Genomic DNA, 115,343 nt, shown 5'->3' on the forward strand with positions numbered 1-115,343 from the left:
GGAGGTGGATCGGGCGTCGCTGGTCGCGGACGGCGCTGATCTGCGAGACGCCGGCGAACTGGGCGACGAAGCCGACCGCGAGCAGGCCGACGACGATGACGGCCGAGCCCGAGCGGTCGCACGAGGCGACCGGCCCGCAGGGGGTGCTACTTGACGATCTTCACGGAGACCGACTTGGCGGCGGTCTTCCAGATCGAGCTGCCGCTGTACTTGACGGTCAGCTTGTGGGTGCCGACCTTGAGCTTCGGCAGCGTGACCGAGAGCTTGCCGCTCTTCAGCGCCTTCTTCGCCACGAGGGTCTTGGTGCCCTCCTTGACCGTGATGGTGCCGGTCGCCGTCGACTTCGAGACGGCCACCTTGACGGTGAGCGCGGCGCCCTTGGTCGAGTGCGTGGTCGCGACCTTGTTGGTCGTGATCGTTGCTGCACCCTTGGCGACCTTCACGGTCTTCGCCGCGCTGGTCGACGCCTTCACCGCGGTCGTGGCCGGGGTGTAGGAGGCGGACAGCGAGTAGCTCGCCTTGAGCGGCACGAACTTCAGCGACGCCTTGGTCGATCCGGCGGCAACCTTCGCGGTCGCGAGGACGGTCTTGCCGGAGCTCAGCAGCTTGACGGTTCCGCCCTGGGCGTCCACGCCTTTGACTGTCGCGGTGACCGTCGTCGACTTGCCGGCGGTCTCGGCGGGAGCCGAGAACGTCACGGAGGAGGCGGTGGCCCCGGCAGCGGCGTCGACGGAGGCCGGCGCGCTCGTGGAGGCGACGATACCGGCGAGCGCGGGCACGAACACGGCGGTGACGTCCTGCTTGCCCGCGGCCGTGAGCGGAACCGCTGCGGTGACGCTGGTGGCACCGGCCTTGATCGCGGCGGTCTTGGCGACCTTTCCGGCGATCGCGAAGTTGACCGTGCCGCCCTGGTCACCGTTCGAGGTGACCGTGGCGGTGGCCGAGACGGTGCTGCCCTGCGTGCCCGTGGCGGGAACGCTGAGCGTGGTCGAGCTGGCCGAAGCGGTGAACGCGCGGAGGCCGTCGTACCCGCAGGTGGTGGCGGCGCTGGTGCCGGGCTCGGGGAGGAAGCCGTACTTGGTGATGACGGCCGTCTGCGTGCAGACGAGCGACGACTTGCCGATGAAAGTCTTCGAGATGTCGCTCGTGGGATCGTCGGCCAGCTTCGACGGCACGATGTTGTAGACGTCGCGGACCATGGCGCCGTAGGCGGCGTTGGTCGCGTAGTCGGTGCCGCTGCCGGTGACGGGAGCGACCTGGCCGGTGGCCGTCTTGCTCAGCGCAGCGAGGGTGACCCCGCTGCGGCGGTCGGTGACGCCCGAGACCTTGTTGGCCTGGGCGACCCACTGGCTGATCGAGAACGGCGCGATCGCGATCGTGTTTCCGCTGGTCTCGTCGGCGATGGCCTTGCCGTTGTGCTCCTCGATCGGTGCGCCGGCCGACGTGTCTTTGATCCAGTCGTGCGTGGCGACGTAGCCGCTCGCGTCGGTGATGCCGACCTGACCGGCGAAGTACGAGCGCGTGCCCGAGCCGAACTTGGGCAGAAGGGGCTGGAGCTTGTAGGCGGTGGTTCCGGTCGGAGCAGCGTCCGCCGTCTTCCCCACCGAGTTGTAGCTTCCGTCGGCGTTCATGTAGGCGAAGCGCACGTCACCCGCGTAGATGCGGTACAGCGAGGGAGCGTTGACGGCATCCGCGTTGCTGCCGACGAAGAGGGGGACCTTGGCGAGCACGGGGTTCGAGTACGCGACGTCGACGGCGTCCCGCGCGAAGGGCACGTAGGTGACGACGCCCGAGGCGTTCTGGTCGGAGGCGCCGGGGCCGCCGGAGGAGCGGGCGAAGTCGATCTTGCCGGCGACGTCCGGGGTGGTAATCGTGGCGCTCGTGCCGTCGGAGAGGGCGATGCCCGACTTCGAGCCGAGGGCACCGATGGCGACGAGCAGCTCGTCGCGGCCGGCGCCGGAGCCGGAGACGCGCGGGATGGCGGTCGCACCTTTGCGCGTGATGATCTGAGCGGCGCCCTGGTTGGCGTCGTAGGAGGCGATCTTGCCGGAGCCGATCGAGGTGGCGAGGCCGTTCACGACGTCCTGCGTGGTGTCGGACCCGAGGCCGACGAGGGTGCCGAACGAGCCGACGGGGGTGGGGTCCGCCATGGCGGGGACGGCGATGCCGCCGACGAGCAGGGCGGCGGCGCCGAGGGCGACTCCGGCCTTGCAGAAGGTGGTGACCTTCATGGTGGGTGGTCCTTTCGTGGTGGGCCCGCCCGAGTGCCTCATAGCGCTCGTGTTCGGGTCGATCATGAAGCTAGGAGATGTGGAGGGTGATGTGAGGAGTTTTTGTGTTAACAGTTGCCATACGGTCAGCGAGCAGTTGCCGACAACTCTCGAGGAGTTCTCATTAGCCGCCGAGCAGAGCGAGCCGTCTGCCCCAGCGCGCGAGCAACGGCCCGGCGATGAGGGCGGGCACACCGAATCCGAGAGCTCCGACAAGCCCGAGTCGCCCACGCCCGAGCAGGGTGTCGGGAGTTGTCCCCGACGGCCCGGCCGCATCCGGATCCTGAGCCACCGCGACAGCGGTTCCCCCGGTATCGGTCGAGCTCTCGTCGGTGACTGCCGCGGACGAGTCGCCGAGATCGGCGGTGCCCTGGGGGGTCTCGTCGACGGTTGCTGCGGGCTGTGAGCTCTCGGTCGTGGTCGGCGCAGCCGGTGCGGCGCTCGGCGGCGTGGCGGCCTTCGGGCACTCCGCGGTCACAGTGGCCGGAGTCGAGATCGCCTTCGCCGTCGCGACCGCCTGGGCGGTCAGCGTCGCACTCAGCGGCACGTAGCCCCGCGGCAGCTGCCCGCGGTCGTCGCCTGATACCTGGCCCGCGCCCACCCCGTAGCGGATGAACTTCGCGTAGTCGCTCAGCTCGGCTGTGGATGCGGCACAGACATTAACCGCGGCATAGCTGAGCATCGTCAGCGGGTAGGCCCCCGGCGTCTTCGCCACGGCATCGGTCGCGACCACACCGGGCACGCTCGTGGTCTTCATCGCAGCCACGGCAGCCGTGACCGAGTCGCTCGTCGGCGCCAGAGCCTCGCCGTTGGCGTTCACGAGCTTCGCTGTCGACAGCCCGTAGCGCTCCGCCGACGCCGAGTCGGTGATCGAGAGCAGGAACCGGTGGCCGGGCACCTGCGGACCGGTCGAGGTGTAGCCCTTCGGCTGACCGAACGGGTTCCAGGAGTCTTTCTCGTTGGGGTCGGCGCGCAGGGTGCGATAGGCACCCTCGTGCATGTCGTTCATGTACGGACGCATGTCGAGCGTGCCGTAGCCGGTCTCGTCCGGGTCGCCGCCCTTCGCGATGGTGAGGTCGGTCTTCGGAAACGAGTCGAGGGTCGCGTCGGTCGCCAGGTTCAGCTTCGAATACGAGGGGTTCATCTTCATGCCCCACGGGTCGGCCGAGCCCGAGAGGAAGGCCTTCGCGTCGGGGTCGGCGCGCAGCCAGCTCCACACCGCGGAGGAGGCGTCCGACGACCCGAGCGCGACCATGAGGCCGGCCGGCGAGTTGTCGCTCGTCGACTTCGTGAACGCGGGGTTCAGCTGCACGAATTCGGGATCCTGGATGATGCTCGCCGGATTCGCCTCCAGCGTGGCATCGCCCTTGCCGAGACCCGGAACGTCGATGGGATACGACTGCGTCAGCAGCTTGGCGACGAGCCGCGCGTTCAACGTCAGATCGGTGGCTTGGAGCCCGTTGCGGTCGGCCGCCGGGGCGTCCGGATAGAGCCGGTAGTCGATGTCGAACGCGACGACGATCGAGCTCTGGGCCACCGGTGCGTAGCGGATGGTCGTTCCCGTCGTCGTGGCCGGATCGAGCGGGCCGTCTACGACGCCCAGCCGGGAGGCTCCCGTGATGGTCGAGACGATCTGTCGGCGCGACTCGGCGTCACCGATCTGCGAGTAGCCATAGGTGGTGCCGAGGCGGCACAGCGCCGGCTGCCACGAGGTGAGCGCTTCGAGCACGGGCTCCGAGCCGACGAGTCGCTGCTCCGGGTTGCCGATCGGGCAGGCCTGCGAGACCGGCTGGAATGACAGCTTCACGACGACGCGGTTCTTCCATGCGGTCGTCGACAGGGGCGAGCCCGAGATGCGGCCGGACGCCGTCTCGGTCTGAGGGCTGCCGTCGAGGTTGTGCGTGCCGCGGGGCACGATCACGAGCCAGCACGCCCGCGGCGCTGTTCCGGTCGCCGTCTTCTGGTCGGCCCCGCAGCCGAGCTGGGGCGCGTCGAGGCTCGACTGGGTCTCGAACTGCACCTGGCCCGAGCCGTTCGCAGCGGTGCGGGCGGCGGTCACCTCGTTCGTCGTCGACGCGTCGTAGATCTTCGAGAGATCGCCCGTCGACTTCGCGAGCGTGCCGTCGACGCTCCGGAACGGCACCCGGTAGGCCTTGAGGTTCGGGTTCTCGAGCGGCGGGTCGAGCAGATAATCAGGATCCGCGGCATCGCCCCTCAGCACCGGGTCCATGGCGGGGTCGTCGCCCCGCACCAGGTCACGCTTGGCGGTATTCACGCCGAGCAGGCTGCTCAGCGCCGTCGAGGGCGCGCCCCACTCGCATTGCTCGGGCGAGGGTCCGGAGGCCTCGTCGCCCCAGCACTGCATCAGCTGCACGTAGTCGTTGGCGTACTCGCCCTGCGAGGTCTCGTGACCGCCCTTCCAGGTCACCGTGACGGCCTGGTCGAGGAGGTTGGCCGTCTGGCTGACGGTGAACGAGAGGTCTTTGAACGAGTCGAGGTCGGGGTTGCCGCCCGCCTCGGTGGTGTTGTCGGTCTGCCCGAGCGCGGTCTGGGCCTCGACCCAGCTGACCGTCTTCGCCGAGTCGGAGCCGGTCGGCACAGCGGTCGCGGCGGCGGGGATCGACGACACGAAGAGGGCAGCCGACGCCGTCACGACGACGACGCCGAAGGCCATGACGCCGTTGCCGACGCGGACGAGGGTGCGGTTTCTCATCGACGGCCTCGCTTCTTTGCGACGGCGATGCCGATGGCCGCGGGCACGAACACGAGCGCCAGGAGCGCCGCCACCGAGCCGATCATCAACCACTGTTTCGAGCCGAAGCCCGTTCCGGCGTCACTCTCGACCGGGAGGGCGACCACGTTCGAGCACACTCCCGAGTCGGCGTCGCACGAGACGAGGGTGCCCTGGCCGGTCGCTCCGGCGGAGGAGGCGCTGCCGGACCCCGATCCGGACGCCGTGCCGTCGGATCCTGCTCCCGACGAATCGGAGCCCGATGACGAGCCGGACGACGAGGATCCCGCCGACGACGAGCCGGATCCTGCCTTCCCTGCCGTCGACTTGGTCGTACCCGACCCGCCGCCGGAGGCGTTCGCGCTGGTCGGCGTCGAGACCGCCTTCGCACCGCCCGTGCCGACCGTGCACTGCGTGACGCCGATCTTGTCGCAGGCCGAGGGCTGCGGGGCGTTCTTGGCCAGGGTGTTCGTGCCGTCTTTGGAGAAGGTCGGGTTGTTGCAGTTCTTGACGTCGATCGCCTTCGAAACGGTGCCGGGAATCCGTTTGACCTGGCTGAGACCCGCGTTCACGAGGTTGATCGGCAGGGGCGAGTAGCCGAGCACCTCGGCCTGCTGCTGCCCCTCGCAGAGGAAGTAGTTCGCGAAGGTGCTGAGGCTCTTGCCCTTGTCTTTCGTGAAGCTGCGCGACGACGAGATCTCGGTTGGAATGATCATGTACGAGTACGACGACAGCGGATAGGCGCGGTGGTCCGGGTTGTTGTAGACGCCGGTCAGGATCTGCGTGAGGTACTGCGCCGAACCCTTGTCTTGGTTGATCTTCGCTCCGAGCAGCCCGACGGCGACGTTGGAGGCGGTCGGCTCGACGTAGTAGCCCGACTTGTTCAAGATCTTGGCGACCGGGAAGCCGGTCTTGAGGGCGTACGAGTACTCGACGTAGGTGATCGTGCCGACGTTCGCCTTCTGGGCGACGTAGCCCGAGACACCCTGCGAGTTCGGCTGCGCGATGAAGCCCTTGCCGGGAATGGTCGGGTAGTTAGACGTCACACCGCACGGGGTGGGCCGCCCGGCCGCGGCGCAGTAGCTGTTCCAGTCGGCGGGGTGCTCCTGGCTCATCCAGGTGGAGAACTGCGCCGTCGAGCCGGAGCCGTCGGAACGCACCACCGGCACGATGTTCCGCTTCGGCAGGTCGAGGCCCGGGTTGTCTTTCTTGATGGCCTTGTCGTTCCAGCTCGTGATCTTGCCGGTGAAGATCTTGATGACGACGTCGCCCGACAGCCGCAGGTTCGTCACCTGCTTGCCGCCCGACGTGAGGTTGTACATGAACGCCGTACCACCCGCGACGATCGGCATGTAGGCGTAGCCGACCGTCGGTGCCGAGTCGACGACGCCGCCGTCTTTGATGCCGTAGGGGATCTCCGACACGGCGTAGTCGACGGTGCCGTTCTTGAATTGGTTGCGGCCGTCCGACGAGCCCGTGCTGGCGTAGTTCACCTTCAGCCCGTACTGCTGCACGTTCACCGCCCACTGCGCGATCGCGTTCGAGCTCCACGACGAGCCGGCGCCCGAAATGGCCTTGTAGGTATCGGCCTGGGCAGCCGACGGGGTCATCGCGAGCAGCGCGGCCGCGGCGACGACGCCGATCAGGAGGGCGGCGACGGAGCGCTTAGGAGAGATCACGGGTGGTGTCCTTCGAGGGGCGGGTGCTGCGGGGGCGGAGGCGGGCAGAGACGGGGAGCCGTGCGGCTGCGGCCCGGATCCTGAGCAGGAAGTCGCGGCGGCTCTCGCGACGCGCAACCGTCTCGCCGCCGATCAGACGGGCGATGACGAAGAGCACCAGCACGAGAAGCATCAGCACGATCGCCGTGCCGAAGCCGCGGGCGATCATGGTCGGCTCGGGTGACTTGACGAACTCGAAGATCGCCAGCGGAAGCGAGAGCATCGGACCGTGGAGCGGGTCGAGATTGAGGCCCGCAGTAAAGCCCGAGGTGAGCAGGACGGGCGAGGTCTCGCCGATTCCGCGAGCCGTCGCGAGGATGATCGCCGTGATCAGCCCCGAACGCGACGTCGGAATCACCACCCGCCAGACGGTCTGCCACTGCCCCGCGCCGAGCCCGAGCGACGCCTCCTTGAGCGTCGCGGGCACGAGACGCAGCACGACGTCGGCCGAGCGGATCATGATCGGCAGCATCATCACACTGATGGCGAGCGAGGCGGCGAAGCCCGACTTGTCGACGCCCAGGAAGAGGATCACGCTCGCGTAGATGAACAGGCCGGCCACGATCGACGGCAGCGCCGTCATGGCCTCGACGATGGTGCGCACGAACCGGGAGAACGGCCCGGGGATCTCGCCGAGGAAGAGCGCCGTCGTCAGGCCGAGCGGGATCGTGATGATCAGCGCGATGGTGATCTGAATCAAGGATCCGGCGACGGCGTGCAGCACACCGCCCTGTGTCAGCGGATCGAGCGGCCCCGTCAGCGCCATGTCCTGGGTGAAGAAGTTGAGATGGGGAATCGCCTTCGCGCCCCGCACGAAGCTGAACACGACGACGAAGACGAGAGTCGCGATGACGAGGAACGCGAGGCTGTGCACGACGGCCGCGATCAACCGGTCGCGAACCACGGCGGCACTCTCGTCGATCGCGACGAGCAACGCGTAGAAGCCCAGGAACAGCACGTAGCCGACCACGACGAATGCGATGCCGCCGGTCAGCGGGGCGATCCAGGAGAACAGCACGATCGTGACGCTGAGCGAGGCGATGGCCGCACCCGCCATTGCAAGCACGTCGCTGATGCGGACGCCGATGGTACGGCGCACCTCCGGACGGGCCCGCTCGTCACGGCGCGACTCCCGAGCCGGCAGCTCGGTCTCCGGCTGGGCCGGTGCTTCGAGGAGGTCGGTCATCAGCTGCTCGCCCCCGATCGCGATCGGGCGACGACCGCGGACGCGGCGAAGTTGATGCACAGCGTCATCAAGAAGAGCGTGAGCCCGGCAGCCATGAGGGCCGAGGTGCCGAATGGGGTCGCCTCGCCGTAGCGCAGCGCGATCAGCGACGACACCGAGCTCGCACCGGCCTGAAGAATGTGCGGCTGGATCACGAAGATCGGCGAGATGATCATGTAGACGGCGATGGTCTCGCCGAGCGCGCGGCCGAGCCCCAGCATGGTCCCGCCTATGATGCCGCCCCGGCCGAACGGCAGCACGACCGAGCGGATCATTCCCCACTTCGTCGAGCCGAGGGCCAGTGCCCCCTCCCGCTCCCCCAGCGGCGCCTGCAAGAAGACCTCGCGCATGATCGAGGTGATGATCGGCGTGATCATCAGAGCGACGACGATGCCCGCGATGAACGTCGACGACGTGTAGACGGTGGGGCTCGCCAGCGGATCCTTAAGGTCTGTTCCGTCGACCCGGAAGAGGGGGATCCACCCGAAGTACTGCGAGATCCACTTCGACACGGGCGTGATCTGCCCCTGCAAGAAGAAGAAGCCCCAGAGGCCGTAGACGACGCTCGGGATCGCGGCCATCAGGTCGACCAGGCCGATCAGGAAGCCCCGGACGCGGATGGGCGCGTACTCGGTGATGTAGAGCGCCGTGCCGAGAGCGAGCGGCACGGCGAAGAAGATCGCGACCAGTGCGATGAGGATCGTGCCGACCAACACGGCGGCGATGCCGAACTTGCCAGCGTCGGGCTCCCAGGCCTGCTCGGTGAAGAAGCTGAACTTCGCGACGCCGATCGCCTGCGCGGCGCGAAAGGCGAGGAACAGGCCGACGAGCGACATGATCGCGAGCACGGTGACACCGCCGGCATGGGCGGCGAGCCGGAACCGGAGGTCAGCGGGGTCGCGCACGACGCTCAGGAGACGGGGGGAATCGGTTGACACGGTGTCCTTCGAGGTGCGGCGCCGCCGGCGAGGCCGGGACGGCGGTGGGTCGTCCCGGGCTCATTCGCTCCGCTGCCGGGGCGTCCTCCCGGGGACGCCTAAACCTGGCAGTTCGATAAGGATCCGATGGGGATCAACTGATGACGTCGGCCCGTCCCGATGGTGAACAGTCGGTGTTTTGGGGGACCAACGGCGCTATTGCGGGGTACGTCGCACGGTGAGGGGTACGCGTCCGGCTCGCCGCAGGCCCGCGCGGTGAAACCTAATTTGAGCGTCGGTCGCTTTAGGCTCTGGGCATGGAACACCGGCGCAACCCGTACTCGACCGTGCTCATGGTCTTCGCCCTTCTCGGCTTGGTCGGAGGTGGCGCACTGCTGGTCATCGCCGGGCTTGCGAGCACCGACAACGTCGCGGCCCAGCTCCTTCTCAGCTCGATTGGCCTCGTGTCGCTGGGTATCGGGGCACTCTTCTTCATTCTCTGGCTGGCGGTCAGCGCCATCGCGTGGGCCATCTTCGCGGCGGCCACTCGCCTCTAGGCGTCCGGGCGCGCTAGACCCTCGGGTTCGGCGTCCGCGGCGGTCCTAGGCCCGTCGCCGTGGCCGACCGCGAGGGTTTGTGCCGGATCCTTGCTCGCAGTTCGGCCGCGGCGCCCGGGCCTTCACCCTGCGATTTCGGGCAATTGGGCCGCTTTCGAGCCGCCAAGCCCGGTTTTCGTATGCTGAGGGCCCGCGTCTCTGGCGGGGCCCGGCGAATCTCCGCCTCCCGCGTCTCCGCGGCGAGCGAAGCGACGCCGCACACGGCGAGAGCCGCCAGACAAGCACGAAACACCGACAGCGGGGAGCGCCCCGAAGGGGCTGCGAACACGGTACAGGGAGGTGAGCCGCCTGTCGGAATCGAACCGACGACCTTCTCATTACGAGTGAGACGCTCTACCGACTGAGCTAAGGCGGCGTGGTTTCGGGGGTTAGCCCGAACGCACAGTCAGATACATTACCCGATCGCGGGGCTCTGCCGTGACCACAGGGTGCCGAGGGCTTGGAAGCTCGCGTCGAGTTGCGCGCGCAGGCTCTTTTCGGGGTTGTCGTCGCGCGCCGGGGTGACTGCGGGGTCGATCCAGGCGGTCCAGGCGTGGCGGAGGGTCGCCATGACGACGAGGGAGGCGAGGCCCGCTTCTGCGCGGAGCGCCGCAGGGTCGGCGGCGAGGCCCGGGTCGTCGACGGCGAAGCGGCGTTCGAGAAGGTCAAGCAGCTGCGCTTCGAATTCGTGCAGCCCGGCACTGCGCCGTGCAAAAAGCTCGGGGTGGTCGCGGAGCACGGCTCGGCGCCAGTGCACGAGCTCGCGGTCGGTGACGAGCACCTCCATGGCGCGCTCGACGAGGTCGACGAGGTCGGCCAGCAGGCGGTCGCGCCCTCCCCCGGCGACGAAGTGGTCGATCTCGGGGCCGTCGGGGATGTGCGGCGGGTCGCCGACAACCGCTTCTTCTTTCGACGGGAAGTAGTTGAAGAAGGTGCGCGGCGACACGTCGGCCTCCCGACCGATCATGTCGACGGTGACGGCGTCGTAGCCGTTGTCGCGGACGAGTCGCAGCACTGCGACCTGGATGGCTCGACGTGTCGCGAGTCGTTTGCGTTCGCGGAGTCCGGGTTGTGCTTCGGGCATGTGCCTATCTTTGCTTACCGGACGGCGTGGCGGCTGACAGCGATCAGCATGGCCTCGAGCACGAGGGCCGGCGACACGTTGCGGTCGACCCGGGTGCGGGCCGTGCTGATCGCATCGAGCACCTTCAGGGTGGTCGCCGGGGTCGAGGCTCCGGCGGCGCTTTCGAGGGCCGGGCGGATGCTGTCGTTGATCGGCTCCCCCGCGGCTCCCAGCTGCAGCAGCAGCACGTCGCGGTAGAGCGAGAGCAAATCGACGAGGATCCGGTCGAGCCCGTCATGCAGCCCCCGTTTCGCGCGACGCTTCTGGTCGTCTTCCATCGCCCGCAGCTGTGCGCGCAGTGCTGGCGGCACTGTGCCGCCCTCGGCGACGCCGAGCGATCGGAGTGCCGCTTTGCGTTCTTCTTCGTCGTGCTCGGCCGTGAACGATTTGGCGTCTTCGCCGGCGACCGCGAGAAGGGTCGCCGCGGCGATCACGGCGTCGGAGGTCGACCGGATCGAGAGGGCTGTCTCGAGGGTCTGGCGGCGACGGGCACGCGCTTCAGGATCCGTGGCCAGACGCCGCGCCATCCCGATGTGGCTTTGGGCCTCCCGGGCGGCCACGACCGCCGTCTCGGGGTCGACGCCGTCTCGGTCGCGAAGCAGCGCCGCCACGTCGTCGATGGAGGGCACGCGCAGGCCGAGGCTCCGGACCCGAGACCGGATGGTCGGCAGCAGGTCGGCCTCGCTCGGGGCGCAGAGGATCCACACGGTCGACACGGGTGGCTCTTCGAGCGCTTTGAGCAGCACGTTCGACGAGTGCTCGCTCATGCGGTCGGCGTCTTCGACGACGACGACGCGGTAGCGGCCGACGCTCGGCGAGTAGTACGACGCTTTGACGAGTTCGCGCACCTGGTCGATGGTGATGATGACGAGCTCGGTGGCGAGCACGGCCAGGTCGGGGTGCGAGCGAGCCTGCACCTGCCGTAGAGTCGCGTCTTCGTCGTCGGGGCCTCGGGAGAGAAGCGCCGCCGCGAAGGCGTAGGCGAGGTTGGAGCGGCCGGATCCTGGGGGGCCCGTGATCAGCCAGGAGTGCGCCATGGCCCGGTTGCCCGGATCGTGGCTGGCTGCGGCCTGCAGCGTGCGGATGGCCTCGTTTTGGCCGGTGAGGTTGCTCCAGACGCCCATGTCAGCCGAGCAGCTCTCTGACCCGGTCGCCGATGGCGCGGGCGATGTCGGCGCGGTCGCGGGAGGCGTCGAGCACGAGGAAGCGGTCGGGTTCGGCCGCGGCGAGGTCGAGGAAGGCGTGGCGAACTCGCGCGTGGAAGTCGGCGGCCTCCGCCTCGAGCCGGTCGTATTCGGTGCGCGACGAGTCGAGGCGCGACCTACTCGCGGTCTCGTCGAGGTCGAGCAGCACGGTGAGGTCGGGCAGGAGCCCCTCGACGGCCCACAGCGACAGGTCGCGGACCTCGTCGGCGCCGAGTACGCGGCCGGCCCCCTGGTAGGCAACGGAGGAGTCGAGGTACCGGTCTTGGAGCACGACCTCGCCGCGCTCGAGGGCCGGCCGGACGACGGTTTCCACGTGGTGGGCGCGATCGGCGGCGTAGAGGAGGGCTTCGGCGCGCGGCGCGATGTGGCCGCGGCGGTGGAGCACCATCGAGCGGATCTCGGAGCCGAGGTCGGTGCCGCCGGGTTCACGGGTGCGGACGACGGTGTGCCCGGCCTCGGTGAGAGACGCCTCGAGGAGGGCGGCCTGGGTCGATTTGCCGACCCCGTCGCCCCCCTCCAGCGTGATGAAAAGACCCGCCACTACTCAGACTCGGTGGTCTTCGCCGCCGCCGGCTTTTTCGCCGCGGCGGTTTTAGCAGCCGTCGTCTTCGCGGCGGTCGTCTTCGCAGCGGTCGTCTTCGCGGCCGTCGTCCTGGCAGCCGTCGTCTTCGCGGCTGGCTTCTTGGCTGCGGGCTTCTTCGCCGCGGGCTTCTTGGCGGGTGCCTTCTTCGCCGGGGCTTTCTTGACCGCGGGCCCCTTGGCGCGCTTGTCGGCGATCAGCTGAACGGCGCGATCGAAGTCGACCTCTTCGACGGTCTCGCCGCGCGGGATCGTCGCGTTGGTCTCACCGTCGGTGACGTAGGCGCCGAAGCGACCGTCTTTGATCTTGATCGCCTTGCCGCTCACCGGGTCGGGTGCCTCGAACTCCTTCAGGGCGCTGGAGGCACGCTTCGCACCGTACTTGGGCTGCGCGTAGAGCTCGAGCGCACCGGCGAGGTCGATGTCGAAGATCTGGTCTTCGCTCGTGAGCGACCGGGTGTCGGTGCCCTTCTTCAGGTACGGACCGTAGCGGCCGTTCTGGGCCTGGATCTCGTCGCCCGACTCCGGGTCGAGACCCACGGTGCGAGGCAGGTCGAGCAGGCGTAGGGCGGTGGCGAGGTCGATCGAGTCGACGTCCATCGACTTGAACAGCGAGGCGGTTCGCTCCTTCGGCAGGGCGGCCTTCTTGGGCGCCTTCTTGGCGGGAGCCTTCTTGGCCGGAGCCTTCGTCGCGGTCGTACCTGCTGCGGCGGCAGTCGTCTCAGTGGCGGCTGCGGAAGTGTCGGTCTCGGGCGCGCTCTCGAGCACCTCGCCGGTGGCCGCGTCGACGGCGGGCTCCGCCTCGGGCACCTCGGGCGTGCGCTCGGTCACGTAGGGGCCGAAGCGGCCGTCTTTCGCCAGCACCTCTTTGCCCGTCTCGGGGTTGAGGCCGAGCACCCGGTCGCCGACGACGGGAGCGTCGATGAGCTCGCGGGCACGCTGCGGTGTCAGCTCGTCGGGAGCGAGGTCTTCGGGCACGTTGACGCGACGCGGGGTCTCGGGGTCGTCGCTTGGAGTCTCGAGGTAGGGCCCGTAACGACCGATGCGCAGCGTCAACCCTTCGCCGAGAGCGATCGAGTTGATCTCGCGCGCGTCGATCTCGCCGAGGTTGTCGATCACCTTGCGCAGGCCGCGGTGCGACTCGTTGCCGAAGTAGAACCCGTTGAGCCAGTCGACGCGGTCGGCCTCTCCGCCGGCGATGAGGTCGAGGTCGTCTTCCATGCCCGCGGTGAAGTCGTACTCGACGAGGTCGCCGAAGTACTCCTCGAGCAACCGGACCACGGAGAAGGCGATCCAGTTCGGAACGAGTGCGGTGCCCCGGGGAGTCACATAGCCGCGGTCGACGATGGTCGACATGATCGCCGCGTACGTCGAGGGGCGCCCGATACCGAGCTCTTCGAGCGTCTTGACGAGGCTCGCCTCGGTGTAGCGCGGGGGTGCCGACGTGTCGTGACCCTTGGCCTCAACGTCGTCGATCGAGAGCTTCTGGCCCTCTTTGAGCACGGGGAGCTTGGCGTCGTCTTTCGAGGCGTCAGTGGAGTGACGGTCTTCGTCTCGCCCCTCCTCGTAGGCCGCGAGGAAGCCACGGAACGTGATGACGGTGCCGGTCGCGACGAACTCGGCGATCGTGCCCTTCGGGCCGGAGCTGGCGATACCGGTGACGGGCGCCTCGGTCGTTGCCGCGACCACCACGGAGGCGGTGGAGCCCTTCGCGTCGGCCATCTGTGAGGCGACGGTGCGCTTCCAGATCAGGTCGTAGAGCTTCCAGTCGTTGCCGCGGAGGGTGCCCTCGAGCTGCTGCGGCGTCTTGAACGTGTCTCCCGAGGGGCGGATGGCCTCGTGGGCCTCCTGCGCGTTCTTGCTCTTGCCGGTGTAGAGGCGCGGCTTCTCGGGGATCGTGTCGGCCCCGTAGAGAGAGGAGGCCTGGTTGCGTGCCGCGGTGATCGCCTGCTGCGAGAGCGACGGCGAGTCGGTTCGCATGTAGGTGATGTAGCCGTTCTCGTAGAGAGACTGCGCCACGCTCATGGTCTGGCGGGCCGAGAAGCGGAGCTTGCGGGCGGCCTCCTGTTGCAGGGTCGAAGTGGTGAACGGGGCGGCGGGGCGACGCGTGTACGGCTTCGCCTCGACCGAGCGGACGACCACGTCGACGCCGGGAGCGTAAAGGGCTGCGGCGAGCGCCTGGGCTGCGTCAGCGTCGAGGGCGACCGCGTCGCCCTTGAGGTTTCCGCGGTCGTCGTAGTCGCGGCCGCTGGCGATCCGGCTGCCGTCGACCCGCACCAGACGGGCCGGGAACGGCGAGCGCTCTTCGGTGGGGCTGAAGATGCCGGAGAGATCCCAGTAGCTGGCCGAGACGAACGCGAGGCGTTCGCGCTCGCGGTCGACGACGAGACGGGTAGCGGCCGACTGCACACGACCGGCGGAGAGCCCGGGCCCGACCTTGCGCCAGAGCACGGGCGAGACCTCGTAGCCGTAGAGACGGTCGAGAATGCGGCGCGTCTCCTGGGCGTCGACGAGAGCCGTGTCGAGCTCGCGGGTGTTCTCCTGGGCCTTCTGGATCGCGTCTTTGGTGATCTCGTGGAAGACCATGCGCTTGACGGGGACCTTGGGCTTGAGCTCTTGTAGAAGGTGCCACGCGATGGCCTCGCCCTCGCGGTCCTCATCAGTGGCGAGGTAGAGCTCGTCGGCGCCCTTGAGCGCGCGTTTGAGGTCGGCGACCGTCTTCTTCTTCGCGTCGGAGACCACGTAGTAGGGCTCGAAGCCGTTCTCGACGTCGACGGAGAACTTGCCGAGCGAGCCCTTCTTCTTGTCGGCGGGGAGGTTCTTGGGCTCGACGAGGTCGCGGATGTGGCCGACGGAGGCCAGCACTTCGTAGTCGCTGCCCAAATACTGACCGATCGTCTTGGCCTTGGCGGGCGACTCGACGATTACCAGTTTCTTCGTGCCTGGCACGGGACTCCTTGAATGGTGGAACAGAAGGACTGCCTGCAAACGGTGCAGACGGCTTGGAGACGCGGTGTCGGCCTGGTTGGGCCCACGTCGTTCGCGATGCGCGACGGCCTCGTCGCCTGCCGATCCGAGAGATCGAGCGAGTCGCCGCATCCGACAGCCACACCATACACACCTACTGCCGGGGTCTTGCTCCTCATTTCTTGGAGCCGACCGTGGGCGCGCCGAGAGAACCGGGTGGCTGACCGGCCGTCGCGACCGCGGCGAGAGGCACCAGCCCCACCCCGCGCGACAGGCGGACGGTGACCGTGTCGCCCTCCACCCGACAGGCATCGAGCCCGGCCGCCTGAGCCTCGGCGAGCGCCGAAGCGGCGTCGCACGGCGGCCCGGCGCGAAGGCCCACGGCAGCGTCGGCAGCCGTGAGGGCGGCCGAGTCGGCGGTCGCCGCGAGGGCGTGTCGCGCCACGAGCAGAGACCCCGATGCGACCACCCCCTGCACGAGCAGGGTCGTGGCGGCGATGGCCCCCGCGAGAAAGACCGAGACGCTGCCGCGCGCGTCGGCCCACCCCGAGAGCGAGCACTGCATATAAGCGGAACGACCTGGGCGCGCCGCGACTTTCGCGAGCGGCACGGCGCTAGAGCCCGCCACCGGGAGCGCAGCTTCGCGCCGAGAGGTCGAGGCCACTCGTCAACCAGCCGAGCGCGACGGTGCGGCCGAGCCGAACGCACACGGGATCGTCGCCCGCGACCTCGACCCGTGACCCGGGCACGAGCCGTTGGGCGAGGGCACCCGGGTCGTCACCACGACCGGCTGCGCGGGCCGCGGCGCCTGCCGCATCGGCGAGCCTCATCGACTCCCCCGCCGCGCCGACCGCCGCCACGGCGACGCCGATCATGACGGCGACCGCTGGCGCCACGAGCGCGAACTCGATCGTCGCGCTCACGCGACCGTCAGCGCTTTCTGCACGAGGTCGGTCAGCATGGCCTGCACCTGACCCGAGCGCACGATCGACACGAGCACGCCCGCGAATGCGACGCCGGCCATGATCACGACCGCGTACTCGGCGGTCGCGGCACCCGTGTCGTCGGCGAGATCGATCCGCCGTAAAGCAGCTCGACCCCGCGAGAAGTGGAGGGCAAAAGAAGAAGGAAGAGGAGGAATGAGCACGGATGTCCTTTCGTCGGTGACTCCAGCCTGATCGAGGCGGGGGCAGGATCCGGCTGCTCCGGTCGACGAGGTGCAGAACCCGTCACCCGATCGGCCCTGTGGAGGCGAGGAGCGCCACCATCAGCGGCACGACCCCGACCAGGAGGAATGCCGGCAAGATGCAGACGCCGAGCGGCAGCATGAGCCGAACGCCCAGCCGCTCGCTGGCCTCGCCGGCCCTTGCGCGAGAGTCGCGCCGCAGCTCGTCGGCGGCCGATCGGAGCAGCCCTCCCGCCGGCACCCCCGCGTTCTCCGACAGGGTGACCAGCGCATCGATCTCGGCGGCAGCGGTGCGAATCGTCAGGCCCGCGCAGTGGCGCTCGAGCGCCGCGCTCACCCGGGCCCGGGCCGCTCCCCAGTCGCCGCCACCCTGCATCGCCAGAGCGATCAGCTCGAGGTCGAGCCCGGGAATCCCATCGGGCGGCGCCGCAGCTGCGAGCAGCTTCCGGTTCCACGCCCGGGCCGCCAGCACGAGGGCACCGGCCACGCCGACGCAAACCCAGCCGATCGGCGTCAGGGCGAGCACCCGCACCGTGTCGATTCCGAGGCCCAAAGCGACGAGGATCCCGAACGCCGGCAGAGCGAGCACGATCCGTGCCGTCGCCACCGGCCCGCTGGCAGCGACTCGGGCGTCTCGACGGGCTTGCACGAGCACCCGCGCCGACTCGGCGCTCGACCGCAGGCAGTGCGCGAGCGGGGCGCCGGAGGCTTCCGCGACCTCCCACGCCGCCGCGGCCTGCAGCCACTGGGCGCGGGCGACCACCGGGGCGCGCGCGTCGGACCACGCGGAGGAGATCGCAGCCGAGCCGACGAGCCCGCGGCGGAGGGAGTCGGCGGTGAGCGCCAGGATCCTGCGCTCGTCCGGTTCGAGAGTCGACTCGGCCAGGTGCCTCCACGCGGCGGCCGGTGCGATCCCCGCCTCGAGCAGTACCGCAAGCCTCTCAAGCGATCTTGCGGCCGACGCCCCCGACGTCGATGAACCGGGACCATGTGCGCGACGACTCACCGGTACGCCTTCGTGGTGAGGCGGCCTTCGTCGTCCAGGGTCAGGCGCGCGACGCCGGAGACCTGACGCCCGAGTGGGCCGACGCTCAGGTGGACGACCGCGCCGAACGCCGACACCGCCTGGCGGGCGACCGCCGCCGGCGAGAGCTCGGCGAGAGCACCCACGGCTTCGAGTCGCGCCGGAACAGCATCGAGCCCGTTGGCGTGCAGGGTGCCGGCGCCTCCGTCGTGCCCCGTGTTGAGCGCTGTCAGCAGCTCTCTGATCTCGGGCCCACGGCACTCCCCCACGATCAGCCTGCCCGGGTTCATCCGTAGGGCCTCGCGCACCAGCCGGGCCAGACCGATCTCTCCGGCGCCCTCGAGGTTGGCCTGCCGAGTCTCGAGCGACACCACGTGGGGGTGATCGATGCGGAGTTCGGCGACGTCTTCGAGCGTGATGATGCGATCGGTGGGTGAGGCTTCGGCGAGGAGCGCCGAGAGGAGTGTCGTCTTGCCCGAGCCTGCAGCACCGGTGACGAGCAGGTTGACTCGGCGATGGATGAGGTCGACGAGCAGAGAGCGGGGCACGGTCGCGAAGGCGCCGGAAGCCTCGAGGTCGTCCAGCGAGAGCGGCTCGAGTGCGGGCACGCGTATCGACAGCAGGGCACCACCGGTCGAGATGGGAGGGAGCACCGCGTGCACCCGGATCCCGTCGGCCAGTCGCACGTCGGCGCAGGGGTTCGCTTCGTCGACGTGTCGGCCGCCCGCGCCGATGAGAGCGGTCGCGAGCGCCCGGGCGGCCGGTTCTCCGAGAACGAGATCGTCGAAGAGCTCATGACCGGCGCCCCGGTCGACGACGACCTCGCCGGTCGCGTTCACGAAGAGGTCGGTGACGCTCGGATCGGCGATCAGCGGGCGGAGCGGGCCGAACTGGCGGGGTACGGTTCGGCGTACCCCGTTTCGTACCCCGATCTGATCAGTCGTCCCCCGGTCGGCGGTCGACGAGCCGAGGGGTGACGGCACGAATCGGACGGGTGAGTGACCGGGCGGTCGGTCGTGCTCGGGAAGGAACGACACGGCTGCTGACCCGGTAGGCGACCGGTGCTGAGGTGAATTCATGGTCGACGGTAAATCGCCGCTGCGGCTCGAGCGCACGTCGGCCGCGGGGGTGGAGAATTCCGCGCGCCAGCGCGCTTGTGGAGACCGGGGCAGCTGAGCTTCTTGGCGGTTCGTCCAGTAAGAAGCGAAGCGCTACGCACCACTGTGACCATCACCCGCGGGCGGCGAAAACCGACCGGCGGGTTAAACGAGAGGGGCGGCACCAGTTGGGGGGAACGGGTGCCGCCACGGTACCGCGCGACTGGGGGGAATCGTGGGCGGTACCTGCCGGAACAAGTCCGACAAGATCGAGTGTACCCCAAAACGCGCGCGGCGCAACCGGCTGGCATCGGCGATTTCGCGTCGATCCGAATCCCGACCCGGAGTATCGTTCCCGGGAGCCACACGTGTCGTGTGTCGACACCTCGCACCGTCGCGAAAGAAGGATCCATGCCGGACAACATCGACCATCTCCTCACCGAGACCAGGCGGTTCTCCCCCTCTGCCGAGTTCGCCCGATCGGCGGTCGCGACGGAAGACCTGGTGGCCCGGGCGAAGCAGGATCGACTCGAATTCTGGGCCGAGCAGGCTCGCGAGTCGGTGTCGTGGTCGAAGCCGTTCACCAGGATCCTTGACTGGACCAACCCGCCCTTTGCGAAGTGGTTCGACGACGGCACACTCAACGTGGCCTACAACTGCCTCGATCGTCACGTCGAGGCCGGCAACGGCGATCGAGTCGCCATCCACTGGGAGGGTGAGCCCGGCGACACCCGCACGTTGACCTATGCCGAGCTCACCGCTGAGGTGAAGAAGGCCGCCAACATGCTGCTGGCGCTCGGCGTCGTGGCCGGCGACCGCGTGATCATCTACCTGCCGCTCATTCCCGAGGCCGTCATCGCGATGCTCGCCGTCGCGCGGATCGGCGCCGTGCACTCCGTCGTCTTCGGCGGTTTCAGCGCCGAGAGCATTCGTGCCCGTGTCGATGACGCGCAAGCGAAGGTGGTCATCACGGCCGACGGTGGATGGCGTCGGGGTGCCGTCTCGGCCCTCAAGCCCGCGGTCGATGAGGCACTCGACGAGACCCTGCACGGCTCGAGCAGCGTCGAGAAGGTCGTCGTCGTGAAGCGCGGCGGCAACGACATCGACTGGAACGACTCCCGCGACGCGTGGTGGCACGACCTCATTGCCGAGGCCGGTGACGAGCACGAGCCCCAGGCATTCGAGGCGGAGCATCCCCTCTTCATCCTGTATACGAGCGGCACGACTGGCAAACCGAAGGGGATCCTCCACACCTCGGGCGGCTACCTGACCGGCGCCGCTTACTCGCACAAGAACGTCTTCGATCTGCACCCCGAGACCGACGTCTACTGGTCGACGGCCGACGTCGGCTGGATCACGGGGCACACCTACGTCGTCTACGGCCCGCTCGCCAACGGGGCGACGCAGGTGCTCTACGAGGGCACCCCCGACTCCCCCGAGCCCGGGCGCTGGTGGGACATCATCGAGAAGTACGGCGTCACGCTCTTCTACGCGGCCCCGACGGCCATCCGCGGCTTCATGAAGGCCGGGCGGCAGATCCCGGCGACACGTGACCTCTCATCACTCCGACTGCTCGGCAGCGTGGGCGAGCCGATCAACCCGGAGGCCTGGGTCTGGTACCGCGACGTGATCGGAGGCGGAAAGACGCCCGTCGTCGACACCTGGTGGCAGACCGAGACCGGCTCGATCATGATCTCCGCACTGCCCGGGCTCACGACGCTGAAGCCGGGCGCCGCCCAGGTTCCCCTCCCCGGTGTGTCGATCGACGTCGTCGACGACGCCGGTGTGCCCGTCGGCCACGGCGAGGGCGGACTGCTGGTCATCACCGAGCCCTGGCCGTCGATGCTCCGCGGCATTTGGGGCGACCCCGACCGGTACGTCGAGACCTACTGGTCGAAGTTCGGCCCGACCGTCTACTTCGCCGGCGACGGGGCTCGCAAAGACGAAGACGGCGACATCTGGCTGCTCGGCCGCGTCGACGACGTCATGAACGTCTCGGGCCATCGACTCTCGACCGCCGAGATCGAATCCGCACTCGTCTCGCACCCGCTGGTGGCCGAGGCGGCTGTCGTGGGGGCGTCCGACGAGACGACCGGGCAGGCGGTGGTCGCATTCGTGATCCTCCGCACCTCACAGGCGGGCTCGATGTCGCCGGAAGAGGCGGCGTCAGCCCTCCGGGGTCACGTCGCGCACGAGATCGGATCGATTGCGAAGCCGAAGACGGTCATGATCGTCCAGGAGCTGCCGAAGACGCGCTCCGGCAAGATCATGCGTCGGCTACTTCGCGATGTGGCCGAGGGGCGCGAGATCGGCGATACGACGACTCTCGCCGACACCAGCGTGATGAACGCTATTCGTATTTGATTGGTGCTCCGCGGGTCGCGGTGCCGGACCTCGGACAAGCCTCGGTCGTCCGGCACAGCSCCCCGCGACGCGCCCGGCGAGAGCTCGCTAGAGCTGGGTGCCACTGACGCACATCCCTACGGCGCGCTAAGAAGAATCAATCAACCAGAAGGATGATCTCCACCTCGACGGGCGAGTCGAGCGGCAACACCGCAACACCCACGGCGCTGCGCGCGTGCACGCCCGCCTCGCCGAAGATCTCGCCGAGCACGTTCGAGGCGCCGTTGATCACGCCGGGCTGACCCGAGAACGAAGGATCCGACGCGACGAACCCGGTCACCTTCACCACCCGCTTCACTCGGTCGAGGTCACCGAGCACCGACTTCACTGCCGCCAGAGCATTCAGTGCCGCCTGTCGCGCGTAGGCGTGGGCGTCGTCCGCCGACACCAGGCCTTCAGCCGCGCCCACCTTGCCGGTAGCGGGCAGTGCGCCCTCGACGAACGGGAGCTGACCGGACGTGTAGACCATCGAGCCCACGAGGAGGGCGGGCACGTAGGAGCCGGCCGGGGTCGCTACTTCGGGGAGCTCGATGCCGAGTTCGGCGAGGCGCGCGTCGATCGACGTCATGCCTGCTGCACCGGGCGCTTGAGGTAAGCGACAAGGCCGCCCTCGGGCGTCTGGAGCACCTGGACGAGCTCCCAGCCCTCCGAGCCGAAGTTGTTGAGGATGGCTGTCGTGTTGTGCACGATCAGCGGAGCGGTGAAGTACTCCCAGAGGACCATATTGGGCGTCCGTTCAGTCAGTTGCGGTTATGAATCACTTACCCTGATCTTATGTCTGCCCAAAAAAAGAGGCCTACCTCCGTGGTCGGCGCCCTGTTCGGCTTCGTCGGATTCAGCGCCCTCGCCGGTCTCCTCGTCACGATCGGTGTGACCCCGGCCCTCGCCGTCTCGAGTGTGACCGCATCGTCGTCGATCGGTATCTTCGAAGGCCTCCCCGAGTTCATCTCGATCGGGCAGCTCCAGCAGCGCAACACGCTGTACGGCAAGTCGAACGGCCACCAGGTGCCGTTCGCGACCGTCTACTCGCAGAACCGGGTCAACCTCACCTGGGATCAGGTCTCGATCAACCTCAAGCACGCGGTCGTCGCCGGTGAAGACCGTCGTTTCTACCAGCACGGCGGCGTCGACCTGACCAGCATCGTGCGCGCCGGCGTCGGCTCGGTTGCGGGCGGTCTCGGCGACAGCGGCGGTGGCTCGACACTGACAATGCAGCTCGTTCGCAACATCCGTCTCGCGGAGGCGCAAGACATCAAAGACCCGAAGAAGCAGGCCGCTGCTATCAAAGATGCCAAGGAGGTGACCGTCTCGCGCAAGCTGCAAGAGATGAAGTTCGCCATCGGCCTCGAGAAGAAATACACCAAAGACCAGATCCTCCTGGCTTACCTCAACATCGCCTACTTCGGCGACGCCACCTACGGTGTGCAGGCGGCGGCTCAGCACTACTACGACAAGAGCGCGAAAGACCTCTCGCCGACCGAGGCCGCGAGCCTCATCGCGATCGTGCAGTACCCCGAGAGTCGTGACCTGTCGACGCCGAAGAACTACAAGAACAACGTCGCTCGCCGCAACGTGATCTTGAAGGCCATGAACGCTCAGGGCTACATCTCTGACGCCGTGCTCAAGGCCGGCCTCGCGAAGAAGGTCGGCACCTCCGTCCACCTCACCCCGGCTGTGCAGGGCTGCGCGGCTGTCACGGCCGGCGGGGCCCAGCAGTTCTGTGACTACGTCACTTCCCCCGACATGATCAAGTCGTACGCCTTCCTCGGCTCCACTGAAGAAAAGCGCGAAGCCGCCTGGAAGACCGGTGGCTACAAGGTGTTCACCACCATCAACCTCGACCTCACGGCGAACGCCAAGGGCAAGATCGACCAGTACGCCCCGGCGACCGAGACCCGGTTCCCGCTCGGCGGTGTGGTCGACTCGGTCGAGCCGGGCACGGGCCGCGTCATCGTGATGACGCAGAACAAAAACCTGACGACCGATAACAAGGCGTCGACGACCGGGCCCACCACCTATCTCAACTACTCGGTGGACGAGAAGTACGGCGCATCGAAGGGGTTCCAGGTCGGTTCGACCTACAAGCCTTTCACGCTCATCGACTGGCTCGACAAGGGCCACGGGCTCAACGAACTCGTCAACGCCACCCCTCGCCCCTTCCCGACGATGACCATCGATGGGGTGCAGCAATCGACCGTCAGCGGTGAAGCACCCTCGGGCTACACCCCGAAGAACGACGAGGGCTACATCTCGGGCTACATGACAGTCGCCCGGGCGACAGCCGCCTCGGTCAACGTCGCGTACGCCGACATGGCCCAGCAGCTCGACCTCGCCGATATCAAGAATGTGGCCCAGAGCCTGGGGGTCCACCGCGCCGATGGCACGAAGTTGCAAGACAACTTCTCGTCGTTCCTCGGCACGAACGAGATTGCGCCCCTGACCATGGCGACGGCCTATGCCGGAATCGCCAACAAGGGCGTCTTCTGCGAGTCCATCGTCGTCGACAAGGTGCGGGCTCCGAACGGCAAGACGATCGCAGGGCAGCCCAAGAGCTGCAAGCAGGCCATCGACCCCGATGTGGCCGCGACCGCTATTCAGGCGCTCCAGGGCGTCTTCCAGGCCGGCGGAACCGCGAGCGGCGCCCTGCCCGACTCCCAGCCGACCTTCGGCAAGACGGGTACCACCAACGATGCCGACCAGATCTGGCTCAACGGCTCGACCACCGCACTCACCACGGTGACCTGGATGGGCGATACTTCCGGAAACCACAACAGCCTCAGGCAGTACGCCGGACCCTCCGGCCAGCTCTACTCGCTGAGCAGAAGCAGCCTCTTCCGCGACATCGAGGCGGTCAACAACACGGTCTACTCCGGCACGGCCTTCCCGACGCCCACGGGCAATCTCGTCCAGGGCACCGGCGTCAACGTGCCCACCGTGACGGGCTCCGACGTCGACTCGGCGAAGAACCTCCTGAGCGGCGTGGGTCTCACCTACGTCGACGGCGGGTCGCAAGAGTCCGATCTGCCCGCCGGCCAGGTGACTGCGACCAACCCCACCGCTGGCAGCCTCGTCCCCGACGGCTCGTCGGTGACCGTGTACACCAGCGACGGCTCGAAATCGGCCGAGGTGCCCTCGGTCTCGGGCAAGAGCTACGAAGATGCGACGAACGACCTCGAAGACGCCGGTTTCACCAACGTCTCGGTGAAGTACGCGCAGGGCGACGACGACCAGAAGTGCGACGTCATCTCGTCCGATCCGGGTGACGGAACCTCCGCGTCCAAAGACACGACCATCACACTGACCGTGAACGGCGGCAAAGACGGTCGCGACCCCGGGAACTGCTCGTGACGTCCCGCCGCGCCGCCGACGTAGCCCTGGCCGCGTCGACGGCGGCGGCGGTCGCTTCGGCCGGCGCGTTCGCCTACGGTGCGCTCGTCGAACGCAACCGTTTCACCGTGCGTCGCGAGCACCTGGCGATCCTTCCCGCAGGATCCCGGCCGCTCACGATCCTCCACCTCTCCGATGTCCATCTGGCTCCGTGGCAGACGGCGAAACAGGAGTGGATCCGCTCTCTTGCCGTGCTCGAGCCCGACCTCGTTGTCAACACCGGAGACAACCTGGGGCACGACGACGCGTACGACGCCATCGAATACACCCTCGAGCCGTTCCGCGGCATCCCGGGTGTCTTCGTCCACGGCTCGAACGACTACGTCGCGCCCCGGTTCAAGAGCCCCTTCACCTACTTCAGCGGCCCGAGCAAGGCGCACCGGGCCCCCGACGACCTCGACAACGCCCGGCTCACGTCGTTCTTCAAGTCGCTCGGCTGGCTCGACCTCAACAACACCGCTCGCGCGCTCGAAATCCGAGGATCCCGCCTCGAACTCTTCGGAGTCAACGACGCCCACCGGCAGTGGGCTCGCCTCGACAAGATCCCCGGAGCACTCGACGACCTTCGCGAGAACGTTGGCTGGCAAGACGAAGACGGCCCCGAATCGGTCAGCATCGCGCTCACCCACGCCCCCTACCAGCAGGTGCTGAACTCCTTCGTCACCAACGGCGCCCAGCTCATCTTCGGCGGACACACCCACGGGGGCCAGGTCTGCGTGCCCGGCTACGGCGCCCTCGTCACCAACTGCGACATCCCCCGCAAGCAGGTCTCCGGCCTCAGCACGTGGACGCACGCCTTCAAGAGCGCGCACCTCGAAGTCTCGGCTGGGCTCGGCACATCCATCTACGCTCCGTTCCGGTTCGCCTGCCGCCCCGAGGCCGTGCTCGTGACACTGACCGCCTCGAACATGGGCTAATGTAGTGGAGTCGCAATCGCGGGTTTAGGCCCCTGGTGGCGGCATCACACCTCGGGGTGTGGCGCAGCTTGGTAGCGCGCCTCGTTCGGGACGAGGAGGTCGTGGGTTCGAATCCCGCTACCCCGACACGAAAAATGGCTACTCCCTTCGGGAGTGGCCATTTTTCGTTGTGCTTGTTGGCCCGCCCTTCGGTCGGCGCGAAGTGGCTAGCCCCTTCGGGGCTGGCCACTTTTGCTTTGTGCTTTCTGGCCCGCCCTTCGGGCGGCGCGGACCCGGGCGCGGCGCGGCACCGGGCCGAGGTGCGAAGGTGCGCTCCCGAATTCGAAGGAGAAACGTGGGGGCGACCCCGTCGGATCCTTATGTTTTGGGTTGCGAAGCGCCGGATCTCCTTCGAATTCGGAGCCACGACACGGGAAGCGGTAGCACGTGACCACTACGGGGACTCGTGAGAACGAGCGTTCTCTGTTTTGATCGTTGTGGGGAAAGACCCCGATGACCACGAGGATCCCCAGTGATGAAACCCCGGCCGGCAGCGCTTCGCGCTGCCCTGACCACCCTGACCGCCGCCGCGATACTCGCGAGCGTGCTAACAACCGGACCCACCGCGGCCACCGCCGCGGAGGTCCCCCAGCCACAGACGGCCGCCGCCGCTCCGACCACGGCCGACCTCTCCGGCGACATGATCGCCGTGCCGCCCACCGTCTCTACCCCCTCCTCCCGACGAAGCACCGGCGCGACCACGCAGTCCGAGTCGGCGCAGTCCCAGTCAGCTCAGGCAGCGTCCACGGTCAGTGTCGAGAAGATCTACGTCAGCCGCGCTGCCGCAACCGCCACAACTGCCGACGACTCGTCAAGCCTCAAGCTCGACGACGCCTCGATCAAGGCCGCCGTCTCGTCGCTCCACGACTACTGGTGGGAGCAGTCGTCGCACACCGTCGACATCCAGCTCGCCGGAATCGAGAACGACTCTCTCGCCCAGAAGACCTGTGACGCCAACACCACCCTCAACGGCGTCTCAGCCAAGGCGTTCGGCGGCTCGTTCGCGAACTTCTCCTGGATCAACACGCACCGCCACCTCCTCGTGCTCAGCCGCGAGGCCTGCGGCACCGTGGCCTTCGGCACCCTGGGCGGCAACGGCGGTCTGATCTTCAGCGGTTACGGCACGGAGCAGTCGCTGGCCGTCCCGATCCTGCTGCACGAGTTCGGCCACAACCTCGGTTTCCAGCACGCCAACGCCGGCTTCTGCCGCAGCGCCAAGGTCTTCGACGGAACCGACAACGACTTCTCCCTCGTACCCGCGAACACGACTACGAGCGTCCAGTGCCCCGTCCGCGAGTACGGCGACTACGCCGACATCATGGGCTACTCCTTGAACGGTGCCAGGCCCGGGCTCTCGAGCCTGCAGCGCTCCCTCGCCGGCTACATCACCGATGTGACCGACGACAGCGCGGTTGGCACCAGGAGCTTCACCATCAAGCCGCTTTCCGGTAGCGCCTCGGGCCGCTCGCTCCGCATCGTCGACCCGGTCAGCAAGGCCGTCTACTACGTGGAGTACCGCACCAAGACCGGAGCCGACGCGTCGAATGCGGAGTTCGCGGGCTACCGACAGAACTGTGAGTCGATCACGGGCGGGTTCACGCTGTGCGCGCTCGGAAGTAGTGCCACGAGCGGCAGCGTCAGGATCCTGCGCACCCTCCCCAACTCGAACGACTCGCGCACCTACCCCGCCACCGTCGTGCTCGCCGCTGGGCTCGACTCGAAGAACGACCCCACGCGCCGCGACACCCACCTCGACAAGGGCGAGAGCTTCACCGACTACGGCAGCGGCTTCTCGCTCAAGGTCATCTCGCTCAACCCGTCGTCCGGGGCGGTCGTGTCGGTCCGTCTCGGGACGGCCCCGACCTTCTCGGCCAAGAAGCCGGCCACCACGGCGACCACCACGACCCTGAAGGTCAACCGAGCCACGCAGACCTACGGCTCGTCGACCCGTATCACCGCGACCGCGAGGGTCTCAGATCGCGAAGGCGGCATTCCCAACGGCACGCTGACCCTCAAGCGCGGCGGAACCACCGTCTCAAAGGGCGCGGTGCCGAAGAATGGCGCCGTCGCGTACACACTGCCGAAGACACTCGCTGCCGGCTCGTACGCGCTCAAGGCAACGTATGCGCCGTCGTCGGAGGCCTTCGCGGCGTCGACATCGTCGACCGTCAAGGTGGCAGTGACGAAAGCGAAGTCGACGACGCGCTCCTCGCTGTCGCACACGAAGATCGCCCGCAGTGGCACGCCCCAGGTGGCCGTCGCCGTCAGCGCCCCGGGCGTCGCTGCACCTACGGGAACCGTAACCGTGTCGGCCAACGGCAAGGTCGTCAAGCGCTACACCCTGACGAGCGCGAAGAAGGGTCGCGTGACGCTGTCGCTGCCCAAGTTCACTACGGCGAAGAAATACACGATCACGACGAGCTTCAGCGGGTCGACCTCGACGGCGTCGAGCAAGGCCTCGGCCGGCACCCTGACCGTCACGAAGTAGCTGCGTGACCCGCTTGGGGGCTCCCCCGGCTGTGACGCCCTGCCTAGGCTGTGATCGCGACTTATCAGGGGAGAATCGCGTGACCGACACCACCACCAGGGCGCCCGTTTCGGGCTGGTACGTCGACCCCTCGGGCCGGGCGCCGTACCGCTGGTGGAGCGGTGAGAACTGGACGACCGAGACGCTCGAAAGCCTCCCCTCCGAGGCGTTCGTCGACTGCAGCGAAGCCGCTCTCCCGACCCGGCGCAGCCTCCGCGAGGCACGTCCGGTCGGAGGGGCCCCTGCATCCGGCGTGACAGCGACCTCCCCGACCGCCACCCCCTGCCCACCGGCGAGTGATCGCACCCAGTCCACTTACGTGCCGGTGAATCCTCTGGCGCACGAGAACGCCCACCACGGCTCTGCCTCGCCGGCGACTGCCCGCTGGTCGACGCCCGCAGCCTGGATCGCCAACGCCCCGCAGCAGCCCGATCACGCCGTATACGGCACCGGGGTGCCCTTCGCCCGTCAGCAGCGGCGAGTGCCGCTCGTGCGGGCGACCAACCGCCCTGCGCGAAACGGGTTCGCGCTCGGAATCCTCAGCACCCTCATCCTGATCGGCGTGGTCGGCGCCACGGTCGTGACCGGCCGGCTCTACACCGTCTGGTCGCTCTGGACCGTCGTCGGCCTCATCTGCAGCATCGTCGGCATCGTCCGCGCGAACGGGTGGGAGGCCCGAGGGCTGGTGCCGATCGGACGTGCGCGCGCCGTCGCGGGGCTCGTGCTCTGTGCGGTGTCCCTGCTCGGCCAGACGACGGAGACGGCGCTGGCCGTGGCCGGCAGTTACGGGCCCGTAGCGGTGAGCCCCGCGGGGGCTGCCGGATCCTCGGCCCCTGGCCAGGCGCCCGTGATCGGGATCCCGCAGCCGGACGGAGCACTCGTCTACTCGCGGGCGCAGGCCCAGTCGTCGATCGCCGCAGCCTACGCGTCGGCCTTGAAGTCAGAACCGGCCCGGGTGGCGTGCCCCGCCTCCGAGGCTCTCGCCGTAAGCGTGTCGTTCAGCTGCCGAGTGGTGGTCGCGGGCGGAACTGCGACGACGGCGCACGTGACGATCGTGGACTCCGCCGGGCACGCCGAGATCCAGGTCAGCTAGACCGGTGCCACCTAGGCCAGCGCGCCGCCCGACTCGTCGAGGTAGCAGGCCCCGCACAGCGCCTCGTAGGTGACCTTCTCGCCGTCGATCGCGACCTGCTCGCCGTCGAACACGTAGCGGCCGTCGAACAGACGCGCGTTGAAGATCGCCTTGCGACCGCACCGGCAGATCGTCTTCAGCTCTTCGAGCGAGTGGGCCACCTCGAACAACCGCGCAGCCCCCTCGAACGCGTGCGTGCGGAAGTCGGTGCGGATGCCGTAGGCCAGTACGGGAATGTCGTCGCGGACGGCGATCCGCAGCAGGGCGTCGACCTGGGATGCCGAGAGGAACTGAGCCTCGTCGACGAGGAGGCAGGCGACGTCGCGGCTGGATCCTTCGGTGTCGGTCTCGGCGACCACGGCCCGACGGGCGGCCGCGAACGTCTCGGCGAGGTCATCGCCCGGGCGCACCAGGAAGTCGGTCGTACGGGTCACGCCGAGCCGGGAGACGATCTGGTCGTCGCCCTTGGTGTCGGTGTCGGGCTTCGCGAGGAGCACCCGCTGGTGGCGCTCTTCGTAGTTGTAGGCGGCCTGGAGCAGCGACGTGCTCTTGCCGGAGTTCATCGCGCCGTACCGGAAGTAGAGTTTCGCCACCCCGAGAGGTTACAGCGCCCTACTGCAGGTAGCCGTCTTCGGCCGCGCGACGGATCAGCTCGGCCTTCTTCGAAGCCGGACGGTTCGCCTTCGCGTACTTCTCGCGCACGCGGCGCAGGTACGTCTTCGCGGTCTCGTACTGCACGTTCATCTGCTGAGCGACCTCGTTGGTCGAGAAGCCTGAGACGTAGAGACGGAAGGCCTCGGCCTCGCCAGCGCTGAGCTTGGGGCGGCTCTGGTTGGCCGCACCGACGGGCAGCGGGCGCCAGTCACGCTGGGGAGCACTGTCGCGGGCCACACCCATCACCTGGCGAGCGGCGTCCATCACCTCGCGCATGGGTAGGGCCTTCGAGAGGAAGGCGGAGGCGCCGGCGTCGAGGGCCCGCTCACGCGACTCTCGCGTGTCGAGGCTCGAGAGCACGACGACCTTGGCACCGGCGGCGCGGCAGGTGCGAACCCGCGCCTCGATCGACACCGGCTCTTTCAGCTGGAAGTCGAGGAACACCAGGTCGGTCGGGAAGTTGTCGCTGTGCACCAGCTGCAGCCAGGTGTGAGCGGTGAGCACGAGGTCGAAGTCGTACGCGTTCACGTTGATCCAGCTCGACAGACTGTCGAGGAGGACTTCGTGGTCGTCGAGGATCGCCAGACGGACGCGACGCTGAGACGGCGCATCGGGCGTGAGGGAGTTCCAGGAAGCGACCGGGACGGGCCGCGCCGAAGCCGACCGGAGAGTGTTGCTACCGTTCGAATCAGTGCTGGGCATAAGAAAACCTTAGTGTCAGGAGGGATCCGTTCACGTCGACGTGGAGGTCGGCGAAAAGGATGCGGAGGACGGCGAAATAGGGGGCGTAGCGCTGCCGGATGGCAACGTCGGGCGAGGTGCTCTCGATACGGAGAAGTGCCCGGACAACCGGGTCGTCGTCGTGAAGCACGACGCTCAGACTGGAGGTGCGGGTGGTGGCGTCGACGGCGAGCGCACTCACGATGGCACGGATCGCCGTGCGCTGATCGCCGGTCATGTGGACTGCCAGCTGCGACCGGTCGAGCACTGTGCCCACCTCGCCCCGCGGGCTGACGTCGAGCATGGCCTGCTCAAGCCAGGAGCGGTCGGCGTCGTCGACGATGCGACGCCGAATCACAGTGGCGACCTCGCCCGCGCGGCGACTGTCGTCGGCGGTGATCTCTCCGCTCTCGACGAGCTGCGAGAAGAACGGCACGACGTCGCGGTTCAGTCCGGTCACACGATCCTGCTGCACCGAGCGGGCGATCCCGGGGCGGAGCGACGAGGCATCCTCGTCGTTCAGCGTGGTGGCACGGGCCATCCACGCTCGCACCTGGAACACGAACGACGACGAGTAGGCCGCCGCCCCCACTCCCAGCGCCGAGAGCGGTGTGACCCCGATGGCGAGGTAGGCCAGCAGGGGCGCAGGAGTCTCGAAGTACGGCACCTCGAACCCGACGACCACGGCGGCGGCCAAGGATCCGAAACTGGTCGCCACGACGAGGTCGCGCGCCGGTCGATAGGGCGCGCACGAGAGCAGCAGGAGCCCGACGGCCGTCGGCCCCCAGTCGTCGCGGATCAACCCGTCAGAACCCGCTGACGCGAGCGCCTCAGCGACCATGGCACCGATGGCAAGAACGACGAGCGCAATGAAATGCGACCGCCGCAGCGGGGCGCGCATGCTGCTCGAGCCGACTGCGACGATGACGATCGCCCCGGCGAGGAACACGAGTGCGAGCACGGTGAGAGCGTGGTCGACGTTCGCATCACTCAGGAACAGGGTTCGCCACAGGGCGAGGGCGCCGGCGAAGAACGCGAGACCGAGCGGAATGGGTCGCAGCTTGAGAGCGCCGAGCGGATCGATCTGCTGGGCGGTGTCTTCTCGGGCGCTCACGCGGCGTCTTCCGCGTCGGTCTGCTGCGTGTCAGCCGGCTGCGCGTCGGCCGGCAGTCCGATCATGACCGAGGTGCCACTGCCGGGTGACGACCAGATCTGCACGGTGCCGCCGACGCGCTCGATGCGGGCCCTGACGGAGTTGCGCACGCCGAGACGGTCTCGCGGGGTCTCACTCTCGGTGAAGCCCACGCCGTTATCGATCACCATGATCGACACGTCGGGGCCGGCGCCGAGAATCACCAGCTCCGCCTCGGTCGTGCCGGAGTGCCGGAGTACGTTCGCGAAGCACTGGGTCACGGCCAGGGCGAGCGCCTTTGCCCGCTCGGCGGTGAGCCTCGTCAGAGCGGCGACGTCGCCCGTCACCGTCACGTCGAGGCCTTGGTCTTCGGCACGGACGACGGCCGCCCCCAGCGGTGAGGTCTCCCACTCGTCGAACGTGCTGTCTCGGGAGTGAGCCTGCTCCAGCCACTCCTGCCCGATGAGCACCTGCAGGTCGCGCTCCATCGCCCCGCTGAGCTCAGGGTCGAGTCGCCCGGGCTCGCTCAGCGACAGCGCCGCGAGATGGCTGAGGACGGTGTCGTGCACGAGCGCGGAGGCCTGCTGCTCGATCTCGAACCGCATGACCGACACCTGCTCTTCGCGGGCGGCCCGGTGGAGGTTCGGCTGAAGGCGCGAGGCCCGTTCACGAGCGACCAAGGATCCGCCCATCGTGGCAACGATCAAGAGGAAGCACAGCAGCGCCGCCACATCGACCCGGTGAGCAGACCCCGTCTGGAACGACGCGACCTGCGTCGCCACCTCCCCGAGCACGAGACCGACCGTGGCCCAGAGCGGGCCGCGGCGAGCGGAGAGCCCCGATCCTCCGACCAGAATGAGCGCGAGCTTGGGGAGCGAGACCGTGAACGCGTCGGAGGAGTCGACGCTGGCGATCTGCGAGAGGACGGTGATGGCGTACACGTACACCGAGGCACCGCCGACGACGAGGTACGCCACGGTCGTCAGGGTCGACCGGACCCGCTCGACCAGAACGAGCAGCAGGAGCATCGGCACCAGCGCAATGAGAGCGGGCCAGAGGATCAGGGCCGGACGCGCGAATTGGAGCGTGATGAGCAGGACCGTGGCAGCTACGAGAAGGACCGTGGCGATCGCGTGACAGGCTCGTGCGATGGCCCGTGCCGAGCTTTGAGGAGCGAGGTGGGTCGGGAGGCCGAGCAGCACGCATCCTCCTTCTCTCAAGGCATTGCAGCCGCCGAGGGGTGCCGGGGGCTACTCGAAGTATGGCAAACCCGGCGCCTCCCTGTGTACCCCGGTTTCAGGGGACAGAGGCGAAAGTGATTGTCGCCTGCCTGGGATTTGTGCCCCGAACGCGGTCCAGGGGTGCCCGCACGGGCCCGTCAGCGGCACAGTCGCTCGACATCTGGGCCAAAAGCTCGCTCCGGGAGGTGGCACCTTGCTGGCGACGTTTTGCGCGGCGTCAAATGTGACGGATTTCGAAGCGCGCCTGTATTTCGATTCGCGTCAAATTTGAACGGGCGCAAAATGTCTCTACGAAGGAGTGGCCCCCGGCGCGCGCGACCCAACCTGGCCGGGCGCGCACGACCCAACCTCGCCACACGGGCCGGAGACCTGGGTCCTCGTTCACGCCGAAGGGACCCCGGCGTCGGGGGTGATCGGGCCTAGGCGTGGATCCTGAGGGTCTCCGCCGTGGCCTGCATGGTCGCCGCCGCCTTCTGCTCGTCGACTGCGAGCAGCTCGCCGACCGTCGGGATCATGCGCTTGAGCTTGGGAGCCCACTCGTCTTTTTTCGCAGGGAAGCAGCGCTCGAGCACGTCGAGCATGATCGGCACGGCGGTAGAGGCACCCGGCGACGCACCGAGGAGGCCCGCGATTGAGCCGTCGGCCGCTGCGACGACCTCGGTTCCGAATTGCAGCACCCCGCCCTTCTTGGCGTCTTTCTTGATGACCTGGACGCGCTGACCGGCGGTGATGCGGTACCAGTCTTTCGGGTCGGCGTTCGGCATGAACTCGAGAAGGGCCTCGAACTTGGTTCGCTTGGAGGCGGCGAGCTGGCTCACGAGGTACTTGATGAGGTCGAAGTTCGCCAGACCGACCCGGATCATCGGGTAGAGGTTGTGCAGACGGATCGACTTGAACAGGTCGAGATACGAGCCGCTCTTGAGGAACTTCGGGCTGAACCCCGCGTAGGGCCCGAACATGAGGCTCGCCTCGCCGTCGACGACGCGTGTATCGAGGTGGGGCACCGACATGGGCGGGGCGCCGACCGACGCCTTGCCGTACACCTTCGCCTGGTGGGTCGCCACGACCTCGGGGTTGTCGGTGCGAAGAAACTCGCCCGACACCGGAAAACCGCCGAATCCTCGAATCTCGCGGATGCCCGACTTCTGCAGGAGCCCGAGAGCGCCGCCGCCTGCACCCACGAACACGAACCGCGCACGAACCTCGATGGGCTCGTTGGTCGCGCCGCGGTTGAGGGCGATGGTCCAGGTGCTGTCGCGATTCTTGGTCAGGTCCGTGACCCGGTGCCCGAGCGACAGCCCGGCGCCGTTACTCGTGAGGTAGTCGAGCAGCTCACGCGTGAGCGAGCCGAAGTCGACGTCGGTGCCCGCGAGAATGTGCGTCGCGGCGATCGGCTGCCCGCCGGCGCGACCGGGAATCAGCGACGGCGCCCACTTGGCGATCGTCTCCGGGTCGTCGCTGAACTCCATGCCCGTGAAGAGCGGGTGGCCGTCGAGAGCCTCGTGCCGTTTGCGGAGGTACTCGACGTTGGCTGCGCCCCAGACGAAGCTCATGTGCGGTGTCTCGTTGATGAAATGATCGGGCTCGGGCAGCGCGCCCTCGCCGATCAGGAACGACCAGAACTGGCGCGAGACCTGAAACTGCTCGTTGACCTTGACGGCACTCGAGATCTCGATCGAGCCGTCGGCCTTCTGAGGGGTGTAGTTCAGCTCGCACAGAGCGGAGTGGCCGGTGCCCGCGTTGTTCCACGGGTTGCTGCTCTCCTGCGCGACGTCGTTCAGCGCCTCGTAGATCTCGATCGACCAGTCGGGCTGGAGCTGCTTCAGCAGCGCCCCCAGGGTCGCAGACATGATTCCGCCGCCGATGAGGGCGACGTCGATGGGCTCCGTTGCAACAGTCACGACGCCGATTCTAAGCCGTCGCGCTCGCACGCCTCTCAGCCACGATCTCGGCGATCTGCACGGCGTTCAACGCGGCCCCCTTGCGCAGGTTGTCGTTCGAGATGAACAGGGCCAAGCCGCGGTTGCCCGGCGCCCCCTCGTCGTGGCGGATGCGCCCGACGAAACTCGGATCTTGCCCGGCAGCCTGGAGCGGCGTCGGCACATCGGTGAGAACGACACCCGGCGCGGACGAGAGGATCTCGGTGGCCCGCTCGGGCGTGATGTCGCGAGCGAACTCGACGTTGATCGACAGCGAGTGGCCGGTGAAAACCGGAACGCGCACGCAGGTGCCGCTGACGCGCAGGTCAGGAAGCTCGAGGATCTTGCGGCTCTCGTTGCGGAGCTTCTTCTCTTCGTCGGTCTCGTTCAGGCCGTCGTCGACGAGGTTGCCGGCGAACGGGATCACGTCGAACGCGATCGGTGCGACGTACTTGACCGGCTCGGGGAAGTTCACGGCGGAACCGTCTTGCACGAGGCCGATCGCGTCTTGCGCGACAGCCGCGGTCACCTGCGACAGCAGCTCTTCAGCCCCGGCGAGCCCCGACCCGGAGACCGCCTGATAGGTGCTGACTGTCAGGCGTTCGAGGCCCGCTTCGGCGTCGAGTACCTTGAGCACCGGCATGGCCGCCATGGTCGTGCAGTTCGGGTTGGCGACGATGCCCTTGACGGCCTGCTCGATCGCATGCGGGTTGACCTCGCTGACGACCAGGGGAACGTCAGGATCCATGCGCCACGCGCTCGAATTGTCGATCACGAGCGCTCCGGCGTCGGCGAACCGCGGCCCGTGCTTCTTCGACCCCGTCGCACCGGCCGAGAACAGAGCGATGTCGAGGCCCGACGGATCGGCCGACTCGATGTCTTCGACGACGACGTCTTCGCCGCGGAACGGCAACGTCGTGCCGGCCGAGCGCGACGTCGCGAAGAAACGGATCTCGGCGATCGGGAACTCGCGCTCTTCGAGCAGGCGGCGCATCACGGCGCCCACTTGGCCGGTTGCGCCGACAACGCCTACGCGGAGTCCTTCAGCCATGGGTTCGTCTCTTTCGTGTCGTGTCGCGGGGTGTCGGGGGGTGTCGTGTCGCGGGGTGCCGTGTTGCAGGGTGCCGTCTCGCGGGGCGTCGAGCGTGTGGATGCCCGGTGTCGTGGGGCGAGGTGTCTGCTCGCTGAACCCCGTGGGATCCTTGTTTCTTCCCGGCGCGTCAGCGGCCGGTGCCGCCGTGCACGACCGCGATCTCGTCGCTGTCGAGGCCGAAAGCGGCGTGGACGACTCGCAGGGCGTCGTTGAGGGTGTCGGCCCGCGTGACGACCGAGATGCGGATCTCGCTGGTCGAGATCATCTCGATGTTGATGCCCGACTCGTAGAGAGCAGTGAAGAGCTTTGCGCTGACCCCGGCGTTCGTGCGCATCCCGGCCCCGACCAGGGCGAGCTTGCCGATCTGGTCGTCGTACAGGAGGCTCTGGAACTGGATCGCCTCGCGCTCGGATTCGAGAGCCTGCATGACGGTCGTTCCGTCTGACTTCGGCAGGGTGAACGAGATGTCGGTGAGGCTCGTCGCCGCAGCGGAGACGTTCTGCACGATCATGTCGATGTTCGCGCCCGTCTTGGCGACAGTGCGGAAGATCTCGGCCGCCTTGCCGGGCTTGTCGGGCACGCCGACGACCGTGATCTTGCCCTCGCTAAGGTCTCCGGCCACACCGGCGATGATCGGCTCTTCCACGTTCTCTCCCTCTTTCGGGTTGACGACAAGTGTGCCCTCGTTGTTGTTGAACGACGAGCGGACGTGCAGGGTGACGCCGTGGCGCCGGGCGTACTCGACCGCGCGGATGTAGAGGACCTTCGACCCGGCAGCGGCCAGCTCGAGCATCTCTTCGCTGGTGATCCGATCGAGTTTGCGGGCCTTGGGCACGACGCGGGGATCGGCGGTGAAGATTCCGTCGACGTCGGTGTAGATCTCGCAGACGTCGGCGTCGAGGGCTGCCGCGAGCGCGACGGCCGTGGTGTCGGATCCGCCGCGACCGAGAGTCGTGATGTCGCCCGTCGTCCGGTTGAAGCCCTGGAAGCCGGCGACGATGGCGATCGCACCCTGGTCGAGCGCCTCGCGGATGCGGCCGGGCGTGACGTCGACGATGCGGGCCTTGCCGTGCTGGGCGTCGGTGATCATTCCGGCCTGGCTGCCCGTGTAGGAGCGGGCCTCGACACCCAGACCGCGGATCGCCATGGCGAGCAGGGCCATGCTGATGCGCTCCCCCGCGGTCAGGAGCATGTCGAGCTCGCGGCCGGCCGGGATCGGGGTGACCTCGTTGGCTAGATCGAGCAACTCGTCGGTGGTGTCGCCCATTGCGCTCACCGCGACGACGACCTCGTTGCCCGCCTTGCGCGTCTCGACGATGCGCTTCGCGACCCGCTTGATGCTCTCGGCGTCGGCAACGGACGATCCGCCGAATTTCTGCACGATCAAGCTCACGGAAGGGCTCCTGGGGGTCGGGGGTACTGGCCTTGAAATTGTATGGGACGTTTCGTCGGCGTTACGGCGTTACGGCGCTGTGGCCGGTGCACCCGGTCCGCCCCGCGCGTGCAACCTGACGCGCTTCGGCCAATCTGACCTGGCTCGCCGCGTCGGTTTGGCCGAAACGCGTCACATCACCTTGCCTTCCGCACGCCTGCGGCCGCGAGCAACCCGTCGAGGCGTTCAGCACGGGTGACGTCACTCCACATCCAGCGCACGACGGTACGAACCTCGGGGAGCGCCCGGAGTCGATCTTCTCGCCGCTTTTCAGCAACGACAGCGTCGGCAGGGGCCGCCCCTTTGAGGTAGTTCCCCTGTGAGTACTTGACATAGCCGTCGAATTCGCCGATCACGCCAAATTGCGGCCACCAAAAATCGGCGTACCCGATCAGGCCCCACTTATCGACGAAAGGCTGCTGCAGCACAGGTGGCGGCCATCCACGCTCGTTGAGAACCACTCGACTCAGCGATTCTCCTGGCGACCCCGACCGCCCATCCACGAACGATCGAACAGTTCCGAATCGGCGGTGGGCTCGAATCGCGCCTCGTCGACGAGATGCCTCATCGAGCTGATCGAGAGTCAGAACGGTTTTATCGGCTTCATCGCTGCCGGGAACCACAGGACCGTGCTCCTGAGGATCGCGGAGAGCGCTGTCGAGTGAGACGACGGCTTCTGCAAACGGAAGGTTCGTGGCCAAGTCGAGCGCCGTTCGACCGGGCTCCGTCACGCGGTAGCCGTAGCGCCATTCCGTGTCGCTCGATGCCAAAGGAGACGCGTGCACCAACCGCGTCGCCCCTTTGCGAGATCGAGCTACGACGGGATCGGTCACCGCCGGCCTATCGGGCCACGGCTGGAGTGACGCCCAACCATGAAAGGCCGCGGCCGTGAGATGTGAGAAGGCGCTGGTGTCGCTGACGCTTGGCCGGATGGCCTCGGCTCGGAGCAGATGCTGGACTCGGAGGTCGAGGGCGGACCAGGTGCTCGAGGGAAGAAAAACCCCCGGCACGATCCGCGTGAGCTCGCCCCGATCGGCCGCGCGACGGAGCGAGTGGTCGTCGTGACCGGCCCGCAGGAGGTCAGACGTTCGAATAAGGTGGGAGACGGCCGGCGAAAATGTCATACATCAACGATGACGGAGTGAGCCTGCGCGTGGAGGGCCCGCAAGCAAGTTGTGGATAACTCGATGTGACGGTTGACGCTGCGCAAACCGACGCGGATCGGCCATCCAGACGCGGCGAGCCGCGTCAGTTTGGCCGATTCGCGTCAGGTTGCCAAGCCCCGAGCCCCGAGCAAGCGCGTCGCTAGTCGCTGACGACCCGCCGCCCCTCGAACGCACGCCCGAGCGTGACCTCGTCGGCGTATTCGAGGTCGCCGCCGACGGGCAGCCCCGACGCGAGCCGGGTGACGCGCAGCCCGAACGGCGAGAGCATCCGCGACAGGTAGGTGGCGGTGGCCTCGCCCTCGAGGTTGGGGTCGGTCGCGATGATGACCTCGGTGACGGTGTCATCGGCGAGGCGCTGCACGAGCTGGCGGATGCGCAGGTCGTCGGGACCGATGCCGTCGATGGGGCTGATCGCGCCGCCGAGCACGTGGTACAGGCCGCGGAACTCGCGCGTGCGCTCGATCGCCTGCACGTCTTTCGCCTCTTCGACGACGCAGATGGTCGCGGGTGACCGACGAGGATCGCGGCAGATCGAGCACCGCTCTTCTTCGGTCACGTTGCCGCAGATCTCGCAGAACCGCACCTTGGTCTTGACGTCGACGAGCAGTTCGGCGAGTCGCGTCGTGTCGAAAGTTTCGGTCTGCAGGATGTGGAAGGCGATGCGCTGAGCCGACTTCGGCCCGATACCGGGAAGACGCCCGAACTCGTCGATCAGGTCTTGGACGATGCCTTCGTACACGTCAGTTGCTCTCGATCGGTGGTGCGGACAGCGGGCTCACGCGCGGCGCGATCGTCTCTTCCTGGATGAACTGCGCCCCGAGGATCTCCCGCACGACCGCCTCGCCGTAGCGCGAGGTCTGAGGAATGGTGCGCCCGGCGCTTCGCGGTGCCGTGGTCGGAGTCGAAACCGAAGGATCCGGCTGCCGCCCCGCCGCGTCGGGCTGCGACTGGCTTGCGCCGCCCTCGATCGGCGGTGTCGCGCCTAACGGGGGCACTCCTCCGGCCGGCTCCTCCGTGATCGTTTCTGGAAGGTCGGGCTCGGGAATGTCGCCGATGGGCTCATCCGGCTCGGGTGGAGCGGACTGCGGGATGGCAGCGACATCCCAGCCCGTGGTGGGTGCGGACGCGGTGGGCGGTGCCGATACGGACGTCGAAGCGCTGGACGCCGGTGCCGATGCCCGTGGTGCGGACTGGGCCGGAGCCGGAGCCGATGCCGAGGGAGCCGACGCCGACGCGCCGGAAGCCGACGGGGCCGTAGCCGGTGCCGGAGCCGATGCGGGCGAGTCGCTGGCGCGGGCCGACTCGACGGGCGCTAGCGTAGCCGCCGGGGCTGGCGGCTGGGCCGGTGTCGTCGATTGCGAGGAGCCGCCGGCCTCGTCGACGCGTGCGATGTACTTGACACGAATGCCGAGGACCTGCTGGATGGCACGTCGGAGGAATTCGCTGACTCCTTCGCCGGCACCGACGGGTCGCTTGAACAGCTCGACGTCGTTGTGACTCGGGAACAGCAGTGTCAGAACGTCGCCGGTGAAATCGCGAACGGTGGCGGTCATGACAACCATCCAGGCGGACAGCTTGTCGCGCTCGACGATCTCGAGGATCTCGGGCCAGCTGTCGCGGAGCTGCTGCAAGCTGACGGTGCCCCCGGCGACACCAGCGCCGGGCTTCTCGACCGCGTTCTCGACCTCGGGCGTCTGCGCCCAGGCTGCGGAGTGCGACGAGCCAGGCAGCGACGGTTCGGCGGGATCCGGCTGAGCGGCGGACGACGGAGACGACGACGCCGATGCGGGCGACGAAACGGCAGCGGCAGGCACGGCGGCAGGAGAAGAGGCAGCAGGCACGTCGGAAGAAGCAGAAGAGCCACTGGAGACGGCAGGTGCAGCCGGCGCGACCTGGGCCCAGGCGTCGGCGGCGGCCGCTGGAGAGGACGAAGTAGGAGACGACGAGGCAGGCGTCGACGAAGTCGGTGCTGCGGAGGCAGGGGTGGACGACGATGCGGTGGCACCGGGAGAGGCAGAACCGGCAGCCGCAGAGGCGACACGAGAAGCAGGAGCCGAAGCAGCAGGGGCAGCACTAGCAGGCACGCCGCCAGCAGAAGCCCCGGCAGAGCCGGCAGGAGCGGAAGAATCAGACACCCCGACCCGACGCTCGAGCCGCTCGACCCGCGCGAGGGCGCCGCGGCCGGACTCGTCGCTCTCGGGCACGAGGATGCGCGCGACCATGAGCTCGAGGTGCAGTCGCGGCGAGGTCGCGCCGGTCATGTCGGTGAGTGCCCGGTTGACCACGTCGGCCGAGCGAGAGAGCTCGGCCTGGCCGAACGAGTGGGCCTGGCGGCCGAGATGGTCGAGCTCGTCGGCGGTGATACCGCGCAGCACGGCGGAGGCGCCCTCGTTGGTGGCGCCGACGACGATGAGGTCGCGCAGGCGCTCGAGGAGGTCTTCGACGAACCGGCGCGGATCTTGACCGGTCTGGACGACTCGATCGATGGCGGCGAAGGTCGCGGCACCGTCGCGGGCACCGAGAGCATCGATCACGCCATCGAGGAGCGATGCGTGCGTGTAGCCGAGCAGCGCGACGGCCCGCTCGTATTCGATCGATCCCGCCTCGGACCCGGCCATGAGCTGGTCGAGCAGCGAGAGCGTGTCGCGCACAGACCCGCCACCGGCGCGGACGACGAGCGGCAGCACACCGGGTGCGGCCACGACACCCTCGGTCTCGGAGAGCGACCCGATGTAGTCGAGCATCTGCGCGGGCGGAACCAGCCGGAACGGGTAATGGTGGGTGCGCGACCGGATCGTGCCGATGACCTTCTCGGGCTCGGTGGTCGCGAAGATGAACTTCACGTGCTCGGGCGGCTCTTCGATGATCTTGAGCAGGGCGTTGAAGCCCTGGTTCGTGACCATGTGGGCCTCGTCGAGGATGAAGATCTTGTAGCGGTCGCGAGCCGGCGCGAAGATCGCCCGGTCGCGAAGGTCGCGGCTGTCTTCGACACCACCGTGGCTCGCGGCGTCGATCTCGATGACGTCGAGCGAGCCGCTGCCGTCGCGAGCGAGTTCGACACAGCTGGGGCAGACGCCACAGGGGGTGTCGGTGGGGCCCTCAGCGCAGTTGAGACAGCGAGCAAGGATCCGCGCCGACGTCGTCTTACCGCAGCCCCGGGGGCCGCTGAAGAGATACGCGTGGTTGACGCGGTTCGTTCGCAACGCTGTGCGGAGCGGATCGGTCACCTGAGTCTGACCGATGAGTTCGGCAAAAGTCTCGGGCCGGTAGCGGCGATATAGAGCGGTGACCACGGAGAAAGACTAGCCGTCGCCACCGACACTCGGAGCCCCGGGAACACGAACGGAGCGGCCCTCCCCCACCCGAAGGGGGAAGGCCACTCCTCACGGCGCTAGCGTCTCCTCGACCTGAATGTGCTCAGTGCGCGGGATGCACCCAACATCCCGAGACCGAGCGCGAGGATGCCTGCGCCCACGGCCGCCCATGGGAGGACGGTCGAGCCTGTGAAAGCGAGGGCGCCGTCGACCAGCGACTCGGGGGTGCCGGTTCCGCCGGTGCCTGCCGGCGAGAGAGCCGGATCCTGGTTGGATCCCGTTCCCGAGCCGGAGCCCGTTCCGGTGCCACCAGAGCCGGAGCCCGTGCCGCCGTTACCGGTGCCGGTACCGCCGCCTGTGCCGCCACCCGTGCCCGGCTGGCCGCCACCCGTTCCCGGCTGGCCGCCCCCGGTGCCGGGGTCGCCGCCACCGGTGCCGGGGTCGCCGCCTCCGGTGCCCGGCTCGCCGCCACCGGTACCGGGCTGGCCACCACCGGTCGACGGCGGGCTCATCACGCCGAACACGGTCGACACCGGGTCGGAGTTGGAGCCGAGCACGGTCTCCGTCGCGGTCAGGGTGTGCTGGCCGGGAGCGACCCCCGAGATGTCCAGCGTCCAGGCGCCGTTGTCATCGGCCGTGGTCGTGAAGTTGCGGCCGTTGTCGACGGACACCGTCACGAGAGCTCCAGGATCCGACGTCCCGGCCACGCGGATGGTGGCCGTTCCGTCCGTGGTCGCCAGGAACGTCGAGCCCGGTGCCGGCTGCGAGATCACGATCGGATCGGTCGCCCGCACCAGGAAGTCCTGGCTCGGGGCGCTCGTCGTGAGTCCGTTAGCGGTCTGCGATGCCACGAACGAGTGCGAACCGGTCGAGACTCCCGGGTACAGGACGCTCCACTCTCCCGCGTCGCTCGCAGTCGTCGTCAGGGTGACGCCGTCGTCCAGGACCACGGTCACCAGGGCGCCCGCGGTCGCGGTGCCCGAGACGGTGACCGGCTCGGAGCCGTTGCCGTCGCGGTCGACGATCAGCTCGTCAGGCGCCGGGGCGAGAACCGTGATCGTGCCGGCCGGAGCCGCGCTGACCACCGTGAACGCGACGCTGACGGGAGCCGATGTCGAGGCCCCGACGGTTTCGGTGGCCGAGACGCTGTGACTGCCTACGCCGACCCCCTCGAGCGGGATGCTCCAGGATCCGTCGCCGGCGGCGGTGGTCGTGACGACCGTCCCGTTGTCGAGTCGCAGCCGGATGGCGGCGCCGGGTTCGGCCCGACCGGTGACGGTGATCGTCGCCGGTCCGGTCGCCGGGGCGCTGATGCGCTGACCCGCAGTCGGTGCGCTGATGGTGATCGGCGCTGCCTGGGATCCTTCGATCGAGACGCTCGCCGAGCCGGTGACGTCGCCGCCGGTCGTCTGCGTGACCACGATCGTCTGCGGGCCGTCGGGAACTGCGGTGACCGTCGTCGCCCAGGTTCCGTCGGTGCCGACCGTGACCGTGCGGGTGATCCCGGAGCCGAGGTCGACCTCGATGGTCGAGCCGGGGTCGCCGGTTCCGCGGACGGTGACGTCGAAGTAGCCGTCACCGTCGTCGTCGCGGACGATCTGACCCGTGGTCGGGCTGGTGATCGTCAGTCCTACGACCGGGGTCGCGGTTTCGACGACCGAGAACGGCACCCGCGTGGGATCGCCTGCGACTCCCCCGAAGGTCTGCGTCGCCGAGGCGACGTGATCTCCGGCCGAGACGTTCGCGAACCGTGCCGACCAGGTGCCCTGCGCGGTCACCCTGACGGTCGTGGCGGGCGAACCCGTCACCGCAACCGAGACGGTGGCACCGGGCTCACCGGTTCCGGTCACGACGATCGTGGGAGTGGTTCCGGCGGTGACCTCGTACTGCTGGTTGCGCTGCGGCGAGGTGATCGCCGCGGCGGCCGCAGCCCGCGTCGTGATGGTGCTCGTGACCGGTGTCGTGGCTCCGTCGGCCAGCGTCTCGCTTGCGGCGATCGTGTGGTCACCGTTGTCGACGCCGGTGAAGGTCACCGACCAGTCGCCGTCCGAGTCGGCGTTGACCGTCTTCGGTGTGCCGCCGTCGAGCGTGACGCTGACGAGGGCTCCCGGGTCGGCCGTCCCGGAGACCGGCAGGCTCGACGTCGTGCTGCCCACCGGAGTGACGACGGTCGATCCGTCGCGCGGTGTCGTGATCGCGACGGCGTCGCCGACCACGACCTCGAGCGGCTGCGTCACATCGGGCAGAGTGGCTCCGTCGACGGTCTCGCTCACCGTGACGGTGAACTGGCCCACGGGGACGTCGGCCACGATGACGGACCAAGTGCCGCCGGCAGACACGGTGTCGGTGCCGGTGAGGCCGGCGCCGAGCGACACGGTCACCCGGGCTCCCGGCTCGCCGGTACCCCGCACAGTGATGTCGGCGGTCGAGTCAGCGGTCGACACGGGGAACGAAGCTCCCGAATCCGGGGCCGTGATGACAGCCGGCGCGACGGTCTCGCCGACGATCGCGAGGCTGTCGGAGCCCGTGACGACGCCGTCGGTCGTCTGCGTGACGACGACCGTGATCGGTCCGACCGGCACGTCCGAGACGGTGACCGCCCAGTCGCCGCCGGTGCCGACGGTCGTCGTGGCGGTGGACCCGCCGCCGAGGTCGACGTCGATGGTCGAACCCGGCTCGCCGGTTCCGGTGAGGGGCACGTCGACCGTGCCGTCACCGGTCGTGTCGGGGATCACGGCGCCCGCTGCGGGGCTGGTGATCGCCACGGGAGCCGCCGGAGCGGCGCTGACCACGACGTCGAAGGTGACGTCGATCGGATCCTGCGCTGTTCCGCCGACGGTCTGCGTGGCCTCGACCACCTGTCCCGTGCCGACTGCGACGCCGGTGTAGGTCGTCGACCAGGATCCGGAGCCATCGACCGTGACGGTCCTCGCGCGTCCTCCGTCGAGCGTCACCAGGATCGATGCGCCCGGCAGCCCGGTGCCCGAGACGGGAACCGTCGCGGTGTCCCCCGCAGCCACGGCGAACTCCTGGCCGGGGCGGGGCGTCGAGATGGTCGCGGCCGGAGCGACGGCCACCTCGAAGGCCCGGACGACTGCCGGGGTGGCGCCGTTGTCGAGGATCTGCAGGGCGCTGACGGTGTGGTCACCGACGGCGACGTCCGGGAACGTGTGGTTCCAGCGGCCGTCGTCGTTCGACGTCACGGTCACCGCGGTGCCGTCGTCGAGCGTGACGCGCACCGTGGTGTTCGGCTGCGCGGTGCCGGCGGCCGGCACATCCACCAGCCCGGTGGCTGTCGCGACGGGGAACGAGGCTCCGACGGCAGGATCCGAGATGGTCACGCCATCCGCGACGGCGACGGTCAGGTCGCGGGTCGCCGGGGTCGAGTCGACTCCGTCGATCGTCTGCCTGACGGTGGCGGTCTTGTCTCCGACAGTCACGTCGCGGACGATGGTCGTCCACTTGCCGTCGCCGTCGACCGTAGTGGTCGCGGTGAGGCCTCCGCCGAGTGACACCGTGAGATCGGCGCCGGGCTGGCCGGTTCCGCTGAACGGCACGTCGACCGTCTCACCGGTGGTACCGACCAGGAGGGTCGTTCCGGCGGCGGGGTCGGTGATGGTGACGGGCGCCGCGGCGGCCACGACGATGCGGACCGTCGCGGGATCGGTCGACGTGGTGCCGCCGATCGACTGGCGGACCTCGATCGTCGGAGTGCCGGTGGGGACGTCCTCGAGCGTCAGCTCGTAGGTGCCGCCCACGGTCGCGGTAGTCGTCGCCGCGGTTCCGCCGGCGATCTCGGCCGTGACGGTCGCTCGTGGCTCGGCCGTTCCGCGCACCACGACGTCGGTCGTCGAGTCGTCGCGGGCGACCGTGAAGATCTGTCCGTCCCCTGGCGTCGCGATCGTGACGTCGGCGCCGGCAACGACCCGGAAGCTGCGGTCGAGTTGGGCCGACGTCGTGCCGCCGACAGTCTGGGTCGCGTGCAGCGTGTAGGGGTCGGCGGAGACGGCGACGCGGGCGAACGTCGTCGCCCAGTTGCCGTCGGCGTCGGCGGTCACGTCGACGGGGTCACCCGCGTCGAGGCGAATGCGGACGGTGGCGCGCGGCTGTGCCGTGCCCGAGACCGGCACGTCGACCCGCGAGGCGGCATCGGCGACGGTGATGGTGCTGCCGGCCCGGGGTGCCGCGATCACGAGGGGTGCGCCCGCCGCGACGGTCACCGTCGAGGTGGTCGGGTCGGAGGTCGTGCCGTCGACGGTCTGCGTCACCGCGATGGTGTGCGTCCCGACGTCGACACCGGTCACGGGTGCCGCCCAGTCGCCGTTGGCGTCGGCCGTCGTCGCGGCCGTGCGGCCGTCGATGTCGATGCTGATGTCGGCGTTGGGCTCGGCGGTGCCGACCACGCGCACGGTTGCGGTGGCGTCGGCATCGGCCACCGTGATCCGACCGCCGTCGACCGGGCTGGTGATGACGACCGGGTCGCCCGCCTCCACCGAGAAGGAGGAGGTGATGGGTGTCGACACCGTGCCGTTGACCGTCTGGGTCACGGAGGCGGTGTAGCCGCCGACCGGCAGGTCGGCGAAGGGAGCGGTCCAGACGCCATTGCCGTCGGCGGTCACCGCCGCGGTGAGGCCGCCGCCGAGGTTCACGTTCACGGGAGCATTCGGCTCGGCACGACCGGTGACGGTGACGTCGACGGTGGAGCCCGGGCCCGCGACGGTGATGACGTCGCCGGCAGCGGGTGAGGTGACGCGGACCGCCGCGGCGGCCGTCACCGTGATGGTGCGGGTTTTGGCCGGCGTGGACGTGGTGCCGACGGTCTCGATGGCGCGGAAGGTCGGGGTACCGACCCCGACTCCCGAGAACGAGGTCGACCAGTTACCGGTCACGGGGTCGGCCGTGACGGTCTTGGTGACGCCGTTATAGGTGACCGCGACGCTGGCGCCGGGTTCGCCGGTGCCGGTCACAGGCACGGTGAGGGTGGCGTCGGCGTCGGCCACCTGCAGCTCGGTTCCGGCGATCGGAGTCGAGATGTCGAAGGGCGCCCCCGCGACGATCGAGAAGGAGGTCGTCGCCGGGGTGTCCGAGGTCGTTCCGCCGACCGTCTGGGTCGCCGAGACGGGGTAGGTTCCGGTGGCGAGGCCCGCTCCGGTGCCGTCGGCCGTGCCGTCGGCGCGAACCGACCAGGTGCCGCCCGCGGAGGCGGTCGTGGTGAGCGTGCGGCCGTCGACGAGCACGTCGACCGTCGCGTTCGGCTGAGCGGTTCCGCGGATGGTCACCGGCAGCACGGAGGCGTCGTCGGCGACCCGGTAGGCGGTGCCCGCCACGGGTGCGGTGATCGCGATCGGCTCGCCCGCGACCACGAAGAACGTCGTCGCCGTGGCGGAGTCCGTCGCGCCGCCCACGGTCTGCGTCGCTTCAACCGAGTAGTCGCCGACGGGCAGGTCGGCGAACGAGACCGTCCAGGCACCGGAGCCGTCAGCCACGGTGTCGCGCACGATCGGTGCGTCGGTGCCTCGCGTCACGGTCACCTCGACCGCGGCGCCGCCGTCAGCACGACCGGCGACGGTCGTGGTGGCTCGCACCGAGTCGGGGTCGGCCACGGCAAATGCCGTTCCGGTGGCCGGCGTCTCGATGACGATGGCGCCACCGACGACGACCGAGAAGTCACGCGCCGCAGTGGTCGAGCTGGTGCCGTTGATCGTCTGGGTCGCGCTGAGGCGGTAGTCGCCCACGGGCACGTCGGCGATCCGGACAGTCCAGGATCCGCCGGCCGACGCCGTGGTGGTTCCGGTGAATCCCGGAGCCAGGTCGGCTGTCACCCGCGCTCCGGCCTGAGCCGTACCGGTGATGACCGCGGTGGTGGTGCCGTTCGCTCCGAACACCGTGACCTCGGTGCCGGGGGCGGGAGCGGTGATCACGACGGGGTCACCCGCGCGGACGGTCAGGGGCTGAGTGACGGCCGGGGAGGTCGTGCCGCCGACGGCCTCGGTAACGGCGATGACGTAGTCGCCGGTGCCGACTCCGGCGACCGGAACGCTCCAGGCTCCGGTGCCGTCGGCAGTCGTCGTGGCGGTGAGTCCGCCACCGAGGCTGACTGCGATGCCGGCGTTCGGCTGGGCCGTTCCGGCCACCGTCACTGCGGTGGTCTGGCCGTCCTGAGCCACGACGACGTCGACCGCGGGGTCGGGGCTCGTGATCGTGACCGGCGCCGCGGCGACGATCGAGTAAGGCCGGACGACCGGGGTCGAGGTCGAGCCGTTCACGGTCTGCGCAGCGCTGATCTGGTAGTCGCCGACGGGGATGGCGGTGAAGTTCGTGGTCCAGGCTCCGGTCGGGCTGGCTGTCACGGTCACCTGGTGGGTGTCGTCGAGGACGACGGTGACCTCGGCACGCGGCTCGGCGGTGCCGGAGACGGTGACGGGGCGAGTAGAGGTGGGTGCCGCGACGACGGACGTCGTACCGGCGGCCGGTGCCTGGATGACGACCGGGTCACCAGCGATGACGCGGAACGCGCGGGTCTGAGCGGGAGAGGTCGTGCCGGCAACGGTCTGGGTGACGCTGGCCGTGTAGTCACCGACCCCGACGTTGCTGAACGGAGCCGACCAGGTGCCGGTCACGCCCGCGGTCACCGAGGTGGAGATGCCCGGGGCGAGCTGAACTGCGACGGTCGCGCCGGCCTGGGCGGTACCCGAGACGGTCACCGGCGTCGTGGCGGTCGGCCCGGCCACGCGGAACTCAGCGCCCGCAGCGGGCGACTGGATCACCAGCGGCGACGACGCGACGACGGTGATGTCGCGGGTGACGGCAGCGGAGGTCCCGCCGCCGACGGTCTGCGTGACGCTGACGGTGTGCGGTCCGACGCCGACGCCCGAGACCGGGATGCTGTAGCTTCCGTCGGCCTCAGCCGTCGTGGTGCCGGTGAGACCGCCGCCGAGCGAGGCGTCGACAGTCGCGTTCGGCTGAGCGGTTCCGACGACCGTGACGGTCGCCGTGGAGTCGGCGCCGGGGACGACGATCTGCGTGCCGTCGGCGGGCGCGGTGACGGTGAGGGCTGCACCGGCGACGACCGAGAAGGGCCGGGTGACGGGAGCCGAGGTGACACCGCCCGATGTCTGAGTCGCACTGACCGTGTACGTGCCAACGGGGACGCCCGTGAGATCCGTGGTCCAGGTGCCGTCGGATCCTGCGGTCGCTGTGCCCGTGATGCCCGACGGAGCGCCGAGGCTGAGGGCGATCGAGGCACCCGGTGTCGCGGTACCGGAGACGGTGACGGGCGTCTTCGCTGTCGGCGAGACGACGGTGAAGGCACGACCCGCGGTGGGAGCCGTGATGGTCAGCGGCTGTTGCGCGACAACGGTGAAGGCGCGGGTCACGGGGCCCGTGGTCGCGCCGCCGAATGTCTGCGTGACACTGGCGGTGACAGAGCCCACCCCCACGGCCGGGATCGTGGAGCTCCAGGTGCCGTCGGCGGCGACCGTCGCGGTGCCGGTGCGGCCCTGACCCAGGTCGACGGCAATGTCGGCACCGGGTTCGCCGGTTCCCGTGACGGTGATCGAACGGGTTGCGGTCGACGTGGCGACGGTGAACTGCTGGCCCGCCGTCGGCGCCGTGATCGTGACCGGCGCGGTGACGGTGGCCTTCACGGTCGACGTCGCCAGATCGATGGTGGCCGCGTTCACCGCGGGCAGCACGCTCAAACGCAGCGCGTGAACCGATCGCGAGCCCGCATCGGTGCCGCGCCCATCCTGGAACCCGGAGGCGTCTTGCGCGTTGACCGTGATCGAGACCAGCTGGTTCAGGATCCCGGGCAGCCCACCGAGGGTGGTGCTCACGGGCCGGGTGACGGCCGCAAGGGTGTCGGGGATGCCGGCGACCGTCGGCTGGAACACTCCGCCGAGCAGGGGAACGAGGGTGCCGTCGACAACCGGCTGGAGTGCAGGGGTGAGGACTGCGGACGAGAGCGCGATGCCGCCGAGGCCGAGAGCCTGACCGGTCGCGGTGACCGTCGCCGGAGTGCGGCCGGTGGTCTTAAGCAGGTTCCCGAGGGTCGTCGTGATGCCGACGTTGAGGCGAGTGACATTGAGTCCGGCGACAGCGACGTTGGCGGTGAGCGTGGCGTTGACGGTCGCGGTTCCGATCGCCGCGACGACCGCGGTGTTGAGAGCCGCTGGAACCTGGGTGACGAGGATGTCCTGGATGGCCGCCGATATGACGCTCCGCAGAGCAGGCGTCGAGAGCAACTCGGTGTTGGGGGCTTGGCCGTTCAGAGCCTGCAGGGTGTTGAGGTCGATGACGATCTGACCGGTCGAGGGGGTGATCGTCACGGCACCGGAGGTGTAGCTCCGAGCGAGGACCGGCGCGGTCACCGCGCCGAGGTTCAGGCCGGTGATCGTCGCGGTCAGATTCGTGTTGTTGACGCTCACCACGCCCGGAATGAGAGTGCCCAGAGCCGTTGTGAGGTCGCCCGTCGTTCCCGAGACGACGCCGTTCAGCGCGGACTGGTTCGACGCGAGGTTGTTGATGCTGCTGCCGATCCCGTTGACCGACGTCTGCAGTGACGTGTTGAGGCCGGCGACAGCCGGGCTCGTGACGGCGAACTTCGCGCTCGCGATGCCGTAGTCGGTGGTGGGCTGCACGGTGGTTCCGCGTTGAGCCTGGATGCGGGAGGCGAGAGCGCCGATGTCGAGCTGGGCGGCGGAGGCCACAGCCGATGCTGCACCCACCCGGCTGAGCAGCGGAGTCAGATTCAGCGTCGAGACGCCCCCGGCGGTGCCCGGCCCGGCCCCGATGGAGCCGTCGGAGCCGATCAGGCCCGAAGCGGCCGTCGCCGACGTCGGCGTCGTGCTCGCGTACTGCCCTGTGACGCCGAGCGTCAGGAGCCCGTTGGTGCCGAGCAGGCGCACGCCGTTGCCGAGATCGACGTTGACCGCGTTGGCAGCCGTCACGTCGAGGGGGTTGGCCACGACTCCCCCGGCGGTCGGAGTCGCGGAATACGCCCCGCGCAGAGCCGCGATGTTGTCGAGGTCGACGATCCCCGAACCGGAGAGCAGCGCACCCTCCGCCTCGGTCACGTCAGTCGTGGCCGCCTGCGCGGGGACCACGGCCGACGCGGCGATGAGTGCGCCCACGACGGTGGCGACACCGGCGCGGAGAAGAAGGTGGCCTCGGAGGAGGGTTCGGGTAGACCTCTGGCGGTGCATGGGGTGCTTCTTCCTGACAGGTCGGGCCTGTCACTGATCCGGAAACCCCCCGGTGGTGGGTCGGGAGGGTCGAGCTGCCGCGGTGCTGGTGAGGCGATGCGGGTGGTGCTGGTGCGGCGGCCGTCGACCTGGTGAGGGTCGGCGGTGGTGCAGGTTGTGCGGTTACCGGCCTGGTGAGGGTCGGCGGTGTGCGGGTGGTGCCGTCAGGCCGAGTGGGTCGACGGAGAGATGCGGGATGCGCGGTGGTGAGGCGCGCATCCCGCGGAGCCGCCTCGCGCCGCACGGGGGCAGCGAGACGGAGTGCGCAAGGCGAAAGACGACAAGGGTGAGTTGCCGCGTGCCGCGGTGATCCTGATCCTGGTGTGCGACGTCACGGTCGCGTCCTTTCCCTGCGGGGACCTCCTGGTGAGGGAGGTGGCGTCACCCTGGTGAGTAGCTCGGCCGTTTTGGTGTGGCCATCATAAGCAGATCACTGGACGCCGAACCAACCAATCTGGTTCGCCCGTACCCCCAGAACGAGTGTCGCGCCGTCCCCCCGCCCGAATTTGAAGGAAAAACCGCCCCAGCCGAGCGCACTTATGCCAATCGGGCGGCCTCCCCCCGACGTTTCTCCTTCGAATTTGCAGACCCCCGCAGCCTGCCCGCGAACCAGCGCGCAAAAAGCAAGACTCCCCACGCACCCGCCAGCGCGGCGAAGCCGCTGCCTCAAAGCACCACTGGCCGGTGCGCCGCGGTTTTCGAGCCAGGCGAGAAAACAAAAGACTCCCCACGCACCCGCCAGAGCCCGGTTACCCTTGCTGCATTTCTGCCCTGGGGGAGTTGGCCTGGATGGCGCCACGTGGGGAGCCGACATCCACTTTAGCGGTTTCCACCGCGCGTGCAGGACACCCGGGTTGGATAGACCCATGAGAATCGTCATCGCCGGTGGTCACGGCAAGATCGCCCAGCTCCTTGAACGTCAGCTGTCGACAGCGGGTCACGACCCGGTCGGCATTGTCCGCAACACCGATCACGTCGCTGATCTCGAGACAGTCGGGGCGCGCGCACTCGTGCTCGACCTCGAGAGCACCGATGTCGCCACCCTCGCGGGTCACCTCGACGGGGCCGACGCCGTCGTTTTCGCTGCCGGTGGCGGCGGTAGCAGCGGGGCGGAGCGCAAGCTCACCATCGACCGGGATGGCGCGATCCTGCTGGCCGATGCCGCTGAGGCGGCCGGGGTCTCGCGGTACGTGCTCGTGTCAGCCATGCACACCGACGACTTCGATGCGAAGCGTGCTGAGCTTCCCGCGGCCGATGACGACGTGTTCCAGGTCTATCTGCGCGCGAAGAGCGAGGCCGATGCCATCGTTCGCGCTCGCGACGGGCTCGACTGGACCATCGTCCGCCCCGGCACCCTTACCGACGACCCCGCGACGGGCACGATCGCCGTGGGATCGCGGCTCGACAGCGGCGAGATCTCGCGCGCCGATGTGGCCGACGTCATCGCCACGTCGCTGATCGAGGGCACCGCCGTCAAGACGCAGTTCGAGGTCACGGCCGGTGAGATCCCGATCGGCGATGCCCTGAGCACCATCAAGTACTGAACTAATTGGTCGCGGCGTGGGKCGCCGTGCCGGACCTCCGACAAGCTCCGGCCACCCGGCACTGCGACCCCCACCACTCCGCCATGTTCTCTGGTCGCGGCGTGGGTCGCGGTGCCGGACCTCCGACAAGCTCCGGCCACCCGGCACTGCGACCCCCACCGCTCCGCCATGTTCCCTGGTCGCGGCGCCGGTCGCGGCGCCAATTTGAGAGCAATCAGGATCCGGCACCCCACAGATCGCCCCAACCGCCCGGGCGCCGAATCCGATCACTCTCAAATTCGCGCCGCCCCGGTACACACCTACTGCGGACTACCCGATCCGCCGCGGCACGTCCTCTCGTCCGTACGACGTCTGCCCGCATGCCGGCGCCCCTCACTACGCCATGGCGGCGCGACTGCGGTCGCAGCACCGAACGACCGGAGCTTGCCGGAGGTCCGGTGCCGCGACCGCTGTCGCGCCCAACAGATACAGTCCGGTGCCGCGACCGCTGTCGCGCCCAACAGATACAGTCCGGGCCGCGACCGCTGTCGCGCCCAACCAACTCAGACCAGAGCAGCCGCCTGCCGCGCGATCTCGAGCTCCTCGTCGGTCGGCACGACCAGCACGGCGACCGGCGCCCCCTCCGCCGAGATGTAGCGGGCGTCGCGGGATCCGAGCTCGTTGCGGTCGTCGTCGATCGTGATGCCGAGAAAGTCCAGGCCGAGCAGGGTTCGGCGCCGCAGCAGCGCGTTGTTCTCGCCGACGCCGGCGGTGAAGACGATCGCGTCGAGACCGCCCAGTTGCGCGATGTACGCGCCGACGTAGTGCCGGATCCTGTGCCGGTAGACGGCGAGGGCCCCCTCGGCGACCTCGTCGCCCCGCGAGGCTGCGTCTTGGACGTCGCGCATGTCGCCGTTGCCGGTGAGGCCGAGCAGCCCGCTCTTCTTGTTGAGCATCGTCTCGAGCTCTTCGAACGAGAGCCCTTCTTCGCGGTGCAGGTGGAATACGACAGCCGGGTCGACATCGCCGGAGCGCGTGCCCATCACGAGGCCCTCGAGAGGCGTGAGGCCCATCGACGTCTCGATGCTGCGTCCGCCGTTGATCGCGGTCGCGGAGGCTCCGTTGCCGATGTGCAGCACGATCATCTTCAGCTCGGCGAGCGGCTTGCCGAGAAAGTCTGCGGCGGCCTGCGAGACGAACTTGTGCGATGTGCCGTGGAACCCGTAGCGGCGGATCGAGTGCTTCTCGGCGAGCGCCGCGTCGATCGCATACGTGTACGCGGCGGGGGCGAGCGTCTGGTGGAACGCCGTGTCGAACACGGCGACCTGCGGCGAATCGGGGAAAGCCTCGCGAGCCGCGCGGATCCCCTGCAGGTTGGCCGGGTTGTGCAGCGGCGCGAGAGCGGAGAGCCGCTCGATGGCCTTCTCGACGTCGGGGTTGACGACGGTGGCGCGATCGAACTCCGAGCCGCCGTGCACGACCCGATGCCCGACCGCGATCAGCGGGTGCTCGTCGAACGAGGGACCGTGCTGCTCGAAGGCTTTCAGCATGGCGGCGAAACCCGCGGCGTGATCGGGGATCGCGATCGAGTCGTTCGACGTCTCGTCGCCGGTCTTCGCGTTCTTGTGTTTCGTGACGCCGGTTGCCTCGCCGATTCGTTCGACGAGGCCCGAGGCAAGAGTCCGCTCCCCCTCGAGCTCGATCAGCTGGTACTTGAACGACGACGAACCGGAGTTGACGACGAGGACTGCGCTCACAGTGGTGCTCCTAAGAAGAGAAAACGAGGATCCGAGACAGACCCGACTGCTACTGGGTACCGGCCTGGATCGCGGTGATGGCGACCGTGTTCACGATGTCGCTCACCAGGGCGCCGCGCGACAGGTCGTTGATTGGCTTGTTCAGCCCCTGCAGGATCGGCCCGATAGCGACCGCGCCAGCACTCCGCTGGACGGCCTTGTACGTGTTGTTGCCCGTGTTGAGGTCGGGGAAGATGAACACGGTCGCCCGGCCTGCCACCTGCGAGTCGGGCATCTTCGTGGCCGCGACGCCGGGGTCGGCGGCGGCGTCGTACTGAATGGGGCCCTCGACCAGGAGGTCGGGTCGGCGTTCGCGGACCAGCGCCGTGGCGGCGCGGACCTTTTCGACGTCGGCGCCGGATCCTGAGGTTCCGGTCGAGTAGCTGAGCATTGCGATGCGCGGCTCGATTCCGAACTGCACCGCCGTCTCGGCCGACGAGATAGCGATGTCGGCAAGCTGCTCCGCCGTCGGGTCGGGGATCACGGCGCAGTCACCGTAGACCAGCACGCGATCGGCGAGCGCCATCAGGAACACGCTCGAGACGACCTTCACACCCGGGCGGGTCTTGATGACCTCGAACGACGGCCGGATCGTGTGCGCCGTGGTGTGCTTCGCGCCCGAGACCATTCCGTCGGCGAGCCCCATCGTCACCATCATCGTGCCGAAGTACGAGACGTCGGTGACGGTGTCCATCGCCATGTCGATCGTGACGCCCTTGTGCGCGCGGAGGGCGGCGTACTCAGTGGCGAACTTCGTCTGCAGGTCGTGATCGTTCGGATCGAGCACGGTGGCGTCGTCGAGGTCGAGGCCGAGCTCGGCGCCACGGGAGCGCACGCTCGACTCGTTGCCGAGCAGAGTGAGATCGGCGACCCCGCGCTGGAGCAGTGATGAGGCGGCACGCAGAATGCGGTCGTCGTCGCCCTCGGGCAGCACGATGTGCTTCTTGTTGCCGCGAGCGCGTTCGAGCAACTGGTACTCGAACATGAGCGGTGTGACGACCTCGGAGGGGCTGACCTGCAGCAGCCGCAGGAGTTCGGCGCCGTCGACGTTGGTCTCGAACAGCGACAGGGCGAGGTCGTACTTGCGCGGCGACTCGGCCGCCAGGCGACCCCGCGTTTGCGTGATGCGCAGGGCCGTGTCGTAGGTGCCGAGCTCCGACCAGAGAATGGGGAGCGGGCTGTTCAGACCGCCGATGAGGCGCACCACCTGCGGCGCGAGGTCGAACCCGCCGTTCAAGACGATGCCGGCCAGCGACGGGAACGTGTCGGACGCGTGCGCGAGCACGGTCGCGACGAGCACGTCGGAGCGATCGCCGGGAACCACGACGACGGCGCCCTCGGTGAGGCGGGGCAGCACGTTCTCCATCGACATGGCGGCGACCACGACGCCGACGGCCTCGCGGTCGAGCAGAGCGTCGTCACCACGGATCAGCCGGGCCCGCGTCGCCGACATCACGGCGCGAAGGGTCGGCGAGACCAGCACGCGGTCTTCGGGCAGCGCCCAGACCGGCACGGTTCCCTCGGGGCCGGTCTCGAGGGCCCCGCGGATGCCGGCAACGACCTCCGCCATCGAGTCGGGTTCGACGCGGTTCGCGACGACGGCCAGCAGACTCGCGTGCTCGTTGCGGAGCTCGATGGTCGTCAGCTCGGCGACCTGACGCATATCGGCCCCCGTGCGAGACCGGTCACCATCGGCCGTGCGCCCGCCGAGCACCAACAGCACGGGCGCCCCGAGGTTGGCAGCGATACGGGCATTGAACGACAGCTCGGTCGGGCTGCCGACATCGGTGTAGTCGGAACCGACGATCACCACGGCGTCACACTGCCGCTCGATGGCTGCGAACCGACCCACGATCGTCGCGAGCGCCGCATCGGGATCCGCATGGACATCGTCGTAGGTGACACCGATGCACTCGTCATACGGCAGATCGACGCTGTCGTGAGCGAGCAGCAACTCGAGCACATAGTCGGGCTCCGACGTCGACCTCGCGACCGGCCGAAACACCCCCACCCGGCCCAACTCGTGACTCAGGGTGTCGAGCACCCCGAGCGCCACAGTCGACTTGCCGGTGTGGCCCTCTGCTGACGTGATGTAGATGCGTGTCGACACGCGACCAACCCTAGGGCCGGATGCTCGGAGCGGCCTGCGATACCGACACCGACAAGGATCCAGCCCACCCGGTTCGTCACCACGCCGCGAACCCGGTAGAGTTCTCAAGGTCGAACGCCGCCTCCGGGCGACGATCACTGGAGAATTCGCCTAGTGGCCTATGGCGCACGCTTGGAAAGCGTGTTGGGTTTACGCCCTCGGGGGTTCGAATCCCCCATTCTCCGCTCAACGAGACCCCTGTCCGATTTCTGGCGAAATCGGCCGGGGGTCTCGCTAGTTTCTCTGGGTCGCTCCCGCTCCCGCGCGGATCGCTTCGCTCCCGCGCGGATCGCTTCGCTCCCGCGAAGCTGCTGCAGGGGTGAGACCTCAGAAATGACGGGTCGGGGAAGGCGGGGGGCGTCGAATTTGAGGTTTCGGCGGGACGTAGGGTGGGAGCATGGCCGAGATCAGCAGCGCACGAGTCGACGTGTGGCTGTGGGCCGTGCGCGTGTTCAAAACGCGATCGGCCGCCACCGCCGCGTGCCGTGCCGGGCACGTGCGAGTTAACGGCGAACGCGTGAAAGCCGCCCAGGCGATACGCCCGGGCGACGAGATCCGCACGCGCATCGAGGGGTTCGACCGGATCGTCGTGGTCCGCACGCTCCTCCTCAAGCGTGTCGGCGCCCCCGTCGCGGCCACCGCACTGACCGACCTCACTCCCCCACCACCTCCGCGCGAAGAGCGCGCGTTCGTTCCGATCCGCGACCGCGGAGCCGGCCGCCCCACGAAGCGCGACCGCCGCGACATCGACCGCCTCCGCGAGCAGGCGCTGTCCCACCCCGACGACTGAGTAGACCCGTCGTGGCGGGCCCGCGAGTGCCGCCAAATGTCGGCCGCGGCCTCCGGAAACCAGCACAAGGCGGCACTCGGCGACCCGGCAACACCCGTCAGGCGGGGTGCACCCACCCGTTGACCACCAGAGCGCCGACCGCCACCAGAGCCGTCGCCGCGAGCACCATCACGGCCCGTGCCGGACGCCGCGCGTACCACCCCCGGGCCATCGGGAAAGCGGCGTAGTACTCGGTGCGCGACAGCGGCGCGTTGTCGACCGTCGTCGGAATCCCGAGGTGATCGGCCACTCGACGGATGTCGTCGTCCGACCAGAACAGCGCGCTCAGACCGAACAGGCGGTGCCCGCGGTTGTCGATGGCGAGCAGTTGCAGGAGGGCTTCTGTCGACGACGTCCGGTACACGCGGTTGATCAGCACCCGGTCGACTCGGTCGAGATCGACCGACACGGGCGAGAGGAGCATGCGCCGTTTCAGGAAGCGATCGGGGGTGATCGCCGAGTGGACGAGCCGAAATCGGATGTACACAGCGAAGAAGAGGCAGGCGACGATGATCTCGCCGAGCACGATGACAGGCCAGAACGACGATGTCAGCGTCAGCAGCAGCACCGCGGCGAAGACGGGCGCCAGGCTGAAAGCTCCCGACAGGAGTGCCGTTCGGCCGAGAGACTCGTGAGGCTGAGCGAACACTTCGACGATGTGAGCGTCGAGGCGCGCACTTCGCGGAATCGGGTTGCCGTCCAGGTCGGCACGCGTCCGGTCTCGACCACCGCGCGGTGGCCGGCCGCTCGTGGGCGTGGTTGTACTCAAGTCGTTCCCCCTAGAACGTCGGATTCGCTGTGCTCTTCACCCCTGAGGAGGAACTGCGTCGTCTTGCCACTTTAGGGGAGACCAGGATCCCGCGAACAGCCCAGTTCGGGTGGTATCCGACCACCGGGTATGTTTCACCCGGAGGTGGTCAGCCGGTCGCTGACGCCACGAAACTGTCCCGAATCACCGAACCGTTCAGGCGCGTGATTCGGCCAAAGCCGCCGTGTCGGACGACTGCTCTCGGCGGCGCTGTCGCTCGCGGAGCAGCCTGTGCGCGAAGGGCGCCCAGAGGATCACCGCGACGCCCGCTCCGACCAGAAAGCCGCCCAGGGTGTCGGTCAGCCAGTGCGCACCGAGATAGGTGCGGCTGAGCAGCATCGCGACGACGTACACGGCACCGGCGATCCACACGCCTCGCAGGCGGATGATGACGCCGAGCGTCACGGCCATCGTCGCGGCGTTCGCGACATGGCCCGATGGAAAGGATCCGAAGTCACTCTGCACGAGGATCTCGAGCGGCCGGGCTCGACCGAACGTGTGCTTGAGCACCTGCACGAGACCGGCACTGAGCAGCGTCGCGGCGAGGAAGTACACCGCTCCCCAGCGTCGGCGAGCGATTAGAAGCGCCGCGAGGACCGCAAGAGGCACGACGAACGTGCCGAACCATCCGCCGCCGAGGAAGTCCATCACGAGGGCCGGCACCTCCCAGAGCGGCGAGCGATGCTCGACGAGTTCTTCCATCCACTCGGCGTCGAGGGAGGTCGCGCCACCCCGCGTCATGATCAGCCAGCCCAGGAGGAGCGCGAGACCGACGCCTCCGAGGGCACTCGCCAGGGGCCAGCGACGTTGAACGCGGAGGGCGAGTCGCTGCTCGCCCTGCCCGGGTGGGTGGGGATCCGGTGTCATGCGCCTACGGTACCGATCCGTCGGATCCTTAACTCTCAGGCGATTCAGTGCCCGAGCGCCGGCACGGTGCGGGGCCTGACCAAAAACCAGAGGCTGAGGATCGCGACCGACGTCGTGCACACCATCACGGCTCCCATCGGGGCCGCGGTCGTGATGCCGATGAGCCCGACGATCGGCGAGATGAGACCGGCGAGGCCGAAGTTGAGTGCGCCGAGGAGCGACGCAGCCGTGCCCGCCTCTTTGCCGTGGTTCGCCAGGGCGAGCACCTGCACCTGCGGGAACGAGAATCCGCACGAGCAGATGAACAGCCACAGCGGCACCAGCAGGCCGACGATGCCGAGGTCGAGCTGGTCGAGCGACACGATCGCGACGGCGCACAGGAACATCACGCTGGTCGACCCGGCAAGGATCCACTGAGGCCCGATCCGCTGAGCCAGTCGGGCGCTGATCTGTACGCCCAGCACGACGCCGAGCGAGTTCACCGCGAAGAGGAGCCCGTACTGCTGAGCGTTCATGCCGTAGAGATCTTGGAACAGGAACGACGACGACGAGAGGTAGGAGAAGAGGCCCGAAAAGACCATCGCTCCGATCAGTGCCACTCCCACGAAGATGCGGTCGTGGAACAACACGCGGTATCGCTGGCGGAGGGTCGTGTGGCCGGCCTCGTGACGACGCTCCTTGGGCAGCGTCTCGACGATGAAGAAGATCGCGCTGAGCACGACGAAGACGCCGTAGGCAGCGAGGACGACGAAGATGCCCCGCCAGCTCGTCGCGCGCAGAAGCTGGGATCCGATGACGGGAGCGAGGATCGGAGCGAGCCCGTTCACGAGAGCGAGACGCGACAGCATCTTGACCAGAGGGCGACCGCCGAAGAGGTCGCGCACGAGTGCCATCGCGACGACACCCCCGGCGGCGGCGCCCATACCCTGGAGCACGCGGAAGAGCCCGAGCACCTCGACGTTGACCGCCGTGGCGGCGCCGACGCTCGCCAGCACGTGGACGGAACTCGCCACGATGAGTGGCACACGGCGACCGACCTTGTCGCTCCACGGACCGACGAGGAGCTGCCCCAGACCGAAGCCGATGGTCGTCGCGGTCAAGGTCAGTTGGACGACCGCCTTGCTGACTTCGAAGTCGGCCTGCAGTTCGGGGAACGCCGGTAGATACAGGTCGATGGTGGCAGGGCCGAGCGCCGTGAGGGCGCCGAGGACGACGATGTAGACGAGACGCTGTCGCCGGGTGAGCGAGTCGCCCGGGTGCACGACGATGGTCACGGAGCTCCTTTGACGGAATTGAGTGTGGTGACGCGGAAGAGGGCAGAGCCGGGCAGAACGGAAGACCGGGCCCGGGGCCGAGGCCGCGCAGAGACGAGGGGTGATCGGTGTCGACTCGTCGGCCGACACCGTTTCACCCTAGCCCTGATCGGCAGGTGTCGCCTAGCCGAAGTCGCGGTCGGAGACGTGCGACGGAAGGGGTCCCGCGACGTCTAGGCTCGGGGCACACCACCGGATGGGGAGGAACCATGGTCGACGCCCGAATTGTGCAGACGACGAAGTCATTGCACGCCGCGATCATCGAGTTGGCGTCAGCGGCACCGGTCTCGACTATCACCGTCGCCGACGTCACTCGTGCGGCCGGCATCAACCGTGCCACTTTTTACAGCCACGCGACCTCACCCGGGGCGCTGCTGACCGACGTCTTGACCCCCGAACTCGATGCGATCCGCGAAGCCGACCTCGCTTTGCGGACCGCGGGCACGCACCAGCCCCCCGAGATCACGCGAAAGGGCATGGATCGCGTCATCGACCATGTGGTCCGCTACCGCGACATCTACCGACTGGCCCTGCCCGATCCCCTTGATGCGTCGACGCACCGCGTGCTGGCCCGCCACTTCGAGACGTCGTCGATGTTGCATTTCGAGCAACGCATCTCGGGAAGGATTCCCGAGGGGCTGTCGCCCTCGCTCGCGGCGGGCTTTATCGCACACGGCCTCGTCGGTCTGATCGAGAACTGGTTGACGGGCAGGCGCACCAGCCGCAAGGTGCTGCTCGACAACATCATGCTGGTGATCCCCGCGTGGTGGGACTAGCGAGCTCTAGCCGTTTTTCTCGGTGAGCGCGGCCGCGAACTGGGCCGTGGTGTCGTCGGCCAGAGCCTTTCGGAGCGCCGCAGTCTGCCCCTCATCGAGCTTCACCACCGATTGTGTGCCAATAGTGCCCGTGCCCGCGGTCGGCATGGTGAAGAAGTCGATGTCGCCGAGGTCGATGCCGCGGAGGCTGTAGGCGAGCGAAGCCATCTCGCGCAGAGTGAACCGGGCGTCGACGCTGAGGTTTTTCGAGGCCTCGCTCGCGAAGTCGACGAAGCTGGAGGGGTCGCCGAGCACGTCTCGGCTGAGAACCCTGCTCAGCATTCCTTTCAGCAGGAGTTGCTGATTCGCGACTCGCTGGAAGTCACCGGTGGCGAAGGCGTAGCGCTCGCGAGCGAAGGTCAGCGCGCGCTCCCCCTGCAGCTTGATCGGCCCGGCGGCGAAGAACCTGTCGGTGCCGTGTTTCGCCGTGAACTGCTGCGGGTTGTCGACCCAGACGCCACCGAGCGCGGTCGTCATCGCCGCGAGGCCATCGAAGTCGATGATGGCGACATGGTCGATTCGGGCCCCGAGGAGCCCCTCGATGGTCTGCACGGCGAGCGGGGTTCCGCCCCAGGCGAGGGCCGCGTTGATCTTCGCCTCGCCATGCCCGGGCACGGGCACGTAGAGGTCGCGCATGATCGACATCACCGTGACCGTTTTGCGGTCGGCGGCCACGTGCACCAGCATCATCGTGTCGGCGCGTTGCGAGCCGGGCTTCTCGAGGTCGTGTTCGGTGCCCTTCTGGCGGGAATCGGAGCCGAGGAGCAGGATGTTGCGCTCGCCCGTCGAGGAGGCGGGTGGCCTCCCCGCCTCGTCGGGGAAGACCTGGTCGTCGGCGAGGGCCGTGATGTTCTTGCCGACGATCTGATGGACGAAGAAGAGCCCGCCGCCCACGGATCCGCCGATCAGGGCCACGACGACGAGGGCTGCCACGAGCAGTCGACGGCGCGCTCGACGTCGACGACGAGCCGCCGTCCGTACGGCACTGCGGGAGGGCTGACCGTCTTCTCCCTGCGGGGCGTCGGGCGACGAGGCCGCAGAGACGAGACGGTCGAAAGGGGTGGGGTCGGGTGCCATCGGGTGCTTTCGGGTTGAGTGCCAACAATCGGGGTGCGCGGTCTCGGCACCCCGGAACGGATCGAAGAACGCTGGGGGGCTAGTAGGCGCCGACGGGTCGGACCACGGCTCGAAACGTGGCGAGCAGAATCTTGGCGTCGACCCGGTGCGACCAGCCATCGACGTAGCCGACGTCGAGATCGAGACTCTGCTCCCAGGTGAGATCGCTTCGCCCTCCGACCTGCCATGCGCCCGTCATCCCGGGAACGGCCTCGAGACGGCGGAGCGCTCGCGGGCAATACGCGTCGACCTCACATCGCAGAGCGGGGCGCGGGCCGACGAGGCTCATGTCACCCAGCAGGACGTTCCAGAGCTGCGGCAGCTCGTCAATCGAGAATTTGCGGAGAAACCGGCCGACGCGGGTGACGCGCGGGTCGTTTTCGAGCTTGAAGAGCGGGCCGGCGAACGAGCCCTGGGCTTTGAGAGCGGCCAGTCGCTCGTCGGCGTCGGTGTACATGGTGCGGAACTTGACGATGGAGAACGGACGCCCGTCGAGACCGACGCGTTCTTGACGGTAAAGCGCTGCTCCCGGGGTTGAAATGCGGATGGCGAGGGCCACGAGCAACAGGAACGGGAAGAGGACGACGAGCCCGATTGCCGCGCCGACGACGTCGACACCCCTTTTCAGGACCGATTCGGACGACCTCGGAAGCCCGTCGCCACTGGTCGCCTCGCCGATGGCCCAACCCAGGTTTTGCCCGGGGGCGGGTCGGCTCTCTGAGCGGGTGATGACGGTCATGGAACAGCCTCCAGGGTGCTGACATTCTAGATGTCAATAGTACCTTGGGGCTGCGCGTGAATCAATACTTGATATGTCGGGAGTGGGGGCGGGAACGACGAAGGCCCCGGGATCCTTCCGCTTCGCTCTGTGCGAAGGGAAAGAACCGGGGCCTCGGGCCGGACGGAGGTGGGTCAGATACGGTCGAGCGCCTGCAGCACGTCGGCCAGGAGGTCGTTGCCCGACTCGATGCCGACCGAGAGCCGGATCACGTTCTCTGGCACCTCGAGCTCGGTGCCCTTGACCGACGCGTGCGTCATCTCGGAGGGGTAGCCGATGAGTGACTCCACGCCTCCGAGAGACTCGGCGAGCTGGAAGAGCTCCGTCGACTCGGCGAACGTCTTGGCTGCGGCAGGCCCTCCCGCGAGCCCGACCGACAGCATGCCGCCGAACCGCTTCATCTGGCGCGCCGCGAGAGCGTGCCCGGGGTGCGACTCGAGACCCGGGTAGTAGACGGTCTCGACGGCCGGGTGCGAGACCAGAGCGTCGGCGATGAGCTGTGCGTTGTCGGAGTGGCGGTCGACGCGCACACCGAGGGTCTTGATGCCTCGAACAGTGAGCCACGCCTCCATGGGCGCCGAGATGGCGCCCGCGCCGAACTGCATGAACCCGACCTTCGAGGCGAGCTCGTCGTCGTTCACGACCACGGCGCCGCCGAGGGTGTCGGAGTGGCCGCCGAGGTACTTCGTCGTGGAGTGCACCACTGCGTCGGCGCCGAGCGTGATCGGCTGCTGGACGTACGAAGACGCGAACGTGTTGTCGACGACGACGAGGGCGCCGGCAGCACGGCCGATCTCGGAGAGGCCGGCGATGTCGGTGATCTTCATCAGCGGGTTCGACGGGGTCTCGACCCAGAGCACTGTTGTCTCGCCCGGTCGGGCGGCGGCGCGCACCGCGTCGAGGTCGCTCATGTCGACCGTCTCGAGGGTGACGCCCCAGGGGGCCCAGACTCGATTGACGAGACGGTGGGTACCGCCATAGACATCGTTGCCCATCAGCACGCGCGAACCCGGCGTGAGCACCGACCTCAGCAGGGCGTCTTCGGCCGCGAGACCGGAAGCGAAGCTGAAAGCCGAGGATCCCTGTTCCAGACTCGCGAGGAGCGTCTGAAGCGAGTCGCGGGTCGGGTTCGCCGACCTCCCGTACTCGTAGCCCCCTCGAAAGCCACCGATGCCGTCTTGGACGAACGTCGAAGTCTGGTAGATCGGCGGGATGATCGCGCCGGTGGTCGGGTCGAACTCCTGCCCGGCGTGGATCGCGCGGGTCTCGAAGGCGTGGGCTGATGCGTCGTGGGTCATGGGAGCTTTCTCGGTCATTCCGACAGGTAGGCGAGCAGGTCGTGGCGGGTCACGACGGCGGCGGGCTTGCCGTCGGAGGTGACCAGGAGGGCGTCGTTCTTCTCCAGGGCGCGGCGCGCCGTCGTCACGGGCTCGTTGAGTCCGACGAGGGCGAGGGGCGCGCCGATGAACTTCGCCACGGGATCCGTCATCTGCGCGGCGCCGGAGAACACCTGCTCGAGGAGCGCCCGCTCGTCGACGGCTCCGACGACCTCGCCGATGACGACAGGGGGCTCGGCTGAGAGGACGGGCATCTGCGAGACGCCGTACTTGGCCATGATCTGCACGACATCGCGCACGGTGTCGGAGGGGTGGGCGTGCACCAGGTCGGGCAGGGCACCGCTCTTCGACGCGATCAGGTCGCCGACGGTCTTCTCGGCTCCTTCGTCGCTGAAGCCGTACGAGCGCATCCAGCGGTCGTTGAAGATCTTGCCCAGGTAGCCGCGCCCGCTGTCGGGCAGCAGCACCACCACGGTGTCGTCCGGGCCGAGGTCGCGCGCGGCCTCCAGCGCAGCGACGACCGCCATGCCGCTCGATCCGCCGACGAGCAGCCCCTCCTCGCGGGCGAGGCGGCGAGTCATGTCGAACGACTGGGCGTCGGAGACGGCGATGATCCGGTCGACGACCGACCCGTCGTAGGCACCCGGCCAGAAGTCTTCGCCGACGCCCTCGACGAGATAAGGACGGCCGGTGCCGCCCGAGTAGACGCTGCCCTCCGGGTCGGCGCCGACGATCGTGACGCGACCCTCCGACACCTCCTTGAGGTATCGGCCGGTGCCACTGATGGTGCCTCCGGTGCCGACACCGGCGACGAAGTGGGTGAGGGCTCCGTCGGTGTCGCGCCAGATCTCGGGGCCGGTGGTCTCGTAGTGGCTGAGCGGGCCGTTCTGGTTCTCGTACTGGTTCGGCTTGAACGCACCGGGCGTCTCGCGCACGAGGCGATCGGAGACGCTGTAGTACGACTCGGGGCTGTCGGGGGCGACCGCCGTCGGAGTCACGACGATCTCGGCGCCGTAGGCCGTCAGCACGTTGCGCTTGTCTTCGCCGACCTTGTCGGGCAGCACGAAGATGCAGCGATAGCCGCGCTGCTGGGCGACGAGAGCGAGCCCGACACCGGTGTTGCCGCTCGTCGGCTCGACGATGGTGCCACCGGGTTTGAGGTGCCCGTCGCGCTCTGCGGCATCAAGGATGCGGGTCGCGATGCGATCCTTCGACGAGCCGCCCGGGTTGAGGTATTCCACCTTGACCAGAACGGTCGCGGCGATTCCCTCCGTGACCCGGTTCAACTTGACGAGAGGCGTGTTGCCGATGAGGTCGATGACGGTTTCCGCGTACTTCACTCATCGAGTCTATAGATCGCACCTCCGCGTCACCGGAGCATGACGCCGGTCGGGCGGGCACGCTCCGAGCGGCACGAGCGGCACGAGCGATCGATCAGGCGATGGCGCTGCTCTGCTGCTCGTACAGTTCGGAGTAGAGGCCGCCGACTGCGACGAGCTCGTCGTGGGTTCCCCGCTCGACGATCCGACCCGCCCGCACGACGAAGATCACGTCGGCGCTGCGCACGGTCGAGAGGCGGTGGGCGATCGCAATCGTCGTCCGCCCCCGAGCCGCCGTGTCGAGCGCGGTCTGGACGATGCGCTCCGAGACGGAATCGAGCGCCGACGTGGCCTCGTCGAGCACGAGGACCGCCGGATCCTTGAGGAGGACCCGGGCGATGGCGATCCGCTGCTTCTCGCCGCCGGAGAGCCGATACCCCCGCTCCCCCACCACCGTGTCGTACCCGTCGGGGAACGAGGCGATCGTCTCGTGGATGTTGGCCTGGCGAGCCGCCTCGATCAGCTGCTCGTCGGAGGCCTCGGGCCGCGCGTACCGCAGGTTCTCGGCGATCGTGGCGTGGAACAGGTAGGTCTCCTGGCTCACGATGCCGATGTTGCCGACGAGTGACTCCTGGTCGAGGTCGCGGACGTCCGACCCGGCGAAACGGACCGCCCCACCCGAGGCCTCGTAGAACCGCGGGATCAGATACGAGATCGTGGTCTTGCCCGCCCCGGACGGCCCGACGAAGGCCGCGAACTGCCCCGGCTCGATGTCGAAGGTGAGACCGTCGAGCGTCTTCTGCCCCGGCTCGGCGTCGGGGTACGAGAACGAGACGTCGTCGAACGCCACTCGCCCGAGGCCCGCCTCATCGACCGGCTTGGCCTCGGCCGGCTCGCGAATGGCGGGGGTCAGGTCGAGGTACTCGAAGATGCGCGCGAACAGGGCCCCCGAGGTCTGGATGTCGAGGGCGACCCGGAGCAGGGCCATGAGCGGGAATGTCAGCCGCGACTGCACGGTCGTGAACGCCACGATCGTGCCCGCTGTCACGTCGACGCCACCCTGGATCAGATACGCGGCGACCACGTAGATGACTGCCGGGATGATCGTGAGGAAGATGCTCACCACGGCGAAGAAGCCCTGCCCGCTCATCGTCTGCCGAACCTGCAGACCGATCTGGGTGCGGTTCTCGGCGGAGTACCGCTCCACCTCGGTGCGCTGCTGGTTGAAGCTCTTCGCGAGAAGGATCCCCGAGACGCTGAGGGTCTCCTGCGTGATGGCGGTCATATCCGAGAGCGACTCCTGCGTCTGCGTCGCGATTCGCGCTCGCACCTGACCGACCCGGCGCTGGGCGATGACGAGAAGCGGAAGCAGGATGACCGCGACCACGGTCATCTGCCACGAGAGCAGCAGCATGGCGACGAACGCCGCGATGACCGTGACGGTGTTGCCGAGCACGCTCGAGATCGTATTGCTCAGCACGTTGGCCACACCGCCGACGTCGTTCTGCAGCCGCGACTGGATCACGCCCGTCTTCGTCCGGGTGAAGAACGCGAGCTCCATTCGCTGCAGGTGCCCGAAGAGGCGGATGCGGAGGGCTCCCATGACCTTGTTTCCGACGGTCGCCGTGAGATAGGTCTGCCACACGCCGATACCGGCGGACAGCACCCACAGCCCCACCATCGCGCCGACGAGCCTGGTCAGCACGGGGATGTCGGGCCCGCCCGCTGGGAAGAGCCCGCGGTCGAACGCCTGCTGGGTCAGCAGTGGCGGGATCACGCTGATGCCCGCCGAGATCAGCACGAGAACGACGGTGACGACGATTGCCCGACGGTACGGCGAGAACAGGCTCCGGATCCGCCCGAAGAGATCCGGGATCCGAGGGGCCTCGGCATTCGCGGCCCGCTGCGCCTTGGCGTCGGCTCCGGATACCCGGCCGGGCCCGCCCGGCCGACCGCCGCCCCCACGAGCGCCCCGCATGCCCCCGCCCGAAGCGACTGAATCCATTTTGCTCACGGCGTGCCCTTGCTCATTCCGTCACTTTAGGCCTGTCGAACGAGGCGAGGCGGCGGCAGAGGGCTGACCCCAGTTGGGGTGGACTTGCGAATTCCCCGGTTGAAAAAGAAATCTCAGTTTATGATGTTGATCGGGTAGGGGCACGGAAGCCAGGGGGGACTCACGGAAGACCTCCCGACACCCGGTCCGCCCGACGATCGACCTTCCGCTCTCCTCCCGACCGCCGCATTCCCCGTCCCGAGCGGGGAACTACCCGATGTGGCAGAGGTAATCCCGTGAATTCCCGAAACGACACGACCGTCGAACCCGAAACCTCGACGGCACTCCAGCTCGACAATCGCACCATGCTCGACACCGTCGAGAGGATGTGGCCGCAGATCGCGCCGATCCAGGGGGCGAGGCTTCGCGAGGCCGTGCGCAGCGTGCCCGAATCCGAATGGCGCGGTCGTGCCCGGATCCTGCTCGCGCTCGCGGTCAGCCACCGGTCGATCGGGTCGACGAGCCGAAGTGCCGCGCTCCCCTGGTTCCGCGCCGTCGACAAGAACATCAAGGCCGACCCGGAGAGTCCCATCGACGTGCGGGCGGGCTACCTCGTCCACTTCGCAGCGACGCTCCGCACCCTCGGCGACGTGAATGCCGCCCGCACGCATCTCGAGACCGCGCGGGCGATGATCGAGCAGGACACCTCGCTCGAGATCAGCCGACGGATCGACCTCAGCGCGTCGTTCTCGCTGCAACTCGGTCTCGTGCGCGTGCACCTCGGCGCCTACGACGAAGCCCTCTTCGCCCTGTCTCTCGCCGAGGGGCTGGCGGGCGAGCACCTCCCGACCGCCGAACGCGTCGAATGCCACTCGGCACTCGCCTACGTCGCCTTCCAGTTCGGCGACTTCGCCCGAGCCGAGAGGCAGATCGAACTCGCCGCGCAGCAGGCCGACGGCACCGAGCTGCTGCGCAGCGGGTTCGGCGCGCTCGCCCAAATCACGCGGTTCCACCTGCTGATCGAGCGCGACGCTGTTCCCCACGACCTCGAGACGCAGCTCCGTGACGTCCGCGTCGCCAGTCGCGGGACCGAGTGGGAAGCCCACGCGGCGTTCGCCGAGGCGCTCGCGCGCCACGCGGCCGGCAGCGAGATCGAGGCGCTCGATCTGCTCGGCCGGGTGACGCGGCTCCTTGCCTCCTTCACGGGGGATCAGGTGCTCGACTCGGCGTCTCGGATCCTTCGCTCCGAAGTGCTCCGCACGCTCGGCGAAGTCGTCGAAGCACGCCAGGCGATGGCAGATCTCGAACCGGGGCAGCACCACGTGACATGCCCGGCACGGGTGGGGGCGCTCGCCTCGTTCCTGCTGGGCGATCCGCAGGCGGCCCTCGACACCCTCGCCGACTGCATCGCCCTCGGCGACCTCCACTCCGACCGCGTACGAGCGCAGATCTTCGCCATCGTCGCCGCCGCACAGGACGACCTCGGCAATCGCGTCGCCTCGAACATCGCCTTCGACCGCTCGCTGCTGATGTCAGCGACGAACGGAACGACCTGGGCGTATCGCCCGCTTCCCCACGAGGTGCTCGACAGCCTGCTCACGCGCGCGGCAGACCGTGAGCAACCCGCTCGCGTGGCAGCCCTGCTCGAACGCCTGCAGGGCACGACCCCCGCCGAGACCGTCGTGCTGGCCGACCCGCTCAGCGAGCGCGAACTCGTGATCGTGCGCCACCTGGCGACCGGAGCGACCCTGAACCAGATCGGCAACGAGCTGTTTATCTCGGTCAACACCGTCAAGAGCCACGTTCGGAGCATCTACCGCAAGCTCGGGGCGACGAACCGGCGCGAGGCCATCGCCCTCGCGGTGCAGCTGGGGCTGGCCGACGGCTAGAGCCCACGGTCGACAGCAGGACGCGAGAAAGCCCCGGACCTCTCGGCCCGGGGCTTTCCCGATGGTGCTGGTGAAGCTGAGTTACTTGAGGGTGATCGTGGCGCCGGCGGCCTCGAGAGCAGCCTTGGCCTTCTCGGCGGTCTCCTTGTTGGCACCCTCGAGGACGGTGCTGGGGGCACCGTCGACGACAGCCTTGGCCTCGCCGAGTCCGAGGCTCGTGAGCGCGCGGACCTCCTTGATGACCTGGATCTTCTTGTCGCCAGCAGCCTCGAGGACGACGTCGAAGGAGTCCTTCTCCTCGACCTCTTCAGCGGGGGCGGCGGGGCCAGCGGCACCGGCAGCGGCGACGGGGGCAGCAGCGGTGACCTCGAAGACCTCTTCGAACTTCTTGACGAAGTCGCTGAGCTCGATGAGCGTGAGCTCCTTGAAAGCCTCGATCAGTTCGTCCTGGCTGAGCTTTGCCATTGTTTTCTCCTTATTGCGTTTCTAAAAAGTGGGGTGGTGGTGCTTGTAACGAGTACCGAGCTGCTTACGCAGCGGTGTCCTGCTTGGCACGCAGCGCCTCGACCGTGCGAACGGTCTTGGAGAGCGGGGCCTGGAACAGGTACGCCGCACCGAACAGCGAAGCCTTGAAGGCGCCAGCCAGTTTGCCCAGCAGCACCTCCCGCGACTCGAGGTCGGCGAGCTGGTTGACCTCGGCTGCGGTCAGAGCGTTACCGTCGAAGTAACCGCCCTTCACGATCAGCTCGGGGTTCGCCTTCGCGAATTCACGCATGCTCTTGGCCACGGCGACAGGGTCTCCGTGAACGAAAGCGATAGCCGACGGGCCGGCGAGTTCGTCGTCGAACGACGAGATCCCCGCAGCGTTCGCCGCAATCTTGGTGAGCGTGTTCTTCACGACGGCGTAGGTGGCGTCCTCACGGATACCGGTGCGCAGCGTTTTGAGCTGAGCAACGGAGAGGCCGCGGTACTCGGTGAGCAGGACGGCGGTCGAGCTACGGAAGAGTTCCGTGAGCTCGGCGACCGAAGCTTCCTTGTTCGCCATGTCGCTCCTAACGTGTGAATGCTGGCAGCCCCTGTGGACTCTTACGAATCCCGGTTATCGCACAAAAAAAGCTCCGCGCAGACGCACGGAGCTTGAAAGCTTCACACACCTGCGCGGGACGTCTCTTGTAAGAGAACCTTCGGCCGACGCCTGCTTTGCAGCGGGCACCGACAACCAGCGGTCTTGGGCTTCGACAAGCATAGGTGCCCGTTCAGGATCCTGCAACTCGTGCTCACACCACCCGCTCCCCTGCACCCCGGCGCCCGCCTGGGCCGCCCGGGCCGCCCGGGCCGCCCGGCTCGCCGAGACTCCAGTAGTCGTGGGTGCAGGCCTGCCGCACCCGCACCTACTGGAGTCTCGCGCTCGACGGACCCCGCAGGATCCTTCGCCCCGCCGGGTGACGCGGCGAGACTCCACAAATGGCCCGTCCGCGTGAGCGGGATGGGCCATTTGCGGAGTCTCGCCGAACTAACAAGGGACGAGCAGCTACGAGACAGCGGGAGCGGAGGTCGGCGCGGGGAGCGGGGCCGGAGCGCCCTGAGGGGCGCGCTCCAAGGGCAGGCGCACCGTGAAGACGGCTCCCGGGTCGGCGTTGGACGCCGTGACCGTACCGCCGTGCGACTGGACGACGGCCTGCACGATCGCGAGCCCGAGCCCAGTCGAGCCGGCCTTGCGCGAACGCGAGCTGTCGGCCCTCGCGAACCGCTCGAACAGCACCGGCATGACGGCGGGGTCAATGCCCGGTCCGTTGTCGGTCACCGTGATGACCGCCTCGTGCGACTCGTCGTCGCGCTCCAGGTTCACCCAGATCTCGGTTCCCTCGGGCGTGTGGGTTCGGGCGTTAGTCAGGAGGTTGGCGACCACCTGGTGGAGGCGCATCGGGTCGCCGAGGAGGGTGATCGGCTTCTCGTCGACCGAGACGTCGAAGGTGTGGCCGGTCGACGAGACGTGCGTGTCGTGCACGGCGTCGAGGACGATCCGCGTGAGATCGGCCTCCTTCTTCACCAGGTCGGTTCCCTCGTCGAGTCGGGCCAGCAGCAGCAGCTCTTCGACCAGTGACGTCATACGGACCGACTCCGATTCAATACGACTCATCGCATAGACGACGTCTTCGGGCAGGTCTTTGCCCATGCGACGGGTCAGCTCGGCATACCCGCGGACCGAAGCCAACGGAGTGCGGAGCTCATGCGAGGCGTCGGCGACGAACTGCCGCACCTTGTTCTCGGACTCCTGCCGGGCCGTGAGCGCATGCGAGACGTGACCGAGCATGCGGTTCATGGCGGCGCCGACGCGGCCGACCTCGGTGCGGGTGTCAGTGTCTTCGTCGGGAACGCGGTCGTCGAGGGCGACCTCGCCTCGGTCGAGGGGCATCTCAGAGACGCGCGATGCCGTGTTGGCGATGCGCTCGAGGGGTGCAAGGGCGTAGCGGACGGTGACGAGCGCGAAGAACACGGCGACGGCGATACCGACGGCGGCGATGATGGCGATTCCGGCGATCAGCTTGGAGACGGGGCCGGTGACGCTATCCATGGGCAGCGCAACAGCAACATGCACGACCACCGTCTCGTTGGTCGTCCTGTTCGTGAGCGGCACGTTCGTAGCCTCAACGCGGTAGCGCCCGTACGAGCCGCCCAGATCCATTGTCCGAGGCGTTTCACTCACGGCCAAGTTGGTCAGCGCGGTTGTAGCCGACTCCCCTACGGAACCCGGCGTCCCATCTTCAGTAACTTGCTGCGAGTCCAGCAGTTGCCCCTTGAGCGAGACGATCGCGATGGTCCCGACGATCTGACCGCGGCCCGCCTCCGAGCCAAAGCCTTCGCTGGGCTGTGTCGGAGCGGACTGCACAAGCGCCCGTGAAAGGCTCGACTTCACATTCGCGTCGAGCTGCGACTCGAGAACCTTCTGCAACACGAGCACGGAGAGCACGCCGATCAGAATTGCCAGCAACGCCGAGATCGCGACAATACTCAGCACCAGCCGACGCCGCAGCGTCAGCGGGCCGCGCCACGAGCGAGCCCACCCGCGGACGGCACTGGCGGGGTGGAACGAGCTCACGAGAGGGGCTTGATCACGTAACCCACGCCGCGGACGGTGTGGATCATGGCTTCTTCGCCGGCGTCGATCTTCTTGCGCAGGTATGAGATGTAGATCTCGACGACGCTGGATTTGCCGCCGAAATCGTAACTCCAGACGCGGTCGAGGATCTGCGCCTTCGAGAGCACGCGGCGGGGGTTGCGCATGAGAAACCGGAGCAGCTCGAACTCGGTGGCGGTGAGCTCGATCTCGCGACCGGCGCGCGACACCTCGTAGCTCTCTTCGTCGAGTACGAGGTCGCCGACGACGATGCGTGAGTCGCCGCCCTCCGACACCATGGCGGCGGAGCGGCGGATGAGGCCGCGGAGGCGGGCGACGACCTCTTCGAGGCTGAACGGCTTCGTGACGTAGTCGTCGCCGCCGGCGGTCAGGCCCGTGACGCGATCCTCGACGGCGTCTTTCGCGGTGAGGAACAGGATCGGCGTGTCGTCTCCGCCGTTGCGGAGGCGGCCCAGCACCTGAAGGCCGTCGATGTCGGGAAGCATGACGTCGAGCACGATCGCGTCGGGCTTGAACTCGCGAGCGAGGTTCAGGGCGGTCTGCCCGTCGGGTGCGGCCTTGACCTCCCAGCCCTCGTAGCGGAGGGCCATGGAGAGCAGGTCGGTGAGGCTGTTCTCGTCGTCGACGACGAGCACGCGGAGGGGCGAGCCGTCGGCGCGAGTCAGGCGCGGAGCGGCGGGTGCGGTGATGGGGGCTGAAGTGGTCACGTTTTCTAGTATCTGGGGTTTTCTATGAGCCGTCTGTGACGACCTGATGAGCCAGCCCTGGAATTCCCACACGGGCAATAGACCTGCCTCATCAGGGATTGATAGGCCCGCGATAGTCCGGGCATAACGCGTCTCCCTACGGTTCTGACGTTCGCACAGCGAGCGAGTGCGCCCCCTTCGCACGATCACCACGACCCCGCACCACTCCAGAGGAGACCCATGTTCTTGACCTATCTGTTCCGGGAGCTGAGCAACCGGCGTAAGCAGACGGCCATCATCGCGACCGGCATGGCACTCGCCATCGCGCTCGTGATCATCGTCAACTCGGTGGCGGGCGGCGTGAAGGCCGCGCAGTCGACCGTTCTCGAATCCGTCTACGGCGTCGGCACCGACATCACGATCAGCCAGACCCAGACCCCGTCGTCGACCGGCGGGCGCCCCACCTTCAACTTCGGCTCGGGCGGGGGCACGACCTCGGGCAACAGCACGTCGCTCTCGCAGTCGAGTTTGACAGCCGCCCGCGGCACGGCGACCTTCGCCGACACCGCCCTCGCCGCCGTCGAGAAGACGACCGGCGTCAAGAACGCCGCCGCCACGCTGTCGCTGCAGCTCAACGACTTCTCGGGGACCACCACGCAACAGGATTCGGGCACGACCGGAACCCAAGGATCCGGCACCGGCGCCGCACAGCAGGAGCCCACGGGCACGGCCACCGGTGCTCCCGGTGGCGGCACTGGCGGAGGTTTCGGCGGAGGCTCGTTCTCGTTCGACCAGACCACCGTCTCGGGCGTCAGCGTGACCGCCGACGCGGTCGGCCCCCTCACGAGCGTCGAGCTGACCAAGGGCCGGACGTTCGCCGCCTCCGATGCCGGCAAGAACGTGCTCGTCGTCGACAGCGCCTACGCGAAGACCGAGAGCCTCGCCGTCGGAGACACCAAGAAGATCGGCGACACGACCTTCAAGGTCGTCGGCATCGTCACCTCGGCCTCGTCGTCGTCGACCACCGGCTCCGACATGTACATGCCGCTCGACACGGCGCAGAAGGTCGCCGACCTCGACGGCAAGATCAGCACCGTCTACGTGAGCGCCGAGTCGTCGACCGACGTCTCCGCCGTCAAGACGGCACTCGAGAAGGCGCTTCCCAAGGCCACCGTCTCGACCGAGTCCGACCTGGCCTCGAGCGTCTCCGGCTCGCTCTCGACCGCGTCGAGCCTCGTCTCGAGCCTTGGCACCTGGCTCTCGATCATCGTGCTGGCCGCGGCCTTCTTGATCGCGATCCTCTTCACCGTCTCGGGCGTCACCCGCCGAACTCGCGAGTTCGGCACTCTGAAGGCGATCGGCTGGTCGAACGGGCGCATCGTGCGCCAGGTGGCCGGCGAGTCACTCGTGCAGGGCCTGATCGGTGGAGTGGTCGGCGTGGTCGTCGGAATCCTCGGCGTCGTGATCATCAACATCATCGCCCCGACGCTCTCGGGCGGCGCGGCTTCGACCACCGCCGGCGGCATGGGCGGCGGCACTCCCCCGGGCGGCGCCTCGGGCGGCACCGGCACGGGCACCGAAGGCGGAAGCACGGGCGGCGCGGGATCCTTCGGCGCCCAGGTCGCGACGACGGCCACCGAGGTCAGCCTGCACGCCCCGATCGCAGTGACGATCATCGTCGTGGCGGTCGCCCTCGCGGTGATCGGCGGACTCCTCGCCGGCGCGATCGGCGGGTGGCGGGCATCGCGCCTGCGACCGGCCGAGGCGCTTCGCAGTGTGGCGTAGGCCGCGGATCCTGATCTCTCTTCAACCGAACGGAACCCCATGTACACGCTCAAAGACGTCACCAAGACGTACGTGCAGAAGAAGCGCACCATCACGGCCTTGAACAAGGTCACCCTCGAGATCCCGACCGGTCAGATGGTCGCGATCCAGGGCCCCACCGGCGGCGGTAAGTCGACGCTGCTGCAGATGCTCGGAGCCCTCGACAAGCCCACCTCCGGCGAGGTGCTGCTGGGCGACAAGAAGGTGTCGGGCCTCGCGGAGTCGAAGCTCGCCGACGTCCGCGCGCAGGAGATCGGCTTCGTGTTTCAGAGCTTCAATCTGATTCCGACGCTGACGGCGCTCGAGAACGTCGAGACCGCCTTCGCGAGGTCGTCGATGTCGCGCGACGAGCAGAAGGCGAAATCGGCGGCGGCCCTCGAATCCGTCGGACTCGGCGAGCGCGGCGACCACCTTCCGGCCGAGCTCTCGGGCGGTCAGCAGCAGCGCGTGGCGATCGCTCGCGCGCTGGTTAAGGAGCCGCAGGTGCTCCTCGCCGACGAGCCGACCGGATCGCTCGACGAGACCACCCGCGACGAGATCATGGAGCTCCTCGAGGGCGTCTGGCGCGACCGGGGATTGACCTTCATCATGGTCACCCACGACTCGTCGGTGGCCCGTCGTGCCGAGCGACGGCTCTATCTCAAGGGCGGCCAGGTCAGGGACGCGTAGCGAGGGGGTACGCGGCAGCAGCGAACCGCCGCGAATCGGGGGCCCATCCGGCCACGTTGATCGTGCCCTGGCCGCCGAAGAGCGGCAGCAGATCACGTGCCGTCTCGGGCAGCGGTTCGCCCCGGTCGAGTTCCATCACGCGCAGCACGACGTCACGGTTCTCGGGGTGGCCGAGCGTGCCGGCACCGTAGGCGACGTAGACCAGCCGCGACTGGTCGGGCGACGGGTGCGGAAACCAGTCGACCGTGTCAGAGACGAGGATCCGCGACACGTTCGATCCGTCCGGCCGAATCCGCGCGAGCTGCGCGTGCCCCGCCTTGGTCGTGAACCGTTCGGTGTTGAACCAGACCCACGCGCCGTCGGGCGAAAACTCGGCGCCGTCGTCGGGGTGGGCGTCATCGGTGACGAACGTCGTCGCACCGTCGGCCACCGCCACCAGGGCGACGTTCGTGCGCCAGTCCGTCGGCGGCGACGTCGTCGTGGGTCGCGCGCCGACGATCACGGCGAGCGTCGAGCCGTCGGGTGAGATGCCATGCAGGTAGTTCTTGTAGCCGCGGCCGTCCGGGTGCTCACGGGTGATCCGGCGGCCCGAGCCACCGTCGAACGGCACCTCGTAGAGATGGCCGTCTTTGGCGCTGACCACGATCGACGATCCGTCGGGCGCAATGTAGTGGTCGTTGTTGATCTCGGGCACACCGGCCATCTCGACCGGCTCGAGCACACCGTCGCCGGCCTCGCCCCCGTTGTGTGCCGCGCCCCCGTCGACCCGGAGCCGCCAGAGGAGCCCGTCGCCGTTGACGACGAGCCACCGCCCGTCGGGGCTCCAGTTGGGAGCCTCGACGAGCACCTCGCCGCTCTCGAAGACGACCTCGGCCTCACCGGTGACGGCATCGACGATCAGGATCTGGCAGACCTGACCCGGGAGGAGTGTGCGTGGCATGGTGTCAGTCTGCCCTTCTGGGCCGGGTGGATCGACGCTGTGCGGGATCCTTCGGTCTGGTGCTCGTCGGCCAGGCGCTCCGGGTGCTACTTGACGGCACCCGAGGAGAGGCCGGTGATCAGGTGCTTCTGCACGAACATGAAGCCGATCAGGACGGGCAGCGAGACGACGACCGAGGCGGCCATGAGCTGGTTCCAGTAGACGTCTTGCTGTGACGAATAGGCCTGCAGGCCGATCGCCAGGGTGCGGGTGTCGTTCGACGTGAGCACGGAGGCGAAGAGCACCTCTCCCCACGCCGTGATGAACGCGTAGACCGCGACCGCGATGATGCCGGGCTTCGCGACCGGGATGATGACGCGGAAGAGCGCACCCATTCGGCCGGTGCCATCGATCATCGACGCCTCCTCGAGCTCCTTCGGGATGCTGGCGAAATAGCCGGTCAGCATCCAGATCGAGAACGGGAGCGAGAACGTCATGTACGTGATGATGAGGCCCGCATACGAGCCCGTCAGCTGAAGACCGGAGGCGTTGCGGATCTGGACGAAGATCAGGAACAGCGGCAGCAGGAAGAGGATGCCGGGGAACATCTGCGTCGACAGCACCACCAGGCTGAACGGTCGCTGGCCCTTGAACCGCAGGCGAGCCAGAGCGTAGGCCGCGAGAACGGCCATGATCACGCTGAGGATCGTCGCCGAGCAGGTCACGATCAGGCTGTTCTTGAAGTACTGCGCCAGCGGGACCGTCTCCCAGATGTCGAAGTACGGCTTGATGGTGAAGTTCGAGGGGATCCAGGTAAAGGCGCCCTGCACGTCGGCGAGGGGCTTCAGCGACGTCGTGACCACCACGTAGAGCGGCACCAGGACGACGATGGAGAGGAAGGCGAGTCCGAAGAATCGGAAGACCTTGAATCCGGGAGTGACGATCATGGCTTAGTCCTCTTCTCCGGGCTTCGGCTTCGGAAGCACCATGCGGATGTAGAAAGCGGAGGCGATCAGGAGCACGATCAGCAGCAGCACGCTCATTGCACCGCCGAGACCGAAGTTCCAGTTCGAGAACGACTGCTGGTAGATGAGGGGCGAGATGAGAGTCGCCTCCTTCGGCGACGCAGCGCCGAACAGCACGAAGGGCACATTGAACTGGTTGAAGATCCAGAGGCCCATGATGAGCATCAGGACGGCGTTGGCCGGCTTGATCATCGGGAGCGTGATGCGGGTGAACTGCTTCCAGAGGCTCGCACCGTCGAGAGCGGCCGCCTCGTAGACGTCGCCGGGGATGTTCTGGAGCGCTGCCAGAAGCATCAGGAAGGCGAACGGCCACATCTGCCAGGCGGTCACGATGACGATCGCCCAGAAGGAGTTGCCGCCGAGCAGCCAGAACGGCCGGTCGCCGCCGAACAGGTGGAGCTGATCGACCAGGAAGTGGTTGATCGCGCCGTCGGAGCGGTTGAACATGAACGCCCAGGCGATGGTGCCGACGTACGAGGGCAGGGCGTAGGGCACGAGAAACAGCGTGCGCAGGATCCCGCGGCCTCGGAACGAGGTGGTGAGGAGTACCGCGCCGAGCATTCCCATGCTCCACGCGATCGCCAGCACGATGATGGTGAACCCGATGGTGCGCCCCAGAGCCGAGTAGAACTCGGCCCCGATCGAGGAATTCGGGTTGAGCCCGTTGACGAAGTTCTGGAAACCGACGAACGGGGCATCGACCCAGTTGGCGATGCTGAGCTGGTTGAGCGTGATGAACGCGATCCAGATGCCCAGCACCATCGGCAAGAGGTGGATGAGGAGCTCGGCCAATGCGGCCGGTGCGATGAGCCCGTAGGGCAGGAGCGAGGGGCGCTTCTTCTTGCGGGCGGGGCGCAGCGGAGCGGATTCGCTCCGCTGCGGCTCTTCCGGCAGACCACTCTCGGTCGACGCGGGAGGCAGGACGTTGAGGGTCATGACGGTTCCCTTCTAGTGCTTGTCTGTCAGTCGGATCGAGATCACTGGCTGGCCGTCATCTGGCTGTTGGCGTCTTCGAGAGCCGACTTGACGTCGGATTCACTGACGTCCTTGCCCTGCGCGGCCTGCGCGAGCAGGTTTTTGATGGCCGTTCCGACGAGCGTCTCCATCTGGCCCTCGCTGACCTGCAGCGGCATAGGCTGGGCGTGATCCTTGAGGATCTCCTGCTTGAGCTTGATCGCGTCGGTCTTGAACGCCGGGTCGTCATAGGCATCGGTGACGACGGGGATGGACGCGAACGACTTGTTGAGCGACTGCTGCGCGGGAACGCTGGTCATGAACTTGACGAGCTTCTCGGACCCGGACAGGTTGCCCGTGTTCTTGAAGATCGACAGGTTGATGCCGGCGACGTGGCTCTGGGTACCCAGCAGCCCGGTTGCGTCCGCGGTCTCCATCGGGACGGGCGCCGCGGCGTAGTCCGTGAAGTTACGCGCTGCAAGCGAAGCCCCCGGCGCCTGGTCGAAGAACATCGCGGCCTTGCCGTCGGCGAAGGTGGCGGCCATGTCGGAGCCGTTCACGCTCTCGGCGTCGGAGGGGTTGACCACCTTGTCGGCGCCGATCAGATCTACCCACTGCTTGATGCCCTTGACCTCGCCGTCGGAGGCGAACGTCGGCTTGCCGTCGGCGTCGTAGAGCGCTCCGCCGTTCTGCAGACCCCGGACGAACGCCTGGTGCGCGTTGTTCGAGACGCTCGAGCCGGCCATCGTCACACCCCACTGGTCGATCTGCCCGTCGCCGTCGGTGTCTTTGGTGAGCTTCTTGGCGTCCGCCACGAACTCGTCCCAGGTCGCGGGCGGTGTGTCGATGCCGGCGGCCTTGAACATCTTCGTGTTGTAGTACATCGAGTACGACAACCCGTAGAGCGGCACCGACGTGGGCGCCTTGCCCTCGGCACCACCGGTGGCGTAGCTCGACGCGATGAACTTGTCTTTGCCGCCGATGGCCTTCAGCGCATCGCCCTCGAACGGCACGAACGCGCCGCTCGACTGGAGTGAGGTCGCCCAGGTGTTGCCAATCGACAGCACGTCTGGCCCGTCACCCGACGAGACCGCGGTGAGGATCTTGTTGTAGAGGTTGGTCCACGGGATGACCTCGATGTTGACCTTGATGCCGGTCTCGTCGGTGAACTTCGCCAGCTCGGCCTTGAGGACCTTCTGATCGCCCTGGATGGTCGGAGCCTGGTTGCTGGCCCAGTAGGTCAGCGTCTTGGTCGAGTTGGCATCGCCGCCGGAGGACGACGAGCACGCCGTCATGCCTCCGATAGTCATGGCGCCGACGGCAACTGCCGCCAGCCACTTCGTTGTGGTGCGCATTTTTTCTCCTGGTGTCTCTTCGTTGAGGGAGGGATGGAGCTTAGAGCTGTGTGGGATGGTTCCTGTCGTTCCGGTGGTGCCGTGCAGCTGAGGGACGGTAGTTCGGCAGTGCAGTAAGGGGGTCGAGAGAATCTCGGGCCGACCCGCTCGAGGCGGGTCGGCCCGAGAGAATCAGGTCAGGGTCACGACGGAGGGATCCCAGTCGGCCGGGAGCTCGTCGGTGGGCTCGAGCGTCGACTCGACGACGACGCTCTCCCCCTTCTCGGCGGACTCGGCGAGCGACACCATGATGTCGAGAACGTGAAAGGCGAGCTCTCCCGGAACGCGCTCTCGGCGACCCTCGCGGATCGCCTGGGCGAGCTCGGCCACCCCGGTACCGCGGGTGAAGGTCGACCCCTCGGAGGGGACCACCGTGGGCTCGTCGGCGCCGGTGTAGACGACCGTCTCACCCTCGAAGTTGTTCGGGTCGGGGAACACGGCCGTGCCCTCGGATCCTGCGATCTCGACGAAGCCGGCGCGAGGCAGCTTCGAGTCGAACGAGAAGATGCTCTGGGCGCTGGCGCCCGACTCGAACTGGATCAAGGCCGACACGTGCGTCGGCACCTCGACCGGGAACTCGGTTCCAGCCTTGGGGCCCGAGCCGATCACGCGGGTCTCGCGTGCCTTGGACGCCGTGGCGGTGACCTTGGCCACGGGGCCGAACACCTGCACCAGCGTCGTCAGGTAATAGGGGCCCACGTCGAACATCGGGCCGCCGCCGATGGCGAAGAGGAACTCGGGGCTCGGGTGCCACGACTCGGGGCCGGCGACCTGGAAGAGGGTGAGGCCGGTGAGCGGCGTGCCGATGTCGCCGCGCTTGACGACCCGCAGACCGGTTTGGATTCCGGATCCGAGGAACGTGTCGGGGGCGACGGCGACACGCACGCCGCGGACTTTCGCCGCCTTGATCAGCTGCGCTCCGCTCTCGCGGTCGAGTGCGTAGGGCTTCTCACCCCAGACATGCTTGCCCGCCTCGACGGCCCGCAGGGCCACCTCGACGTGGGCCTTGGGGATGGTGAGGTTGACGACGATCTCGACGTCATCGTGGGCGAGCAGGTCGTCGACGGAGCCGGAGCCCTCGACGCCCCACTTAGCGGCCTGGGCGGCCGCGCGGGGCTCGTCGAGGTCGGCGATGAAAAGCACCTTGAGGTCGGGGAACCTCGTGAGGTTCTCGAGGTACTGGTCGCTGATGACGCCGGCGCCGATCACGCCGACGCCCACGGGGCCGGTCTTGCCCTCTGAGGCGACCGGCTTCTGCGTGGTGGTCGTGGCGTCGCTCATGCGCGGACCCCTTCGAGGTAGTCGAGGCTGTCGGCGAGGGCGGTGAAGATGTCGCCCTCGTGGTCGTCGAGCTCGACGACGGGCAGGGCCTGACGAGCCGCGCGCAGGATGTCGCGGACGGGCATCTCGCCCCGGCCGACAGCGACCTGCTTCTTGTCGTCGAAGTTCTTCGGGCCGTCTTTGATGTGGAGGAACTGCACCTTGTCGCCCAGGCGCGCGAGCAGCTCGGCCGCGTCGACGCCGCCGACCTCGACCCAGTAGGTGTCGACCTCGAGCACGACGTTCGCCGGCAGGGCCGCGGCGAAGACCTCGAGCGCCGGGACGCCGTCGATCTTGTTCTCGAGCTCGAACGCATGGTTGTGGTAGCCGACCCGGAGATCGTGCGCGGCCGCCTTGTCGGCGATCTCGCCGAGCTCTTTCGCGATGCCCTCGACGTCTTCGCGGGTGATCCAGCGGGTCTCGTCGATGTGCGGGTCGATGATCGTCGTCACTCCGAGCCGCTTGGCTGCGGCGAAGATCGGCTCGAGGTCGCTGCCGATCAGCTTGACGTGGGCGCTCGGCGCGGTCAGGCCGTTGGCCGGAAGGTGCTCGGCGTACTCGTCGACGCGTTCGACGAACGAGTACGGCTCGACCTGCGTATAGCCGATCTCGGCCACGCGGGCCAGGGTGCCGGGTAGGTCGTCGGCGATGGCCGAGCGGACGGTGTAGAGCTGGACCGAAAGGGGTGCGTTGGTCACCGTAAGAGTCTCCTCGTCGAAACGTGTTCGCCTGGTTTGAGGCGAATTCCGCCGCATCTGTCGCTGCGGAGTTGATCTCGAGGGCCCGGTTGAACCGGCGTTCCCTCGACCGGAACTCACACTAGGGTCACTTTTGTCGAGCGTCAAGCAAAAGGTGTCTTCCATTCGACATCTTTGCTCGTGACCGCTCGAAACCTGTGGTTTACTCCTGTTATGTCAGACGCCGCGCGGACGTCCGTCCTCGGTTCGACCGGGGCAGGCGACCTCTTCCAGCTCCTCCGCGACGGTCGCCCGCGCACCCGTGCCGAGCTCGCTGCCATCACCGGTCTGGCCCGTTCCACCATCGGCCTGCGCCTCGATGCCCTCACCAGTCTCGGCCTCGTCGGCCCCGTCGCCGATGCGATCTCGACCGGCGGCCGCCCCCCGTCGCGCGTGGCACTCCTGCCGAGCGCCCGCGTCGTCCTCGCCGCCGACCTCGGCGCGAGCCACGCCCACGTCGCCATCACCGACCTGATGGGTGCCGAGCTCGCCAGCCACACCGAGCACCTCGAGATCAGTCTGGGCCCGGAGGCGGTGCTCGGCTGGATGGTCGAGCACACCGACGCGCTCCTCGAACGCCTCGGCAAGACCCGGGCCGATCTCATCGCCGCGGGCATCGGGCTGCCCGGCCCCGTCGAGTTCAGCACCGGCCGACCGGTCAATCCGCCGATCATGCCGGGGTGGGATGCCTTCGACGTTCCCGGCTGGGTCAAACGCCACACCGAGAGCCCGGGTCGGTCGCCCCTTCCCGTCTATGTCGACAACGACGTCAACATCATGGCACTCGGCGAGCGGACTCATTCCTGGCCCGACGTCGACCACCTCTTCTTCCTCAAGGTCGCCACCGGCATCGGCTCCGGCATCATCTCGGCAGGTCAGCTGCAGCGGGGTGCCCAGGGCATCGCCGGAGACATCGGTCACATCCCCGTCGCCCGCGGCGCGGGCATCTTCTGCCGCTGCGGCAACGAGGGATGCCTCGAAGCCATAGCCTCCGGCCCGGCGATCGCCGCGGCAATGCGACGGGACGGACACGACACGGCATCAGGATCCGACGTGCTCGACCTCGTCCGCAGCGGCGACCTCGACGCGGTGCGAGCGGTGCGGCAAGCCGGGCGCGACATCGGCGAGGTGCTCACCACCTGCGTGAGCCTCATCAACCCGTCCGTGATCGCGCTGGGCGGCTCGATGGCCGACGCCGGCGAGCACCTGCTGGCCGGGGTCCGCGAGGTCGTCTACTCGCGTTCGATGCCGCTGGCCACCGAGCACCTCACCATCGTGCAGTCGCGCGCCGCCGACAGCGCGGCGATCCTGGGGGCGAGCATGCTCGCGATCCACTACGCGCTCTCCCCCGAGGCACTCGACACGCTCGCGGCCGCCAACTGATCGCGCCGCCCACCCCCTTCGAATTCGAAGGAGATCTGCCCGGGTAACCGCGTCGGATCCTGATGCCTTCGTCGCGCGTCGGCCGTTTCTCCTTCGAATTCGAGGGAGAATAGTGGGGTGACGTTCGTGCAGACCCCCCTCTCCCTCTGGGACGACGAGGATCCCACGCGCCACCACTCCGCCCGCATCCTCGCCGACTCGTCGGATCGCGTCGGCTGGCTCCGCGCTCGCTCCCGCGGCATCACCGCCACCGACGTCGCGAGGCTCTCGAGTGCCGCCGCCGTGCGAGCCGTCGTGCTCGACAAGCTCTACGGCAACAGCTTTTCAGGCAACGCCTTCACCGATCACGGCCGAGCGCGCGAACCCGTCATCGCCCGCTGGGTCTCTCGCAACCACGGCATCGAACCGTCGAGCAAGCTCTTCCACGCGCGCGGTGAGACGCTCCACCTCGCGACTCCCGACGGTGTCGGCGAGCGGTCGTCCGGCGAGATCGTCCTGGCCGAGATCAAGACCACCGGCAAGACCTGGCGAAGCATCCCCCGCTCGTACCTCCGCCAGGTGTGGTGGCAGCAGTACGTGCTGGGCGCCGAGCGAACGCTCGTCGTCTGGGAACGCCACGTCGACTTCGTGCCGGTGCCGGGGCCGCCCGAGTGTCAGTGGGTCGAACGCGACGACGACCAGATCCACGGCCTCGTCTCGCTCGCCGATCAGGTCGTCAGCGAGCTACGCCGACCCGATCGAGACGCGTCGTATCCGCCCCCATGGGCTCGATGACCCTAAATCGACTCAGCCAGATCACCAGCGCCGACATGCCGGCGATAAACGCGGCGATGCCCAGGCAGTAGAGCAGCACCACACCCCAGCCCAGTTCTTCGACGTTCAAGAACGGGTAGGGCACGAAGCCCTGACCGCGCAGGAGCGTCGCGACCAGCCAGATCACCGGGTAGACGAGAAACAGACCGAGGCGCCCCCAGGCGATGCGGGTGCGATCGCCGAAGAGGATCCACTCGAGAACCGCGAACAGCGGGATCCACTTGTGCAGGATGTCGTTCGACCACGGCACGTTGTAGTCGCTGACCGGGCCATTCGCGAGCAAGAGGTTGTAGACGACTCCGGTGGTCGCGAGATACGTCGCAGTAGCCCCACGAGAGACGACGAGCCAGTGCGGCTGCGTCCCGCCTCGCGCGACGAACCCGGCTCCGAGAACGAATGTCACCGCGATAAGCAGGTTGCTCTGGATCGTGAAGTAGCCGAAGAAGTTGAAGAAGAAGAAATCGGGTGCCGCCATCGACGAGATCAGCTGAGCCACCACCGCGACAACGACGGCGAGAGCGGCCGCGAGCCGCAGCACGATGAAAAGAGCCTTCATCATCCGAGCGTATCGATAGTTTCCGCATCAGTGACACTCTCGAAACACGGTGGAATCATCGTGCCTCTTTACTGAAGGAACAGGGGGTGCCTCATCAGGGACGCCGCACGACCCCGACGAGAAAGGCCATCGATGACGACGACGACAACGGAAGAGGCCGTGGTAACGAGCACGATGCGCGCGGTGGTGATCACCGAGAACGGGGGGCCAGACGTCCTCGTGCCGAAAGAGATTCCGGTACCCGGACGACAAGGATCCGAGGTGCTCGTCCGTGTCATCGCGGCGGGGGTGAATCCGTTCGACGCCGAGGCCCGGCGGGGGTTGGCCGGACACTGCGGCTCCCCCGAACTCCCCGCCGTGCTCGGCTGCGACTTCAGCGGCGTTGTCGTCGAGAGCCCGTACCTCGGGCATGCATTCCAACCGGGCGTGGAGGTCTACGGCGTCGCCTCCGTGCCACGGTCGGCCGGAACCTACGCCGAGTACGTCAGCGTGCCGTCGCTCCAGGTGGCTCGCAAACCCAAGTCGCTCTCGCACACCGAGGCGTCTGCCGTACCGCTTGCGGCCCTGACGGCCTGGGGACTCGTGGTCGACGTGGCCAAAGCCCACGAGGGGCAGCGCATTCTCATCCACGCCGCGGCCGGCGGGGTCGGACACTTCGCCGTGCAGTTCGCGGCGTACTTCGGCGCTCACGTCGTGACGACGAGTTCCGCCCGCAACACCGCCTGGCTCACCGAACTCGGTGCCGCCCAGACGATCGACTACACGGCGGGCGACTTCGAAGATCATGTGGCGCTCGTCGATGTCGCGATCAACCTGGTCGACGACGACGGGATCGCGGCCCGCACGGTGGGAGTGGTCCGGCCCGGTGGCCTGCTCGTGCACGTACCCGTCGGTGCCACAGCGAAGCGCGATGCCCTTGCCGGTCGCGCAACGGCCGCCGGAGTGCGCTTCACCGACTACTCGATGGCCCCCGACGCGACCTGTCTCGCGATCATCACCCGCCTCCTCGACTCGGGTGACGTCTCGGTCTACGTCGACGACGTCTACGACCTGGAGGAAGTCGCCGACGCCCACCGCCTGCTCGAGCGCGGCCACACGCGCGGCAAGCTCGTGCTCAAGGTGCAGGACGACTGAGCGGTTGGGGTTGCGGTTGCGGCCGCGCGAGGGCGAGCTCTGAGGCCTGCGGCGTCGTCGGCCGCGAGCGTGCGCAAAGCGGGGCCCGGCAGGCAGCCGGAGCCCGGAATGGGCACTCTCGCGGATGGCCCGGGCACGGAGCTGCGGATCCTGCGTTCGCGAGTCAGGCACCCAGCCCCGCGACGACCAGAACACAAGGATCCGGCGCCCACCCACGCCCACATTCCTGATCGACGCGCGACACCAACCCACTCTGTCCGAACGTGTCCATATTGGGGCCCGGCAGGCAGCCGGAGCCCGGAATGGGCACTCTCGCGGGTGGCCCGGGCACGGAGCTGCGGATCCTGCGTTCGCGAATCAGGCACCCAGCCCCGCGACAACCAGAACACAAGAATCCGGCGCCCACCCGCGCTCACACTCCTGATACGCACGCGACACCAACCCGCTCGCACCGAACGTGTCCATAGTGGGGTCCGGCAGGCGGCCGAAGCCCGAGATGGGCACTCTCGCGGGTGGCCCGGGCATGGAGCTGCGGATCCTGCGTTCGCGAATCAGGCGCCCAGCCCCGCGACGACGAGGACACAAGGATCCGGCGCCCACCCACGCTCACATTCCTGATCAACGTGCGACACCAACTCGCTCTCGCCGAACGTGTCCATATTGGGGCCCGGCAGGCAGCCGGAGCCCGGAATGGGCACTCTCGCGGGTGGCCCGGGCACGGAGCTGCGGATCCTGCGTTCGCGATTCAGGCACCCAGCCCCGCGACAACCAGAACACAAGGATCCGGCGCCCGCCCACGCTCACATTCCTGAAGCACGCGCTATCCCGATAGCCCCGGACCAACCGTCGGGCGCGCAACGAACGTTCGCGAATCAGGCAATGAGCCCCGTGAAACCGAAAACACAAGGATCCGACGCCTGCCCGCGCCCACATTCCTGATCCGCGCGCAACACCAACCCACGCGCGCCGAACGTGTGCAGGTCGTGGTCCGGCAGGCAGCCAGAGCCAGTGATGGGCACTCTCGCGGATGGCGGGATGGAGCTCACTACCCGGCGCGCACCGAGCACGACGAAGGGCCCCCGCCTTACGGCGAGGGCCCTTCTGAGAGTCAGCGCTTAGAAGGCGTTGATGTCGAGGGGGATGCCAGGACCGAAAGTGGTCGAGACGGTGCCCTTGGTGATGTAGCGGCCCTTCGAAGAGGACGGCTTGAGACGAACGACCTCGTCGAGGGCGGTGTCGAGGTTGGCGTTGAGCTGCTCCTCGGTGAAGCCGGCCTTGCCGATGACGAAGTGCACGTTGGAGTGCTTGTCGACACGGAACTCGATCTTTCCGCCCTTGATGTCGTTCACGGCCTGAGCGACGTTCGGGGTGACGGTGCCGGTCTTGGGGTTCGGCATGAGGCCGCGGGGCCCGAGGACCTTACCGAGACGACCGACTTTGCCCATGAGCTCCGGGGTGGAAACCGCGGAGTCGAAAGCCGTGTAGCCCTCGGCGACCTTGGCGATGAGCTCGTCGCCACCGACCTCGTCGGCGCCAGCGGCGATAGCGGCCTCAGCAGCAGCACCCGTCGCGAAGACGATGACGCGGGCGGTCTTGCCCGTGCCGTGCGGGAGAATGACGGTGCCACGGACCATCTGGTCGGCCTTGCGCGGGTCAACACCGAGCTTGAGGGCGACCTCGACGGTCGAGTCGAACTTCTTCGAGCCGGTCTCGCGAGCGACGGCGACAGCCTCGGTCGTGGAGTAGAACTTGCCTGCCTCGATCTTCTCGGCAGCGGCGCGGTACGCCTTGGACTTCTGAGCCATTGTGAAATCTCCTGATTTCGAGAGCGTGGTAACGAGCCTGGCGGGCTCTCCCACTGAATGTCTTGGGGGTGGTCGAACGCTTACGCGTCGACGGTGATGCCCATGGAGCGGGCGGTGCCGGCGATGATCTTCGCCGCGGCGTCGATGTCGTTGGCGTTGAGGTCGGACTGCTTGGTCGTCGCGATCTCGCGGACCTGCTCCATCGTGAGCTTGCCCACCTTGACGGTGTGCGGCGTAGCGGAACCCTTGGCGAGGCCAGCGGCCTTCTTGATGAGCTCGGCGGCCGGCGGCGTCTTGAGAATGAACGTGAACGAACGGTCTTCGTACACGGTGATCTCGACAGGGACGACGTTGCCGCGCTGCGACTCGGTCTGAGCGTTGTACGCCTTGCAGAACTCCATGATGTTCACGCCGTGCTGACCCAGAGCCGGGCCGATGGGCGGGGCGGGGTTCGCGGCGCCGGCGTTGATCTGAAGCTTGATCAGACCTGTGACCTTCTTTTTCGGTGCCATGTTCTTTTCCTTCTTGTGGGTGTCGAACTCGGTGCGGTTGCATCGGGCTCTCCCGGAACTGCGAGTGCAGGATCCGGTGGCTGAGAAATCTGGGGAGTGACCGGCTCTAGAGCTTGGTCACCTGGTCGAAGCTGAGCTCGACCGGCGTCTCGCGCTCGAAGAGCGAAACAAGCACCGTGAGCTTACCCGATTCGGGCTTGATCTCGTTGATCGTTCCGGGGAGGCCCGCGAACGAGCCCTCTTTGATCGTGATCGTCTCGCCGATCTCGAAGTCGACCTCGGCGGGGATGACTCGCTGAGCCGCCTTGCCGGCCTTGCCGGAGCCCTTGGCGGCCGGAGCTGCCTCCTGCACCTGCACGAGGCTCTTCAGCATGTTGAAGGCCTCTTCGAAACGAAGGGGGGTGGGGTTGTGGGCGTTGCCCACGAAGCCGGTGACGCCCGGCGTGTGGCGGACGACCGACCAGGAGTCTTCGTTCAGATCCATGCGGACGAGCACGTAGCCGGGAATGCGAACGCGGGTGACAAGCTTGCGCTGACCGTTCTTGATCTCGACGACGTCTTCCATGGGAACTTCGATCTGGTAGATGAAGTCTTCCATCGTCAGCGAGACCATGCGGTTCTCGATGTTCTGCTTCACGCGACGCTCGAAGCCGGCGTAGGAGTGGATGACGTACCACTTGCCCGGCTTGCCGCGCAGGTCGTAACGGAAGGCTTCGTACGGGTCGACCTCGGCCTCGTCTTCGACTTCTTCGGTGACGACGTCGCTCTCGTCGGCGCCGAAAGCGGCCTCGACGTCGGCGTCTTGCACGGTCTGCTCGGACTCGGTCACGGCGTTGAACGTGCCCGCGGCGTCACCCTCGGCCTGCAGCTCTTCTGCGTCGAGCTCGGCCTCGTCGTCGGTCGCCTCGACGGCGGCCTCGGCCTCGTCGAGCGAATCGATGTGGAGGGCGTCTTCGACGATGGCGTCAGCCTGCTCGTCTTTCGCCTCGTCGAGGGTGTCGAGCAGCTCGTCGAGCTCGGTCACGTCGGACGAACCGGACTCGTCGTCGATCGAGAGTGCCTCGTGCTCGGCCGAGTCGACGCTCGCTTCGTCAGCCGTCTGGGTCGAGCCCTCTTGGGTCTCTTCGACCTCGGAGGACTGCTCAGCAGCGGTGGCGAGGTCGATGTCGTCGCGCTCGTTCTTCGGCAAGGGTTCTTCTTCCGTTGGAATGGTGCGGGCTGTCTTCGGATTGCACAGACGCCCGGATCGTGAAATGAGGTCGGTTGGCGAGGATGTCGCTGAGGGCGGTGTGCACAGACGCACTGCCACCCGAGCCGGCTAAGTGGGATTGACTCCGTTGCCGAACACGTACTGGACGACGAAGCCGAACAGCGTGTCGAGGCCGAACACGAGCGCCATCATGATGACGACGAAGGCCAGAACGACCAGGGTGAAGTTGACCAGCTCTTTGCGGGTCGGGGTGACGACCTTCTTGAGCTCGCTGATGACCTGGCGGAGGAACAGCACGATGCGCGCGAAACGGCCGCGGCTCACGGAGCTGTCTGCCTTCGCGATCGCGACTACGTCCTCGTCGGGGACGTCTACGTCTTTTCTCGCCACGTGTCGTACTTGCCTTTCAAGCATCGCCCGGGTTGTCACGACCCGGATCGTTCGTCCGACCCGTGCGTCTGCACGAGTAGGGCTGCAGGGCGGACAGGACTTGAACCTGCAACCTGCGGTTTTGGAGACCGCTGCTCTACCAATTGAGCCACCGCCCTTTGGATAACGGAACCCGATGCCGCTCCTTCGACCCCCTGGAACAGAACTCCACCTGATTGCTGCGGGACCTGCTTGCCGTGGGCACGAAAGAGCTTGGTGGATTCCACCACCGCAGACAAGTGTAGGCGACCCACCCTGGGCAAGTAAAGTTGAGCCGCCTCGCGGCCTCGTGGCAGCGCATATCCCCGCGATGGACGAAGGGGCGCCCGGTAGGCTGGACGCCGTGAACAGCACCGACCAGAGCGCCCGCCTCCCCCGTCTCTCTGCGCGCATCGCCGCGATCGCCGAATCGGCCACTCTCAAGGTCGATGCCAAGGCGAAGGGCCTTCAGGCCGAGGGCAAGCACGTCATCAGCTACGCGGCCGGCGAGCCGAACTTCGCCACGCCCGAGCACATCGTCGAGGCGGCCGTCGTCGCGGCGCGCGATCCCAAGAACCACCGATACACGCCCGCGGCGGGTCTTCCCGAGCTCCGTCAGGCGATCGCCGAGAAGACGCTGCGCGACAGCGGCACCCACGTCACGGCGTCGCAGGTCATCGTCACGAACGGCGGCAAGCAGGCCGTCTACCAGTCATTCGCCGCGATCGTCGACGAAGGCGACGAGGTGCTTCTGCCCGCCCCGTACTGGACCACCTACCCCGAGGCGATCAAGCTCGCCGGCGGTGTGCCGGTCGAGGTGTTCGCGGGTGCCGAGCAGGGCTACCTGGTCACCGTCGAGCAGCTCGAGGCCGCCCGCACCGACCGCACCAAGGCGCTGCTCTTCGTCTCACCCTCCAACCCGACCGGCGCCGTCTACTCGGGCGAGCAGACCCGAGCCATCGGCGAGTGGGCGCTCGAGCACGGCATCTGGGTCATCACCGACGAGATCTACCAGAACCTCGTCTACGACGGGGTCAAGGCCGTGTCGATCACCGAGGCCGTCCCCGAGCTGGCCGACACCACGATCCTCGTGAACGGGGTCGCCAAGACCTACGCCATGACGGGCTGGCGCGTGGGCTGGATGATCGCTCCCGCCGACGTCACCAAGGCGGCGTCCAACCTGCAGTCGCACCTGTCGTCGAACGTGTCGAACATCTCGCAGCGTGCCGCCCTCGCGGCGCTGACCGGTTCGCAGGAATCCGTCGAGACCATGCGTCAGGCGTTCGACGTACGCCGCAAGACGATCGTCGCCGAGCTCAACAAGATCGACGGCGTCGTGACGCCCACCCCCGAGGGGGCCTTCTACGTCTACCCCGACGTGTCGGGTCTTCTCGGCCGCACCTGGGGCGGTGTCACCCCGACGACCTCGCTCGAGCTCGCCGACCTGATCCTCGACCAGGCCGAGGTGGCGACGGTGCCCGGCGAGGCATTCGGTCCGAGCGGCTATCTGCGACTGTCGTACGCCCTCGGCGACGACGACCTCCTCGAGGGAGTGCAGCGGCTCCAGCGACTGTTCGCCTAGCCCAGAGGGGGTGACCCGCCCCGACGGGATGGCCCGCGGCCTACCTACAGAGACACACCCAGCAGGATCGGCTCCGGCTGCAATTCGACCCCGAACTCAGCCGAGACCCGACTCTGCACGTACCGGGCCAGCTCACCCACCTCGGCGGCGGTCGCGCCTCCGAGATTCGTTATCGCGAGCGTGTGCTTCGACGAGATCGCCGCACCGGAGCCCGGCAGACGGAACCCGCGAGGCACTCCCGCGTGCTCGATCAGCCAGGCCGCGCTGAGCTTGATACCGCCCTCGACGATCGGCGGCGGCGGCGCGGGCTGCTCACCGAGGGGCACAGCGACGTCGCGTGCCTCCGGCACGGTCTCCCAGCGCGGCGCGTCGGCCGGGATCGCTTCGAGGGCGCGGCGCGACACGATCGGATTCGTGAAGAAGGATCCGCTCGACGCCGTGTCACGATCCGTCGGGTCGAGGACCATCCCCTTCGAGGCCCGCAGTTCGAGCACTCGCGCCCGGACGTCGGCGAGCGGAACCCGCTCCCCCAGCTCGACTCCCAGGGCCTGGGCGAGCTGCGGGAAGGCGATCGGCTCGGAGAGCCCGCCGCCCCGCGACAGCTGGAACTCGACCGAGGTGACGACTCCGGCACGAGGATCCGGCCCGGACGCCTTGAAGACACTCGTGCGGTAGTCGAGACCGAGGTTGGCGCGTGGGATCCTGACGAATTCGAGGCTTTCGGCGTCGAGGAAGTCGACGCTGACGACCGTCTCGGAGATCTCTTGGCCGTAGGCGCCGATGTTCTGCACCGGGGCGGCTCCGGTCGAGCCGGGCACTCCGCTCAGCGCTTCGAAGCCCGCCCAGCCGTTCGAGACGGTCTGCTCGACCAGGGAGTCCCATGGCTCGCCTGCCGCGACCCGGATCGTGACGGTGTCGGAGGTCTCGGAGACGACCTCGACGCCGCGGGTGGCAACCTGGATGACCGTTCCGGGGAAGCCCTCGTCAGAGACGACGAGGTTCGAGCCGCCGCCGAGCACGAACCAGGGCTCGAGAGAGGAGAACGCCTCGCGGGCAGCCGCCAGCAGCTCGTCGTGGGTGGTCGCCACGATGAGGCGGTCGGGGCTTCCCCCGACCTGCATCGTGGTGAGCTCGGCGAAGGCGGTCACGCCCAGGCCACGCGCACCTGCGCCTTGCCGAGGACGGTCTGCCCCGCGAATGTCACGGTCAGGTCGACGCGAGCGCTCTTCGCCTCGGCGTCGAGCTGCCCGATCTTCGCTGACACGACGAGCTCGGCGCCCGTCTCGGCGTCGACGGCGACGGGGCGGGTGAAGCGGACCTGGTAGTCGCTCACCCAGGCTCCCGCACCAGGGCCGCTGTCGCCCTCGAGCCAGTCGACGACCGGCTGAATGGCGGTGGCCATCGTGAGCATGCCGTGGGCGATGACCCCGGGCAACCCGACCGACTGGGCGAAGTCGTCGCGGTAGTGGATGGGGTTGAAGTCGCCTGATGCACCGGCGTACCGGACGAGCGAGTCGCGGGTGAGCGTGTAGGTGCGTTCGGCGACGACCTGGCCCACCTCGAGCGCGGCGCTCACTCGTCGCCCCGGACGACGAGGGTGGAGATGGCGGTGACGACGTGCTCGCCCGCCGCATCGAGCATGACCGATTCGGCGGTGACCATCGAGTGGCCCCCGAGCGACTTGACGCTCGCGACCGTCAGCGTCGCCGTCAGCTCGTCGCCGGCGACAATCGGCCTCGTGTAGCTGAAACGCTGGTCGCCGTGCACGACCCGCGAGAAGTCGATGCCGGCATCGGGCGCGCTGAGCAGCTGCTGCAGGGTGTGCTCCTGCACGACCACGGCGAAGGTCGGCGGAGCAACGACGTCGCTGTAGCCGGCCGCGCGAGCAGCCTCGGGGTCGAGAGAGAGGCGGCTCGTCGAGGCGGTGGCGCGGGCGAACTCTCGCACCTTCTCGCGACCGACGAGGTACGGAGCCACCGGCGGAAAACTCCGCCCTTGGAGATCGGGGTTCACAGACACGACGTCAATTCTAGGCGGCCTGGAGGGACGCCCGCGAAGCACGAGGATTCGATCGTCGGACCCCTGGTTTCCGCGGCGGGTCAGGCGTACAGTGACGTCACGTCTGGGATGGTAACTCGACGCAAGCACCCGTTTCAGAGGGTGCCGCAGCGTTTCCCTCGGTGCTGATCCACCGTGGGCTCGACTTCGAGCCAGCAGGGCTGCGACACCGTCCGGATGCGACAGGGTGCGCACCGCCGTTTACCCCGGCGGGGCGCACCCTGGTTCGGGCCGGATCCGCCCCGTGCGGCAGGGCGTCCCTTCCGAGACGATGGGGCCTCCTAGTGTTATCCCCATGCTTTCCAGGGCGAGGGATCTCGCGCTCTCCTCGCACCCGGGGCCGACCGCGGCCGTGACAGTGCTGTCGGCGCTGCTGGCGGCCTCGCTCGGTTACCCGACCGCCCGGATCCTCGTCCTCGCCGTGGCGGTCCTGCTCGGGCAGCTCTCGATCGGTTTCTCGAACGACTGGATCGACTCCGGTCGCGACCGGGCGACCGGACGGCACGACAAGCCGGTCGCGCAGGGCCGCATCAGTGTGCCGATGGTGCGCCGCGCCGCGATTGTCACCCTGGTCGCCGCCCTTGCCGTCTCGATCGCCCTCGGGCCCGCCGCAGCTCTCTGTCATCTCGTGCTGATCGCCTCCGGCTGGGCTTACAACGCCGGCCTCAAACGCACCCCCTTCTCAGTCGTGCCGTTCGTCATCGCCTTCGGGATCCTCCCCGATGTCGTCACGCTCTCCGGTCAGGAGGGGGTGCCCGCGGCGGGGTGGGCGACCGCGGTCGGAGCTCTCTTCGGCGTCGCCATCCATTTCACCAACGTGCTGCCCGACCTCGCCGACGATGCCGAGACCGACGTCCGCGGCCTCCCGCACCGGCTCGGAGCTCGGGTTTCGGGCGTCGTGGCGTTCGCGGTGCTTGTGGTCGCGTCCGTCCTGGTTCTGATCGGCCCGGTCGCGGGCGACAACGACCGGGGTGTCACCCTCCCGGCCGTCTTCGGCCTCGTGATCTCGCTGGCGATCGCGGCGATCGGAATCCGCCGCGTGCTGACGATCCCGCCCGACCGTCTGCTCTTTCAGCTCGTAATCGTCATGTCGCTCGTCGTCGCGGTCTCGCTCGTGCTGAGCGGCGGTCGCCTCACGGCTTGAGTCGCGGGACAGCCTGAGTCACGGGACAGCCTGACTCGCGTCGGTGGCTCAAGGGCAATTCAGGCCCAGGCCATCGCGTAGGTGCGTGCCAACATCCGGCTCGCGGGGCTGCCCAGCAGGATCCCGAGGCCGACGTCGCGGGCGGTGCGCCGCACTCCCGCTGATGGCCGACCCATGGCCATGTTCACCTCGGCCTGCCTCGCTGCTCTACGCGCGCCGCGGAGCCGGTTCTGCTCGAACGCCTCCAGCGCCTCGAACAATGAGGTGTCGACGAGTTCGCGGCGGGCTCCGCTCACGAGGAGCGGTGCGAGCTCGGCGGCGTCGAGCCACCCGAGGTTCATACCCTGCCCGCCGATGGGGCTGATCTCGTGGGCGGCGTCGCCGATCAAGACGACCCTGCCCCGCACCAGGCGCTCGGCAAGTCGACGGCGAGTGACGAATGCGCTCAGCATCGAGTTCGTCGCCGGGTCGACTCGCGTGCCGACCCGATCGCTGATGAGCGCGGCCACGTCGCCTGCCGTGGGCCGGTCGAGGGGTTTTCCGGTGTGGGCGACGAACCGTCGTCGTCCGCCGGGAAGGGGGAACGACTCGACGACCCCGTCGCGCTCGAGGTGGATGACCGCGTCGTCACCCTCGCCGGTGTCGTCACGGAAGTCGCCCATGACGAACGCGTCGGAATACGCTCGGAGAGCCGCGGGGATGCCGAGGAGCTTTCGAACGGCGCTTCGGGCTCCGTCGGCCCCGACGACGAATCGGGCCACCTCGAAGACATCACGGCCCTCGTGGCGCGCGTGGAGCCGCACATGATGCGGGTCGATGTCGTCGATGGCCACGAGCTCCATCCCCCGCTGCAGGCAGTTCGGGGCGAGCTCGGCCAGGCGATCTGCGACGATCGCCTCGGTCTCGTGCTGCGGCAGGGAAGCGATGTAGTCGAACTGGTTATGGACGGCGTCGAACGACACCGTGCCGAGGGTGCGACCGCCACTCCGGGCGATCCCGCGGTGGATGTGCACGGCCTTCGCGGCGATGGTGTCAGCCACCCCGATCCGGCCGAACGCCTCCATCGACGGCGGGTGGATCCCGATGGCGCGGGAGAGCGGTGCGGGCCGCGTGCGCTTCTCCCAGACTGCGACGTCGAGACCGGCCTCGGCCAGCAGAGCGGCCAGGAACACCCCGACCGGGCCTCCCCCGACGACCACGACGTCACGCATCAGCGTCTCCCGGGCTCAGCGTGAGCAACAGTCGGGCGGGCTGGAGTCGCTCGACGCGCCAATCGCCGCCGACGCGCGACCGCAACTCGGCGGGCGTGTAGCTGCGGCGGATGGAGAGCAGGCCGTCCGGACGGATGAACGATCCGGCAAAGCCCACCCGGGTAGCCGCGGAGTAGGCGGCATAGGCGGTGCGGCTCCTCGCGATGTCGTTGTGGATCGCCAGCCGACGGGCCAGGACTCGGCTGTCGTCAAGGAGCGCGGTCAGCTCGTCGCCGGCGAGGTGGTGCAGCACGTGGTTCGAGACGACGACATCGAATACGCGCCCCTCCTCGACGAGGGCACGACTCGCTGTGCGCTCGTACCGGACGCCGTCGTCAGCCGGGAGGGACAGCGCGAAGGCGTGGGCTCGAGGATCCGGGTCGATGGCCGTCACCGAGATCGGGTGGCCGTCGCGACGCGACCACGCCGCGAGAGCCCGAGCGACGTCGCCGCCACCCGAACCGATGTCGAGGACGGTGAGGGGCGAGGGGCTCGCGGTGGCGAGCGGTCGGATCCTGCGCTCGTAGATGCGTCGCCAGCCCGACACGACACGGTTGACGAGGGCGAAGTGCCGATAGGTGCGGTCGAGGGCGACCACGTCGCAGTCGGGATCGTCCATGAGCTCGAGCGCACTCGTCTCGCGGGCGCGAAGGGAGGGAGAGGAGCTCACTCGCCGCCCCGCAGGGTCAGCAGAGCCGTCTCGACGGTGAGACCCGGCCCGAACGCCATGGCGCAGACGCGGCGGGTCCAGCTGCCGGATGCACTGCCCCGCTCGCCCGGTTCCGCCGCTCGCGCTCCGGCCTCGGCCCCGACCGCCACGAGCTCGCGTGTCACCGGCGCTTCGGCGCCCACCAGCAGCTCGCGCAGCACGAACAGTACGGTCGCGCTCGACATGTTGCCATGTTCGCGCAGCACCTTCCGTGAGGCGGCGACCTGCGGCTCGTCGAGGGCAAGCGCCGTCTCGACACGGTCGAGAATGCTGCGCCCACCGGGGTGAATCGCCCAGAAGGGCACGTCGGCCACCTCGAGCCCCGGCGACCCCGCCAGAAGAGAGGCGACCGCCGCGCCGATGTTCTGCTCCACGATCCGCGGAACGTAGCTCGAGAGCACCATGTCGAAACCGTGGTCGCCGATCGTCCACGCCATGTCGGCGGCTCCGTCGGCGATGATCGTGGTCTCGAACGCGTCGAGATCGAGGCGCGGTGACTCGTCAGGCCCGGCGTGCGCCGACCCGACGACGACCGCTGCGGCAGCCCCATCGCCAAAGACCGACGCCGCGACGATGGCGTCGGGGTCGTCGTCGACGTGCAGGTGGAGGGAGCACAGCTCGACCGAGACCACGAGCACGACGGCGTCGGGGTCGAGGTCGCAAAACTGAGCGGCCATCTTGAGAGCGGGGAACGCGGCATAGCAGCCCATGAACCCCAGGTGGAAGCGCTGCACCGACGAAGAGAGGCCCAGCTCGCGGACGAGCACGTAATCGGGTCCCGGCGCGTAGAAACCCGTGCACGAGACGGTCACGACGTGCGTGATCTCGGAGACCGCGAGGTCGGGCACCGCGGCGATCGCCTTCCGAGCCGCCTCCACGAGCAACGGCTTCGAGTAGAGGGTGTAGGCGTCGTTGCGGGCTGCCGTTCCAGGGTTCGCGACGATGCCCGAGGCGATGTCGAAAAGACCCGGGTCGGCGGCAACCGAAGGATCCGACGTCGACTTTCGTTGATCGAACTCGGCGAGAACGGAGTGCCGCGTGTCGATGGCCGAGGCATCGAAGGCGGCGGTGACGAGGCGCTTACCGAGTCGCCCATAGCCGGGCTGCTCTCGCAGGAGGTCGCGCAAGTCGGGCTGGTGCACTGTTGCGGCGGGCACCGCGGTCTCGATCGAGCGGATGACGGCCATGCGTCATGGTACGACCGCGCCAGGCTTTCGGCCCGCCGAGCCGAGCCGAGACCTCAGATTCGACGACTCAGCGGCCCTGCGAGGCGTCGATTTCGAGGTCTCACGACCCCAACCCCCAACATGCAAAAAAGGCCTCGCCCAAGAGGGCAAGACCTTTGTTGCTTGTAGCGAGGGCGGGACTCGAACCCGCGACACCACGATTATGAGCCGTGTGCTCTAACCACCTGAGCTACCCCGCCGCACTGCCGACCTGAGGGCCGTCACCGGACTCGCGTTCGGTGGAGCCCCCTGTGGGAATCGGACCCACTACCTCTTCCTTACCAAGGAAGTGCTCTACCAATGAGCTAAGGGGGCGTGACCACTCTGATTCGACCCGGTTACCGGGCCGCGAATGGCACCACACGAGAATAGCAGGAGTTCGAGCCGCCACGTGACACGTGACGCGCCGCCGAGGTCGCAGGAGTGGTCGGGTGAAGTCGATCACTCCCGCGATCTCGGCAGAACGCAGTACGACCTAGGCCGACGCCGCCGAGAGCGCGGCCACATCGTCGGCCGACAGGTCGAGCGTCGTCGCCGCGATGAGGTCGGGCAGCTGCTCCACGGTGCGCGCCGATGCGATCGGGCCGGCCACCGAGGGCTGCGCGATCAGCCAGGCCAGCGAGACGGTGGCGACCGATGCGCCGGTCGACTCCGAGATGCGATCGAGCTCGGCGAGCACACGCCGACCCCGCTCGTCGAGGTAGGCGCTGGCGCCTCCGGCGCGGGGGCTGTCGACGTCGACTCCGTCGCGGTACTTGCCGGTGAGAAACCCGCTGGCCAGCGACGAATAGGGCAGCACGGAGACGTTCTCCGCTGCCGCGACGCCCGCGACCGTCGGGCCGCCGTCGGATCCTTCGACTTTGTCGCGTTCGACGAGGCTGTACTGGTTCTGGATCGCCGCGTACTTCGGCAGGTTCTCGGACTCCGAGAAACGAAGGGCCTGCTCGAGGCGCTGACCCGAGAAGTTCGAGGCGCCGATCGCGCGGACCTTGCCGAGCTCGACCTGCTCGGAGAGGGCCTCGACGGCCTCTTCGACGGGACGGTCGGTGAAGTCGCGGTGGGCGTAGTAGAGGTCGATGTAGTCGGTGCCCAAGCGCTCGAGCGAGTCGTCGACGGCGCGACGGACGATCTCTCGCGAGGTGCCCTCGAGGCCGGTGAGCATGCCCACCTTGGTGGCCACGACGATGTCGTCGCGGTTGCCGCGCGCCTTCATCCACTTGCCGATGATGACCTCGGATTCGCCCCCCGAGTTGCCCGGCTTCCAGGCCGAGTAGACGTCGGCCGTGTCGATGAAGTTGCCCCCGGCGGCGACGTAGGCGTCGAGGATCTCGAACGACGTCGCCTCGTCGGCCGTCCAGCCGAAGACGTTGCCGCCGAGATTGAGTGGGAAGACGCTGAGGTCGCTCGACCCGAGAGTGGTGCGGGGTGCGTCGGTCATGTGACTCCTTCTGATCGGATGTTCTCTAACGCAACACCCGTTCGCCTCGGGAATTCCGAGAGCCGAGGATCCCGGTGGTCCCGGATCGAGGCATACGCAGCGTCGAGCTCCTCCCCGACGAAGTAGCCGACAGACCCGTTCTCAGTCGTCGGCGTGCTGCGAGATGGTCGTGAGCTCGGTCATCTCGGCGTCGTCGAGGGTCAGCTGGGCCACCCCGAGGAGGTTCTCGAGCTGGATCACCGAGCGAGCGCTGGCGAGGGCGCCGACGACGTTCTGCTGCTGGACCACCCAGCGGATCGCCACGGCGGCCGGTGTCACCCCGTGCCTCGATGCGATATCGGTGACGACGTCGAGGGTGCGCAAGTTGCCGGGCGTGAGATTACCCATCGCTCGACTGCCCCGGGGCGAGTCGCCGATGTTGTCGCGGCTGCGGTACTTGCCCGTGAGGAACCCGCTCGCGAGCGTCGAATGAGGCAGCACGGCGAGCCCGAAGTGGTCGACGAGCGGCGACATGTCGGACTCGTACTCGTTGCGACGAACGAGGTTCCAGGCCGGCTGGACCGCCGCGAAGGGGTGGAGGCCGTCACGGTCGGCAATCGCGAGCGCCTGCCGGAGCCTCGCGCCGGTGTAGTTCGACACCGCCGGGTAGCGGATTTTTCCCTCGTCGACCAGCTCGCTGAAGGCGGCGACCGTCTCGTCGAGGGGAGTCTCGTCATCGTCGTAGTGTGCGAAGTAGAGATCGATACGGTCGGTGCGCAGCCGACCCAGCGAGGCCTCGACGGCCTTGCGGATGCTGGTGCGAGTGAGGCCCGGAGCGTCGGGGTGCTGACCCACCTTCGTGCTGACGATGACGCGATCGCGGTTTCCGGGGCGCGCGAGCCACCGGCCGATGATCGCCTCCGACTCGCCGCCCGTGTTGCCCGGGAGCCAGGCCGAATAGACGTCGGCCGTATCGAGCACCCGTCCGCCGGCGTCGGCATAGACGTCGAGGATCTCGAGGGCGGTCGGTGCACCCACCGTCCAGCCGAACACGTTTGTTCCGAGCGCGAGCGGGAAGGGAGTCGCGTCGGGCGGGAAGAGGTCGGGCAAGGAGTCCAGGAGGTAGCCAATCCGGTCGGTTCGCACCACCATAACGGACCCGGTACTCCCCTGTGGACTCGTGCGGCTGAGAGCGACGCACCTGTCGTATCGTGGCTGTCATGCCTCTCGACGAGACCATCCAGACCGACGGCCCCCGACTCGATGGGGCCGAGTGGTGGCGCACGGCCGTGATCTACCAGGTCTATCCGCGCTCCTTCGCCGATAGCAACGGCGACGGCATCGGCGACCTCCCCGGCATCACCTCGCGCCTCTCGGCGTTGGCCGACCTCGGCGTCGACGCCGTGTGGCTCTCGCCGTTCTTCACCTCCCCGCAGAAAGACGCCGGTTACGACGTCGCCGACTACTGCGACGTCGACCCTCTCTTCGGCACGCTCGACGACTTCGACGCGCTCCGGCGCCGGGCTACCGAGCTCGGCCTGCGCGTGATCGTCGACCTCGTCCCCAACCACTCCTCCGACGCCCACGACTGGTTCCAGCGCGCGCTGGCGGCAGCTCCCGGCTCCCCCGAGCGCGCCCGCTATCTGTTCCGCGACGGGCAGGGCGAGAACGGCGAGCTTCCCCCGAACAACTGGCAGTCGGTCTTCGGCGGCGCCGCGTGGAGCCGCGTCACCGAAAAAGACGGCACCCCCGGCCAGTGGTACCTCCACCTCTTCGACTCGTCGCAGCCCGACTTCGACTGGGAGAACCCCGAAGTCCGCGACCAGTTCCTCGACGTGCTCCGGTTCTGGCTCGACCGCGGTGTCGACGGGTTCCGCATCGACGTCGCCCACGGTCTCATCAAGAAAGACGGGCTGCCCGACTACACGCCCCCGAAAGACGCCGGCAGCATGGGCGGCGGCCTCGCCGAAGACCAGACGCCTCCGTATTGGGCTCAAGACGGCGTGCACGACATCTACCGCTCGTGGCGCGCCCTTCTCGAGACCTACCCGGGCGACCGGATCCTGGTGGCCGAGGCCTGGGTGGAGCCGCTCTCGAAGCTCAGCAACTGGGTTCGCCCCGACGAGATGCACCAGGCGTTCAACTTCTCGTACCTCGAGAGCGGTTGGTCGGCACCGTCGATCAAGGGCGTCATCGACTCGTCGCTCGAGGTGTTCGACAGCGTCGACGCCCCCAGCACCTGGGTGCTCTCGAACCACGACGTCGTGCGCCACGCCTCCCGGCTCGCACTCACCGCCGACAACGCCCAGGGTGCGGGCATCGGGCCGAAGAGTTCGGGCCTGCCCGACACCGCGGTCGGCCTGGCACGGGCTCGCGCGGCCACTGCCGTGATGCTCGCCCTCCCCGGCTCGGCCTACATCTACCAGGGCGAAGAGCTCGGGCTGCCCGAGGCGATCGACCTGCCCGACGAAGCCCGCCAGGATCCCACGTGGTTCCGCACTGCGGGCGAGCGCTACGGTCGCGACGGCTGCCGTGTGCCGCTGCCCTGGGAGGCCGAATCGCCCGCCTTCGGGTTCAACACCACCGGCGAGTCGTGGCTGCCGCAGCCCGAGGGGTGGGCGCCCTACGCACGAGACGCTCAAGAGGGCGACACCGGCTCCACTCTCGAGCTCTACCGCCTGGCTCTCGCGCTGCGTCACGAATTCGCTTTAGGATCCGGCACGGTCGAGTGGCTGCCCGGTTACGGCCCCGACGTGGTCGCGTTCCGCAACGGTCAGATCACCGTAATTGCGAACACCGGCTCGGTGCCGGTGGAGCTCCCCGTCGCCGACGAGCTCCTCGCGACTGTCGAGCTCGAGGGCGCAGCGCTGCCGGCCGACGCGACGGTGTGGTTGCGCGTGTCGTAGTTGCCACGGGCCGGCGTTGCCAGCGTTGGTCCGCGAGACGTCTTACGGACAAAGCCACCTGCCGCGGCAGGTGGCTTTGTCCGTAAGACGTAGGCAGTGCCTCGCAGGCACACCGGCAAGAGCGGCTCAGGCGGCCCCGGCGTTGGCCATGAGCCACGGGTACGGGTCGACGGGAACGCCGTTGAGGTGGATCTCGAAGTGGAGGTGGGCACCGGTGCTGTTGCCGGTCGAGCCCACGTTTCCGACCTGCTGGCCGACCTTGACCGTCTCGCCCTGCGTCACCTTGATCGACCCGGCGACCATGTGCGCGTACACGCTCGTGACCTGCTGGCCGTTGATCGTGTGCTCGATCCACACGTTGTAGCCAAGGGCGCCGCCGCCCTGCTCGACCTTCGACACAACGCCGTCGGCGACGATCTGAATGGGGGTCCCTTCGCCGGGGATGAAGTCGAGACCCTGGTGGAACGTGGAGCAGAAACCGCAGTTCGCGACCTGGCGGGCGCCGAAGCCACTCGAGATCGGCACTCCGGTGGCGAACGGCCACTGGACTGCAGCCGTGGAGTCGTTGGTGAACGCACCCGCGTTCGCCGACGATACGGTCGTGTTGAGGTTGGTCACCGAGTACCCGTCGCGGCCGACGGATGCGTCGGAGACGGCTCCTGATGCGACGTACTGCTGGCCGCCGGTCGCAGCGACTCCGCCGACAGTTGTTCCTGACTGAGCGGCCGCGGTCAGCTTGAGAGCGACGTTCTCGGGGGTATCGACGAAATAGGCGTTGGCCGGCACGGAGGTCGCGACGATCGTCGCGCCGACGAAGACCATCGCGCCGAGCACTCCGAAGCGACGTGTGCGCTGGCCTCGGAGCTGCGCCGGCGAGCGACGGGGTGCCACGACAGGCGCGGCCACGGCTGCCGCACGACGAGCCCGAGCGGTCGCACGAACGGAGGCGCGTGGGGCCGCGAGACGGGGCTCTGCAGCCCGGGGGGCCGTGCGGGTAGGAGCGGAGGGCTGGGGGGCCGTCGGCATCACGGTGGGGACGACGGGCACCTCATCGGCCGCGGCGGGCGACACCGTGAGAACGGGTGCCTCTGCGAGCGGAGCCTGAACGGGCTGGTCGGCCGAGGGCCGCACGAACGATGCCCCTTCACGTGCCTCTCGAAGCGCGCGGCGCGAGCCGGGTGCTGCGGCAGCGGCAGGTGCACTCGCCGTGGCGACGTCGGAAGACTCGACGGAGGCCACGCCGGGGCGAAGAGGCGTCACGGCCGGCATCGAGCCGGTGGCACGCTCGCGGGCACGCAACTCGCGTCGAGTGAGAGCACCACCCTCGTTGTCGACCGTCACGGGTCGCGTCGCCGAGGAACTGGCTTCGTGGCCCTGAGACGTCACAGCGTGGATTCTCCTCGTACTCGATCGGTGCCTTCATCGCTCGCTGTCTCACTCAGACGGATTTCGGGGGGAAAAACCATCGAAGTTGGCGCAGCGATTGGCGGCGTAGTTTTCGGGTGTTCGGTGACGTCGACTCCGGCAAGGTAAAACCAAATCGACCGGATTGAGCGGGAACGGACACACTCACTTCGACGACGACTTCACCACCATACAGAGAGATCGACGGTTTGGCGAGACGCTGATATTCACATTCTGTGATTTATCAGGTTGGGCACGCCGAGGGGCTGCTGGCGCGTGCACGAGTGAGGTGCGGATCCTTGGGGGTCGTCCGCTCGACTCTCACGCCCTAGAAACCGCAGTCGGCCAGAGCGCTCGCCAACTCGGCCCGAATGCCCGGAGCCGACACGACCGTGAGCTCGCGGCTCGCGGGAGCTCCGGCCGGGGTCAGCACCGAGGCACCGGCCTCCTCGGCGATGAGGATTCCGGCAGCGTGATCCCAGGGCTGGAGTCCGCGTTCGATGTAGGCGTCGAGCCGCCCGACGGCGACCGCGCAGAGATCGAGCGACGCCGCCCCGATTCGTCGAATGTCGCGCACACGCCCGAGCAGAGGAACGAGGCGAGTCGCCTGCTCGATGCGCCGGGCGGGATCGTACGAGAAGCCCGTGCCGACGAGCGACTGCGACAGATCGGTCGGGCCTGTGACCTGCAGAGGGACGCCGTTGAGCGCCGCACCGCCGCCACGGGTGGCGCTGTACTCCTCGTCGAGCACCGGGTTGACGACGCACGCCGCCAGGGCGGTCCAGTGCTGAGGATCCGGCTCCCCCGACACCACGGCAATGCTCACCGCGTACATCGGTATGCCGTAGAGAAAATTGACGGTGCCGTCGATCGGGTCGACGATCCAGGTGAGGCCGGTGGTCGACGGCTCGGCGCCGCTCTCTTCGCCGAGAAAACCGTCGCCCGGACGCTCCGCCGCCAGACGCCGCCTGATGAGCGCCTCGACCTCGCGATCGGCGTGGGTGACGATGTCGACGGCGCTCGACTTGCTGGCCGCCACCTCGACGCCCTCGGCACGGCGCCGAGCGGCGAGCGCTCCGGCCTCCCGTGCGATCGACCGGGCGGTCTGCAGCAGATCGGCGTTGGTCGGGCTGGTGGCGTTGGTCATGGCGTCCTCCACAAGACGACACCCCGCGGCACAGAGGCTCGCGGGGTGTGGTCGTTCTGATCGTGGCAAGTGAGGGATTCGAACCCCCGAAGGCTACGCCGGCTGATTTACAGTCAGATCCCTTTGGCCGCTTGGGTAACTTGCCAGATGCGCTTCTCGTGCCACTCGGGCAACCGAAGGCGCGCACCTACAATACATGGCGTTCGGGGTGGTCTCGACCACTGGGATCCTCGTCGCCCGCAGTCTTGTCCCCGTCGTCGCCAATTTGAGAGTGATCGCGGCCCTCGGCGCTGCTCGACTTGGCGCGCCGTGGCGGATCGCTCGCAAATTGGCGTCTAGCCCCGTCTTCACACCCCGGAGGACGACGGCTTTCTCCCCAGAAGGCCGCCGATCCTCCCGTCGCTGCTGGCCGACTCAGCAGTCTGGGCCCATGCACGAACACCTCGCGGCGATCATGTCGCGGCTCGATCATGTCGCCCGCCGTGTCGAACTCCTCCGCGCCGGGCTGCACCAGAAGGATCTGAGGCGCGCCGTTGAATCGGGCGCGCTCATCCGGGTTCGCAACGGCATATACGCCGATGCACTTGCATCACGCGAGGTAGTGCGTGCGTCTCGGGTTGGGGGCGTTCTGGCCGGTGCCTCCGCCGCAGCACTCCACGGCCTGTGGACTCCGCACGAGTTCGACCTGACGGTCAGCGTGATGCCGAACGCGCAGCGACTGCGAGACCCCGACGATGCCAATCGTCCCCTTGCCGATGCGGCCGTCGTCGTTCTCCGTGACGCTCACCACCTCACCACGGACGAGAGACTGGTCGCCTCGCCGACAACGGTCGCCGTCCAAGCCGTTCGACACAGCGACCCTCGAACAGCCCTCGCGACGATCGACTCTGCGCTGCGACTGCCCCCGGGAGAGCGGCCGCAGCTCGCGGAGATCGCGGCCAGGCTCCCCCGACGACTGCGGTACCTCGTGGGCTGGGCGGATCCTCGTGCGGAATCGGGCACTGAGTCGGCGCTCCGCTACGAACTCAGAAAAGCGGGCCTTCGCTTCGAATGTCAGGTGTGGTTGACGAGCACGATTCGGGTCGACTTTGTCATCGAAGGATTTCTTGTCGTGGAATGCACCAGCAAAGAGCACCACGGCAGCCCAGAGCACTACAACAAAGACCGAGCCCGAATCACGACCATCATCGGACTCGGCTATGTCGTGATGGAGTTCACCTACCAGCAGGTCTTCTTCGACTTGCCGCGAGTGTGGCAGGCACTCGAGCAGGGGTTGCTGCTGCGACGCTCGGCGCTCCCCCATGTGCAGGCTCCGCTGCAAATCCGAGAGTGATCGCGCCCGTCAGCCACGCCCGACCCGGCGCGTCGGGCCGGATCGCTCGCTAATTGGCAGCGAGGGCGGCACCCGGCAGGCCCAGCAGGCCCGGCAGGCCCCGAACCCACCGACCGGAGGTTCGCTAGGCTGGCAGGCATGGCAGACAGTACTTTCGACGTGGTCAGCAAGGTCGACTCGATGGAGGCCGACAACGCCCTCAATCAGGCCCGCAAAGAGGTCGAGCAGCGCTACGACTTCAAGAACGTCGGCGCCTCGATCGAGACGAGCGGCGAGAAGGTGCTCATCAAGGCCAACACCGAGGAGCGCGCCAAGGCCGTCCTCGAGGTCTACGAGTCGAAGCTGATCAAGCGCGGCATCTCGCTGAAGAGCATCGACGCCGGCGATCCCTATGCGAGCGGCAAGGAGTACCGCATCGAGGTCTCCATGAAAGACGGCATCGATCAGGAGGCCGCCAAGAAGATCAACAAGCTCATTCGCGACGAGGCCCCGAAGGGCGTCAAGAGCCAGATCCAGGGCGACGAGTTGCGCGTCTCCTCCAAGAGCCGCGACGACCTTCAGGCGACGATGGCTCTGCTCAAGGGCGCCGACCTCGACGTCTCGCTGCAGTTCGTCAACTTCCGCTGAGCGCGTCCGCGGGTAGCAACCGAGAAGCCGAACCCCAGGATCCGGCCCAGCCGAGCTCCCCTGCGGCACTCGAGGCGAACTAGGCCCCGCTCACACCAGCGGCGGCCCCGCCGGAGGCGCCCACTGTCGGGCCGCCACCTCGCGCGGAGCAGGCGCGACGCGCTTAGCCACGCCCCCGATGGCGCGCTCGAACGGGCCCGTGCGACCGCCCCACAGCGTGGCCACGAGGGCGCTGCCGCCGACGAAGCCCACCCAGACCACGATGTCTCCGGTGCGTGTGAGCGTGTCGAGAAAACCGCTGTGAAAAAGGAACGCGATCACCACGAGGTGGACCGAGTAGATCGTGAGCGGCAGGGCTCCGACCCGGGCGAGCAGCCGGAACGGCAGCATCCCCGGCGATGCGAGCCGGAGCCGGGCGAGCAGACCGCACACGCCGATCACCGCGAGCGCGACTCCGGCCGACCCGACCATGTCGACGAGCGTCGACGAGTGCGGTTCGCTGGCGAACACGAAGTCACGAAGTCGCACCTCAGCGCCCGACTGGTAGAACCGTCCTCCGGGCAGAACCGCCTCGCCCACGCTGTAGGCGATCAGCGCCATGGCGAAGCCGAGGCCGAGCAGTCGCCCGAGCACCCGAGCTGACGAGAGATCGGAGCGCCCGACGGCGAGGCCGACGAGCAGGTAGGCGGCGAAGGTCGCGAGCGGGTAGTACAGCAGGATCTGCTGCCGAATCGGCCCCGTCGCATACAGCGGAGTGAGCGAAGCGAACGAGATCGGCATCGCCACCAGCGCCAGGCCGGCAGCGACGAGCAACAGCGCCCGACGCGGCCAGGACAGCGCCGGCAGTAGCGCGACGAAGAGCAGCCCGTACGTGGAGAGGATTACCGCGACGGGAGTCTCGAGAAGCATCAGCAGGATCCCGAGCACGAAGATCAGGATCCCGCGGATCGCGACCCGCTTCCGGGCCGTCGACAGCGCTGCACCCGTGAAGCGATGGCTCCGGCCGGTCACCAGAGCCAGAGAGACTCCGGCGAGCGTGGCGAACAGCACCGACGACCGGCCGGCGACGATCGACCACCAGGTCGTGGGTTCTGTCCAGTCGACGGGCTCCTCGACGAAGACGAGGTGCGCGGCGAACATGCCGAAGAGCGCGATGCCGCGAGCGGCGTCGATGCCCACGAGCCGTGACGTCGGCCGAGGGGCGGTGGGCATGACCGCGGGGCGAGCGTTCGGATCCTGCGCTGTCATCGTCCGGGCCCCGTCACGACGGCTACTCGCCGCGCGACACCTGGATCATCTCGTCGCGGGGCACGACCTTGACGCGCGCACGGCCCTGGGGTTCGCCCAGCGCCATCTCGTGCTCGTCGAGACGGTGCCAGCCGTCGAGGTCGGTGTACTTCACTCCGCGGGAGTCGAGCAGCTCGTTGACGGACTCGAGCGACGGCTCGGCCGGGGTCCACCACGACGCCTGGTCGTTGAGAACGTGGCCGACGGTCTCCATCGCGTCGCTCTTGGTGTGGCCGATGAGCCCGATGGGGCCGCGCTTGATCCAGCCGGTCGCGTAGACGCCGGGCACGAGCTGGTCGTTGTCGTCGAGCACCTGGCCCTCGTGGTTCGGGATCACACCGCGCTTCTCGTCGAACGGGATGCCGTCGAGTGGTGAGCCGAAGTAGCCGACGGCGCGGTAGATCGCCTGCATGGGAATGGTGCGCATCTCTCCGGTGCCCTCGACGCCACCGGCGCCGTCGGGGCGGGTGCGCTCGTAGGTGAAGCCGGTCACGCGGCCGTCGGCGCCCTCGACCCGCACGGGCTTGGCGTAGAAGTGCAGGTGCAGGCGACGCGAGGCGCTGCCGGTCTCGCGCTGGCGCCACTGGTTCAGCACCTTGTCGATCACGAAGACCTGCTTGTTGGTCTTGATCGCCGTCTTGGACGCCTCGTCGTAGTCGAAGTCTTCGTCGTAGACGATCATGTCGACGTCGCGCAGCTCACCGAGCTCACGGAGCTCGAGCGGTGAGAACTTCACTTGCGCGGGGCCGCGGCGCCCGAAGATGTGCACGTCGGTCACGGGAGACGCCTTGAGTACGTCGTAGACGTTCTCGGGGATCTCGGTCGGCAGCAGGTCGTCGGCGTGCTTCGCCAGCATGCGCGAGACGTCGAGGGCCACGTTGCCGACGCCGACGACGCCGATCGAGTGCGCGTCGAGGGGCCAGGTGCGCGGAACGTCGGGGTGTCCGTCGAACCACGAGACGAAGTCGGCGGCGCCGTAGCTGCCCTCGAGCTCGATGCCGGGGATGTCGAGGTCGGCGTCGGCGATCGCGCCGGTGGAGAAGATCACCGCGTTGTAGTGCTTCTTGAGATCGTCGAGGCTGATGTCGACGCCGTAGCGCACGTTGCCGAAGATGCGGATGTCGCCGCGGTCCAGCACGTCGCGCAGTGCGTTGATGATGCCCTTGATGCGCGGGTGATCGGGGGCGACGCCGTAGCGCACCAGACCGTAGGGGGCAGGCAGCTGCTCGAACAGGTCGATCTGCACGTCGAACTGGCGTTCGGCCTTCAGGATGATGTCAGCGGCGTAGATACCGGCGGGGCCGGCTCCGACGATGGCAAGACGGAGGGTCGTCACGAATTGAGTCCTTCGGTGGTGGTGAAAAGGTGTGCGTGCTGAAGCGTGCGAGCGCCCGCGCTGATCGTTCGGAGCCGAGGATCCGACGGCTCGGCTCAGGCGGTCCGCTCCACGACGCGCTGAGCGAACCGGGTCAGGGCCTTCTTAACGGGCCCCTCCGGCAGCGGAGCGAGTGCGGCGACCGCCTCGTCGGCCCAGCGCTTCGCCTCGTCGTGCGTGCGACGGGTGACGTCGTGCTCGCGAAGCTGGCGGACCGTGTCGGCGAGATCGGCTTCGCTGACCGCGCCCCCGGCCGTGGTGGCCTTGACGTTCGCCTCGATCTCGCTGAGGAGTGCCGACGAGTCGATATCGGTCTGCGCCTCGACGCGAAGGTACATGAGCGGCAGTGTCTCGACGCCCACGAGCAGGTCTGTGCCGGCGCGCTTGCCGGTCGTTTCCGCCTGCGGCGACAGGTCGATGACGTCGTCGATGAGCTGGAAGGCGACACCGATCTTCTCGCCAAAGTCGGAGACCGGACCGAGGTACTCGCGGGGAGCATTCGAGAACAGGACGCCGACCTTCGCCGCCATCGAGATGAGCGAGCCGGTCTTGTCGGAGAGCACGTCGAGGTAATGGGCCACGGGATCGTCGTCGACGCGCGGGCCGATCGTCTCGTGGAGCTGACCGAGACAGAGGCGTTCGAAGGTCTGGGCCTGAAGCCGTATGGCCTCTTCGCCAAGGTCGGCGACGATGGTCGATGCGCGAGCGAACAGCAGGTCTCCGGTGAGGATCGCCACGTTGTTGCCCCAGCGAGACTGAGCGCTCGGAACCCCGCGGCGCATTGTCGCCTCGTCCATGACGTCGTCGTGGTACAGCGACGCGAGGTGGGTGATCTCGACGGCCTGCGCGGCCGACACGACCGAATCGGTGGCGCCGTCGCCGAGCTGCGAGATGAGAAGGGCGAGCGTCGGGCGAATGCGTTTGCCGCCGGCAGCGAGCAGGTACCGGCTGGTCACGTCGGCGAGATCGTCACCAAAGGCCATCTCGACGAGGAGGCCCTCTTCGACTCGCTCGAGACCGGCGTCGATCGCCGCGACGAAACGGCGCTCCGACGCGGAGGAAAAGAGTTTTTCGGCGAGGCCCAACGACGAGCTCAAGCCGGCGGTGCGGCGGGCCGCCGGTGCACTGGGTTTCACGGATTCACCTTCGGTCGATCAGGCGTGGGGAGCCGACGACGGGCGACGGGTCGAGGAGGCAGGTTTGCGGCCGCGATGCAGGGCAACGATGCCGGCCGTGAGGTTGCGGTACGCCACCCGGGTGAAGCCGGCGCCGCGAAGCCACTGGCTCAGCACCTGCTGCTCGGGCCACTTCTCGATGGACTCGGCGAGGTAGCTGTAGGCCGGCGAGTTGCTGGAGGTCACTTTGGCGATGCCGGGCAGCACGTGCCGCAGGTACGCCTGGTAGCCGAAGCGGAGACCGGCGAGGGGCGGAGTCGAGAACTCGCAGATGACCAGACGGCCACCCGGCTTGAGCACGCGGTACATCTCGGCCAGCGCCGTCTTGGGGCGGTTTACGTTGCGAAGGCCGAACGAGATCGTCACCGCATCGAACGTCTCGTCAGCGAAGGGGAGCTCTTCAGCGTCGCCGACGATGAACTTGAGGTGCGGCTGACGCTTACGCCCGACCTCGACCATGCCCGCTGAGAAGTCGAGAGCGACGACCTCGGCCCCGGATTTGGCGATCGCGGCAGAGCTCGTGCCGGTGCCAGCGGCGATGTCGAGCACCTTCTCGCCCGCACCCGCACCGATCGCCTTTACGGTGGCAATACGCCAGAGCACGGCGTTGCCCGCGGAGAGGATGTCGTTGGTCACGTCGTAATGCGCAGCCACCCCATCGAACATGGAGGCAACCTGCTGCGGTTGCTTGTTCATATCGGCCTTGGTCACGGCTGCGATCTTACCGGCAGGGCCTGCACCCGGGCCGAGTGCAGGTGGCGTACGGCCGATGCACGACCAACGCCCAGGTCGCCCGGACGGAACTCCGCGAGCGGCCCGAGGGAGCGTCGTTACGATGAGGGAGTGAAGCTCCACGTGTCGACAACCCGCATCGACGACATCGCCCCTTTCCTGGCCCACATCGACCCCCACGACCCCCTGCTGTTCATCCGGCGAGGCGACGGGATCGCCGGAATCGGCGAGGCCGTCCGGCTCGAGTTCTCCGGGCCGGAACGAATGCGGGAAGCGGCCGAGGCCTGGAGGCGGCTCGCCGCCGAGGCGAGTGTCGACAACGAGGTCGCCCTTGCGGGATCGGGCCTCGTGGGGTTCGGATCCTTCGCTTTCTCCGACGACTCGAGCGCCGTGAGCGTGCTCATCGTGCCGAAGATCATCCTCGGGCGGCGCGACGGCGTCGACTGGCTGACCCGGGTCGACGGCGCCGACTTCGGCGAGCGCTTCTCGCTCGGTGACGAGGTGCACCTGCAGCTCGACGAGCCGTCGTTCTCGGCCGACGAATATGCCGCGTCCGTCGAGAGGGCGGTCGAGGCGATCGGGCGCGGCGAGGTGAGCAAGGTCGTTCTCGCGCGACCGCTCGACGCCGAGCTACCCGAGGGAGCCGACCTGCGTCGCATCGCCCGCGATCTGGCCTTCGCCTACCCCGACACCTACACGTTCGCCGTCGACGGCCTCATTGGCTCGAGCCCCGAGACCCTCATCCGCTCCGAGAAGGGCGAGCTCAGCGCCCGAGTTCTCGCCGGGAGCGCCGGCCGCGGAACGGACGCCGCCTCCGACGCCGCCGCAGCCCTCGCCCTCGCGACCTCGCAGAAAGACCTCGACGAGCACGCGTTCGCGCTCCGCAGTCTGCTGATGTCGCTCGACGGGTACGCGTCTCGGATCCTGACCGGAGAATCGCCGTTCACCCTCAAGCTGCCGAACCTCTGGCACCTGGCGAGCGATGTCACCGGCCAGTTGACGGGCGACTCGAGCAGTCTCGACCTGATCGACGCGCTGCACCCGACCGCCGCCGTTGCCGGTACGCCGACAGCCGATGCTCTGCGCCTGATCGCCGCTCTCGAGCCCTTCGACCGCGGCCGCTACGCCGGCCCCGTCGGGTGGGTCGGCGCCGACGGCGACGGCGAGTGGGCGATCGCGCTGCGGTGCGCCCAGGTGGTCCGCGCCCCCGCTGGCGAGACGGCGACGATTCGCGCCTTCGCCGGTGCGGGCATCGTCGCCGAGTCGGAGGCCGGCCGCGAGGTCGCCGAGACGACGATGAAGTTCATGCCGATTGCCGACGCCCTCGGTTAGTGGTCGTTCGGTCCGCCACTGTGGAGCGGTCACACGTCGTCGACGACGCGCCACGTCCTCAGCTTGTCGCGAGCCGCACCTTCTCGGTCTCGATATCGAAGTCGGCGGCCGGCCACCCGAGGTCGAGCCCGCGGAGAGCCCCGATCAGCAACCGCTGAACGGCGACCCGAGCGAACCACTTCTTATCGGCCGGTACGACGAACCAGGGCGCCACCTCGGTCGACGTCTTCCGCAGGGCGATCTCGTACGCCTCCTGATAGTCGTTCCAGACGAGCCGCTCGTCGACGTCGCCCGGGTTGTACTTCCAGAACTTGTCGGGGCGCTCGAGCCGCTCCCCCAGTCGTGCCTTCTGCTCGTCGGATGAGATGTGCAGCATGACCTTTACGATCGTCGTCCCGGACGCCGCCACTTCCGCCTCGAACGCATTGATATCGTCGTAGCGGCTCTCGATGACCTCCGGGGCGACGAGCGATCGAACCCGCCCGATGAGCACGTCTTCGTAGTGCGAGCGGTCGAAGACGCCGATCATTCCGGCATCGGGAAGCTGGTTGCGCACGCGCCAGAGGAAGTCGTGCGCGAGTTCCTCCTCGGTCGGACGCTTGAAGGCGTGGTGCGCGACGCCCTGCGGGTCGACCGCTCCGACAACGTGGCGGACGATCCCGCCCTTGCCGGCGGTATCCATTGCCTGCAGCACGAGCAGCACGCTCTTCCCACCGCCCGCGCGCGAGTCGGCGAACAGCTTCTCTTGGAGCTCGGACAGCTGCTCGGCCCCTGATTCGAGCGCCTGCCTTCCGTACTTCTTGTCGCCGTCGAATCCCGGGGTCGAGCCCGGATCGATATCGGCGAGGCGCACGTCGGCGCCCACTCGAAGGGACTCGGCCGGCTCGGTCTTCCATGTCTTTGCCATGCGGCGACTCTATGCCCGGCACCCGACCGCGCCCCGACGCGAGCCGAACCCCACCGACGAAGAGACCAGGATCCGATGAGCGTCACCGAGCGAGCGGTACCTCGATCAGCACCGGTCCGCGCGACCCGGCCAGCGCCTGCTCCAGCTCGCCGCGGGTGGATGCCCGCACGTACTCCCAGCCGTAGGCCTGGGCGAGTTTGTCGAACGAGGCGACCTGAGGAGTCAGCTGCACCCTGGTCATCAGAGCTTCCGGGGCAACGCCCGCGACCTCGAGCCCGTCGAAGATGGTGCCGCCGGAGTCGTTGCCGACGATCACCTGGATCCTCGGCTTCGCCTCGCCCACGCCGAACAGGAGCGACCCCGCATCGTGCAGCAGCGTCAGGTCTCCGAGGAGCACTCGCGTGATCCCGCCCGCGCCATCCGCCCACTCCTGCGCGGGAGCTCCACTCGTGCCGCCGGCCTGCGCCGCGAGACCGATGCCGGTGGCTGTCGCGATCGTGCCGTCGATCCCTGCGAGGCCGCGGTTCGCGTGGACGGCGATCCTCTTACCTGCAACGTGCACGTCGGCCTCGCGGATCAGTCGCGACGCCCCGAGGACGAGCCGGTCGTGCGGCCAGGTGAGCCTCCACAGCGCCTCGACGAGCGCACGCCGCGTGACCGGCCGCCGGATCGCCTCCACCTCGCCCCGAAGGAATTGCGCCCGCGAGGCGCTGTCGTCGGCGACAGCCGCCTCGAGGTCGGGGGCGGTCTCGTCGTCGTCGAGCTGGGCCCGGCCGGTGTGAACCCAGGATCCGACCCACCCGCGATGGGCACGGTCGTCCGGGTCGTGCGCGCCGCTCGTGACCTCGACGGCGTCGATCACCGTCGCGCTCCTGCTCGGGTCGTACGCCTCCGGCACCCCGCCGCGCACCACGATCACCTCGACGCCCTCGCGCTTCAGCAGCGCCGGGATCTGTCGCGTCAGCGTCGGATGCCCGAAGACGACCACGCGCCGGACGGCGCCGCCGAAGCCCACGTCGTCGAGCAGCAGTCGGTAGGCAGGAACGAGGTTCGGGCCGAATCGTGCGCCGCTCGAGACCTCGGCGACGAGCGGGGCGCCGAGCAGGCGGGCGGTCTCTTCGGCGACGGGCCCGGCCGCGTGGCCGGCCACCACGACGGTGGCCGGGTCTGCATCGACCTCGAGCGCGAAGGGCGTGTGGGATGCGGGGAGGGTGGGCGCGGATCCTGCGTTCTGGCCGTTTGTCGGGCTCTGATCACTTGCCCGGCTCTGCTCTCGCGCCTCGGGAAGCGTCGTGACCGGGGCGGAGAGCGGCTCGCGGAAGGCGATGTTGAGCTGGACGGGGCCGGGGGCGGCGGGGTGACCGGGCGAACTGGAGCGCCCGAGGGCCGCCGACATCGACTCGCTCACCAGCTGGCGGACGGCGTCGGCGTCGACACCGGTGTCGGACGGGGCCTCGACGTCACGGAGCAACCGCAGCGCCTCGCCGAACAGGGCCGGCTGGTGGGTTGTCTGGTTCGAGCCGATTCCGCGCATCTCGGTGGGGCGATCGGCCGTCAGCAGCAGGAGGGGGACCCCCGAGTGGTGAGCTTCGAGGACGGCCGGATGCAGGTTCGCCACCGCAGTACCGGACGTCGTCACCACGGCCGTGGGGATTCCGCTCTCGATGGCGAGACCCAGCGCGAGAAAACCGGCCGACCGCTCGTCGATGCGCACGTGCAGGCGGAGACGCCCGGCCGCCTCGAATTCCGCGGCCGC

89 protein-coding genes, 7 tRNA genes and 1 other RNA gene (1 of these 97 running past the window's edge) are annotated in these 115,343 nt (G+C 68.2%); 23 read left to right on the top strand and 74 right to left on the bottom strand.

Annotated elements, in window-relative coordinates; all coding sequences use genetic code 11:
- Positions 1-146 precede the first annotated feature (146 nt).
- The 5 genes from VH571_RS00005 to pstC form a co-directional block, all read right to left on the bottom strand.
- Positions 147-2,231, bottom strand: a complete 2,085-nt coding sequence (locus tag VH571_RS00005; RefSeq protein WP_423262751.1) for an Ig-like domain repeat protein — start codon at positions 2,229-2,231, stop codon at positions 147-149.
- A gap of 163 nt (positions 2,232-2,394) precedes the next feature.
- Positions 2,395-4,983 (bottom strand): hypothetical protein, encoded by a 2,589-nt coding sequence (locus tag VH571_RS00010; protein ID WP_423262752.1) that lies wholly within the window; start codon positions 4,981-4,983, stop codon positions 2,395-2,397.
- Positions 4,980-6,680: a phosphate ABC transporter substrate-binding protein PstS gene (gene pstS / locus VH571_RS00015; protein WP_423262753.1), complete on the bottom strand. Its 1,701-nt coding sequence runs from the start codon at positions 6,678-6,680 to the stop codon at positions 4,980-4,982. Before pstS ends, VH571_RS00010 begins: the two co-directional genes overlap by 4 nt.
- Entirely contained in the window at positions 6,667-7,905 is a 1,239-nt protein-coding gene (gene pstA / locus VH571_RS00020) for a phosphate ABC transporter permease PstA (RefSeq protein WP_423262754.1), read from the bottom strand. Before pstA ends, pstS begins: the two co-directional genes overlap by 14 nt.
- Entirely contained in the window at positions 7,905-8,882 is a 978-nt protein-coding gene (pstC, locus tag VH571_RS00025) for a phosphate ABC transporter permease subunit PstC (RefSeq protein ID WP_055959534.1), read from the bottom strand. The genes pstA and pstC overlap by 1 nt, the downstream gene beginning before the upstream one ends.
- A gap of 296 nt (positions 8,883-9,178) precedes the next feature.
- On the opposite strand from pstC, the gene VH571_RS00030 reads away from it, so the two are divergent.
- Positions 9,179-9,418 (top strand): hypothetical protein, encoded by a 240-nt coding sequence (locus VH571_RS00030; protein WP_055959536.1) that lies wholly within the window; start codon positions 9,179-9,181, stop codon positions 9,416-9,418.
- Between the two features lie 342 nt (positions 9,419-9,760).
- Here the strand turns inward: VH571_RS00030 and VH571_RS00035 are convergent.
- The 10 genes from VH571_RS00035 to VH571_RS00080 all read right to left on the bottom strand — a co-directional run bounded on the left by VH571_RS00035 (position 9,761) and on the right by VH571_RS00080 (position 18,620).
- Positions 9,761-9,833 (bottom strand) — tRNA-Thr (locus VH571_RS00035).
- A gap of 39 nt (positions 9,834-9,872) precedes the next feature.
- Positions 9,873-10,541 carry a TetR/AcrR family transcriptional regulator gene (locus tag VH571_RS00040; RefSeq protein WP_423262755.1) on the bottom strand — a complete coding sequence of 223 codons (669 nt, stop codon included), beginning with the start codon at positions 10,539-10,541 and terminating at the stop codon, positions 9,873-9,875.
- A 14-nt stretch (positions 10,542-10,555) separates the two neighbouring features.
- The gene (locus VH571_RS00045; protein WP_055959540.1) at positions 10,556-11,704 is read right to left on the bottom strand and encodes a DNA polymerase III subunit delta'; all 1,149 of its coding nucleotides are present in this window, start codon (positions 11,702-11,704) and stop codon (positions 10,556-10,558) included.
- A gap of 1 nt (position 11,705) precedes the next feature.
- Positions 11,706-12,326: a dTMP kinase gene (gene tmk / locus VH571_RS00050; RefSeq protein ID WP_423262756.1), complete on the bottom strand. Its 621-nt coding sequence runs from the start codon at positions 12,324-12,326 to the stop codon at positions 11,706-11,708.
- On the bottom strand, positions 12,326-15,313 hold the full coding sequence (gene topA, locus VH571_RS00055) for a type I DNA topoisomerase (RefSeq protein WP_423262757.1): 2,988 nt from the start codon (positions 15,311-15,313) through the stop codon (positions 12,326-12,328). Before topA ends, tmk begins: the two co-directional genes overlap by 1 nt.
- A gap of 193 nt (positions 15,314-15,506) precedes the next feature.
- A complete protein-coding gene (locus VH571_RS00060) occupies positions 15,507-15,941 on the bottom strand; it encodes an Rv3654c family TadE-like protein (protein WP_423262758.1) in 435 nt (144 codons plus the stop codon).
- A gap of 4 nt (positions 15,942-15,945) precedes the next feature.
- Positions 15,946-16,254, bottom strand: coding sequence for a TadE family type IV pilus minor pilin (locus tag VH571_RS00065; protein WP_123941973.1), 309 nt, complete (start codon positions 16,252-16,254; stop codon positions 15,946-15,948).
- The gene (locus tag VH571_RS00070) at positions 16,251-16,478 is read right to left on the bottom strand and encodes a DUF4244 domain-containing protein (protein WP_423262759.1); all 228 of its coding nucleotides are present in this window, start codon (positions 16,476-16,478) and stop codon (positions 16,251-16,253) included. Before VH571_RS00070 ends, VH571_RS00065 begins: the two co-directional genes overlap by 4 nt.
- Before the next feature lie 82 nt (positions 16,479-16,560).
- Positions 16,561-17,523, bottom strand: a complete 963-nt coding sequence (locus VH571_RS00075; protein WP_423262760.1) for a type II secretion system F family protein — start codon at positions 17,521-17,523, stop codon at positions 16,561-16,563.
- The gene (locus tag VH571_RS00080) at positions 17,520-18,620 is read right to left on the bottom strand and encodes a TadA family conjugal transfer-associated ATPase (RefSeq protein WP_423262761.1); all 1,101 of its coding nucleotides are present in this window, start codon (positions 18,618-18,620) and stop codon (positions 17,520-17,522) included. Before VH571_RS00080 ends, VH571_RS00075 begins: the two co-directional genes overlap by 4 nt.
- A 429-nt stretch (positions 18,621-19,049) precedes the next feature.
- Here VH571_RS00080 and acs point away from each other — a divergent pair, with 429 nt between their 5' ends.
- On the top strand, positions 19,050-21,002 hold the full coding sequence (acs, locus tag VH571_RS00085) for an acetate--CoA ligase (protein ID WP_423263364.1): 1,953 nt from the start codon (positions 19,050-19,052) through the stop codon (positions 21,000-21,002).
- A gap of 136 nt (positions 21,003-21,138) precedes the next feature.
- Here the strand turns inward: acs and VH571_RS00090 are convergent, their stop codons facing one another.
- Both VH571_RS00090 and VH571_RS00095 read right to left on the bottom strand, forming a co-directional pair.
- A complete protein-coding gene (locus VH571_RS00090) occupies positions 21,139-21,609 on the bottom strand; it encodes a RidA family protein (protein ID WP_055959554.1) in 471 nt (156 codons plus the stop codon).
- The gene (locus VH571_RS00095) at positions 21,606-21,764 is read right to left on the bottom strand and encodes a hypothetical protein (protein WP_194603375.1); all 159 of its coding nucleotides are present in this window, start codon (positions 21,762-21,764) and stop codon (positions 21,606-21,608) included. The genes VH571_RS00090 and VH571_RS00095 overlap by 4 nt, the downstream gene beginning before the upstream one ends.
- A 51-nt stretch (positions 21,765-21,815) precedes the next feature.
- Here VH571_RS00095 and VH571_RS00100 point away from each other — a divergent pair, with 51 nt between their 5' ends.
- The 5 genes from VH571_RS00100 (at position 21,816) to VH571_RS00120 (ending at position 29,004) form a co-directional block, all read left to right on the top strand.
- The gene (locus tag VH571_RS00100) at positions 21,816-24,389 is read left to right on the top strand and encodes a transglycosylase domain-containing protein (RefSeq protein ID WP_423262762.1); all 2,574 of its coding nucleotides are present in this window, start codon (positions 21,816-21,818) and stop codon (positions 24,387-24,389) included.
- Entirely contained in the window at positions 24,386-25,345 is a 960-nt protein-coding gene (locus VH571_RS00105; RefSeq protein ID WP_423262763.1) for a metallophosphoesterase, read from the top strand. Before VH571_RS00100 ends, VH571_RS00105 begins: the two co-directional genes overlap by 4 nt.
- A 52-nt stretch (positions 25,346-25,397) precedes the next feature.
- Positions 25,398-25,471, top strand: a tRNA-Pro gene (locus VH571_RS00110).
- A gap of 388 nt (positions 25,472-25,859) precedes the next feature.
- On the top strand, positions 25,860-27,872 hold the full coding sequence (locus tag VH571_RS00115) for an Ig-like domain-containing protein (RefSeq protein ID WP_423263365.1): 2,013 nt from the start codon (positions 25,860-25,862) through the stop codon (positions 27,870-27,872).
- 79 nt (positions 27,873-27,951) lie between these two features.
- The gene (locus VH571_RS00120; RefSeq protein WP_423262764.1) at positions 27,952-29,004 is read left to right on the top strand and encodes a DUF4333 domain-containing protein; all 1,053 of its coding nucleotides are present in this window, start codon (positions 27,952-27,954) and stop codon (positions 29,002-29,004) included.
- A gap of 11 nt (positions 29,005-29,015) precedes the next feature.
- Here VH571_RS00120 and VH571_RS00125 read toward each other — a convergent pair whose 3' ends face one another.
- From VH571_RS00125 to ffs, 12 genes are all read right to left on the bottom strand, one after another.
- Positions 29,016-29,636, bottom strand: a complete 621-nt coding sequence (locus VH571_RS00125) for a thymidine kinase (protein WP_423262765.1) — start codon at positions 29,634-29,636, stop codon at positions 29,016-29,018.
- A gap of 19 nt (positions 29,637-29,655) precedes the next feature.
- Positions 29,656-30,399, bottom strand: a complete 744-nt coding sequence (locus tag VH571_RS00130; RefSeq protein WP_123941923.1) for a response regulator — start codon at positions 30,397-30,399, stop codon at positions 29,656-29,658.
- Complete coding sequence (locus tag VH571_RS00135) at positions 30,386-31,531, bottom strand: hypothetical protein (protein WP_423262766.1); 1,146 nt, start codon at positions 31,529-31,531, stop codon at positions 30,386-30,388. The genes VH571_RS00130 and VH571_RS00135 overlap by 14 nt, the downstream gene beginning before the upstream one ends.
- Positions 31,528-32,751: a sensor histidine kinase gene (locus VH571_RS00140; protein WP_423262767.1), complete on the bottom strand. Its 1,224-nt coding sequence runs from the start codon at positions 32,749-32,751 to the stop codon at positions 31,528-31,530. The genes VH571_RS00135 and VH571_RS00140 overlap by 4 nt, the downstream gene beginning before the upstream one ends.
- A 458-nt stretch (positions 32,752-33,209) precedes the next feature.
- A complete protein-coding gene (locus VH571_RS00145; RefSeq protein ID WP_423262768.1) occupies positions 33,210-34,691 on the bottom strand; it encodes a malate:quinone oxidoreductase in 1,482 nt (493 codons plus the stop codon).
- Between the two features lie 10 nt (positions 34,692-34,701).
- Positions 34,702-35,760, bottom strand: coding sequence for an aspartate-semialdehyde dehydrogenase (locus VH571_RS00150; RefSeq protein WP_423262769.1), 1,059 nt, complete (start codon positions 35,758-35,760; stop codon positions 34,702-34,704).
- 169 nt (positions 35,761-35,929) lie between these two features.
- A complete protein-coding gene (locus VH571_RS00155; protein WP_055959571.1) occupies positions 35,930-37,195 on the bottom strand; it encodes an aspartate kinase in 1,266 nt (421 codons plus the stop codon).
- A 176-nt stretch (positions 37,196-37,371) separates the two neighbouring features.
- Entirely contained in the window at positions 37,372-38,067 is a 696-nt protein-coding gene (locus tag VH571_RS00160) for a hypothetical protein (protein ID WP_423262770.1), read from the bottom strand.
- A 472-nt stretch (positions 38,068-38,539) separates the two neighbouring features.
- A complete protein-coding gene (gene recR / locus VH571_RS00165) occupies positions 38,540-39,139 on the bottom strand; it encodes a recombination mediator RecR (RefSeq protein WP_055959575.1) in 600 nt (199 codons plus the stop codon).
- A gap of 1 nt (position 39,140) precedes the next feature.
- Positions 39,141-41,693: a DNA polymerase III subunit gamma and tau gene (locus tag VH571_RS00170; protein ID WP_423262771.1), complete on the bottom strand. Its 2,553-nt coding sequence runs from the start codon at positions 41,691-41,693 to the stop codon at positions 39,141-39,143.
- 98 nt (positions 41,694-41,791) lie between these two features.
- Positions 41,792-50,917 (bottom strand): beta strand repeat-containing protein, encoded by a 9,126-nt coding sequence (locus VH571_RS00175; protein ID WP_423262772.1) that lies wholly within the window; start codon positions 50,915-50,917, stop codon positions 41,792-41,794.
- A 754-nt stretch (positions 50,918-51,671) separates the two neighbouring features.
- Positions 51,672-51,768, bottom strand: an RNA gene (gene ffs / locus VH571_RS00180) — signal recognition particle sRNA small type.
- Positions 51,769-51,822: 54 nt separating this feature from the next.
- Between ffs and VH571_RS00185 the strand changes: the two genes are divergently transcribed.
- Entirely contained in the window at positions 51,823-52,500 is a 678-nt protein-coding gene (locus VH571_RS00185; protein WP_423262773.1) for an NAD(P)-binding oxidoreductase, read from the top strand.
- A gap of 542 nt (positions 52,501-53,042) precedes the next feature.
- Here VH571_RS00185 and VH571_RS00190 read toward each other — a convergent pair.
- Both VH571_RS00190 and pta read right to left on the bottom strand, forming a co-directional pair.
- Entirely contained in the window at positions 53,043-54,236 is a 1,194-nt protein-coding gene (locus tag VH571_RS00190; protein WP_423262774.1) for an acetate/propionate family kinase, read from the bottom strand.
- A gap of 49 nt (positions 54,237-54,285) precedes the next feature.
- Complete coding sequence (gene pta, locus VH571_RS00195) at positions 54,286-56,385, bottom strand: phosphate acetyltransferase (protein WP_423262775.1); 2,100 nt, start codon at positions 56,383-56,385, stop codon at positions 54,286-54,288.
- Positions 56,386-56,524: 139 nt separating this feature from the next.
- Between pta and VH571_RS00200 the strand changes: the two genes are divergently transcribed.
- Together VH571_RS00200 and VH571_RS00205 are read left to right on the top strand one after the other, a co-directional pair.
- A tRNA-Ser gene (locus VH571_RS00200) sits at positions 56,525-56,609 on the top strand.
- A 212-nt stretch (positions 56,610-56,821) separates the two neighbouring features.
- Positions 56,822-57,214 carry an RNA-binding S4 domain-containing protein gene (locus tag VH571_RS00205; RefSeq protein ID WP_055959586.1) on the top strand — a complete coding sequence of 131 codons (393 nt, stop codon included), beginning with the start codon at positions 56,822-56,824 and terminating at the stop codon, positions 57,212-57,214.
- Between the two features lie 97 nt (positions 57,215-57,311).
- Here the strand turns inward: VH571_RS00205 and VH571_RS00210 are convergent, their stop codons facing one another.
- The 3 genes from VH571_RS00210 to VH571_RS00220 form a co-directional block, all read right to left on the bottom strand.
- Complete coding sequence (locus tag VH571_RS00210) at positions 57,312-58,022, bottom strand: hypothetical protein (protein ID WP_423262776.1); 711 nt, start codon at positions 58,020-58,022, stop codon at positions 57,312-57,314.
- Positions 58,023-58,217: 195 nt separating this feature from the next.
- On the bottom strand, positions 58,218-58,928 hold the full coding sequence (locus tag VH571_RS00215) for a phosphatase PAP2 family protein (RefSeq protein WP_423262777.1): 711 nt from the start codon (positions 58,926-58,928) through the stop codon (positions 58,218-58,220).
- Between the two features lie 44 nt (positions 58,929-58,972).
- Entirely contained in the window at positions 58,973-60,202 is a 1,230-nt protein-coding gene (locus VH571_RS00220) for a multidrug effflux MFS transporter (RefSeq protein ID WP_423262778.1), read from the bottom strand.
- Between the two features lie 248 nt (positions 60,203-60,450).
- Between VH571_RS00220 and VH571_RS00225 the strand changes: the two genes are divergently transcribed.
- Positions 60,451-61,017, top strand: coding sequence for a TetR/AcrR family transcriptional regulator (locus tag VH571_RS00225; protein WP_055959593.1), 567 nt, complete (start codon positions 60,451-60,453; stop codon positions 61,015-61,017).
- Between the two features lie 6 nt (positions 61,018-61,023).
- Here the strand turns inward: VH571_RS00225 and VH571_RS00230 are convergent, their stop codons facing one another.
- From VH571_RS00230 to VH571_RS00250, 5 genes are all read right to left on the bottom strand, one after another.
- Positions 61,024-62,133, bottom strand: a complete 1,110-nt coding sequence (locus tag VH571_RS00230) for an LCP family protein (protein WP_123941893.1) — start codon at positions 62,131-62,133, stop codon at positions 61,024-61,026.
- Positions 62,134-62,212: 79 nt separating this feature from the next.
- Positions 62,213-62,911: a sugar transferase gene (locus VH571_RS00235; RefSeq protein ID WP_123941891.1), complete on the bottom strand. Its 699-nt coding sequence runs from the start codon at positions 62,909-62,911 to the stop codon at positions 62,213-62,215.
- Positions 62,912-63,084: 173 nt separating this feature from the next.
- The gene (locus tag VH571_RS00240; protein WP_423262779.1) at positions 63,085-64,248 is read right to left on the bottom strand and encodes a cystathionine gamma-synthase; all 1,164 of its coding nucleotides are present in this window, start codon (positions 64,246-64,248) and stop codon (positions 63,085-63,087) included.
- 14 nt (positions 64,249-64,262) lie between these two features.
- Positions 64,263-65,627 carry a cystathionine beta-synthase gene (locus VH571_RS00245; protein WP_055959595.1) on the bottom strand — a complete coding sequence of 455 codons (1,365 nt, stop codon included), beginning with the start codon at positions 65,625-65,627 and terminating at the stop codon, positions 64,263-64,265.
- A gap of 94 nt (positions 65,628-65,721) precedes the next feature.
- Positions 65,722-67,611, bottom strand: a complete 1,890-nt coding sequence (locus tag VH571_RS00250) for an ABC transporter ATP-binding protein (RefSeq protein WP_423262780.1) — start codon at positions 67,609-67,611, stop codon at positions 65,722-65,724.
- Positions 67,612-67,895: 284 nt separating this feature from the next.
- Here VH571_RS00250 and VH571_RS00255 point away from each other — a divergent pair, with 284 nt between their 5' ends.
- On the top strand, positions 67,896-69,488 hold the full coding sequence (locus tag VH571_RS00255) for a helix-turn-helix domain-containing protein (RefSeq protein WP_423262781.1): 1,593 nt from the start codon (positions 67,896-67,898) through the stop codon (positions 69,486-69,488).
- 81 nt (positions 69,489-69,569) lie between these two features.
- Here the strand turns inward: VH571_RS00255 and rplL are convergent, their stop codons facing one another.
- The 4 genes from rplL to VH571_RS00275 form a co-directional block, all read right to left on the bottom strand.
- Positions 69,570-69,953: a 50S ribosomal protein L7/L12 gene (gene rplL / locus VH571_RS00260; protein WP_055959601.1), complete on the bottom strand. Its 384-nt coding sequence runs from the start codon at positions 69,951-69,953 to the stop codon at positions 69,570-69,572.
- A 64-nt stretch (positions 69,954-70,017) separates the two neighbouring features.
- Positions 70,018-70,533: a 50S ribosomal protein L10 gene (gene rplJ, locus VH571_RS00265; RefSeq protein ID WP_055959603.1), complete on the bottom strand. Its 516-nt coding sequence runs from the start codon at positions 70,531-70,533 to the stop codon at positions 70,018-70,020.
- A 486-nt stretch (positions 70,534-71,019) separates the two neighbouring features.
- Positions 71,020-72,588: a sensor histidine kinase gene (locus tag VH571_RS00270; protein WP_423262782.1), complete on the bottom strand. Its 1,569-nt coding sequence runs from the start codon at positions 72,586-72,588 to the stop codon at positions 71,020-71,022.
- Positions 72,585-73,346 (bottom strand): response regulator transcription factor, encoded by a 762-nt coding sequence (locus VH571_RS00275; protein ID WP_055962145.1) that lies wholly within the window; start codon positions 73,344-73,346, stop codon positions 72,585-72,587. The genes VH571_RS00270 and VH571_RS00275 overlap by 4 nt, the downstream gene beginning before the upstream one ends.
- A gap of 207 nt (positions 73,347-73,553) precedes the next feature.
- Between VH571_RS00275 and VH571_RS00280 the strand changes: the two genes are divergently transcribed.
- Positions 73,554-75,098: an ABC transporter permease gene (locus tag VH571_RS00280; protein ID WP_423262783.1), complete on the top strand. Its 1,545-nt coding sequence runs from the start codon at positions 73,554-73,556 to the stop codon at positions 75,096-75,098.
- 39 nt (positions 75,099-75,137) lie between these two features.
- Complete coding sequence (locus VH571_RS00285; RefSeq protein WP_055959609.1) at positions 75,138-75,806, top strand: ABC transporter ATP-binding protein; 669 nt, start codon at positions 75,138-75,140, stop codon at positions 75,804-75,806.
- Here VH571_RS00285 and VH571_RS00290 read toward each other — a convergent pair.
- The 6 genes from VH571_RS00290 to VH571_RS00315 all read right to left on the bottom strand — a co-directional run bounded on the left by VH571_RS00290 (position 75,793) and on the right by VH571_RS00315 (position 82,116).
- On the bottom strand, positions 75,793-76,746 hold the full coding sequence (locus VH571_RS00290) for a TolB family protein (RefSeq protein WP_423262784.1): 954 nt from the start codon (positions 76,744-76,746) through the stop codon (positions 75,793-75,795). The genes VH571_RS00285 and VH571_RS00290 overlap by 14 nt on opposite strands.
- 86 nt (positions 76,747-76,832) lie before the next feature.
- The gene (locus tag VH571_RS00295; RefSeq protein WP_055959613.1) at positions 76,833-77,672 is read right to left on the bottom strand and encodes a carbohydrate ABC transporter permease; all 840 of its coding nucleotides are present in this window, start codon (positions 77,670-77,672) and stop codon (positions 76,833-76,835) included.
- Positions 77,673-77,675: 3 nt separating this feature from the next.
- Positions 77,676-78,686, bottom strand: coding sequence for a carbohydrate ABC transporter permease (locus tag VH571_RS00300; RefSeq protein WP_055959614.1), 1,011 nt, complete (start codon positions 78,684-78,686; stop codon positions 77,676-77,678).
- 41 nt (positions 78,687-78,727) lie between these two features.
- Complete coding sequence (locus tag VH571_RS00305) at positions 78,728-80,059, bottom strand: extracellular solute-binding protein (RefSeq protein ID WP_423262785.1); 1,332 nt, start codon at positions 80,057-80,059, stop codon at positions 78,728-78,730.
- A gap of 171 nt (positions 80,060-80,230) precedes the next feature.
- The gene (locus VH571_RS00310) at positions 80,231-81,379 is read right to left on the bottom strand and encodes a Gfo/Idh/MocA family protein (protein WP_423262786.1); all 1,149 of its coding nucleotides are present in this window, start codon (positions 81,377-81,379) and stop codon (positions 80,231-80,233) included.
- Complete coding sequence (locus VH571_RS00315) at positions 81,376-82,116, bottom strand: sugar phosphate isomerase/epimerase family protein (RefSeq protein ID WP_423262787.1); 741 nt, start codon at positions 82,114-82,116, stop codon at positions 81,376-81,378. The genes VH571_RS00310 and VH571_RS00315 overlap by 4 nt, the downstream gene beginning before the upstream one ends.
- Before the next feature lie 213 nt (positions 82,117-82,329).
- On the opposite strand from VH571_RS00315, the gene VH571_RS00320 reads away from it, so the two are divergent.
- Complete coding sequence (locus VH571_RS00320; protein ID WP_194603471.1) at positions 82,330-83,538, top strand: ROK family transcriptional regulator; 1,209 nt, start codon at positions 82,330-82,332, stop codon at positions 83,536-83,538.
- A 126-nt stretch (positions 83,539-83,664) separates the two neighbouring features.
- Complete coding sequence (locus VH571_RS00325; protein WP_055962148.1) at positions 83,665-84,312, top strand: YqaJ viral recombinase family protein; 648 nt, start codon at positions 83,665-83,667, stop codon at positions 84,310-84,312.
- Here VH571_RS00325 and VH571_RS00330 read toward each other — a convergent pair.
- Positions 84,254-84,907, bottom strand: coding sequence for a Pr6Pr family membrane protein (locus tag VH571_RS00330; RefSeq protein WP_423262788.1), 654 nt, complete (start codon positions 84,905-84,907; stop codon positions 84,254-84,256). The two genes, VH571_RS00325 and VH571_RS00330, sit on opposite strands and share 59 nt — an antisense overlap.
- A 132-nt stretch (positions 84,908-85,039) precedes the next feature.
- Between VH571_RS00330 and VH571_RS00335 the strand changes: the two genes are divergently transcribed.
- The gene (locus tag VH571_RS00335) at positions 85,040-86,041 is read left to right on the top strand and encodes an NADP-dependent oxidoreductase (RefSeq protein ID WP_423262789.1); all 1,002 of its coding nucleotides are present in this window, start codon (positions 85,040-85,042) and stop codon (positions 86,039-86,041) included.
- 1,115 nt (positions 86,042-87,156) lie between these two features.
- On the opposite strand, the gene rplA is transcribed toward VH571_RS00335, so the two are convergent.
- From rplA to VH571_RS00360, 5 genes are all read right to left on the bottom strand, one after another.
- Positions 87,157-87,846 (bottom strand): 50S ribosomal protein L1, encoded by a 690-nt coding sequence (gene rplA, locus VH571_RS00340; RefSeq protein ID WP_055959628.1) that lies wholly within the window; start codon positions 87,844-87,846, stop codon positions 87,157-87,159.
- 80 nt (positions 87,847-87,926) lie between these two features.
- Complete coding sequence (rplK, locus tag VH571_RS00345) at positions 87,927-88,358, bottom strand: 50S ribosomal protein L11 (RefSeq protein WP_055959629.1); 432 nt, start codon at positions 88,356-88,358, stop codon at positions 87,927-87,929.
- A 106-nt stretch (positions 88,359-88,464) separates the two neighbouring features.
- The gene (gene nusG, locus VH571_RS00350) at positions 88,465-89,547 is read right to left on the bottom strand and encodes a transcription termination/antitermination protein NusG (protein ID WP_123941872.1); all 1,083 of its coding nucleotides are present in this window, start codon (positions 89,545-89,547) and stop codon (positions 88,465-88,467) included.
- A gap of 129 nt (positions 89,548-89,676) precedes the next feature.
- The gene (secE, locus tag VH571_RS00355) at positions 89,677-89,958 is read right to left on the bottom strand and encodes a preprotein translocase subunit SecE (RefSeq protein WP_233573009.1); all 282 of its coding nucleotides are present in this window, start codon (positions 89,956-89,958) and stop codon (positions 89,677-89,679) included.
- 85 nt (positions 89,959-90,043) lie between these two features.
- Positions 90,044-90,116: transfer RNA gene (locus VH571_RS00360), tRNA-Trp, on the bottom strand.
- A gap of 224 nt (positions 90,117-90,340) precedes the next feature.
- Here VH571_RS00360 and VH571_RS00365 point away from each other — a divergent pair.
- Positions 90,341-91,558 carry a pyridoxal phosphate-dependent aminotransferase gene (locus VH571_RS00365; protein WP_423262790.1) on the top strand — a complete coding sequence of 406 codons (1,218 nt, stop codon included), beginning with the start codon at positions 90,341-90,343 and terminating at the stop codon, positions 91,556-91,558.
- A 44-nt stretch (positions 91,559-91,602) separates the two neighbouring features.
- Here VH571_RS00365 and VH571_RS00370 read toward each other — a convergent pair whose 3' ends face one another.
- The 3 genes from VH571_RS00370 to VH571_RS00380 are packed head-to-tail and all read right to left on the bottom strand — an operon-like array spanning position 91,603 to position 93,577.
- Positions 91,603-92,712 carry a UDP-N-acetylmuramate dehydrogenase gene (locus VH571_RS00370; RefSeq protein ID WP_423263367.1) on the bottom strand — a complete coding sequence of 370 codons (1,110 nt, stop codon included), beginning with the start codon at positions 92,710-92,712 and terminating at the stop codon, positions 91,603-91,605.
- A complete protein-coding gene (locus tag VH571_RS00375) occupies positions 92,703-93,134 on the bottom strand; it encodes a MaoC family dehydratase (protein ID WP_123941870.1) in 432 nt (143 codons plus the stop codon). The genes VH571_RS00370 and VH571_RS00375 overlap by 10 nt, the downstream gene beginning before the upstream one ends.
- Entirely contained in the window at positions 93,131-93,577 is a 447-nt protein-coding gene (locus tag VH571_RS00380; RefSeq protein WP_423262791.1) for an FAS1-like dehydratase domain-containing protein, read from the bottom strand. Before VH571_RS00380 ends, VH571_RS00375 begins: the two co-directional genes overlap by 4 nt.
- A 334-nt stretch (positions 93,578-93,911) precedes the next feature.
- Between VH571_RS00380 and VH571_RS00385 the strand changes: the two genes are divergently transcribed.
- The gene (locus tag VH571_RS00385) at positions 93,912-94,760 is read left to right on the top strand and encodes a UbiA family prenyltransferase (RefSeq protein ID WP_423262792.1); all 849 of its coding nucleotides are present in this window, start codon (positions 93,912-93,914) and stop codon (positions 94,758-94,760) included.
- A gap of 59 nt (positions 94,761-94,819) precedes the next feature.
- On the opposite strand, the gene VH571_RS00390 is transcribed toward VH571_RS00385, so the two are convergent.
- The 7 genes from VH571_RS00390 to VH571_RS00420 all read right to left on the bottom strand — a co-directional run bounded on the left by VH571_RS00390 (position 94,820) and on the right by VH571_RS00420 (position 100,514).
- A complete protein-coding gene (locus tag VH571_RS00390) occupies positions 94,820-95,971 on the bottom strand; it encodes an FAD-dependent oxidoreductase (RefSeq protein WP_423262793.1) in 1,152 nt (383 codons plus the stop codon).
- Positions 95,964-96,680 carry a methyltransferase domain-containing protein gene (locus VH571_RS00395; RefSeq protein ID WP_423262794.1) on the bottom strand — a complete coding sequence of 239 codons (717 nt, stop codon included), beginning with the start codon at positions 96,678-96,680 and terminating at the stop codon, positions 95,964-95,966. Before VH571_RS00395 ends, VH571_RS00390 begins: the two co-directional genes overlap by 8 nt.
- Positions 96,677-97,906 carry a type III polyketide synthase gene (locus VH571_RS00400; protein ID WP_423262795.1) on the bottom strand — a complete coding sequence of 410 codons (1,230 nt, stop codon included), beginning with the start codon at positions 97,904-97,906 and terminating at the stop codon, positions 96,677-96,679. Before VH571_RS00400 ends, VH571_RS00395 begins: the two co-directional genes overlap by 4 nt.
- A 165-nt stretch (positions 97,907-98,071) precedes the next feature.
- Positions 98,072-98,145, bottom strand: a tRNA-Met gene (locus VH571_RS00405).
- Between the two features lie 40 nt (positions 98,146-98,185).
- Positions 98,186-98,260 (bottom strand) — tRNA-Thr (locus tag VH571_RS00410).
- 160 nt (positions 98,261-98,420) lie between these two features.
- Positions 98,421-99,383: an aldo/keto reductase gene (locus VH571_RS00415; RefSeq protein WP_123941860.1), complete on the bottom strand. Its 963-nt coding sequence runs from the start codon at positions 99,381-99,383 to the stop codon at positions 98,421-98,423.
- 141 nt (positions 99,384-99,524) lie between these two features.
- Complete coding sequence (locus tag VH571_RS00420) at positions 99,525-100,514, bottom strand: aldo/keto reductase (protein ID WP_194603512.1); 990 nt, start codon at positions 100,512-100,514, stop codon at positions 99,525-99,527.
- 68 nt (positions 100,515-100,582) lie between these two features.
- Here VH571_RS00420 and VH571_RS00425 point away from each other — a divergent pair, with 68 nt between their 5' ends.
- Positions 100,583-102,268, top strand: a complete 1,686-nt coding sequence (locus VH571_RS00425; protein WP_423262796.1) for a glycoside hydrolase family 13 protein — start codon at positions 100,583-100,585, stop codon at positions 102,266-102,268.
- Positions 102,269-102,394: 126 nt separating this feature from the next.
- Here the strand turns inward: VH571_RS00425 and VH571_RS00430 are convergent, their stop codons facing one another.
- From VH571_RS00430 to VH571_RS00440, 3 genes are all read right to left on the bottom strand, one after another.
- Positions 102,395-103,654 carry a M23 family metallopeptidase gene (locus VH571_RS00430; RefSeq protein ID WP_423262797.1) on the bottom strand — a complete coding sequence of 420 codons (1,260 nt, stop codon included), beginning with the start codon at positions 103,652-103,654 and terminating at the stop codon, positions 102,395-102,397.
- Positions 103,655-104,000: 346 nt separating this feature from the next.
- On the bottom strand, positions 104,001-104,819 hold the full coding sequence (locus VH571_RS00435) for an inositol monophosphatase family protein (protein WP_423262798.1): 819 nt from the start codon (positions 104,817-104,819) through the stop codon (positions 104,001-104,003).
- Positions 104,820-104,882: 63 nt separating this feature from the next.
- Positions 104,883-104,964, bottom strand: a tRNA-Tyr gene (locus VH571_RS00440).
- A 285-nt stretch (positions 104,965-105,249) separates the two neighbouring features.
- Here VH571_RS00440 and VH571_RS00445 point away from each other — a divergent pair.
- Both VH571_RS00445 and VH571_RS00450 read left to right on the top strand, forming a co-directional pair.
- Positions 105,250-106,152 carry a type IV toxin-antitoxin system AbiEi family antitoxin domain-containing protein gene (locus VH571_RS00445; protein ID WP_423262799.1) on the top strand — a complete coding sequence of 301 codons (903 nt, stop codon included), beginning with the start codon at positions 105,250-105,252 and terminating at the stop codon, positions 106,150-106,152.
- Between the two features lie 138 nt (positions 106,153-106,290).
- Positions 106,291-106,779 carry a YajQ family cyclic di-GMP-binding protein gene (locus VH571_RS00450; protein ID WP_055959655.1) on the top strand — a complete coding sequence of 163 codons (489 nt, stop codon included), beginning with the start codon at positions 106,291-106,293 and terminating at the stop codon, positions 106,777-106,779.
- 90 nt (positions 106,780-106,869) lie between these two features.
- On the opposite strand, the gene VH571_RS00455 is transcribed toward VH571_RS00450, so the two are convergent.
- From VH571_RS00455 to VH571_RS00470, 4 genes are all read right to left on the bottom strand, one after another.
- Positions 106,870-108,027: a heparan-alpha-glucosaminide N-acetyltransferase domain-containing protein gene (locus VH571_RS00455; RefSeq protein WP_423262800.1), complete on the bottom strand. Its 1,158-nt coding sequence runs from the start codon at positions 108,025-108,027 to the stop codon at positions 106,870-106,872.
- Positions 108,028-108,049: 22 nt separating this feature from the next.
- Complete coding sequence (locus tag VH571_RS00460; protein ID WP_423262801.1) at positions 108,050-109,402, bottom strand: pyridine nucleotide-disulfide oxidoreductase; 1,353 nt, start codon at positions 109,400-109,402, stop codon at positions 108,050-108,052.
- Between the two features lie 95 nt (positions 109,403-109,497).
- Positions 109,498-110,577: a polyprenyl synthetase family protein gene (locus VH571_RS00465; RefSeq protein WP_423262802.1), complete on the bottom strand. Its 1,080-nt coding sequence runs from the start codon at positions 110,575-110,577 to the stop codon at positions 109,498-109,500.
- A gap of 18 nt (positions 110,578-110,595) precedes the next feature.
- On the bottom strand, positions 110,596-111,327 hold the full coding sequence (locus tag VH571_RS00470; protein WP_423262803.1) for a demethylmenaquinone methyltransferase: 732 nt from the start codon (positions 111,325-111,327) through the stop codon (positions 110,596-110,598).
- A 132-nt stretch (positions 111,328-111,459) separates the two neighbouring features.
- Between VH571_RS00470 and VH571_RS00475 the strand changes: the two genes are divergently transcribed.
- Positions 111,460-112,680, top strand: a complete 1,221-nt coding sequence (locus VH571_RS00475; RefSeq protein ID WP_423262804.1) for an isochorismate synthase — start codon at positions 111,460-111,462, stop codon at positions 112,678-112,680.
- Between the two features lie 58 nt (positions 112,681-112,738).
- On the opposite strand, the gene VH571_RS00480 is transcribed toward VH571_RS00475, so the two are convergent.
- Both VH571_RS00480 and menD read right to left on the bottom strand, forming a co-directional pair.
- Positions 112,739-113,587, bottom strand: a complete 849-nt coding sequence (locus VH571_RS00480) for a PPK2 family polyphosphate kinase (protein ID WP_423262805.1) — start codon at positions 113,585-113,587, stop codon at positions 112,739-112,741.
- Between the two features lie 82 nt (positions 113,588-113,669).
- Positions 113,670-115,343, bottom strand: partial view of a 2-succinyl-5-enolpyruvyl-6-hydroxy-3-cyclohexene-1-carboxylic-acid synthase gene (gene menD / locus VH571_RS00485; protein ID WP_423262806.1) — the 3' portion only. Its footprint extends 198 nt past the window's final position; 1,674 of the gene's 1,872 nt are visible here — the last part of the coding sequence; its start codon lies off the right edge, out of view; it ends in the stop codon at positions 113,670-113,672.

The sequence above is a fragment of the Frondihabitans sp. 4ASC-45 genome, from assembly GCF_049472575.1.
GTDB lineage: Bacteria > Actinomycetota > Actinomycetes > Actinomycetales > Microbacteriaceae > Frondihabitans.

What these genes read in the sequence shown, in the direction of transcription:
- VH571_RS00390 (WP_423262793.1), bottom strand. Translation starts at nt 95,971, where the DNA reads ATGCGTGACGTCGTGGTCGTCGGGGGAGGCCCGGTCGGGGTGTTCCTG.
- VH571_RS00455 (WP_423262800.1), bottom strand. Translation starts at nt 108,027, where the DNA reads ATGACAGCGCAGGATCCGAACGCTCGCCCCGCGGTCATGCCCACCGCC.
- VH571_RS00400 (WP_423262795.1), bottom strand. Translation starts at nt 97,906, where the DNA reads ATGGCCGTCATCCGCTCGATCGAGACCGCGGTGCCCGCCGCAACAGTG.
- VH571_RS00215 (WP_423262777.1), bottom strand. Translation starts at nt 58,928, where the DNA reads ATGACACCGGATCCCCACCCACCCGGGCAGGGCGAGCAGCGACTCGCC.
- VH571_RS00335 (WP_423262789.1), top strand. Translation starts at nt 85,040, where the DNA reads ATGACGACGACGACAACGGAAGAGGCCGTGGTAACGAGCACGATGCGC.
- VH571_RS00320 (WP_194603471.1), top strand. Translation starts at nt 82,330, where the DNA reads ATGTCAGACGCCGCGCGGACGTCCGTCCTCGGTTCGACCGGGGCAGGC.
- VH571_RS00010 (WP_423262752.1), bottom strand. Translation starts at nt 4,983, where the DNA reads ATGAGAAACCGCACCCTCGTCCGCGTCGGCAACGGCGTCATGGCCTTC.
- VH571_RS00415 (WP_123941860.1), bottom strand. Translation starts at nt 99,383, where the DNA reads ATGACCGACGCACCCCGCACCACTCTCGGGTCGAGCGACCTCAGCGTC.
- VH571_RS00175 (WP_423262772.1), bottom strand. Translation starts at nt 50,917, where the DNA reads ATGCACCGCCAGAGGTCTACCCGAACCCTCCTCCGAGGCCACCTTCTT.
- VH571_RS00230 (WP_123941893.1), bottom strand. Translation starts at nt 62,133, where the DNA reads ATGGCACCCGACCCCACCCCTTTCGACCGTCTCGTCTCTGCGGCCTCG.
- VH571_RS00295 (WP_055959613.1), bottom strand. Translation starts at nt 77,672, where the DNA reads ATGATCGTCACTCCCGGATTCAAGGTCTTCCGATTCTTCGGACTCGCC.
- VH571_RS00420 (WP_194603512.1), bottom strand. Translation starts at nt 100,514, where the DNA reads ATGGTGGTGCGAACCGACCGGATTGGCTACCTCCTGGACTCCTTGCCC.
- VH571_RS00280 (WP_423262783.1), top strand. Translation starts at nt 73,554, where the DNA reads ATGTTCTTGACCTATCTGTTCCGGGAGCTGAGCAACCGGCGTAAGCAG.
- VH571_RS00005 (WP_423262751.1), bottom strand. Translation starts at nt 2,231, where the DNA reads ATGAAGGTCACCACCTTCTGCAAGGCCGGAGTCGCCCTCGGCGCCGCC.
- VH571_RS00290 (WP_423262784.1), bottom strand. Translation starts at nt 76,746, where the DNA reads ATGCCACGCACACTCCTCCCGGGTCAGGTCTGCCAGATCCTGATCGTC.
- acs (WP_423263364.1), top strand. Translation starts at nt 19,050, where the DNA reads ATGCCGGACAACATCGACCATCTCCTCACCGAGACCAGGCGGTTCTCC.
- VH571_RS00150 (WP_423262769.1), bottom strand. Translation starts at nt 35,760, where the DNA reads ATGGCTGAAGGACTCCGCGTAGGCGTTGTCGGCGCAACCGGCCAAGTG.
- VH571_RS00310 (WP_423262786.1), bottom strand. Translation starts at nt 81,379, where the DNA reads ATGAGCGACGCCACGACCACCACGCAGAAGCCGGTCGCCTCAGAGGGC.
- pstA (WP_423262754.1), bottom strand. Translation starts at nt 7,905, where the DNA reads ATGACCGACCTCCTCGAAGCACCGGCCCAGCCGGAGACCGAGCTGCCG.
- VH571_RS00445 (WP_423262799.1), top strand. Translation starts at nt 105,250, where the DNA reads ATGCACGAACACCTCGCGGCGATCATGTCGCGGCTCGATCATGTCGCC.
- VH571_RS00130 (WP_123941923.1), bottom strand. Translation starts at nt 30,399, where the DNA reads ATGCCCAGCACTGATTCGAACGGTAGCAACACTCTCCGGTCGGCTTCG.
- VH571_RS00285 (WP_055959609.1), top strand. Translation starts at nt 75,138, where the DNA reads ATGTACACGCTCAAAGACGTCACCAAGACGTACGTGCAGAAGAAGCGC.
- VH571_RS00450 (WP_055959655.1), top strand. Translation starts at nt 106,291, where the DNA reads ATGGCAGACAGTACTTTCGACGTGGTCAGCAAGGTCGACTCGATGGAG.
- VH571_RS00435 (WP_423262798.1), bottom strand. Translation starts at nt 104,819, where the DNA reads ATGACCAACGCCACCAGCCCGACCAACGCCGATCTGCTGCAGACCGCC.
- VH571_RS00080 (WP_423262761.1), bottom strand. Translation starts at nt 18,620, where the DNA reads ATGAATTCACCTCAGCACCGGTCGCCTACCGGGTCAGCAGCCGTGTCG.
- VH571_RS00425 (WP_423262796.1), top strand. Translation starts at nt 100,583, where the DNA reads ATGCCTCTCGACGAGACCATCCAGACCGACGGCCCCCGACTCGATGGG.
- VH571_RS00480 (WP_423262805.1), bottom strand. Translation starts at nt 113,587, where the DNA reads ATGGCAAAGACATGGAAGACCGAGCCGGCCGAGTCCCTTCGAGTGGGC.
- VH571_RS00330 (WP_423262788.1), bottom strand. Translation starts at nt 84,907, where the DNA reads ATGAAGGCTCTTTTCATCGTGCTGCGGCTCGCGGCCGCTCTCGCCGTC.
- VH571_RS00100 (WP_423262762.1), top strand. Translation starts at nt 21,816, where the DNA reads ATGTCTGCCCAAAAAAAGAGGCCTACCTCCGTGGTCGGCGCCCTGTTC.
- VH571_RS00095 (WP_194603375.1), bottom strand. Translation starts at nt 21,764, where the DNA reads ATGGTCCTCTGGGAGTACTTCACCGCTCCGCTGATCGTGCACAACACG.
- VH571_RS00040 (WP_423262755.1), bottom strand. Translation starts at nt 10,541, where the DNA reads ATGCCCGAAGCACAACCCGGACTCCGCGAACGCAAACGACTCGCGACA.
- VH571_RS00030 (WP_055959536.1), top strand. Translation starts at nt 9,179, where the DNA reads ATGGAACACCGGCGCAACCCGTACTCGACCGTGCTCATGGTCTTCGCC.
- VH571_RS00185 (WP_423262773.1), top strand. Translation starts at nt 51,823, where the DNA reads ATGAGAATCGTCATCGCCGGTGGTCACGGCAAGATCGCCCAGCTCCTT.
- rplA (WP_055959628.1), bottom strand. Translation starts at nt 87,846, where the DNA reads ATGGCTCAGAAGTCCAAGGCGTACCGCGCCGCTGCCGAGAAGATCGAG.
- VH571_RS00225 (WP_055959593.1), top strand. Translation starts at nt 60,451, where the DNA reads ATGGTCGACGCCCGAATTGTGCAGACGACGAAGTCATTGCACGCCGCG.
- VH571_RS00115 (WP_423263365.1), top strand. Translation starts at nt 25,860, where the DNA reads ATGAAACCCCGGCCGGCAGCGCTTCGCGCTGCCCTGACCACCCTGACC.
- VH571_RS00240 (WP_423262779.1), bottom strand. Translation starts at nt 64,248, where the DNA reads ATGACCCACGACGCATCAGCCCACGCCTTCGAGACCCGCGCGATCCAC.
- VH571_RS00045 (WP_055959540.1), bottom strand. Translation starts at nt 11,704, where the DNA reads ATGGGCGTCTGGAGCAACCTCACCGGCCAAAACGAGGCCATCCGCACG.
- rplK (WP_055959629.1), bottom strand. Translation starts at nt 88,358, where the DNA reads ATGGCACCGAAAAAGAAGGTCACAGGTCTGATCAAGCTTCAGATCAAC.
- rplL (WP_055959601.1), bottom strand. Translation starts at nt 69,953, where the DNA reads ATGGCAAAGCTCAGCCAGGACGAACTGATCGAGGCTTTCAAGGAGCTC.
- VH571_RS00235 (WP_123941891.1), bottom strand. Translation starts at nt 62,911, where the DNA reads ATGACCGTCATCACCCGCTCAGAGAGCCGACCCGCCCCCGGGCAAAAC.
- VH571_RS00250 (WP_423262780.1), bottom strand. Translation starts at nt 67,611, where the DNA reads ATGGATTCAGTCGCTTCGGGCGGGGGCATGCGGGGCGCTCGTGGGGGC.
- rplJ (WP_055959603.1), bottom strand. Translation starts at nt 70,533, where the DNA reads ATGGCGAACAAGGAAGCTTCGGTCGCCGAGCTCACGGAACTCTTCCGT.
- VH571_RS00090 (WP_055959554.1), bottom strand. Translation starts at nt 21,609, where the DNA reads ATGACGTCGATCGACGCGCGCCTCGCCGAACTCGGCATCGAGCTCCCC.
- VH571_RS00385 (WP_423262792.1), top strand. Translation starts at nt 93,912, where the DNA reads ATGCTTTCCAGGGCGAGGGATCTCGCGCTCTCCTCGCACCCGGGGCCG.
- VH571_RS00300 (WP_055959614.1), bottom strand. Translation starts at nt 78,686, where the DNA reads ATGACCCTCAACGTCCTGCCTCCCGCGTCGACCGAGAGTGGTCTGCCG.
- VH571_RS00305 (WP_423262785.1), bottom strand. Translation starts at nt 80,059, where the DNA reads ATGCGCACCACAACGAAGTGGCTGGCGGCAGTTGCCGTCGGCGCCATG.
- VH571_RS00205 (WP_055959586.1), top strand. Translation starts at nt 56,822, where the DNA reads ATGGCCGAGATCAGCAGCGCACGAGTCGACGTGTGGCTGTGGGCCGTG.